The sequence below is a fragment of the Chryseobacterium culicis genome (genome assembly GCF_900108365.1).
Classification (GTDB): domain Bacteria; phylum Bacteroidota; class Bacteroidia; order Flavobacteriales; family Weeksellaceae; genus Chryseobacterium; species Chryseobacterium culicis.
This window is the reverse complement of sequence record NZ_FNWQ01000002.1, coordinates 807,400-922,742: the sequence shown is the minus strand read 5'-3', so window position 1 is coordinate 922,742 and position 115,343 is coordinate 807,400. Positions and strand designations below refer to the sequence as shown.

General features: G+C 37.3%; 111 protein-coding genes and 1 pseudogene (1 of these 112 running past the window's edge). 68 read left to right on the top strand and 44 right to left on the bottom strand.

Annotation, left to right across the window (positions count from 1 at the left end; genetic code table 11):
• From BLW74_RS10540 to BLW74_RS10530, 3 genes are read left to right on the top strand one after another with little or no spacing between them, the layout of a single operon-like run.
• A complete protein-coding gene (locus tag BLW74_RS10540) occupies positions 1–1,353 on the top strand; it encodes a TolC family protein (protein ID WP_089692361.1) in 1,353 nt (450 codons plus the stop codon).
• Between the two features lie 9 nt (positions 1,354–1,362).
• The gene (locus tag BLW74_RS10535) at positions 1,363–2,424 is read left to right on the top strand and encodes an efflux RND transporter periplasmic adaptor subunit (RefSeq protein ID WP_089692360.1); all 1,062 of its coding nucleotides are present in this window, start codon (positions 1,363–1,365) and stop codon (positions 2,422–2,424) included.
• Between the two features lie 7 nt (positions 2,425–2,431).
• Complete coding sequence (locus tag BLW74_RS10530) at positions 2,432–5,620, top strand: efflux RND transporter permease subunit (RefSeq protein WP_089692359.1); 3,189 nt, start codon at positions 2,432–2,434, stop codon at positions 5,618–5,620.
• A gap of 67 nt (positions 5,621–5,687) precedes the next feature.
• Here the strand turns inward: BLW74_RS10530 and BLW74_RS10525 are convergent, their stop codons facing one another.
• The 14 genes from BLW74_RS10525 to BLW74_RS10460 all read right to left on the bottom strand — a co-directional run bounded on the left by BLW74_RS10525 (position 5,688) and on the right by BLW74_RS10460 (position 15,467).
• Positions 5,688–5,978, bottom strand: a complete 291-nt coding sequence (locus tag BLW74_RS10525; RefSeq protein WP_089692358.1) for a hypothetical protein — start codon at positions 5,976–5,978, stop codon at positions 5,688–5,690.
• Entirely contained in the window at positions 5,932–6,378 is a 447-nt protein-coding gene (locus BLW74_RS10520) for a KTSC domain-containing protein (protein WP_089692357.1), read from the bottom strand. Before BLW74_RS10520 ends, BLW74_RS10525 begins: the two co-directional genes overlap by 47 nt.
• A 149-nt stretch (positions 6,379–6,527) precedes the next feature.
• A complete protein-coding gene (locus BLW74_RS10515; protein WP_089692356.1) occupies positions 6,528–7,424 on the bottom strand; it encodes a retropepsin-like aspartic protease in 897 nt (298 codons plus the stop codon).
• A 186-nt stretch (positions 7,425–7,610) separates the two neighbouring features.
• Entirely contained in the window at positions 7,611–8,381 is a 771-nt protein-coding gene (locus BLW74_RS10510) for a hypothetical protein (RefSeq protein ID WP_089692355.1), read from the bottom strand.
• Positions 8,382–8,580: 199 nt separating this feature from the next.
• Entirely contained in the window at positions 8,581–8,964 is a 384-nt protein-coding gene (locus BLW74_RS10505) for a VOC family protein (protein ID WP_089692354.1), read from the bottom strand.
• Between the two features lie 283 nt (positions 8,965–9,247).
• Complete coding sequence (locus BLW74_RS10500) at positions 9,248–9,910, bottom strand: DUF2306 domain-containing protein (RefSeq protein ID WP_089692353.1); 663 nt, start codon at positions 9,908–9,910, stop codon at positions 9,248–9,250.
• A 15-nt stretch (positions 9,911–9,925) separates the two neighbouring features.
• The gene (locus BLW74_RS10495; protein WP_089692352.1) at positions 9,926–10,300 is read right to left on the bottom strand and encodes a hypothetical protein; all 375 of its coding nucleotides are present in this window, start codon (positions 10,298–10,300) and stop codon (positions 9,926–9,928) included.
• An 87-nt stretch (positions 10,301–10,387) separates the two neighbouring features.
• A complete protein-coding gene (gene nudK / locus BLW74_RS10490; RefSeq protein ID WP_089692351.1) occupies positions 10,388–10,969 on the bottom strand; it encodes a GDP-mannose pyrophosphatase NudK in 582 nt (193 codons plus the stop codon).
• Positions 10,970–11,012: 43 nt separating this feature from the next.
• Positions 11,013–11,918, bottom strand: a complete 906-nt coding sequence (locus BLW74_RS10485) for a TIGR01777 family oxidoreductase (protein ID WP_089692350.1) — start codon at positions 11,916–11,918, stop codon at positions 11,013–11,015.
• Between the two features lie 25 nt (positions 11,919–11,943).
• The gene (locus tag BLW74_RS10480; protein ID WP_089692349.1) at positions 11,944–12,288 is read right to left on the bottom strand and encodes a hypothetical protein; all 345 of its coding nucleotides are present in this window, start codon (positions 12,286–12,288) and stop codon (positions 11,944–11,946) included.
• Positions 12,289–12,293: 5 nt separating this feature from the next.
• Complete coding sequence (locus tag BLW74_RS10475) at positions 12,294–12,887, bottom strand: HPP family protein (RefSeq protein ID WP_089692348.1); 594 nt, start codon at positions 12,885–12,887, stop codon at positions 12,294–12,296.
• A 10-nt stretch (positions 12,888–12,897) separates the two neighbouring features.
• The gene (locus BLW74_RS10470) at positions 12,898–13,794 is read right to left on the bottom strand and encodes an arginase family protein (RefSeq protein WP_089692347.1); all 897 of its coding nucleotides are present in this window, start codon (positions 13,792–13,794) and stop codon (positions 12,898–12,900) included.
• 396 nt (positions 13,795–14,190) lie between these two features.
• Complete coding sequence (locus BLW74_RS10465; protein WP_089692346.1) at positions 14,191–14,919, bottom strand: polysaccharide lyase family 7 protein; 729 nt, start codon at positions 14,917–14,919, stop codon at positions 14,191–14,193.
• Between the two features lie 173 nt (positions 14,920–15,092).
• On the bottom strand, positions 15,093–15,467 hold the full coding sequence (locus BLW74_RS10460; RefSeq protein WP_089692617.1) for a helix-turn-helix domain-containing protein: 375 nt from the start codon (positions 15,465–15,467) through the stop codon (positions 15,093–15,095).
• A 351-nt stretch (positions 15,468–15,818) separates the two neighbouring features.
• On the opposite strand from BLW74_RS10460, the gene BLW74_RS10455 reads away from it, so the two are divergent.
• Positions 15,819–16,151, top strand: coding sequence for a single-stranded DNA-binding protein (locus BLW74_RS10455; protein WP_076351611.1), 333 nt, complete (start codon positions 15,819–15,821; stop codon positions 16,149–16,151).
• Between the two features lie 12 nt (positions 16,152–16,163).
• A complete protein-coding gene (locus BLW74_RS10450) occupies positions 16,164–16,619 on the top strand; it encodes an HRDC domain-containing protein (RefSeq protein WP_228424865.1) in 456 nt (151 codons plus the stop codon).
• Positions 16,620–16,881: 262 nt separating this feature from the next.
• Here the strand turns inward: BLW74_RS10450 and BLW74_RS10445 are convergent, their stop codons facing one another.
• On the bottom strand, positions 16,882–17,718 hold the full coding sequence (locus BLW74_RS10445; RefSeq protein ID WP_139265725.1) for a C1q-like domain-containing protein: 837 nt from the start codon (positions 17,716–17,718) through the stop codon (positions 16,882–16,884).
• A gap of 182 nt (positions 17,719–17,900) precedes the next feature.
• Between BLW74_RS10445 and BLW74_RS10440 the strand changes: the two genes are divergently transcribed.
• Positions 17,901–18,059 (top strand): HRDC domain-containing protein, encoded by a 159-nt coding sequence (locus tag BLW74_RS10440; RefSeq protein ID WP_317041035.1) that lies wholly within the window; start codon positions 17,901–17,903, stop codon positions 18,057–18,059.
• Positions 18,060–18,236: 177 nt separating this feature from the next.
• Here the strand turns inward: BLW74_RS10440 and BLW74_RS10435 are convergent, their stop codons facing one another.
• On the bottom strand, positions 18,237–19,052 hold the full coding sequence (locus BLW74_RS10435; protein WP_139265724.1) for a hypothetical protein: 816 nt from the start codon (positions 19,050–19,052) through the stop codon (positions 18,237–18,239).
• Positions 19,053–19,444: 392 nt separating this feature from the next.
• Between BLW74_RS10435 and hisS the strand changes: the two genes are divergently transcribed.
• The 5 genes from hisS (at position 19,445) to BLW74_RS10410 (ending at position 23,892) form a co-directional block, all read left to right on the top strand.
• Positions 19,445–20,797 (top strand): histidine--tRNA ligase, encoded by a 1,353-nt coding sequence (hisS, locus tag BLW74_RS10430; protein ID WP_089692343.1) that lies wholly within the window; start codon positions 19,445–19,447, stop codon positions 20,795–20,797.
• Between the two features lie 185 nt (positions 20,798–20,982).
• Positions 20,983–21,816, top strand: a complete 834-nt coding sequence (locus tag BLW74_RS10425) for a PH domain-containing protein (protein ID WP_089692342.1) — start codon at positions 20,983–20,985, stop codon at positions 21,814–21,816.
• Positions 21,817–21,833: 17 nt separating this feature from the next.
• Positions 21,834–22,481, top strand: coding sequence for a GNAT family N-acetyltransferase (locus BLW74_RS10420; protein ID WP_089692341.1), 648 nt, complete (start codon positions 21,834–21,836; stop codon positions 22,479–22,481).
• A gap of 29 nt (positions 22,482–22,510) precedes the next feature.
• Positions 22,511–23,047 carry a PH domain-containing protein gene (locus BLW74_RS10415; protein WP_089692615.1) on the top strand — a complete coding sequence of 179 codons (537 nt, stop codon included), beginning with the start codon at positions 22,511–22,513 and terminating at the stop codon, positions 23,045–23,047.
• Between the two features lie 50 nt (positions 23,048–23,097).
• Positions 23,098–23,892 (top strand): class I SAM-dependent methyltransferase, encoded by a 795-nt coding sequence (locus BLW74_RS10410; RefSeq protein ID WP_089692340.1) that lies wholly within the window; start codon positions 23,098–23,100, stop codon positions 23,890–23,892.
• A 101-nt stretch (positions 23,893–23,993) separates the two neighbouring features.
• Here the strand turns inward: BLW74_RS10410 and BLW74_RS10405 are convergent, their stop codons facing one another.
• The 3 genes from BLW74_RS10405 to BLW74_RS10395 all read right to left on the bottom strand — a co-directional run bounded on the left by BLW74_RS10405 (position 23,994) and on the right by BLW74_RS10395 (position 26,288).
• Entirely contained in the window at positions 23,994–24,230 is a 237-nt protein-coding gene (locus BLW74_RS10405; protein ID WP_089692339.1) for a YtxH domain-containing protein, read from the bottom strand.
• A 99-nt stretch (positions 24,231–24,329) separates the two neighbouring features.
• The gene (locus BLW74_RS10400) at positions 24,330–25,172 is read right to left on the bottom strand and encodes an isoaspartyl peptidase/L-asparaginase (protein ID WP_089692338.1); all 843 of its coding nucleotides are present in this window, start codon (positions 25,170–25,172) and stop codon (positions 24,330–24,332) included.
• A 228-nt stretch (positions 25,173–25,400) separates the two neighbouring features.
• The gene (locus BLW74_RS10395; RefSeq protein WP_089692614.1) at positions 25,401–26,288 is read right to left on the bottom strand and encodes a cyanophycinase; all 888 of its coding nucleotides are present in this window, start codon (positions 26,286–26,288) and stop codon (positions 25,401–25,403) included.
• Positions 26,289–26,489: 201 nt separating this feature from the next.
• Here BLW74_RS10395 and cphA point away from each other — a divergent pair, with 201 nt between their 5' ends.
• Positions 26,490–29,120: a cyanophycin synthetase gene (cphA, locus tag BLW74_RS10390; protein WP_089692337.1), complete on the top strand. Its 2,631-nt coding sequence runs from the start codon at positions 26,490–26,492 to the stop codon at positions 29,118–29,120.
• Positions 29,121–29,282: 162 nt separating this feature from the next.
• Complete coding sequence (locus BLW74_RS10385) at positions 29,283–30,701, top strand: tetratricopeptide repeat protein (RefSeq protein WP_089692336.1); 1,419 nt, start codon at positions 29,283–29,285, stop codon at positions 30,699–30,701.
• A gap of 73 nt (positions 30,702–30,774) precedes the next feature.
• On the opposite strand, the gene ampC is transcribed toward BLW74_RS10385, so the two are convergent.
• The 9 genes from ampC to BLW74_RS10340 all read right to left on the bottom strand — a co-directional run bounded on the left by ampC (position 30,775) and on the right by BLW74_RS10340 (position 41,559).
• Positions 30,775–31,944, bottom strand: a complete 1,170-nt coding sequence (gene ampC, locus BLW74_RS10380; protein WP_089692335.1) for a class C beta-lactamase — start codon at positions 31,942–31,944, stop codon at positions 30,775–30,777.
• A 321-nt stretch (positions 31,945–32,265) separates the two neighbouring features.
• Complete coding sequence (locus BLW74_RS10375) at positions 32,266–33,450, bottom strand: hypothetical protein (protein ID WP_089692334.1); 1,185 nt, start codon at positions 33,448–33,450, stop codon at positions 32,266–32,268.
• 179 nt (positions 33,451–33,629) lie between these two features.
• Complete coding sequence (locus BLW74_RS10370; protein ID WP_089692333.1) at positions 33,630–34,463, bottom strand: type 1 glutamine amidotransferase; 834 nt, start codon at positions 34,461–34,463, stop codon at positions 33,630–33,632.
• A 34-nt stretch (positions 34,464–34,497) separates the two neighbouring features.
• Entirely contained in the window at positions 34,498–35,619 is a 1,122-nt protein-coding gene (locus BLW74_RS10365) for a carboxylate-amine ligase (RefSeq protein WP_089692332.1), read from the bottom strand.
• A gap of 32 nt (positions 35,620–35,651) precedes the next feature.
• Positions 35,652–36,605 (bottom strand): ATP-grasp domain-containing protein, encoded by a 954-nt coding sequence (locus BLW74_RS10360; protein WP_089692331.1) that lies wholly within the window; start codon positions 36,603–36,605, stop codon positions 35,652–35,654.
• 51 nt (positions 36,606–36,656) lie between these two features.
• The gene (locus BLW74_RS10355) at positions 36,657–37,370 is read right to left on the bottom strand and encodes an alpha/beta hydrolase-fold protein (RefSeq protein WP_089692330.1); all 714 of its coding nucleotides are present in this window, start codon (positions 37,368–37,370) and stop codon (positions 36,657–36,659) included.
• A 228-nt stretch (positions 37,371–37,598) separates the two neighbouring features.
• Positions 37,599–38,813, bottom strand: coding sequence for an ATP-grasp domain-containing protein (locus tag BLW74_RS10350; protein ID WP_089692329.1), 1,215 nt, complete (start codon positions 38,811–38,813; stop codon positions 37,599–37,601).
• A 141-nt stretch (positions 38,814–38,954) separates the two neighbouring features.
• Complete coding sequence (locus BLW74_RS10345; protein ID WP_089692613.1) at positions 38,955–40,370, bottom strand: M17 family metallopeptidase; 1,416 nt, start codon at positions 40,368–40,370, stop codon at positions 38,955–38,957.
• 67 nt (positions 40,371–40,437) lie between these two features.
• Complete coding sequence (locus BLW74_RS10340) at positions 40,438–41,559, bottom strand: alpha/beta hydrolase (RefSeq protein ID WP_089692328.1); 1,122 nt, start codon at positions 41,557–41,559, stop codon at positions 40,438–40,440.
• A 199-nt stretch (positions 41,560–41,758) separates the two neighbouring features.
• Here BLW74_RS10340 and glgB point away from each other — a divergent pair, with 199 nt between their 5' ends.
• From glgB to apaG, 8 genes and pseudogenes are all read left to right on the top strand, one after another.
• Positions 41,759–43,705: a 1,4-alpha-glucan branching protein GlgB gene (gene glgB, locus BLW74_RS10335; protein ID WP_185116349.1), complete on the top strand. Its 1,947-nt coding sequence runs from the start codon at positions 41,759–41,761 to the stop codon at positions 43,703–43,705.
• Between the two features lie 3 nt (positions 43,706–43,708).
• On the top strand, positions 43,709–45,115 hold the full coding sequence (locus BLW74_RS10330; RefSeq protein ID WP_089692326.1) for a glycogen synthase: 1,407 nt from the start codon (positions 43,709–43,711) through the stop codon (positions 45,113–45,115).
• Between the two features lie 2 nt (positions 45,116–45,117).
• Positions 45,118–45,408: pseudogene (locus tag BLW74_RS22895) on the top strand (FEKKY domain-containing protein); the annotation flags it as partial.
• A 265-nt stretch (positions 45,409–45,673) separates the two neighbouring features.
• Positions 45,674–46,942 (top strand): glucose-1-phosphate adenylyltransferase, encoded by a 1,269-nt coding sequence (locus BLW74_RS10325; RefSeq protein WP_089692325.1) that lies wholly within the window; start codon positions 45,674–45,676, stop codon positions 46,940–46,942.
• A gap of 259 nt (positions 46,943–47,201) precedes the next feature.
• A complete protein-coding gene (locus BLW74_RS10320) occupies positions 47,202–48,242 on the top strand; it encodes an SRPBCC domain-containing protein (protein ID WP_089692324.1) in 1,041 nt (346 codons plus the stop codon).
• A 125-nt stretch (positions 48,243–48,367) separates the two neighbouring features.
• The gene (locus tag BLW74_RS10315; protein ID WP_089692323.1) at positions 48,368–51,181 is read left to right on the top strand and encodes a 2-oxoglutarate dehydrogenase E1 component; all 2,814 of its coding nucleotides are present in this window, start codon (positions 48,368–48,370) and stop codon (positions 51,179–51,181) included.
• Positions 51,182–51,222: 41 nt separating this feature from the next.
• On the top strand, positions 51,223–52,476 hold the full coding sequence (odhB, locus tag BLW74_RS10310; RefSeq protein ID WP_089692322.1) for a 2-oxoglutarate dehydrogenase complex dihydrolipoyllysine-residue succinyltransferase: 1,254 nt from the start codon (positions 51,223–51,225) through the stop codon (positions 52,474–52,476).
• Positions 52,477–52,558: 82 nt separating this feature from the next.
• The gene (gene apaG, locus BLW74_RS10305; protein ID WP_089692321.1) at positions 52,559–52,948 is read left to right on the top strand and encodes a Co2+/Mg2+ efflux protein ApaG; all 390 of its coding nucleotides are present in this window, start codon (positions 52,559–52,561) and stop codon (positions 52,946–52,948) included.
• A gap of 48 nt (positions 52,949–52,996) precedes the next feature.
• Here the strand turns inward: apaG and BLW74_RS10300 are convergent, their stop codons facing one another.
• The 3 genes from BLW74_RS10300 to BLW74_RS10290 form a co-directional block, all read right to left on the bottom strand.
• Positions 52,997–53,551: a 3'-5' exonuclease gene (locus BLW74_RS10300; RefSeq protein WP_089692320.1), complete on the bottom strand. Its 555-nt coding sequence runs from the start codon at positions 53,549–53,551 to the stop codon at positions 52,997–52,999.
• A gap of 158 nt (positions 53,552–53,709) precedes the next feature.
• On the bottom strand, positions 53,710–54,690 hold the full coding sequence (locus BLW74_RS10295) for a glycosyltransferase family 2 protein (RefSeq protein WP_089692319.1): 981 nt from the start codon (positions 54,688–54,690) through the stop codon (positions 53,710–53,712).
• A gap of 6 nt (positions 54,691–54,696) precedes the next feature.
• Positions 54,697–55,581 (bottom strand): lysophospholipid acyltransferase family protein, encoded by an 885-nt coding sequence (locus tag BLW74_RS10290; protein WP_089692318.1) that lies wholly within the window; start codon positions 55,579–55,581, stop codon positions 54,697–54,699.
• Between the two features lie 80 nt (positions 55,582–55,661).
• Here BLW74_RS10290 and BLW74_RS10285 point away from each other — a divergent pair, with 80 nt between their 5' ends.
• Positions 55,662–56,234, top strand: a complete 573-nt coding sequence (locus tag BLW74_RS10285) for a thioredoxin family protein (RefSeq protein WP_089692317.1) — start codon at positions 55,662–55,664, stop codon at positions 56,232–56,234.
• 82 nt (positions 56,235–56,316) lie between these two features.
• On the opposite strand, the gene BLW74_RS10280 is transcribed toward BLW74_RS10285, so the two are convergent.
• Positions 56,317–57,678 (bottom strand): aldehyde dehydrogenase, encoded by a 1,362-nt coding sequence (locus BLW74_RS10280; RefSeq protein ID WP_089692316.1) that lies wholly within the window; start codon positions 57,676–57,678, stop codon positions 56,317–56,319.
• A 189-nt stretch (positions 57,679–57,867) separates the two neighbouring features.
• Between BLW74_RS10280 and BLW74_RS10275 the strand changes: the two genes are divergently transcribed.
• Together BLW74_RS10275 and BLW74_RS10270 are read left to right on the top strand one after the other, a co-directional pair.
• Complete coding sequence (locus BLW74_RS10275) at positions 57,868–59,547, top strand: hypothetical protein (RefSeq protein WP_089692315.1); 1,680 nt, start codon at positions 57,868–57,870, stop codon at positions 59,545–59,547.
• Between the two features lie 18 nt (positions 59,548–59,565).
• Positions 59,566–60,075 (top strand): hypothetical protein, encoded by a 510-nt coding sequence (locus BLW74_RS10270; RefSeq protein ID WP_089692314.1) that lies wholly within the window; start codon positions 59,566–59,568, stop codon positions 60,073–60,075.
• Between the two features lie 2 nt (positions 60,076–60,077).
• On the opposite strand, the gene BLW74_RS10265 is transcribed toward BLW74_RS10270, so the two are convergent.
• The 3 genes from BLW74_RS10265 to BLW74_RS10255 all read right to left on the bottom strand — a co-directional run bounded on the left by BLW74_RS10265 (position 60,078) and on the right by BLW74_RS10255 (position 64,316).
• Positions 60,078–61,640, bottom strand: a complete 1,563-nt coding sequence (locus tag BLW74_RS10265; RefSeq protein ID WP_089692313.1) for an MFS transporter — start codon at positions 61,638–61,640, stop codon at positions 60,078–60,080.
• Positions 61,641–61,929: 289 nt separating this feature from the next.
• Positions 61,930–62,976, bottom strand: coding sequence for an HlyD family secretion protein (locus BLW74_RS10260; protein WP_089692312.1), 1,047 nt, complete (start codon positions 62,974–62,976; stop codon positions 61,930–61,932).
• A gap of 5 nt (positions 62,977–62,981) precedes the next feature.
• Positions 62,982–64,316 (bottom strand): TolC family protein, encoded by a 1,335-nt coding sequence (locus BLW74_RS10255; RefSeq protein WP_228424861.1) that lies wholly within the window; start codon positions 64,314–64,316, stop codon positions 62,982–62,984.
• A 74-nt stretch (positions 64,317–64,390) separates the two neighbouring features.
• Between BLW74_RS10255 and BLW74_RS10250 the strand changes: the two genes are divergently transcribed.
• Entirely contained in the window at positions 64,391–65,257 is an 867-nt protein-coding gene (locus BLW74_RS10250) for a helix-turn-helix domain-containing protein (protein WP_228424859.1), read from the top strand.
• A gap of 266 nt (positions 65,258–65,523) precedes the next feature.
• Here the strand turns inward: BLW74_RS10250 and rplI are convergent, their stop codons facing one another.
• The 6 genes from rplI to BLW74_RS10220 form a co-directional block, all read right to left on the bottom strand.
• Positions 65,524–66,024: a 50S ribosomal protein L9 gene (gene rplI, locus BLW74_RS10245; RefSeq protein ID WP_089692310.1), complete on the bottom strand. Its 501-nt coding sequence runs from the start codon at positions 66,022–66,024 to the stop codon at positions 65,524–65,526.
• A 111-nt stretch (positions 66,025–66,135) separates the two neighbouring features.
• Positions 66,136–66,438: a 30S ribosomal protein S18 gene (gene rpsR / locus BLW74_RS10240; RefSeq protein WP_002979091.1), complete on the bottom strand. Its 303-nt coding sequence runs from the start codon at positions 66,436–66,438 to the stop codon at positions 66,136–66,138.
• A gap of 32 nt (positions 66,439–66,470) precedes the next feature.
• Positions 66,471–66,812 (bottom strand): 30S ribosomal protein S6, encoded by a 342-nt coding sequence (gene rpsF / locus BLW74_RS10235; protein WP_047429790.1) that lies wholly within the window; start codon positions 66,810–66,812, stop codon positions 66,471–66,473.
• A 146-nt stretch (positions 66,813–66,958) separates the two neighbouring features.
• On the bottom strand, positions 66,959–68,311 hold the full coding sequence (locus BLW74_RS10230) for a chloride channel protein (RefSeq protein ID WP_089692309.1): 1,353 nt from the start codon (positions 68,309–68,311) through the stop codon (positions 66,959–66,961).
• Between the two features lie 294 nt (positions 68,312–68,605).
• Positions 68,606–69,910: a dihydrolipoamide acetyltransferase family protein gene (locus tag BLW74_RS10225; protein ID WP_089692308.1), complete on the bottom strand. Its 1,305-nt coding sequence runs from the start codon at positions 69,908–69,910 to the stop codon at positions 68,606–68,608.
• Positions 69,911–69,973: 63 nt separating this feature from the next.
• Positions 69,974–70,801 (bottom strand): SAM hydrolase/SAM-dependent halogenase family protein, encoded by an 828-nt coding sequence (locus tag BLW74_RS10220; RefSeq protein ID WP_089692307.1) that lies wholly within the window; start codon positions 70,799–70,801, stop codon positions 69,974–69,976.
• Between the two features lie 133 nt (positions 70,802–70,934).
• Here BLW74_RS10220 and BLW74_RS10215 point away from each other — a divergent pair, with 133 nt between their 5' ends.
• From BLW74_RS10215 to BLW74_RS10190, 6 genes are all read left to right on the top strand, one after another.
• Positions 70,935–71,894, top strand: coding sequence for a PhoH family protein (locus BLW74_RS10215; RefSeq protein ID WP_002979097.1), 960 nt, complete (start codon positions 70,935–70,937; stop codon positions 71,892–71,894).
• Between the two features lie 118 nt (positions 71,895–72,012).
• Complete coding sequence (locus tag BLW74_RS10210; protein ID WP_089692306.1) at positions 72,013–72,678, top strand: porin family protein; 666 nt, start codon at positions 72,013–72,015, stop codon at positions 72,676–72,678.
• A gap of 145 nt (positions 72,679–72,823) precedes the next feature.
• A complete protein-coding gene (locus BLW74_RS10205) occupies positions 72,824–73,324 on the top strand; it encodes a hypothetical protein (RefSeq protein WP_089692305.1) in 501 nt (166 codons plus the stop codon).
• 452 nt (positions 73,325–73,776) lie between these two features.
• Complete coding sequence (locus BLW74_RS10200) at positions 73,777–74,445, top strand: outer membrane beta-barrel protein (protein WP_089692304.1); 669 nt, start codon at positions 73,777–73,779, stop codon at positions 74,443–74,445.
• 75 nt (positions 74,446–74,520) lie between these two features.
• On the top strand, positions 74,521–75,183 hold the full coding sequence (locus BLW74_RS10195; RefSeq protein ID WP_089692303.1) for an outer membrane beta-barrel protein: 663 nt from the start codon (positions 74,521–74,523) through the stop codon (positions 75,181–75,183).
• Between the two features lie 84 nt (positions 75,184–75,267).
• Complete coding sequence (locus BLW74_RS10190) at positions 75,268–75,921, top strand: porin family protein (protein WP_089692302.1); 654 nt, start codon at positions 75,268–75,270, stop codon at positions 75,919–75,921.
• Positions 75,922–75,990: 69 nt separating this feature from the next.
• Here the strand turns inward: BLW74_RS10190 and ffh are convergent, their stop codons facing one another.
• Entirely contained in the window at positions 75,991–77,352 is a 1,362-nt protein-coding gene (gene ffh / locus BLW74_RS10185; RefSeq protein WP_089692301.1) for a signal recognition particle protein, read from the bottom strand.
• 156 nt (positions 77,353–77,508) lie between these two features.
• Here ffh and BLW74_RS10180 point away from each other — a divergent pair, with 156 nt between their 5' ends.
• The 32 genes from BLW74_RS10180 to BLW74_RS10025 all read left to right on the top strand — a co-directional run bounded on the left by BLW74_RS10180 (position 77,509) and on the right by BLW74_RS10025 (position 107,640).
• Positions 77,509–77,880 (top strand): hypothetical protein, encoded by a 372-nt coding sequence (locus BLW74_RS10180; RefSeq protein WP_089692300.1) that lies wholly within the window; start codon positions 77,509–77,511, stop codon positions 77,878–77,880.
• A gap of 59 nt (positions 77,881–77,939) precedes the next feature.
• Positions 77,940–79,037, top strand: a complete 1,098-nt coding sequence (gene atpB / locus BLW74_RS10175) for a F0F1 ATP synthase subunit A (RefSeq protein WP_089692299.1) — start codon at positions 77,940–77,942, stop codon at positions 79,035–79,037.
• 47 nt (positions 79,038–79,084) lie between these two features.
• Positions 79,085–79,279 carry an ATP synthase F0 subunit C gene (gene atpE, locus BLW74_RS10170; RefSeq protein ID WP_002979108.1) on the top strand — a complete coding sequence of 65 codons (195 nt, stop codon included), beginning with the start codon at positions 79,085–79,087 and terminating at the stop codon, positions 79,277–79,279.
• 83 nt (positions 79,280–79,362) lie between these two features.
• The gene (locus tag BLW74_RS10165; protein ID WP_002979110.1) at positions 79,363–79,860 is read left to right on the top strand and encodes a F0F1 ATP synthase subunit B; all 498 of its coding nucleotides are present in this window, start codon (positions 79,363–79,365) and stop codon (positions 79,858–79,860) included.
• A gap of 2 nt (positions 79,861–79,862) precedes the next feature.
• Positions 79,863–80,402, top strand: coding sequence for an ATP synthase F1 subunit delta (atpH, locus tag BLW74_RS10160; protein ID WP_089692298.1), 540 nt, complete (start codon positions 79,863–79,865; stop codon positions 80,400–80,402).
• 16 nt (positions 80,403–80,418) lie between these two features.
• Entirely contained in the window at positions 80,419–81,996 is a 1,578-nt protein-coding gene (gene atpA / locus BLW74_RS10155; RefSeq protein ID WP_089692297.1) for a F0F1 ATP synthase subunit alpha, read from the top strand.
• A gap of 76 nt (positions 81,997–82,072) precedes the next feature.
• Positions 82,073–82,936 (top strand): ATP synthase F1 subunit gamma, encoded by an 864-nt coding sequence (gene atpG, locus BLW74_RS10150; protein WP_089692296.1) that lies wholly within the window; start codon positions 82,073–82,075, stop codon positions 82,934–82,936.
• A gap of 270 nt (positions 82,937–83,206) precedes the next feature.
• Positions 83,207–84,565: a hemolysin family protein gene (locus BLW74_RS10145; protein ID WP_089692295.1), complete on the top strand. Its 1,359-nt coding sequence runs from the start codon at positions 83,207–83,209 to the stop codon at positions 84,563–84,565.
• Between the two features lie 10 nt (positions 84,566–84,575).
• On the top strand, positions 84,576–84,881 hold the full coding sequence (locus tag BLW74_RS10140) for an ATP-dependent Clp protease adaptor ClpS (protein WP_089692611.1): 306 nt from the start codon (positions 84,576–84,578) through the stop codon (positions 84,879–84,881).
• A gap of 210 nt (positions 84,882–85,091) precedes the next feature.
• On the top strand, positions 85,092–85,706 hold the full coding sequence (gene udk / locus BLW74_RS10135) for a uridine kinase (protein WP_034697618.1): 615 nt from the start codon (positions 85,092–85,094) through the stop codon (positions 85,704–85,706).
• A gap of 6 nt (positions 85,707–85,712) precedes the next feature.
• Positions 85,713–86,069, top strand: coding sequence for an FtsB family cell division protein (locus tag BLW74_RS10130; protein WP_089692294.1), 357 nt, complete (start codon positions 85,713–85,715; stop codon positions 86,067–86,069).
• An 81-nt stretch (positions 86,070–86,150) separates the two neighbouring features.
• A complete protein-coding gene (locus BLW74_RS10125) occupies positions 86,151–87,314 on the top strand; it encodes a methylmalonyl-CoA mutase family protein (protein ID WP_089692293.1) in 1,164 nt (387 codons plus the stop codon).
• A gap of 17 nt (positions 87,315–87,331) precedes the next feature.
• Positions 87,332–87,781, top strand: a complete 450-nt coding sequence (locus BLW74_RS10120) for a hypothetical protein (RefSeq protein ID WP_089692292.1) — start codon at positions 87,332–87,334, stop codon at positions 87,779–87,781.
• Positions 87,782–87,789: 8 nt separating this feature from the next.
• Positions 87,790–88,230 carry a DinB family protein gene (locus tag BLW74_RS10115; protein ID WP_089692291.1) on the top strand — a complete coding sequence of 147 codons (441 nt, stop codon included), beginning with the start codon at positions 87,790–87,792 and terminating at the stop codon, positions 88,228–88,230.
• A gap of 67 nt (positions 88,231–88,297) precedes the next feature.
• On the top strand, positions 88,298–88,681 hold the full coding sequence (locus tag BLW74_RS10110) for a GxxExxY protein (RefSeq protein WP_089692290.1): 384 nt from the start codon (positions 88,298–88,300) through the stop codon (positions 88,679–88,681).
• A 263-nt stretch (positions 88,682–88,944) separates the two neighbouring features.
• Complete coding sequence (locus BLW74_RS10105) at positions 88,945–90,090, top strand: class I SAM-dependent methyltransferase (RefSeq protein WP_089692610.1); 1,146 nt, start codon at positions 88,945–88,947, stop codon at positions 90,088–90,090.
• Positions 90,091–90,219: 129 nt separating this feature from the next.
• Positions 90,220–90,504: a hypothetical protein gene (locus BLW74_RS10100; protein WP_089692289.1), complete on the top strand. Its 285-nt coding sequence runs from the start codon at positions 90,220–90,222 to the stop codon at positions 90,502–90,504.
• A 157-nt stretch (positions 90,505–90,661) separates the two neighbouring features.
• Positions 90,662–92,041, top strand: coding sequence for a dipeptidase (locus tag BLW74_RS10095; protein WP_089692288.1), 1,380 nt, complete (start codon positions 90,662–90,664; stop codon positions 92,039–92,041).
• Between the two features lie 209 nt (positions 92,042–92,250).
• Positions 92,251–93,168, top strand: coding sequence for a T9SS type A sorting domain-containing protein (locus BLW74_RS10090; RefSeq protein ID WP_089692287.1), 918 nt, complete (start codon positions 92,251–92,253; stop codon positions 93,166–93,168).
• Between the two features lie 79 nt (positions 93,169–93,247).
• Positions 93,248–93,955, top strand: a complete 708-nt coding sequence (locus BLW74_RS10085; RefSeq protein ID WP_089692286.1) for an SDR family oxidoreductase — start codon at positions 93,248–93,250, stop codon at positions 93,953–93,955.
• 198 nt (positions 93,956–94,153) lie between these two features.
• On the top strand, positions 94,154–94,900 hold the full coding sequence (locus BLW74_RS10080; RefSeq protein ID WP_089692285.1) for an electron transfer flavoprotein subunit beta/FixA family protein: 747 nt from the start codon (positions 94,154–94,156) through the stop codon (positions 94,898–94,900).
• Between the two features lie 41 nt (positions 94,901–94,941).
• A complete protein-coding gene (locus BLW74_RS10075) occupies positions 94,942–95,889 on the top strand; it encodes an electron transfer flavoprotein subunit alpha/FixB family protein (RefSeq protein WP_089692284.1) in 948 nt (315 codons plus the stop codon).
• A gap of 189 nt (positions 95,890–96,078) precedes the next feature.
• Entirely contained in the window at positions 96,079–96,678 is a 600-nt protein-coding gene (locus BLW74_RS10070) for a bifunctional nuclease family protein (RefSeq protein WP_089692283.1), read from the top strand.
• 21 nt (positions 96,679–96,699) lie between these two features.
• On the top strand, positions 96,700–98,082 hold the full coding sequence (locus BLW74_RS10065; protein WP_089692282.1) for a nucleoside permease: 1,383 nt from the start codon (positions 96,700–96,702) through the stop codon (positions 98,080–98,082).
• A 335-nt stretch (positions 98,083–98,417) separates the two neighbouring features.
• Complete coding sequence (locus BLW74_RS10060; RefSeq protein ID WP_089692281.1) at positions 98,418–98,822, top strand: hypothetical protein; 405 nt, start codon at positions 98,418–98,420, stop codon at positions 98,820–98,822.
• Between the two features lie 3 nt (positions 98,823–98,825).
• Positions 98,826–99,233: a hypothetical protein gene (locus tag BLW74_RS10055; RefSeq protein WP_139265723.1), complete on the top strand. Its 408-nt coding sequence runs from the start codon at positions 98,826–98,828 to the stop codon at positions 99,231–99,233.
• 57 nt (positions 99,234–99,290) lie between these two features.
• Positions 99,291–100,469: an acetyl-CoA C-acyltransferase gene (locus tag BLW74_RS10050; RefSeq protein WP_089692279.1), complete on the top strand. Its 1,179-nt coding sequence runs from the start codon at positions 99,291–99,293 to the stop codon at positions 100,467–100,469.
• 105 nt (positions 100,470–100,574) lie between these two features.
• On the top strand, positions 100,575–102,065 hold the full coding sequence (locus BLW74_RS10045) for an MFS transporter (protein ID WP_089692278.1): 1,491 nt from the start codon (positions 100,575–100,577) through the stop codon (positions 102,063–102,065).
• 179 nt (positions 102,066–102,244) lie between these two features.
• Entirely contained in the window at positions 102,245–104,407 is a 2,163-nt protein-coding gene (locus tag BLW74_RS10040) for a M12 family metallo-peptidase (protein ID WP_228424857.1), read from the top strand.
• A 133-nt stretch (positions 104,408–104,540) separates the two neighbouring features.
• Positions 104,541–105,467 carry a mevalonate kinase family protein gene (locus BLW74_RS10035; protein WP_089692276.1) on the top strand — a complete coding sequence of 309 codons (927 nt, stop codon included), beginning with the start codon at positions 104,541–104,543 and terminating at the stop codon, positions 105,465–105,467.
• Between the two features lie 10 nt (positions 105,468–105,477).
• Positions 105,478–106,407 carry a UbiA family prenyltransferase gene (locus BLW74_RS10030; protein ID WP_089692275.1) on the top strand — a complete coding sequence of 310 codons (930 nt, stop codon included), beginning with the start codon at positions 105,478–105,480 and terminating at the stop codon, positions 106,405–106,407.
• A gap of 63 nt (positions 106,408–106,470) precedes the next feature.
• The gene (locus BLW74_RS10025; RefSeq protein WP_089692274.1) at positions 106,471–107,640 is read left to right on the top strand and encodes a proline dehydrogenase family protein; all 1,170 of its coding nucleotides are present in this window, start codon (positions 106,471–106,473) and stop codon (positions 107,638–107,640) included.
• Between the two features lie 456 nt (positions 107,641–108,096).
• On the opposite strand, the gene BLW74_RS10020 is transcribed toward BLW74_RS10025, so the two are convergent.
• Positions 108,097–108,633 carry a helix-turn-helix domain-containing protein gene (locus BLW74_RS10020; protein WP_089692273.1) on the bottom strand — a complete coding sequence of 179 codons (537 nt, stop codon included), beginning with the start codon at positions 108,631–108,633 and terminating at the stop codon, positions 108,097–108,099.
• A 967-nt stretch (positions 108,634–109,600) separates the two neighbouring features.
• Here BLW74_RS10020 and BLW74_RS10015 point away from each other — a divergent pair.
• Both BLW74_RS10015 and BLW74_RS10010 read left to right on the top strand, forming a co-directional pair.
• Positions 109,601–110,713 (top strand): M14 family zinc carboxypeptidase, encoded by a 1,113-nt coding sequence (locus BLW74_RS10015; protein WP_089692609.1) that lies wholly within the window; start codon positions 109,601–109,603, stop codon positions 110,711–110,713.
• 47 nt (positions 110,714–110,760) lie between these two features.
• Entirely contained in the window at positions 110,761–111,162 is a 402-nt protein-coding gene (locus BLW74_RS10010; RefSeq protein ID WP_228424854.1) for a hypothetical protein, read from the top strand.
• Between the two features lie 156 nt (positions 111,163–111,318).
• On the opposite strand, the gene BLW74_RS10005 is transcribed toward BLW74_RS10010, so the two are convergent.
• Positions 111,319–111,816: a DUF4920 domain-containing protein gene (locus tag BLW74_RS10005; protein WP_089692271.1), complete on the bottom strand. Its 498-nt coding sequence runs from the start codon at positions 111,814–111,816 to the stop codon at positions 111,319–111,321.
• A gap of 141 nt (positions 111,817–111,957) precedes the next feature.
• Between BLW74_RS10005 and BLW74_RS10000 the strand changes: the two genes are divergently transcribed.
• From BLW74_RS10000 to BLW74_RS09990, 3 genes are all read left to right on the top strand, one after another.
• Positions 111,958–113,370 carry an APC family permease gene (locus BLW74_RS10000; RefSeq protein WP_089692270.1) on the top strand — a complete coding sequence of 471 codons (1,413 nt, stop codon included), beginning with the start codon at positions 111,958–111,960 and terminating at the stop codon, positions 113,368–113,370.
• 159 nt (positions 113,371–113,529) lie between these two features.
• Complete coding sequence (locus tag BLW74_RS09995) at positions 113,530–113,970, top strand: GPW/gp25 family protein (RefSeq protein WP_002979175.1); 441 nt, start codon at positions 113,530–113,532, stop codon at positions 113,968–113,970.
• A gap of 24 nt (positions 113,971–113,994) precedes the next feature.
• Positions 113,995–115,343: the 5' portion of a type VI secretion system baseplate subunit TssF gene (locus BLW74_RS09990; RefSeq protein WP_089692269.1), read on the top strand. The gene runs 535 nt beyond the window's last position; the window shows 1,349 of its 1,884 coding nt (coding positions 1–1,349); it begins with the start codon at positions 113,995–113,997; its stop codon lies off the right edge, out of view.

Below are 115,343 nucleotides of genomic sequence, written 5' to 3'. Positions count from 1 at the left end.
ATGAATAGAAAACGTATAACTGCTACAAAGCTAAAAATTGGGATAGCTTCAGCATTTATGATTTTCGGCTCTACAATGATGTCTGCCCAGCAGCAGGTTTCCCTGCAGGAAGCAATAAAACAGGCACTTCAAAATAAGGCAGAAGCTAAAAAAGCCGCCTTACAGATAAAAAAAGCCGAATATAAAATTGATGAAGCCAGAGCCGGTGCCCTTCCGCAGATCACTGCTACAGCCGGACTTACATACAATCCGATTATTCAGGAATCTTTGCTGGAATTTGGAGGAGAGAAAATCAGAGCTCAGTTTGGACAGCCATGGGGTTCCACAGCTTCTGTGCAACTTCAGCAGGCGATTTTTGATCAAAGAGTCTTTACAGGTCTTAAAGCTGCAAAATCAACAAGAGAGTTTTATGTACTGAATGCTGAATTAACCAATGAACAGATTATTGAAAATGTAGCAACAGCTTATTATCAGGTGTTTGTACAGGAAGAAAATCTTAAAACGGTTACTGCCAGCTATGCCAATACTGAAAAAGTAAGAAATGTGATTAAGAGTCTGGTTGATAATGGTTTGGCAAAATCAATAGATCTAGACAGAACCAATGTTCAGCTTACCAATATTGGTTCTAATAAGCAGACTTTAATCAACTCTGTTGAACTTTCAAAAAATGCGCTTAAATTTTATATGGGGGTTCCTATCTCAACAGATATCGAACTTGAAGAAAAAGCGATCGTACCAAAGCCAGAGCTGATTGCGAGCAGCGTAAATCTTAATAACCGTACAGAGATCAGAGTTTTAAATAAAAACAGGGAACTGTTGGTTTTCAATAAAAAAGCCACCGAAGCGTATCTTTATCCGTCAGTAAATCTTACCGCGAACTACGGATGGGGAGCAAACGGAGCAAAATTCCCTTTGACCAATGGCCTTAGTAACGGCGTTCTTTGGAGTGATTATTCAGCAATCGGATTGAATGTAAATATTCCTATTTTCACAGGAGGAGCTACAAAAGCGAAGATCAATCAGGCAGAAATTGATATCCAGGATATAGATCAGGATATTCAGAAAACTCAGCTGAGCTTAGATCTTGATTATAAAAATGCAGTTACCAATATGGAAAACGCATTGATTAATATCGAAAGTATGAAAGATAATGTGGAGCTGGCAGAAAAGGTACAGAAGAATACCCAGTCTAACTACCAGTACGGATTGGCTACGCTTACTGAAGTATTGGATACTGAAAATTCCCTTACACAGGCAAAACAGAATTATTCCAATGCATTACTGGATTACAAGCAGGCAGAGATCAAGCTGATAAAAGCTAAGGGTGAACTTAATACACTACAAAACTTATAATAAACTAAAATGAAAAAAACTTTAATATATATCATCGTAGCAGCTGTACTGGTTGGGTTGGCCGCTTACAAGATTGCCGGGAACAAAGAAAAGCAGACTCAGGAAGTAAAAGAAGTTGCCAAGCAGGTAGATAAAATCAACGTAAATATTGTAACCGTTACAAGAGAAAATATTGATACGGACTACTCAGCCAACGGAACCTTCATTCCTAAGCAGGAAATGAACCAGTCTTCTGAAATCTCAGGACGTATTGTAAGCGTTTTGGTGAAAGAAGGATCCAGAGTAGGCGCAGGCCAGGTTTTAGCCACTATTAAAAGAGATGCTATTGAAGTAGATGTTACTCAGGCTCAGAATAACCTCCAGAATGCTATTATTGATAACCAGCGCTATGAAAACGCATACAAAACAGGCGGAGTGACCAAACAGCAGCTTGATAACTCAAGACTGCAGCTGAAAAATATGCAGGCAGCAGTTAAGGCACAAGGGGTAAAAGTAAATGATACAAGCATTCGTGCGGGAATCAGCGGAACCATCAACAAAAAAATGGTTGAGCCCGGTACTGTAGTGTCTCCTGGGACAGCAATGTTTGAAATCGTTAACATCAACAGCTTAAAACTGTCGGTTTTGGTAGACGAAAGCCAGATCGGAAAAATCCAGTTAGGTAAGGAAGTTCCGATTAAAGTAAATGTTTTACCTGAAGATTCTTTCGTAGGGAGAATTACTTTCATTGCTCCTAAAAGTGATGCTTCATTGAATTTCCCTGTGGAAATTGAAGTTCAGAACAGAGGAAATCTGAAAGCCGGTATGTATGCAACCGCTAAGTTCAGTACAAACAACGGTGCAGAAACCCAGAATATGCTTACAGTTCCTGCTGAAGCATTTGTAAACGGAGTAAGCTCGGGACAGCTGTTCGTTGTTCAGAATGGCGTTGCTAAATTGATTAAAGTAACCATCGGAAAAGTGTACGGAGATAAAGTTCAGGTTTTAAGCGGACTGAACGGAGGAGAGCAGGTAGTAACCAGCGGACAGATCAACCTGGACAATGGATCTAAAGTGAATATTATAAAGTAGCAGACCCATGAAGTTAGCAGAAATATCCATTAAAAGACCCTCGCTGGTAATTGTATTGTTTACAATTCTGACGCTGGGAGGTATCCTGAGTTATACGCTCATGGGATACGAATTGATTCCGAAGTTTGAAACCAACATGGTAACCATTTCTACGGTATATCCCGGAGCGTCACCTGCCGAGGTGGAAACATCCGTTACCCGAAAGATTGAAGATGCCGTAGGTTCTCTCGAAAACGTAAAAAAAGTAGAATCTTCTTCATACGAGAGTTTATCCGTAATCATGGTTCAGCTGAACGATGGTGCCGATGTAGACTATGCTTTGAACGATGCCCAGAGAAAGGTAAATGCAATCCTTGCAGACCTTCCGGACGACGTGAAAGCTCCCTCTCTGAACAAGTTCTCTTTAGATGATTTACCGATTATCACGATGAGTATTTCATCTGATAAACTAAACAGTAAGGACCTTTATGACTTATTGGATAAAAAGATTGAACCTATTTTTTCCCGTGTAAACGGTGTAGCTCAGGTAGACCTTGTAGGTGGACAGGAGAGAGAAATTCAGGTAAATCTTGATGAGAAAAAATTACAGGGGTACGGACTTTCGATTGGAGACGTACAGCAGGCAATCCTTTCATCCAACCTTGATTTCCCTACAGGAAGCTTGAAAACGAGAACTACAAAATCTACCATCAGACTTTCAGGAAAATATAAATCTACTGATGAAATGAACAATCTTGTAGTGTCCAATAAAAACGGAGCTCAGGTACGTTTATCGGATATTGCAACCGTTTTCGATTCTCAGAAAGATGTGGAAAAAGTAGCAAGATTCAACCAGTTTCCTACTATTTTGATGCAGGTTAAAAAACAATCCGATGCCAATGCAGTAGCAGTATCAGAAAGTGTTCAGAAAACAATCAAGACAGTAGAGGAAGCCTATAAAATTCAGGGAGTAAAAGTAAAAATCGTAAACGATACTACAGAATTTACACTTGAATCTGCCAACCACGTTATTTTCGACTTATTCTTAGCGATTATCCTCGTGGCCATTGTGATGTTATTATTCCTTCACAGTATCAGAAATGCATTCATCGTAATGGTTTCTATCCCGGCTTCATTGGTGGCAGCGTTCATCGGAATGAACCTTATGGGATATACTCTGAACTTAATGAGCTTACTGGGGCTTTCGCTTGTGGTGGGGATCCTGGTGGATGACGCCATCGTTGTACTGGAAAACATTTACCGTCACATGGAGATGGGGAAAAGTAAGATAAGAGCAGCATATGACGGAGCTTCAGAAATCGGATTTACCGTTGCTGCGATTACGTTGGTAATTGTGGTGGTATTCTTACCGATTGCGATGAGTTCAGGTCTTGTAGCGAATATCTTGGCTCAGTTCTGCGTCACGGTAGTTATTGCCACCTTATTATCATTATTAGCTTCATTTACCATCATTCCTTGGTTATCTTCAAGATTTGGTAAGCTGGAACATTTAACAGGTAAAAACTGGTTCGAGAAATTTATCCTTTGGTTTGAAGGACTTATTGACAAGTTTACCCACTGGATTACAGGAATTCTTGAATGGTGTTTGAAAACAACCTTAAGAAGAATTTCAACAGTAGTAATTACCTTTATTGTCTTAATCAGTTCATTTATGCTGGTCGCATTCGGCTTCATTGGAGGTGAGTTCTTCCCGCCCATTGACCGTGGTCAGTTCTTAGTACAGATGGAATTGTCAAAAGATGCAACTGTAGAAAAAACAAACCAATTGACATTAGAGGTTGAGAAGTTTTTAAGAAATGACAAAGATGTTGTAGACCTTATTACAACAGTAGGGCAGCAGTCTACAGGTTTTGGAGGTGCTCAGGCAACCACTTACCAGTCTGAAGTACAGGTAAACCTAACCGATAAGTCTGAACGTTCTGAAAGTACCAACATCAAAGCAGCGAAAATAAAAAGACAGCTGGAAGAGAAATTCACGGGAGTTGAGTTCAAAACGGCTCCAATCGGTATCATGGGTGCAGAAAATGCTCCAATTGAAATGGTAGTAACAGGACCGGATAACGAAACAGCAGTAAAAGAAGCAACAAGAATTCTTGAACTTTTGAAGAAAGTACCAGGAGCGGTGGATGCAGAATTGTCTACAGATACAGGTAGCCCTGAAGTTCAGGTAAGTATTGACAGAGATAAAATGGCTTCCCTTGGCTTAAATCTTTCAAGTGTAGGACAGACGATGCAGACTGCATTCAACGGAAACACAGACGGGAAGTTCAGAGCCGGAGAATATGAATATGACATCAATATCCGTTTCGGAGATGTGAACAGACAGTCTATTGATGATGTGAAAAACCTTATGTTTACAAATCCTCAGGGGCAGCAGGTTCGTCTGAGCCAGTTTGCTGATGTAGAAATGGGTTCAGGACCAAGCTTGCTTGAACGTAGAGATAAGTCTCCTTCTGTAAAAGTAAGAGCGAAAGCGGTAGGTAGACCGGTAGGGGATGTTGCTAATGAATGGGCAGATCAGTTCATGAAGAGCACCAAAAAACCTGTTGGGGTAGATTACATCTGGAGTGGAGATATGGAAAACCAGCAGGAAGGTTTCGGTACGTTAGGAATTGCATTACTGGCAGCTATCGTATTGGTATACCTGGTAATGGTTTCACTGTATGACAGTTTTGTATATCCGTTTGTGGTATTGTTCTCAATTCCGTTAGCAATGATTGGGGTAATGGTAATTCTTGCCTTAACTGCCAACTCACTGAACATCTTTACCATGCTTGGTATGATCATGTTGATTGGTCTGGTAGCGAAGAACGCGATCCTTATCGTAGACTTTACCAACGCCAGAAAAGCAGCCGGAGCAAACACTCACGATGCCCTGGTACAGGCTAACCACGCCCGTCTTCGTCCGATCCTGATGACCACCATTGCGATGATCTTCGGTATGTTACCGATCGCATTGGCAACAGGTGCCGGAGCTGAGATGAACAAAGGTCTTGCATGGGTAGTAATCGGTGGTTTGACATCATCACTATTCCTTACATTGATCATTGTACCGGTAGTATACTCTTTATTTGACTCTGTTCTAAGAAGAATGGGTAAAGATAACAAAGTAGACTACGAAGCTGAAATGAAGGCAGAATATGTACACAGAGAACTGAATGAAGACGGATTTACGCCTAAGCATTTAGACAAATAAATTAAACCTTTCATTAACCGAAAGCGCCTCAGAACTTCTGAGGCGCTTTTTGTTGATATTTGATGATTTAAAATTTAGTTGTATAGGTTTTGGCTAAAGCCATTGGATGATTTTTTATTATTGTAAATGGGCTAAAGCCCATTTCTACTGATGATTTTTGTACATTAAGAAAATATTCAATAGGAGCGGGCTTTAGCCCGCTTAAATTTATAACAGCCAATATGGGCTTTAGCCAAAACATAACATCCGGTTTTGGCAACAAAAAAGCTCCCAGTAAAACTGGAAGCTCTTCTATATTGTTGTAGAAAAAATTAATCTGCCATAGCCTCTCCGGACTTTCTGTAGACAAAGTTTCCATAGATGTGTCTTCTTGCAAAACGGCTTGGTGAATCGGCGTTGATCATTTTGATATAGGTGTTTTTAGGAACGCCCATATATTCATACATGTTTCCGTTCAAATGCTGGACCGTTAAAATTGATTTTTCCAGATAGAAATCCTGAATATTGGATTTTGTAATGGTTTCTGTATATTCTTCTTTATACTTTTCCTGCGTTTCAGGATTGATACTTACCAAAAAATGGTAGGCTTCAATCACAGATTTGCTTTTTTCTTCTGCTTCCTGTTTTCCTGCTTCATCATTAATAAACTTATCAGGGTGTGTATCTTTCATCACATTTCTGTAGATGGTCTTCAATTCTTTTAAAGTAACATTTTTATCTACCCCAAGAAGTGTTCTGTGCTCACCAATTTTTTTCATATCTCTAATCCTTATTTTCGGGGTGCAAAATTAATGAATTTAATCCATAAAATCATAACTTATTCATTATTAATTTATTTGGATCCTTTTAAGGTGAGTACAATCGTCTCGACTGAAGCTTAGAGCATATGTACAATCAAGTTGTACAGTTAATTAAACTCTGAATACAAATTTTCATTGAGTCTAAAATAAATAAATCCATTCTTAAAATCAATCACCGTATCGAATCTTTTTAAAAACTGATTGCCGAAAAATCCAGCCATTTTTTCTGTGGAATCAATTCCTTCTGTGGAAGCGGAAAGTGTGATCGGGAGGTTATAGAGAAATTTCTGAGCGAATTTTACTGCCGGACAGAGAACAACAGGCATTTCATATACAGACCCGTCTGAACCTCTTGCTGTCGCTTTACCTATCGTTTTCATAGTTTTTACCAAAGCATTATTTTTTGCAAAAGGAGACGCTATTGTAAGGACATCATCTGCTCCGCTGTCAAGCCCAAAAAAACCCGAATATTCTTTATCATTAATGATCATACTGCTTTCTACCGCAGGGTAGTTGTCGATCATGTGCAGTTTCATTTTTTCATATCCTGCTATATCAAGAGCCGGGTCATTTTCTTCATACAGCCGGATTTCCTTTTTGTGGTAATTGATTTCAATGGTTTTTCCCTTCATCAGATCCGTTCCGAAAACTCCGTCAAAATGAGCAGATTCATAAGGAATAAGAGTAAACCGTATTTCTTTTTTCTGGATATCTCCAAACTGTACAGTATTCAGACTGCTGTAATCAACGGTATTTACTCCGTTAGAACCTCTGTTTTCAGATGTTCCATCAATTTGCAGCGGTATTTTTTTCTTTGAATTGCTGTTAATGACCGAACCATCGGCGCCAGTGTCAAACAGAAATTTAATGCTGTCTGTTTCATTCACTTTACAATAGATATAAATGGAATTGTTTTCCAGAGAAAAAGGGAGAATGGCTGGTTTTTTCTGGCCTGATAGTATGATGAAGAATGAAAGTGTCAGCAAAGTAAGAATGTGTTTCATGGAATTAGTTTTTAGTGAGGCGAAAATAGCTGTAATGATGAGTTTTACAAAGAAATAACAAGCCGTTAACCCACTTTTAACCGTTCCTTAACCGTTTTGTGTAAACCTTATTAACAAAAAACAGTACCCATATGAGTACTGCTATTATATTTTTCAATAGTTAAATGCTTCAATTTTTTAATTCAGCTACGGCTGATCACAAGTTCTTTTCAGCTTGGTGAAAATTTTATCAAAATCCTTATAGGATGTTCCCTCGTCGTCTCGTTTCTGTCTGAAACTGCTGTTGGCGCAGTTGTGAAATCCAAGACCAATCAAATCTATCAGAGCGTAATCTTCCTTCTGCGGATCATTCATTTTGGCATCAAATCTTGCCATCACGCCTTTTGGGTCAGCATTATTCTTGCTTTTAAGCTCTGTGTAACTTTTCCATGCTGCAAACATCTTTTCTCTGTCCGGAGAGGATACGGCATCAATCTGTTCTCTGCAGGTATTGTAATACTTGCTGTTTTTCAGGGTGGCAGGGTCAGAATAGGCTAGGATTTCTTCTTTATTCAGCTGGTATTCATTCTCAAAAGAATCTATTGTTTCCTCCATCAATTTTTTCCATCTCGGAAGATCAATTACCTTAAGGCTGTACAGTTCCTTTTTCTTTTCTTCATACTGCTTTTCCAGTTCCTGCAGATAAGCTTCTTTGTTTTGACGGATTTCTTCAAGTTGGGAGAGTTTAAAAACTGGCCGGGTATCAAATACAACCCCGTTAAACTGATACAAAAGTTTGTTAACCCCGTCTATTTCCTCTATTTTATATTTAGCAGGATCAAAATAGCCCTTATTGTCACAATTGAAAGTCTGATAACTGTAAGGGGTCAGATTATTGGCTTTTGCAGGAGTTTTTTGCCCCCATATAGTAATGGATAAGGCCAAAGCAAGCCCGATCATCATTTTTTTCGTGTACATAAATTGTTGAAAGAATCCGAATTTTCTGAATTTCAGTGCAAAATTAAGGCTTTAAATTCAAATTGTAAAGGATTAAATAGATTTTCTCAATGGATTTTGCAAATTTTATATGGATTTTGTACTGCAAATGTTATAAACCAGATAATGTAACGGATTTACGGCGGATCGAAATGCTGTAAAGGTAAGATTTATAGTGGTTTTATAAGCAGTAATTGCTTACCTCAATAAGATTGTGATCCGGATCCCGGAAGTAAACAGATTGTATTTTTCCCAGGGCTCCGGTTCTGTCCACAATTCCTTCAGTAATTTCGATGTTGTTCTGCTTGAGTTCTGCCATCACATCATGAATATCGGTTTCTGCAATGAAGCAGAGATCAGCAGAACCACAGGTGGGAAATCCTGCCTTCGGCTCGAATTCATGTCCTTTCTGATGCAGATTGATCTTATGATTTCCAAAAATGAGCGCCTTTCTGTTTGCTCCAAAAGTAACCGCTTTAAAACCCAGAATGCGGGTATAAAATTCAATTGTTTTGTCAATATCAGCCACCGTTAAAACGAGATGGTCAAGGCTTTTTATTTCCATACATTATTTTTTAGTGTCAATGATGATCAAAATGAAGGGTAATGGTAATCTGTTATGGCTGTTATTGATTTTTTTTTTAAATTTAAAACAATAGATTTACATGAATTAACACAAAACCATGACATATTATCTTTTCTTTCTTTTTATTATCGTCCTTTTTGGCGGAATTGCTTATCTCATTATGCGTTTTTTCGGTCAATGGACCCGGAATAATAGATATGAAACCATTTTTAACACGTTAATTTTTATCGCATCATTTTTTCTGATTTCTTTCCTCAGTCTATTAATTTTCTTTTCCACGGTTGATTTTTCCCGTTAACAAAGGTTCTTTTCCGGCAATGAGAAAGGCAATAAAAAGGTTGATTAAAAGCGCAGCCCATACGTTCAGTCCGTAAAAAAGTTCATAATCATGATATCCTTCGGTATAAAAAAGGTGCTTTACAATTCTGAATGTAATGGCTGTAGTAGTTACTGCGTAGCTTAGCATCATATATATTCTGTGGCGTCCGGTATTTCCTTTTTTGATAAAAATGACAGCGGCAACAGTAAAATAAGCCCAAAGGACATCCTGTATAAGAAATCCTGTAATTCCGATAATCCCTCCGTTTGAAAAAAGTCCCAGGAAAAAACATGCCGGGACATTGATGATGAGGATATTGTAAACATATATTTTCCCGATGATCTTATGAAGATTTCTGTTTTCAGTCAAAAACCGATTGGAGAATTGGGTAAGGCCGGCCAGAAGACAAAGCGTTATCGAGAAGATATGAATATAGAAAAAGGCCATCCAGTACGGATTGTTTACTACCTGTTGCTTGAAGGCCAGAAATCCAGTGTTTTTTTCCAGTGATGTATATTGGGAAATGGTTTTCAGCATCAGCATGCTGAAAAGAAGAACTGAAAATGCAGCAGTTGTCTTTAAAGTTTTTATTCCCAGAGTTTTCATGAACTGCTGCCTGTTTTATAAAGCTTTACTGCCGTTAATATGGATGATTTCAGGATTCTGCCCGTCAGAATCTCTTTTAGATCTGCCATAAAGGCCTATCTCAAGATCGTTTGGAGATTCATTATCCAATTCTGAAGGATGTACATACGTATACATACCATAGCCATGGCCGGTAACCAGCCATCCTTCAGTGAGGTTTAGATGAATGACACTGAAATCACCGGCTGAACCTCCGGCATATACCGGACCGAATTCTTTCATTAGTTTCACAGCCTCCTCTTTTACATCTTCTACAATGCTGATGTCATCAAAAATAATATAAGTGCCGTTTTCAAAAAGCACCCAATCCTGAAATTTGGGATTAATAGCAAGTTTTACATGTTCAATCATGGTGAGTCGTTTAAAATAAGTTTGATAAGGTAATCGTTTTTATGGGGTTGGGTGACAGAGCATCGGTCGATCATCATTTACAGACTGTTACAGAATGCCTTTGATTCTCAAATGCTGCAAAAGCATAATCGTTTTTGCATCTTTGATGTCTCCTGTATCAATCATTTTCAGGGTTTCTTCGAATGGTAGCTCCAGGACTTCTATATTTTCTCCTTCTTCTTCCAGTCCGCCTCCGTCATTGATTTTCATTTCGCTGGAATATTCTGCGATAAAGAAATAAAGAATTTCTGTTACAGATCCGGGCGACATATAGGCTTCAAATACCTTTTCAACTTTAGAAATCTTATACCCTGTTTCTTCTTCCGTTTCCCTTTTAATGCAGTCTTCAGGATTATCATTATCCAAAAGTCCGGCACAGGCTTCAATAAGCATTCCTGTTGGATTTCCGTTGATGTAGGTTGGTAAGCGGAATTGTCTGGTAAGAATTACATTGTTGGTGGCTGTATTGTAAAGAAGGATAACGGCTCCGTTTCCGCGGTCATAGGCTTCTCTGCTTTGGGTTTCTGTGCTCCCGTTCTTTTTTAAAATAGAATACGTAACCTTATTTAGTGTATACCAGTTGTCTGAAAGAATTTCTGTGTTTAATAAGGTAATATTTGGGTTTTTCATGAGGATAGGGTCTGTGTTATAATAAATATGTTTTGGTTTTTTTTTAATTCTTTAATAAATCTTTTAAAGCATTTTCCAGATCCGGAAATTTGAAATGGAAGCCTGCATCCAGAAGTTTCTTGGATGAAGCTCTGGAACCTTCCAGAACTGCAGCAGCGAGTTCTCCGAAGATCAATTTCAGCAAAAATCCGGGAACATTTGGCATAAATAAAGGCCTGTCAAGTACTTGTGCAATCTTTTCTGTCAGTTCCTTATTGGTAGCATGCTGTGGAGATACGGCATTATAAGCTCCGTCCATTGCGGAATTTTTTAAAGCAAATTCATAAATAGAACAGATATCTTCCAGATGGATCCATGGCATATATTGTTTACCGGTACCCAGTGGAGAGCCTATGTAATATTGAATAGGAGAGAGCATCTTCTTTAGAGCTCCGTCTTTTTCGGATAGAACAACGGCTGTTCGTATTTTAACAACCCTTTCTGCCAGATTCTGTTCATTAAAATCATCTGCAGCTCTTTCCCATAAAACTACAACCTCACTAAGAAAATCATTACCCGGAGGATCTGTTTCCGTATAGATTTTTTCTGAAGTTTCTGTACCATAAAAATTGATTCCTGAAGCTGAAATAAAAGATTTTAGCTTTATGTTGTTTTTTCTTAAAGTTGTTCGTAATAATTCTGCAGAATCTACACGGCTGGAGATCAGTTCTCTTTTTCTTTCGGGAGTCCATCGTTTTTCCGAAATATTGGCCCCTGCGAGATGAATAACGTGAGAGACATTGATGAAGGCGGCTTCATCTACAGTTCGTTTTTTGATGTCCCATTCATATTCGTGATCATGCACTTTCTTTCTGGTCAGAAATCGGATTTCATATTCCTTACCTATTTTTTTTGCCAGTTCTTTGGCGATCATACCGCTGGCGCCGGTGATCAGAACAACTTCTTTCATAATAATAAATTTGTGGTGGGTCTGTTTACGCCTGATTTTTTACAATCAGTACAAAATCATCTTCCAGAAGCTTATAGCCGTAGTCATAAATAAACTTGTATTCAGAGCCGTTTTTATAAACTTTCAGGTTGGTGAAATAATCGAAATCAAAACCCAAGCCATCCAGCCTGGATTTCGGGACTTTTGTTTTGCCATCGGTATTTATTTCCATCAGAATACGGTAATTCTTACGGAGTCTGTTGTTCACATTCCGCATGAGATTGCTTGAATCCTTATTCTGCTTGTTATTATAGGCATTCCGGCAGGCATCGTTGCAGAACTTTTTATCAGACCTTCCGATGATTTTTTCGCCGCATTCCAGACAATTCATAATCTTTATTTTAGGTGATGGGTGTGTCTTTTTTTCAGCAGTTTTTTAAACATGCTGTGAGAAGGATAGCTTCTGTTGGAGGTAATATTATTAAAAAATAAGGCTACCATCAAAAGAATAATGCATCCTGACAGTACAGGGGAGAGCACATACCAGTATCCCAATTCCGGAATTTTCCCTGTAGAGCTTACCGCAATGAGGGCCGTAGCTCCTCCCGGCGGATGCAAAGTTTTTGTATACTGCATCAGTACAATAGAAAATGCGACAGCTAAAGGTGCAGACAGCCAGATAATATGAGGGATAAACTGATACACGGTAACGCCTACCAAAGCAGACAGAACATGTCCGCCTATAAGATTTCTGGGCTGTGCCAGAGGACTCTGTATGGCTCCATAAATAAGAACACTTGATGCTCCGAAAGAACCGATCAGGAAGATATTTTCAGTTTCTGTAATGGTATGAGACTGGATAAATGCAATAATCCCGATCCCGAAAAATGCACCCAGAAAAGACCAGAAATGCTCCTTGTAATCAACAAGCGTTTCTTTGTAGATTACATATTTTGAAACCCTGAATGTTCTTTTGATTCTCTTCTTCATGTACTCTTCTTTATTTTTTTATAATTTGAATTAAATGGTCTGCAAATGGACGGGTATATGTTCCGTTTTCATCATAATCTGGATCTAAAATGGTAATTTCTATCCCAAAACACGAGAAATTCTGCAACAGAGGATCCAGCATTTCCCTGAGGTCATCATAGCTTATTCCATCTTCCGTTCTGCTGTCTACGGCAGGCATTATTTCATCTTTCAGAATATCTACATCCAAATGAATGAAAAAACCATCCAGGCATTTATTACTCACCATTTCCAGAAAGTCTTCTGCTGTCTTCCTGAAACCGTTTTCCCTGAGACGGTAAAGATCAAAATAATGAATACCGGAATTGACAATCTGGCTCACATATTCTTCATCATCTGTTTCTGCATTTCCACAGCAAAAGATGTTTTCCTCAGAAAGATAAGGCTTTAAGCCATGAATGTTGGTGAGTTTTTCATGTCCGGTTCCGGTAATGATGGCGAGATCCATGCCTGCAGCTCCTCCCGTTTCCGAGAGTTCAGGCGGAATAAAATCTGTGTGCCCGTCCAGATAAAAAAGTCCGAAATTTCCCAAATTTTTCAGAGCGATGGCATTCCCTATGAGAATACTGCAATCACCCCCAAGAATGATATTGAAGGCATCCTCTTCGTAATTTTGGAGTATAAATTCTGCCTGTTTTTCGGCATATTCTATAATCTGGTCTGCATTTCTGACGCGTGAAACCCCATCAAAATCCATGGAATAGGCCGGAGCTTCCAGCCGGTAAACGTTGGTGGGGTTAATTCTGCTATGAAAATCAAATTTTCTGAGCCAATCCGGAAGTTTTCTAACCCCGGGTTCTGTCTCATGATCTTTCTTTGTAAGCCCCAGATTGAGAGGAAACTCAAAAATATTGATGTTCCTTTTCATAGATGAATTTTCACAAAGATACGGAATTATCCGTTTGTAAATGGATAGCTTTGCGTCTTGTTTTGTAAGATGTAATTTTTATAGATATTTTTTAAATAAAATGAATTATTGAGAGGATTTAATTTCTGTTTTATTCAATAGTTTTTATGGTCAGATGGTTAGTATTTGCCTGTATTTTACTAAAATAATTCACTAATAAAGATAATTTAATGATTTTAATACTATTATTTTATTAAAAATAAATAAGATTTTTATTTCACATAATTGTGTTTTTTTATAAATTTGATATTGGTAATTATTCTGTAATTCAGAGTATTATACGATGCCAAAAGCAAAATTCCAATTTTACGTTGCATGATTAAGTAAAGGTACTCAATGATTGTATTGGGTACTTTTTTATTCTGATATTTTGAGATCATACATAGCCGTGAGGCCTACGGTTACAGGAGATAAGCTGTTGTCCTGAAGGTAATTACCAGCCTTGAAATATACAGGTTCTGTCTTCCAGCTTTCACCAAAATGAAAAGAAGCAGTCTGCTGGTTTACGGTAACCAGAACATCAGAGTTGTTTTGTTGAATACTGTAATCAAATATTTGTCCTAAAGGAACATTTTTCAGAAGCGTTATTCTTTCTTCTTTATCATTAACTTCTTCTTTGAATCCAGCCTGTATTTCACCATTATTCCACCAGATTTTTAAAGCTTCAGTACCTTTGGAATGCCCATGAATTTGGCCGATGATAATTTTTCCGGTTCCGGGTTGCTGCAAAACCGCCATTCTTACTTTCAGTGTATGCTTATTTTCGAAATGCCATTCATTTTTTTCGCGTAACTCTGTTCTGGGATAATGAGATCCTTTGGTGGGCTGCCCATCAGAAGAACAAAAAAAACGTATGCTTTTATCCTGAGGCCAGAAATAAAAATTCTTTGAAGCAAAATTCTGCACTTCGGGTCCTTGTATAATAACGATAGAGTTGTTTTTAGGAATGGGCAGCTGAAGATCAAACGGGCTCAGATTAAACTGACTCTGAGGAACCTTATCAAACCCATTATTTTGTGCCGAAACGAACACAGAGCACCATAAAAATAAGGTGTATTTTGCGAGAGTTTTAAAATGATCTTTCATACAAAAGAAATTATGCGGAATATCCTAAACGAATTTAGGACTATTGCTGAACATTATTCCGGATAAATACTTAAGAAAATATTAAAAATTACTTTACCGGATTTCCCAAAAAAGAAAGCCAGAATAGGAAATATTCTATTCTGACTTTAGTATGTTTTGTAAAAAAAGACTTTCTATTTTTTCAGCCTGTTTATTTCTTCTTTCAAAAGGCCAATATATTCCTGCATTGTTTTTATAATTTCTATGCTTAATTCATTATTGATATATCCAATATTGTTACCGGAAGAAGTACTGTTTCCTATGTTTGCTCCAGGACTTTCATTAAAAACAGGATTTTCAATAATGATTTTCGCTTCCTCTTCTTCATATATTTCCTCTACAGGAACTTCTAAAAATCGGGCCAGCTTGTTCCACTCTGTCTGTGTAATAGATACAGCACCGCTTTCTTTTCTGCTGTAATTGGAGACGTCAGTAGGGATTACATCAGCCATTTGCTGCTGCGTGAATCCTTTCTTCTTTCTTACTGTACGTAGTTTTTCTTTTTGCATATCAGACATTTTTACAAATTTGCAAAAAAAAAATTAAATTATATAGAAAAAATCCCTTGTAACCGGTCTCTTTTTCAATGTTTTTTGAGGGTGAAAAATATTTTGAAATTGGATTTTTATTAGTTGAATTTTTTAAGTTTAAATTAGGAATTGCCCGCTTTTAATTCCTGTAAATACAAATTTCTGCGGAATTTTCTTTGTATTATTATCCGTTTACAAACGACTACAAACGAATTTAAACAGTTTATAACCGACTGTGGCTGGGTAACATCGCAATCTTTGCAACAGAGATTTGAGAAAAACAGTGAACGTCTCTTATCTGAATTATTAATCTTTAAAAATCTAAAACTTATGTCACTAAGAAACAAAGTAACATTAATTGGTTACACCGGTAAAGAAGTTGAAATGGTAAATTTTGACAATGGAAATGTAAAAGCAAGTGTATCCCTTGCCACAAGCGATCATTACACCAATGCTAAAGGAGAAAAAGTAGAAGAAACGCAATGGCACAATCTTATTGCATTCGGGAAAACAGCAGAAATTTTTGAAAAGTATGTTCCCAAAGGAAAAGAAATTGCCATAGAAGGAAAGCTTACCTACAGATCATATGATGATAAAGACGGGGTGAAGCGTTATATCACGGAAATACGTGTAGATGAAATCCTGCTGTTGGGAGGAAAATAAGTAAAAACACAAATGATGAGAGTAAAAATTTTTAAAATCAGAATTCCTGAAGAATTCCTCTATAAAGATCAGAAAATGCTGGATGATTTTCTGGAGGGCAATGAGATTATAAAAGTAGAAACGGCTTTTGTAAGTGATGAGCGGTATTGGTCGGTAATATTGTATTTTGAAGACTTAAAACCTGTAAAGGGTATCGTAAAAGAACCCAAAACAGCCAAATATTCTGCAGATAACGAACTTTTAAACGCAGATGAAGAAAAAATTCTTGATGCACTGAAGCTGTGGAGATCAGAGAAAGCCCGCGAGCATAATCTTCCCACTTATTTCATCGCGAGTAATAAAGAACTGATGTCTGTCGCTAAGTACAAGCCTGCTAAGAAAGAAGAACTGCTTGAGATCAAAGGATTTGGGAAGCATAAAATTGAAAATTATGGTGAAGAAATTCTGGAGATTTTAGAAAGTATTTGATTTTTTTACCATTAAAAAAGCTCTAATTTATATAAACAGAGGGTTTCCTGCATATAAATTAGAGCTAAATATAATTAAGTATGCATGCTTTCTGGCATGCTGTACTTACCTAAAATTGACAAAAAAATACACACACATGATGTGTTAGGTTAAAAAAAAATATAAACTTTATTATCTTATATAATAAGTAAATGCTGAGAAATAACAACCGCTTTTATGTTGAAGCGGTTGTTTCTTTTCTATAAAATGATTCTAAATGATCTTAGTTTGAATAATAAGTTACATTCAGGAAATTATTAACTACACGGTTGTAGCCCATCGCTTCAATATTTAGGGTTAATTGCGCTGGATCAATAAATCTTGTGACAAAAACAACTTTTTGTCCTTGTGTCATAAATATAATTCCTTTAGATTGTAAAGTGACAGGGTGATTAACTCCGCTTCCATCAGCAGTATATGCGCTTACAAAAGGCTCAGAAAAAAAGCTGAAAATTCCATTTCCCACAGATGTTGGCTTTGCCCCTGTGTACGGATTACTGGCACCTAATCTAAGATTTTTCTGAAATGCGGTTCCGGAAGACAAAGTAATATTAATATCAAAAGAATAATATCCGGTTTTACTTGCCGTATATTCCCCAGTAGACGGGTTGTAGTTGGTACCCAGATTTACTTTATCAAACATGACCTGGCGGATATTTGCTCCCCCGCTTAAATCTGCCGATAGCCAGGTGGTATCATTACCTGTTTTATTGAAGCCTATCAGATCTGCAACTTTGGGTATTTTACTAAGTACACTGTCATCCATTATTAATTGCCACTGGTTGACGTCAGCATTGAACTTATAGAAATTATTTCTCACCACATTATTAGGTGCAGTACCTGCATTAGCAGTAGCAAATACTAACAATCCGTTAGCAGGGTTAGTAATTGTAGTAAGATCATTTATTCCGGTGAGCGCTACTCTTGGGATAAGAAGACCTTTGTTGGTTGACTGGATTTCTAATATAGAAGAAGGATCTGGTGTAGTAGTATTTATTCCTACCTGAGAGAATGCCATAGCAGATACCATTGCCAATGGCAATACAAATAAATTTTTCATTTCTGTGTGTTTAAAGTTTGTGTGTATTAAAATTTTAACAGGGCAATATTAGAAACAAAAACATATTTTGTGCAAAAAAAGTGATATGACATAGATGTTACGCTCGTTAACATTTTGCTTTTCTTGGAGTTAAAGTGAAAAGGAAGACATGTATGTAAGGTGTGTGTATTTCATTGTAACACATTGTTTTTTCTGAGACTTTATCCTCTAATAAAGAACTGATGTCTGTCGCCAAGTATAAGCCTGCTAAGAAAGAAGAACTGCTCGAGATCAAAGGATTCGGGAAGCATAAAATTGAAAATTATGGTGAAGAAATTCTGGAGATTTTAGAAAGTATTTGAGTTTTTGTATCACAAAAAAAGCTCTGGTTTATATAATCAGAAGGAGATTCTGTATATAAACCAGAGCTAAATATAATTAAGTATGCATACTTTCTGGCATGCTGTACTTACCTAAAATTGACAAAAATACAAATACCTATATGGTGTTATAAAAAATGAAAATTAAAATCCTTTTTATTATTTTAATCGTTTAAAAGACATCTGCGTAATAGGACCGGAACCAGTAGAACCGGAACTCAAAGCTTTTACACTAGCTGTTCCTGCAGATAATCCCACTCTAAAAGAATAGGTATGACTTGCGAACATACTAATAGCTGATATTAGCGTATATGTCTGTAGGCTACTCGCTGCAGAATCATTAACTCTCGCTACCCACTTACCATCAGTATTATCCCAGATCCCGATTACATGAGTAAACCCTATAGCAGCACTATCAAAACTTAATTGCGAGTTTAGTGTTACTTGGTAAATCCCATCAGCGTTAACAGTGAAGGAGTTAGTGGTTGCAGAACCAGTGTATGTATTGGCGTTATCTATAATTTCATTAGTTAAATAACCTATGGGAACTGCAGAAACCGGACTTGTGGCTGTTGTAGTAAAATCATTGGACATTTGTACACTTATTTCTTGGGCTATAGTAAGATTACCATCAATAGCAATGATAGAGCCATTTTGGGCTGGGATAGAACCATCCTCTAGCATGGTTTGCCATTTCCCTGCTGATGTATTAAATTTGTAAAAAGTATCTGCTCTCACATCATTGGGGGCAGTACCAGCTTTGTTTAAGTTATATATCAATAAGCCGTTAGCAGGGTTTAGGATGGTCGTAACGTCAGTTTTACCTGTTAGTGCTATTCTAGGAATAAGAAGACCTTTGTTGCTGGATTTAATATCTAATATAGCCGAAGGGTCTGGGGTGTTTGTATTAATTCCAACTTGGGAGAATGCAATGGATGATACCATTACCAATGGCAATAAAAATAAATTTTTCATTTCTGTGTGTTTAAAGTTTGTTTGTATTAAATTTTAACAGGATAATATTAGAAACAAAACATATTTTGTGCAAAAAAAGTGATATGACATAGATGTTACGCTCGTTAACATTTTGCTTTTCTTGGGGTTAAAGTGAAAAGGAAGACATGTATGTAAGGTGTGTGTATTTCATTGTAATACTTTGTTTTTTCTGAGACTTTATCCTCTGATTCAAAATTTTTTACAATGAAAATTGAATTTCGATGTTTTGGATCTGGAAGATGGCCAGGTACAAGTTGATATAGGCATCACCATTACAAAAAAGAACGGATAAATTTCTTCTTTACTGTTTATCTTCCTTAAAAGTGCTTTCAATTCCTTATTTTTGCATTTATCAAAATGACATACAACAAATGAAGCCAAGTTTAGCAAAAGGGACGAGAGATTTTACGGCACAGGAAGTTTCCAGAAGAAAATACATCATCAATATTTTACAGAATAATTTTGAATTATTCGGCTTTCAGCCATTGGAAACACCAAGCTTTGAAAATCTTTCTACATTGACAGGAAAGTACGGAGAAGAAGGTGACCGTCTGATTTTTAAGATTTTAAATTCCGGAGATTATACTTCTGGTGTTAATCAGGAAGACTGGGATCATAAAAACCATCAAAAGCTGACTTCTCAAATTTCAGAGAAAGCACTTCGCTATGACCTTACCGTACCTTTTGCAAGATTCGTTGCGATGAATCACGGCAAACTTACATTTCCCTACAAACGTTCCCAGATCCAGCCGGTTTGGAGAGCAGACAGACCTCAGAAAGGAAGGTACAGAGAATTCTATCAGTGTGATGCGGATGTGGTAGGAAGCGAAAGTTTATTGCAGGAAGTAGAGTTGGTTCAGTTGTATCTGAAATCTTTCGCAGACCTCAAAGTTCCTGTAACCATTCATATGAACAACAGAAAGATCCTTTCCGGATTGGCAGAATATGCAGGAATTACAGATAAACTGATTGATTTTACTGTAGCACTGGACAAATTGGACAAGATTGGAAAAGAAGGAGTGGTAAAAGAACTGTTGGAAAGAGAAATTTCTCAGGAATCTATTGATAAGCTGGACTTCTTATTTACCCAATCTGACGACGCGCTGGAAAATCTTCTTCAGCTGAAAGAAAAATTTGCAGGAAATGAAATTGGTCTGAAAGGCGTAGAAGAACTGGAATATGTTCTTACACAATCTATGAACCTTGGTGTGGATATGCAAAATCTCGTATTCAATATAACCCTTGCAAGAGGCCTTGATTATTATACCGGAGCTATCTTCGAAGTGAAGGCAGATGAGGTTGCTATGGGCTCCATAGGTGGTGGAGGAAGATATGATAACCTTACGGAGGTTTTTGGCGTAAAAAACATTCCGGGAATAGGGATTTCTTTCGGATTAGACAGAATTTATCTGGTAATGGAAGAACTGAACCTTTTCCCTGAAGAAGCCTCCTCTAAAATAGAATATCTGTTTGCGAATTCCGGAGCAGAAGAAACAACAGAAGCTTTGAAACTGATTATGCAGCTAAGAGCAAAAGGAATTTCGGCAGAATTATATCCTGAAAATGCAAAGATCAATAAGCAATTTACCTACGCAGAGAATAAAGGGATAAAAAAAGTGGTCTTCCTGGGTGAAGAAGAACTTAAAAACAATACCGTTACTTTTAAAGATATTGAGGCCGGAGAAAAGAAAACCGTTTCTCTAGCTGAGTTTTTAGGAGAATAGCATTATGTACACAGAAAAAAAGCAATCAACCACAAAAGCAATTTTGTGGTTGACCTGTTTAATGGAGGCTAAGATTTAAATACAATTATCCTTTACAATCGGTTCAGAATTTGTAATTTGGAACCGTTATTCAGGCAGGTAAACACATACCTGCATTCAAAAAAACTTTTAAACATAAAAACCAGATGAACACTATTTGTGCATTGTGTAATAAGGAATTAACATCTATGGATACGCTTTTGGGAGCGAACAGTCTTTCAGATGGCTATGTTTTATGCAATAAATGCTTAAATAAAGTAAGTGATATCAATGATGAACTGCTGTACAACCTCAACAGATTCAGCATAGGCGACATCAACGAAATGCTGAATAAGGAGAAAGCTGAACCAGCAGCGGTTACAGAACAGCATCTTCCTGCAGCGATCAGTGCAGGCTCCCGCCAGATCTCTAAAGAAGTTTATAAAAGAAGAAGTCAGAAAATAAAGAACGAACTGGAAATGCTGAATGCTAACCTATCCATCTTTACTAAAGGAGAAATCAAAGAACTTCCTTATCTGATCCCGGAAGAAGAGCAGATTATCGCCATTACGGATGCCCAATTTGTAAATACCCTGGCAGCAGGGATTTTGGTAGCAACACCCAAAAGAATGATTTCCGTATCAAAAGCTATGTTTGGGGATGCAAAAATCAATGATTATCCCAATCATACTATCAAGGCTGTAAGTTTTGTGGCAGATCCAAGATCTCCGGTTATTAAATTACATCTGGATGAAAGAGTAGCCGCGTTCGAATGTTTTATGGATAAAGAAGATGCAGAGAAGTTTTATGATACAATAAAAGATATTTACAATACTCCGCAGTCTTCGCAAAAGATAGGTTCTCCAAACAAAAGTACTTCAGTTTCCTCTGAAGAAATTTTCAGTCAGCTGGAAAAATTAGGAAAGCTGAGAGAAAACGGAATCCTTACTGATTCAGAATTTGCAGAACAGAAAAAGAAACTGCTGGAGCAATTATCATAAACTTTTAATACTAAATCATGACCGATAAAGTATCTTCAGAAATTGTAGGAAAATGGCTTAAAGGATGGTGCTTATCGCGGGAAGTATCCTTTCCTGTTTCCTATAAATCCGGCTTCCACGTAACGGTAGGCGATGAAAAACAAAAAGAGAGATTTGTATTTCCTGAACTGAATGATGACTTCTTCAAGCTTGCTAACTCAATAATTGAACCCTGGATTTATCTGAAAGTCTCTGTTTCTCCCGATGAATTCATCCACAAAATTCCTGAGCGTTGGAAATTGCAGCCACAGGGATATATGATGACCTGCTTTCATCCTATGAATTTCCCGGAAATAAGTCTTGCAGAAGGTTATCACTTGGAATTCTCTGAGTACAATACAACTTTTGTTGTCAGGATTCTGGCGGAAAATGGTGACCAGGCTTCTATAGGCCGTGTTTCTCTTATTGATGATATTGCGGTGTATGACAGGATTATTACTGAAAAGAATCATCAAAGAAAAGGACTTGCTACTTTTTTATTGAAAGAACTGGAAAAAATTGCCTTATCCAAAGGCGTTACCAATAATCTTTTAGTGGCTACGGAAGAAGGGAAATTATTGTACGAAACCTTAGGCTGGAAGCTGTATTGCTTACACACTTCTGTGGTAATTCCCGCAGAAGATTAATGTTTTTATTGAATTAAAAAACTAAAACCATGAGTGAAAAATCAAGACTTGACGAAATAAGAGACGAATTAAAAAGTCTCGACATCAGCCCAACCATATTTGCCCGAAAAGAAATTCACGAATTGCCGGACATCCTTTCACCGGAAGAAAGAATTGTTTATCTGGTAGAAGGCAGAAATAAATTAAACAATCATCATATTATTTTAGCCGCTACAGACAGAAGATTGATCTTTGTGGATAAAGAATTCATGTACGGATTGATGGTGGAGGATTTTTCTTACAGCAAAATAAGCTCCATACAATATGAAAAAGACTTCTTATTAGCTTCTATAGATATCCAGGTTACCGATGATATTGTGGAGATTGACGGAGTAGGAAAGTACCATGCTGAGCTGTTTTGCGAAAAAGTAAGAGAATTCATGTCGCGTCCAGAAGGATTTTTTCAGAATACAGCTGAACCAAGCGCTTTAGATCAGCTGGAACAGTTGGGAAGACTGAGAGAGGCCGGAGTGCTGACCGAAGAAGAATTTCTCGAGCAAAAGAAGAAATTAATGGAGAAATTATAATCAGTAAAGTTGTTAGTGTTGCCGGAATAATATAATTTAAAACTTAAACCATGGAAAATTACTTAGAAATAAACAGAAATTCGTGGAATGCAAAAGTAGAACCGCATCTGAAATCCGATTTCTACTTTGTAGATGAATTTTTAAAAGGAAGAACGTCTCTGAACTCTATAGAACTTGAGCTTCTTGGAGATATCAAAGGAAAAACCATTCTGCATTTGCAGTGTCATTTCGGACAGGATTCTATTTCACTGTCGAGGATGGGAGCTAAAGTGATCGGAATAGATCTTTCAGATAAAGCTATTGATGCGGCAAGAGAGCTTGCCCAAAAATGTGATACGGATACCCAATTCATCTGTTCGGACGTATACAATCTACCAAATGTCCTGAATCAGAAATTTGATATTGTGTATACAAGTTACGGTACAATAGGATGGCTCCCTGATCTTGAAAAATGGGCCGGTATTATCAATCATTTTCTAAAACCGGGTGGGAATTTTATCATGGCAGAGTTTCACCCTGTTGTCTGGATGTTTGATGATGACTTTACAAAGGTTGCCTATAACTATTTCAATGAAAAGCCCATCGTAGAAACCTATGAAGGAACCTATGCAGATCAGTCTGCACCTATTGTTCAGGAATATGTCATGTGGAACCACTCTTTATCAGAAGTTATTGATAATTTGATTAAAAAAGGAATGTCTATGAACACCTTCAGAGAATTCGACTGGTCACCTTACCCTTGTTTCAGACATGTAGAGGAATTTGCATCCGGAAAATGGAGAATACCACAGTTTGGAAATAAAATACCGCTCGTATTTGCCGTGGCTGCGGAGAAAAAAGAATAACCTGAAAAGCTTACATGTAATCATAAATAAAAAGTCATCGCAATGATGATTACGATGACTTTTTCCTATATATGAATGTTAAAAAAAACTGCTCTTATTAATTAGCTTAATGAATCTTCAGCCTTTGTTTTTGCTTCGTCCACTTTGCTCTGAACCTGAGATGCAACATCATTGGCTTTGCTTTTAAGATCATTTCCCCATTTGTTAAGATTGTCTTTTGCTGTATTGATTTTATCCTTTACAGCCTGCTGATCTTCAGGACTTGAATTTTTATATTTCCAATATGCTAATGCACCTAAACCTAATAGAGCTAATAAGCCTTTTGCTTTGTTTCCCATGATTTCTATTTTTTTAAGTATTAATATTACAATTTGTTGTTATCAATAATGTAAAATACGTGCCAAAAAAATAAATGAACCTATAAAAAAATGTTAAAATTAAGAAAAGACTTCAAAATTTTCACCGTCAAAACTGGCGAAAACCATGGTAGGATAGGAGTCCTGATGATAAATATTTCCTTCTTTATCAATAGCAATGGCCCCTGCAAAACCATCAATAGTTTTTAGTTCGTCAAAAGTTTTGCTGAAAGCCTGTGGAAGACTCATCCCGTCTGTTACTCTCGTTACAATTTTGGCAGCAGTAGCATTGCTTACAATATCTTCACCCACACCCGTACAGCTCACCGCGCAGAAGGTATTGGCATAATTTCCGGCTACTGTGGCAGAATCTGAAACTCTTCCCGGAATCTCAAAACCTTTTCCTCCAGTAGACGTAGCAACAGCAAGTTTTCCATCTTTGTCAATGGCTACACAGCCTACTGTTCCTTTTCCTCCATTAGCAAGTTTTGCTTCATATTCTTTTCTTCTCTGGGGAATTTCTGTAGAAAAATCCTCAAACCCGTTTTCCGTAGCATAGATTTTGGCGCCATTTCCTCCTAAAACTCTGTCATCTTCATTGATAAGATCTTTGGCCACAAAAATTGGATTTTGTACATTCTGAATATTAATCACCCCACTTAACTTCTGCGTGTTTCCATTCATAATGGCAGCACTCATACGGATAACCCCGTCACTCTGAATCTGAGAACCGATACCGGCATTGTATAAAGGATCATTCTCCAGCAGTGAAACGGCATATGCAACAGTGTCGAAGGCAGAGTGTGTTGTAAGATAGTCAAAAGCTTTTTGGGCTATGTGTTTTAAAGAGTCCTGTTTAGCTGTTTTTACTTCATGGCTTTGGTCGCTTTCTGAGAAAAAACCGCCGTGGATAATAATTTTCATAGTAGGTATAGGTTTTATGTTCCGGAATTCTGTATTTGTACTGACAATAATAAGAATCCAGGCTATTAATACAGGGAAAAGATAGGAATTTTATCCATACATCGTGCTGGCATGAGTTTCGGATTTCGTGGTTCCAGGTTGCAGTACAGCGAGTGTATTTTTTGAAAAAACGAATCTCCTGCATTGATAAACCTCGGGACCCTGAACCCGGAATGTCCGCATCCTGTACTACTTATCCTGTGGTATCGGATTAAACTGAGAATTTTCTATCGTTAATTTCTTTGTTGTAAGATCGTAATGATCATTCATAGACATTACATGCACCGTTAGGTTATCAATAGAAATAGGTTCTCCAAGATTGATATTCGTAAGGTTGGTATCTTTAATAAATCTTCCGTCTACTAAGATAACCAGTCCCGATCCTACCGCTGTCATCACATCATTATGAATAAAAAGCCCGGTATCTTCTCCCAGACCGATTCCCAAAGTTCTCGGATTGTTTACTACTGCCTGGAACAGACGCCCGATTCTTCCCCGTTGTACAAAATGGGTATCTATAATAACGTTATCTATAAGACCCAGGCCCTGCGTAGTTTTGATTTCCCCTTTTAAAAGGGCTTCGGAACTGCTTCCCTGATAGATCATATTTTCCGAAGCAGCGGCGGCCCCCGCAGAAGTTCCGGAATAGATAAAATCCTGTTCCTGATATTTTAATAGAATTGTGTCATGAAATCTTGTTCCGCCAAGAATAGAAGTCAGCCTCAGCTGGTCTCCTCCGGTGAACATCATAACATCGGCAGCGTTGGCTCTTGCCACTATAGCGTCAGAATTAGCTTCTTCGCGGTTGTGGATGTCCAGAACATTGACATTTTTAGCACCCAGAAATTCAAATGCTTTTTTGTATTCGGAACCTACAATCTGAGGGATTTGAGAAGCGGTTGTAACAATTTCTATCACAGAGTTTTCCTTGTGCTTAGATTCGTTGATGATCTTTCTTAAGATCCCACGCTCAAAAAAATTAAGGTTCTTTTCGATATTTTGATCATAATCGGTTTCAGCAAAACTGCCTTTATTTACAGCGCCTCCGATAACTATTAATTTTCCAACAGGTTTCATCATTGTACAAAATTAAAAAATAATTCACATTCATTCGCGAATTTCGTGCCATCTTTAGCTGATTTTTAATGTTTTAAAAATGTTAATTAAAATTAATTTTTTTTTAGCAAATCTTTAATTGTGGTATGGTTTTTTTTAGGGTTTTACATTATCTTTGATTCTGAAAGGAGTTATTATTAAATGTTAAAATGCCAATAGACTATGAAAATCGAAAAGATTCAGGCACTGAGAGGTCCGAACATCTGGAGCATCAGAAGAAAGAAGCTGATACAGATGAGGTTAGACCTCGAAGAAATGGAGGATTATCCTACCAATAAAATAGAAGGTTTCCGGGAGAGAATTGAAAAATTAATTCCTTCATTAATTACCCACCGATGCTCAGAAGGAGTGGAAGGAGGCTTTTTCCATAGAGTGGAAACAGGAACCTGGATGGGACATGTCATTGAGCATATTGCTTTGGAGATACAAACCCTCGCAGGAATGGATGTGGGGTTTGGAAGAACCCGCGAAACCAAAACTCCGGGAGTTTATAATGTAGTTTTCAATTATATTGAAGAAAATGCCGGTATTTATGCCGCAGAAGAATCGGTGAAAATTGCCGAAGCACTAATAGAAGGTAAAGAATACGATCTTACTGCATGTATTCATAGATTGAAAGAAATCAGAGAGCGTGTACGTTTGGGGCCGTCTACGGGAAGTATTGTAGAAGAAGCGGCTTCCAGAAGAATTCCGTGGATCAGGCTGGGAACCAATTCTCTGGTACAGCTTGGATATGGAGTGAATCAGCAGAGATTTCAGGCTACCATTACAGGAAAAACAAGTTCTATTGCTGTGGATATTGCCTGCAACAAAGAGCTGACTAAAAGAATGCTTCACGATGCGGCTATTCCGGTACCTACAGGAGATCTGGTGGTAGACGAAGAGGGATTGGATGCGGTGATCAGAAAAATAGGCTATCCCGTTGTGCTAAAACCTTTGGATGGAAACCATGGAAAAGGCTCCTCCATCAATGTTACGGAATGGGAGGCTGCTAAAATTGGTCTGGAACATGCCCAGAAATACTCAAGAAAAGTAATTGTTGAGAAATACATTACGGGGTATGATTTCCGTATACTGGTGATCAATAATAAGATGGTGGCTGCGGCAAGAAGGGTGCCTGCTCATGTGGTCGGGGACGGTGAACTGAACCTTCAGCAGCTCATAGAAAAAGAAAATAAAGACCCGAGAAGAGGCTATGGTCATGAAAATGTACTTACCGAGATTGAGGTAGACAAAGATACACTGGAACTGCTTGATAAACTTCAGTATACGCTTGAAACGGTTCCTCAGAAAGGAGAGGTGGTTTATCTGAAATCAACCGCAAATCTTTCAACAGGAGGAACATCTATTGATGTGACAGATATGGTACATCCGGAAAATATCACGATGGCGGAAAGAATTTCTAAAATCATCGGATTGGACGTCTGCGGTATTGATGTGATGGCGGAAAACCTTACCCAGCCATTAAAGGAAAGTGGCGGTGCCATTATCGAAGTAAATGCAGCTCCGGGATTCAGAATGCATCTTGCACCAAGCGAAGGACTTCCAAGAAACGTCGCTGCACCTGTGGTGGATATGCTGTATCCACAAGGAAAACCTTTTACCATTCCAATCATTGCGGTGACGGGAACCAATGGGAAAACTACCACTACTAGACTGATCTCCCATATTGTAAAAAGCAACGGATATAGAGTAGGATTTACAACTTCCGACGGAATTTATATTCAGAATACCATGTTGTCTAAAGGAGATACTACCGGACCGCTTTCGGCGGAATTTATCCTGAAAGATCCAACGGTAGAGTTTGCAGTTCTGGAAACGGCAAGAGGAGGAATTTTACGTTCCGGTTTAGGTTTTTCACAATGTGACATCGGAGTCTTAACCAATATTGAGGAAGATCATTTGGGTATGAATGATATTCACTCTCTGAAAGATCTTACCAGGGTAAAGCGTGTTGTTCTGGACAGTGTGAAGAAGAGTGGCTGGAGTATCCTGAACGCGGATAATGAGTATTCTATGAAAATCGTGAATGATCTCGATTCCAATGTAGCCATCTTCAGCATGGACGAAAATAATCCTCACATCGTAAAATTTGCCAAAGAAGGAAAAATCACCTGTGTTTATGAAGAAGGTTTTGTAACCATTAAAAAAGGAGACTGGAAGATCAGAATAGGAAAAGCTAAGGATTTCCCGATCACGATGGAAGGAAAGGCCAGATTTATGATTGAAAACGTTCTGGCGGCAAGTTTAGCAAGTTATCTCTACGGATTTGGAATAGAAGATATTTCTAATTCTTTAAGAACTTTTATTCCAAGTGCTCAGCTTACGCCGGGAAGACTCAATGTATTTAAATTCAAAAACTTTAAGGTTCTGATTGACTTTGCCCATAACCCTTCAGGCTATGAAGCAATTGAAGACTATCTCAAAAATGTGGAGTCTACGAAGAAAATAGGGATTATTTCCGGGGTTGGAGACCGAAGAGATAATGATATCAGAGAATGCGGAAAGATTGCAGGAAGAATGTTTGATCATATCATTATCCGAAATGAAAAACACCTTCGGGGGAGAACAGAAGAGGAGATCAATGGACTTATTATTGAAGGAATGCAGTCTGCAGGAAAAAATGTAAGCTACGAGATCATTCCTAAAGAAATAGAAGCATTAAAACATGCTATGGGAATGGCCGAAGAAGGCACGTTTATTACGGCTTTGAGCGATGTTATTTCCAATGCTATAGATCTGGTACAGGAATATCAGGCAAGAGAATTATTGGAAGATGATAAAAACGGATAAAAAAAATCTTATCAACTGAATGAAACTGCAATACGGGATAAAAACGTATTGCAGTTTTTTTTTATAACAGGTCAGTTACATTAAAATTAGATGAATACATTTAACTTTTTTTTAAAAGTGATAAAAAATAAAAATTATTAACTTGCCGGACGATCGGTTTTTATGAAAAAGATACTCTCTATTTTCTTTCTCTATTTTTATGTTCAGTTCTATTCTCAAAACTATACTCCTGCCAAGCTTGATAGTATCACAACGATCTGTAAAAACAAAGGAGAGTATGACAAAGTATTTCAATACAATATAGCAGCGCTTCAATATTATAAAGAGCATGATAATCCTGAAGGAGAGGCTTTAGCCAACATTAATATTGCCAATGCCCTTTCTACATTTGATGAGCATCAGAAAAGTCTCCGCTATCTGGATGAAGCCGCAAAACAGCTCAAATTGATCAATAACAACGGACTGAATGCAAGATTATGTAATGAAATTGCAAGAAACTATGCCTTTTTGGGACTTTACAACCAGGCTAATATTCAGCTGAATAAATCTATAGATTATCTCAAGCATGCCCCTGATACAAAAGAGAACAGAAATTCTTTGTTTTTTGTCTATATCTGGAAGTGGTCCAATTTTGAAGATTTAAAACTGCCTGATTCCATTAATGCTATGCGCAAAAAAGGAGTAAGGGATTTTCCCGATGAACCTAAGATTTATGTACGCATAGCAGAGCAGTTCTTATCCAAAAAACAACATCTTGATTCTGTAGAATATTATCTGAATAAAGCATCTGTACTGGCCGTAAAAAATAACAGCTCGCTCCACGCTTTCGGAGCCATTGCAACAAGACGTGGAAACCTTTATACTCTGAAAAAAGAGTATACAAAGGCACTGGAGTATTACCAGGAATCTTTACCTATCTATCTGAAAATAAACCGGGGTGCAGATATTATCAATACCTATAAAAAGATTTATGAAACTTATCTGGCTTTACACGATATTCCGAAGGCCAATGAATATCTGACAAAATATACTGAACTCAATGACAGCATTCAGTCAGGAGAAAGAAAAGCAGTGGCTTCTGTTGTGAATAATTTTGCGATTGAGCAGGAAAAGGAGAAGAATCATCTTTATCTTATTATCGCTGTCATTACAGGGGTTGCATCAGCATCTCTTGCCGGAGTGTTTATAATCCGGAAAAGAAATAAAAGAAGAGATCAGCTGCTTGAAGAACAGAAGAAAATCATCACTGAAAAAATACGGGAAACAGATCAGCTGAAAAAGAAAGTAGATACTTCCCTTAATGATCTCGGTAAAATGGCCACAGACAATAGCCCTTTTTTCATAAGCAGGTTTAAAGAAGTGTATCCGGAATTCTATGAAAAACTGACTTCACAATATCCAGAACTTACCAGCCATGATCTAAAATTTATCGCTTATGTAAGGCTTAATATGACCAATAAAGAAATCGGACAATGTACTAATGTAACCGTAAGAGCGGTAGAAACCAAGAAATACAGACTCAAAAAGAAACTCAATCTACCTTCTGATTTAGATTTGGGAACCTGGGTTTCAGAATTGTAATAAATAGAAAATGGAGCAGTCTCAAAAGTCAAATAATTTGACTTTTACGACTGCTCCATTTTAGGATAATCTATTATAGTTTTTCAGATTTTTCTATATAGGATAAGATTTTATATGCAATATCAATCCTTTCAGCATTAGGATAATTTTTATTGGCAAGAATTACAATACCTATCTTTTTTGAAGGAACATACATTACATACGCTCCAAAACCATTGGTCGCTCCGGTCTTATTAATCAATACATCAAGTTTCGGTTTCTGATGCGGAAGAATTTCCTTCACAGAATTAGGTTTGAAAGCCATATCCGCGGAATTCCCCTTTTGAAGCTGTTCCAGTGTAACCGGATAATTATATTGTTCCCAAATCAGGTCCTGAGTCATTTCTGTGGTATTAAAATATCCGGTATGCGTATTCATTATGGCTGCGGATAATTTACTGTCAATGTTTCCAATTCCCATATTGGCGTCTATAAAAGTAATCATATCCTGTGTGCATGATTTCACTCCATAAGCTTCATCAGCCAGAACTCCCGGGTTTACACGGATCGGCTCATCATTTTTACTGTAACCGAATGCGTATTGACTCATATTTTCAGCAGGTACTTCATAAAAAGTATTATTCAAACCCATTTTAGTGAAAACATTTTGGGTCATTGCTTTGGTGAAAGGCTGTTTGAATGTTTTTCCGGCAATAACACCCAGAAGACCAATGCTCGGATTGGTGTACATTCTTTGGGTACCTGCAGGGTAATCTGGTTTCCATGCATTATAGTAATTAATGAGCTGCTCATTATTAGTAATTTCATCAGGTAACTGCAATGTAAATCCACCGGCTGTATGCGTTCCGAGATGGTAAAGCTTTATCTGGTCAAAAGCTGGGTTTTTAATTTCGGGCATATATTTGCTTACAGGATCAGATAAGTTAAGTGTCCCATTCACTTGTGATAAACTGGCTAAAGTAGCCGTGAACGTCTTGCTTACGGAACCCAGTTCGAATAAAGTTGTATTGGTAACTTCTATTTTGTCTGCTTTTGAAGCCAGTCCGTAATTGAAAAAAGTATGTTTCCCATTTACTGTTATGGCAATGCTTACCCCAGGAATATCATTCTTTTCCATTACGGGCTGTACCAGGGCATCCAAATAATTGTCAAAATCTGAGCTCTCATTTTTCTTTGGATTATTACAGCTTGATAAAAAAGATAAAAACAATAAAGCAACTGATATGTTTTTTAAACTTCGCATAATTTTAAGATTTTATAATTGAATTTTTTACTATAATGTACAAATAGAAATTTCCGGAAAATTCTTGAGCGAAAGTAAAATAAATTTACAGAATAATCTCTACTACAATTGCACTACAATACATTTGTTCGTTGAAAACCAGTGTTTTGTAATTCTGTTGACGAGTGTTTGAAATTACAGGAAATTGGTGTGAATAATTATCTGAAAGTATTTTATTGTTCAAAAGAAGTGTGATGAATAGATGTATAAAAAGAGGCTTCGGCTGAACCAAAGGTTCAGCCGAAGCCTCTTTTTATTTCAAATGATCATTAAAAATGAATCTTATCCTTCTGCGAAAAAAGCATTCGAACTTCCAATCCAGATGGCATCTTTTTTATTAAAATCTACATTTACCATGGCGGCTTTGGTCATTCTTCCAAGGTTTTCCAAAAGGATAGGGCGCTCATCATTTTCTCTCCAGATATACAGTAAACGGATCTCTGCTTTTGAGAACTCGCCATTGATGTCTTCAAAGACAGGTTCATACATTACCTTTCTCTGCAGAATATAATTTTCCTTGTCCTGAATGGCATCGGTTATTTCTTTTGTTGGATTCAGATTAACGCCACTTCCCGCGAATGAAAATAGTGGCTTTAACACAAAATCTTCGAGGTTTTCGTGCTCAGGAAATTCATGCAGAAAATAACTCTTCGGAACGAACTGATGCTTCAGTAAAGGCAAAAGAAACTTGGATATTTTAAAAAACCAGTTGGGATGGGTGATCCATTTGACATCAGCCTCTTCACGGAAGTTAAACTCTGTCACAAGATCAGGAATATTATCAAGCTCATCAAATATGACACGGTTATAGATTCTTTTAATTTCTATCCGTTTTCCATTGTTTTCATAATAGAGTTTCCTGCCTTCCTTTTTTACTTTGGTAAGACAAACTGTTTTTATCCCCAATAATTTCTCTGTTAAAGCAAAATCAATGGCAGTTTTTTGTTTTTCCGGGAATATTTCAAGCAGAATTACATTTTCCGGATGTTCATCGCCTAAGATTAACTCTTTCAAATAATTTTTAAAAGTTTCCTGAGGCAGTGGATTTTTGATTTCAGAAAGAAATGGATAGACCTCACAGAATGTTTCTTCATATACTTTCTGGAAAGCATAGAGAGAAGGGAAGGCCTGAAGCTCTATCAGCTGAGGTTCTATTTCTCCGTTTTCACTTTTGCAGACTCCAAAATCAATGGTGAAAAAATGGGGCTGATCTGTATCATTGGGAACCCTGCAGTTATCGGGGATCGCTTTTTGCAATAAGTCTGACGGCATTGTCTTAATCTGGCTGATGATGCTTTCGCTGGCGTCTATTAATTTTGCCTCAAAGTCTTTGGTCAGAAAAATAGGACTTTCGGAAATTCTGAAAGTAGGGGCTATGCCTCCTTTTTGCAGCAAAATATCCTTTAACTGACTGTACTTTTCATCCGAAAACTCATCATTAAATTGCTTTCTGTATTTTGGAATCATTATTTTTTTTCTTTTGTGATGTTAAAAAAATCGAGCATTTCTGCCCGATTGTTATTGTCTGGAAGCTGGAAGAGGGAAGTTTTGAGGCCTGAAAATATGTACTGTCCACAAATAAAAGGATCGTTAGTATTCCTAACCAATAATAACCTCCGGCATTCTTCCTCCAGCTTCCGGCTTTTTTAAGCCAAAGATTCAGCTTCTTTCAAAATGTTTTTTTTTGCAAACTGAAGGAATCTCGGAAGGATTTGATTTCTGGTCAGGATAATTTTGTCTTCATCATCTATTCTGTCCATCGTTTCAAGATATTTCTCCATTCCGAAGTTTTCAATCATGGCTTCCCTGTTTTTTTCATCTTTCAGATTTTCGATCAGAGATTCAGGATTGGCTTCAGGGTGAAACTGGGTTCCGAATATTTCTTCCGAAAAGCGTACTGCCATTACTGCTCTTTCAAGATTGATATGGGGACGGAATTTTTCTATTGCCATAACGGTCATTCCAAGTTCCTCAAAACGTTTATGATTCGGCTCTATAAACTGATACGCTCTGGAATCTACTGCATAAAAAGGATCCTGAAGATTTTTAAATAAAAATTCCTCTTTACCTTCATCCGTTTTGTGAACAGGCATTACTCCGAAAGAGTAAGACTTTCTTTTGCAGATATTTCCCAGATTCCAGTGAATGCTTGCCAGCTGGAAAGAATGACAGATCAGGAAAAGGTATTTTTTATCTTCATTGTAGGTATTATGTTCCAGAACAGCGTCTAGAAAATGGGCAAATCTGTCTTCCCAGTCATGACCTTCACGATGTGGATTTCCCGGTCCGCCGGAAGAAATAAAAATATCAAAATCTCCAATCTCAGGCATTTCATCTTTAAATCTCACATCAAATGTCTTGATGACCACATTTTCTTCAGAGTGCTGCTGAAATGCTTCGGAAATCTCTTTAATGTTTCTGAAGCCTTGATTCACATGATTGTTGTTCATGTCCAGCAGCGCAATTCGAATATCTTTCATTACATCATATTTTTTGCAAAGTTACCAAAAATATTTAGGAAGCAGGTTCACCATGAGTGATGCCATATTCTGTTTCAGAGATCATATAATCAACTACTTTCGTCAGATCACCGGTTTCTTTGAAGATCTGAAGCTGTCGGTCTGCTCCGGTTCCGTTTTCCAGGATTTTCCATGCATATTCTACTTCGTGACGGCATCCTAAGTCATCTACGACATCATCAATAAACTCTAAAAGTTCTTTTAATAAATGAGGATACGGTACGGATTCCTCTTTTCCAAAATCAATAAGATGAGCTTCTATACCGCTTTTGGAAGCGCGCCACTTATTTTCATTCAAAAGAAGTCTTCTGTAGCTTCTGAAGCTCAGGTTCTGCTGATGAAGCTTATAAATTTTAGCAACGAGGCTCTGCATGATGGCTGCCAGGCATACCGTTTCATCTATTCTCAGAGGCATATCGCAGATCCTGAATTCAATCGTAGGATAGAATGGGTGTACACGAAGATCCCACCAGATTTTCTTAGCATTGTCGATAGTTCCTGTTTTTACCAGAAGATCTACATAGCTGTCAAATTCTGCCAGTGAGTTAAAATAACTCGGAATACCGGTCCTTGGGAATTTGACAAAGATTTCCTGTCTGTATGATTTAAAGCCTGTATATCTACCGATCCAGAATGGTGAATTGGTAGAAAGCGCATACACGTGAGGAAGAAAATAGCGCATTACATTTTGAATTCTCACGCCCTCTTCACGGTTGGGAATTCCAATGTGAACATGCAGTCCGAAAATAAGGTTTTCGCGGGCAACATCTCCCATATCATCTACGATCTTAATATATCTTTCTCCCTGAGTGATATTATTGTCCGACCAATGCGAGAATGGGTGAGTACCGCCTCCTGAAACACGTAGCCCCTGCTCGTGGGCGGTATTGATAAGGTGACGTCTTAAATTCGTTAATTCTGCTCTTGCTTCCTGAATATTCTGGCAGATTCCGGTTTCCATTTCAATCATGGATTCGTGCATTTCGTGCTTTAAGTTTTCGCTCAGAACAGCTTTGCCGCCTTCAATGATTTTTGAAACGTGAGAAACAAGATCTCTGCTTTCAACATCAATGATCTGATATTCCTCTTCAATTCCAATAGTAAACTGATGATGCATTTTTTATTGTGTTTTTTTATTTTTTTTCAATGTTATTTAATGGAATCCTTCACAAAGGTTCCCCAGGCAATATTCGGTTTCCCCGGAACGTATTCTTTAGCTTTTTCTACAGCCAGTTTGGCTGCATGCTCTATAATCCATGCAAAGTTTTCTTCTCCCACAGAATTTCTGTCAGCATCCGGAGCCGGATTACAGAAGTCGATGGCATAAGGAATACCGTCTCTCACAGCAAACTCTACAGTATTGAAATCATACCCCAAAGCTTCATTCATTGTAATGGTATAGTCATGAATGGTTTTCAGCAATTTTTCAAGCTCTTTTCCTTGTGTCTGATGAGTGGTGGCATATCTTAAATGAGGGGCGTTTCTCGGTTCATAAGGCATAATGTGGACATATTTTCTGCCCAGGCAGTACACTCTGTAATAGTCGTCAAAAACAATTTCTTCCTGTACCATCATGACCAGCTGTTCCGTTTCACCCAGCTTATTCCAGAGATCATCCGGATTTTCCACCCTGTAAACACTCTTCCAGCCGCCACCGTCGTGAGGCTTCATGTATGCCGGAAATCCTACATAATTGAAGATATATTCCCAGTCATGCGGAAATTTGAGGTTTCTGAATGAAGTTTCTGAAGTATTGTCCGGTCTTTCATGTGATGGCAGCAAAACGGTCTTAGGAAGAGGAATTCCCAGTTTAGACATCAGGGCATTGTTGAAAAACTTTTCGTCTGCGCTCCACCAAAATGGATTGTTGATCACATAGGTGCCGTTAAGTGCTGCATTTTTCAGATAAGCTCTGTAAAAGGGAACGTCCTGCGAAATTCTGTCGATGATCACTGCATAGCCATAATCTGCTCCCTGTTCAAGTTTGTCAATAGTAACGGGTTCAGCCACGATTTCTCCACCTCCAAGCTCGTTCACTTTGTCAATAAATGCCCAGGGAAATGTATCTTCCATACCGAAAAGAATTCCTACTTTTTTTGTCATAATTTTTGTTTTTAAGATGGATATATTTTTTTCTATTTGTTTTTTGTTGTGCTAAGAGAAGAAAGCTCCTATAAAGGTCGGGAAGACCATTCTCCATAAAGGCCAGTCGTGGCCTATCCATTTTCTTTCGTCGTACCAGAAGTCTATGCCTTTCAGTCTTAAGATTTCCGCCATTTCTACGTTTTTTTCTCTGCAGATGTCCTGATCAGAAGTGCTCAGTACAATATGCATATGTTTGTATTTCCAGGCTTCATCATTTCTTACAAATTCTCTGGGACAGTTGAAATACACCAGATCATCAGAATAGCCGTCTATGAAATTTCTGATACTGAAAGCTCCGGAGAGGCAAAAAAGATGAGAAACCACATCCGGAAACCGGAATGCAAAATTAGCGGCATGATATCCGCCAAAACTGGCTCCTGCAACTGCTACTCGATGAGTCTTGTGAAGCTTCTGGATATAAGGCACAAATTCTTTAATGAGAAACTGTACATACCGTTCGTAGTTTCTTATTCTTTGCTGGGGAGAAATTTTATCATCGTAAAAACTCCAGCTGTCGATGGTCTGTATGTTATAAAGCTTTACTTTTCCCTGTTCTACGAACCAATTGATGCTTCCATTGAGATGAAAATCATGGTTTTGGGTGTATTGTCCCTGGGAAGTAGGGAACATGATGACAGGATGGCCATAATGCCCGGTCACTTCTACCTTGAGACTTGTTCCCAATATATTTGAATAATAATCTGTATGTTCTATATGAGGCATTTCTTTGTGTTTAATTGTATTAATTTGATAAGTTCAATTCCTCCGAGCTGATCTTTTCTTCAATATCCGGTTGATTGGCATCGCATGGGTCAATGAACTGATAATTATCCTATTCTCGTGTTTTTTTTGAATTAAGGCTTTTTAAATTACGTTTCGGAAAGGATTCTCCACTCAATTACCTAGTATGAATTTGCTAGTATTTTGTATATCAATAGCATACTGCCTGATTCAGGAGCTGAGCTTGGTACTTTTGGGAGGTAAGATATTCAGCATATCCGCATGAATCAGCTCTGCCGCGGAATCCAGTCTTTCTTCTATAACGGAGGCTTTATCAGACTTATAAACAATCCCGACGTGGTATTCTATAGGAAGGAATTTGACAGCTTCTTCACACTCAAAATTACTATAGTCAGGTTCTTTATCTTTGATCAATGCTACAATTAGTCCGGAATAGTAGCTTGAGGGGGTTGAAACATCATAATCAGTGCCTCTCAGAAGCGCATCTTCAATCTTCGCCCATTCTCTCCATATATTGATGCCGCTTGAAGCTTCCACAAGATCCGGAATATGTGCTCCGCCAACTCTTGAAGAGGTCTCAAGGAAATACCATTTGCCATCTTCTTTCCCACGGATAAACTCTGTGTGAGTAGCCCCATTTATAAGTCCGAAGTCAGAAAGTACGCGGGCGTTAATTTCTTCTAATGCTTTAAACTCTTCAGAATATCTGCCCAGCGTTTTGGATCTGAATACTCCGCCTTCATGGGAAACCTGCATAGGAGGAGCAAGATATTTAGAGGCTGAAGTGAATACAATTTTTTTATTAAAAGTTAGGCTGTCTACATGATAAACATCTCCGGGCTTAAAACTTTCCAGTAAAAAGAGATGACGTTCTTCTCCCAATGCTTCTAACGCTTCATAAAGCTGTTCCCTGGAAGTTATTTTTTTGATTCCTGATGCGGATGCTTCTGATCGCGGTTTCAATACCCATGGTGCCGGAACGCGGTCTGTGAATTCGTTCACTTCATCATCATTGAATACCGCGGTAAATTCAGGAACGCTGATCCCGGAATCTTTTGCTTTTTGGCGCATGGCCAGCTTATCTCTGAAATACCGGTGGGTAGTCTGGCCCATCCCCGGAATACGGAATGTTTCTCTGATTAATGCGGCTTTTTCTACGTCATAATCATCCAAAGCTACTACCGCATCTACTTTTCTGGTTTTCATCAGGTGGGAAAATCCCTGGATAAGATGCTCCAGGTTCCACACAGACGGCTTCAGTTCAGGCATATAAAACGTTTCATCAATAGCATGCCAGGGCCAATTTTTTTCTTTGAGGTTTTCTGATGTGACGAGGATGACTGTATGGCCGAGCTTCTTCATTTCGTCCATAAAATCGTAGCCTTTGTAATAGCACGAAATACACACAATAGTTTTCTTCTCCATATAATGTTTTTTAAGATGTAGTGAATTTTCAAAAATAAAAGCATTTATTTATTATTTTATTAATAGTAAATAATGGAATATTGTGCGGTTTTGAAAATCCACTAATCAAGTATACAGAGTTTTTTTGTAAAAAACTAATTTTTAGTGATAATTTTCAATTAAATTCACGAGGAGCTGAACTCCATAACCGGTTGCTGCTTTTTCTCTGGCATAGCCTACATTCCCAAAAGCAACGCCCGCGATATCCAAATGTGCCCATTTAGGGTGGTTTTCAGTGAACTGCTCTAAAAATTTTGCAGCAATAATACAGTCTCCGATTGGTTTTAAGGAGATATTTTTCATGTCTGCCACATCTGACTGAATATCGTCTTTCCATACCTCCCATAATGGAAGATTCCAAAGTCTCTGATTGGTTAGATCTCCTGTTTTGATGAGATTATTTTTCAATTCCTCATTATTGGAGAACATGGCCGCGCAGGTATCTCCAAACATTCTTACCGAGCTTCCGGTTAAAGTAGCCAGATCAATCAGGAAATCTGTTTTGTAGTTTTTGGAAAGATAAGACAGTCCGTCTGCAAGAATTAACCGGCCTTCTGCGTCCGTATCAAGCACTTCGATGGTTTTTCCGTTGTAAGCCGTAATTACATCGCTCGGAAGAAGGGCTTTCTCGGAAACAGCATTGTCCGTAATAGGAAGCACAGCAATGATGTTTACCGGAAGCTGCATTTCTGCGGCATAAATTAATGTTCCTATAACCGCTGTAGCACCTCCCATATCAGATTTCATATAATGAAGATTGGCAGAACTTTTTATTGATATCCCTCCGGTATCAAACAAGATACATTTGCCTACCAGCCCGAAGGTTTTGGCATTTTTAACCGTTGTTTTATATTCTACAATGGTAAAAGCGGCATCGTAAGCACTTCCCTGATTAACGGACAGATAGGCTCCCAATCCCAGTTCTTCACATTTCTTCCTGTTGAAGACCGTGTATTTTAGATCATATTTTTTAGACAGATTTTTAAGATATGCACTTAAGATTTCCGGTTTTTTCATATTGGCAGGTTTGTTCAGCCATTCCTGGCAGGCCGTCTGTCCGTTAATCAAAGCTTCTGTTTTATGGCTGATATGATCTAATTTTTTCTGGCTTAAATTTTCAAAATGCAGTTCAAATTTCGGATTCCAGAATACATGTTTTTTATCAAAAGGATAATTATAGGTACCTGCCAGCAAGCCTTTAATCAATTCTTCGAATTGCTGTTCATTCATGAAATCGGCCAGTGCCAGCGTGGGGACTGCCTGGAGCTTTTCTTTCTGGGATTGTGAGAATTTGGCAGCCACCTGCTGGATTTCAAAATTCTGCAGGCCAGATTTTCCTAACCCAATGAAATAAGTAATTCCTTCTTCATGGGCATTCACAAAAACCTCATATTTTTTTCCCGTGAAAAAAGTGGCTATATTTTTATTGAAATTTTTACCGGTTTTAGCCCATTCTTCTTCGGTGAATAGATGGAAAACCTGAGTGTAATTTTTGTTTTTTTTATTGATCAGTTTCATAAGTAGATGTTGTATTTCTCTTGTGTCCTGCATTGCTTTCTGAGAATTTCTTAAGCAATTTTCAGGCTTATTCTTTGATGCTCTGCTGTTGTGGTTTTACTTCTACAGGATTTTCCGTATTGTCATAGAACAGCCATTCTATCGCCCTCGGAAACTCCTGCGACCAGTAAAATTCATTGTGTGTGCCCTCTGGATTTATATTGGTTTTAAACTCAAAATCAAAAAGCTTTTTCTCTTCCCATCTTTTCAGGTACTCTTCAAAAATGTGAATTCTTTTGACCATCTTGGATCCTTCCTGGCTGCCGCCGTACAGATAAATTTTAGTTTTAAAAGGAACTCTGAAGCTCATCATAGGAAAGTTGTTATTCGGTTCTACCCAAAGAGAAGGAGAAAAGATCAGGAGTTTAGAATATACTTCAGGATAAAGAAACCCACTGTATATGCTGATGAGTGCTCCTAATGAACTGCCTCCGATTCCGGTATTGTCGCGGTCTTTTTTGGTTCTGTAATTTTCGTCCACATAAGGTTTCAGAGTATCTGCAATGAAGCGGATGTATTTTTTTCCTTCCGAGCCGTTGGCTACATGATCATTATCAAAAATATATTCTTTGATTCTTTCTTCGCTTCCATGCTCTATGGCGATGATAATAAGGTCTCCGCGGCCGTATTCTGCAAGGATAGAAAGCTTTTTGTCGATTTCCCAATTCCCGAATCCACTGCCTTCACTGAACAGGTTTTGCGCATCCTGAAGATATAGAACCGGATACCGCTTATCAGTGGTATGATAGTCATAAGGCAGCAGGGCCCATACCTTACGGTGGCGGTCAAGCTGCGGGATATAAAAATTTTCAGAAATAACCTCTGCTATTGGATAATATTCTTCTTTGAACGGACCCCAGTTTAATCTCCACTTTTTTACAGTATCAGAAGTTTTGCTGTCAGACTTTTGTACTTTTCGGTTGGGTGTAATATTTCCATATTGGTCCAGCTCAACATTTTCCCAGCCTCCTTTGGTGAATTTGTAATCAATTTCATCGGCAAGAATCTGGTCATCAATTTCTATAAAATAATGGGAGGAATCGGTCTGTTTGAGCTGAAAGTTATAATCTTTGGGATTCCAGCTGTTGAAATTTCCGGTGATAAATACCGGTCTGTCGTCTTTTTCTTCTGTATAAAGTTCAAACCTCATCGTATGTGTTTAATAAAATAGTGATGATAAATTTATAAAAAAGATTGTTTTGAAATCATAAAAATGTGAGGTAAAAAATGATATATTTGATAGAAAGACAAAACACGAATTGATATTGATAATTATTTGATGATTTTTTAATGGCTATTGTCAGTATTTTTCGTAGTTTCAGGAAAATTATAAATATAAACTGATCTTGATGAATTCTGTTAAAACCTACACGCTTTTCACCGATCATGATGTGTATCTTTTCAAAGAAGGTAGACATTATAAGCTGTACGGTAAATTTGGAGCACATTCTGCGGAGAAAGACGGCGTGAAAGGAGTATATTTTTCAGTATGGGCACCTAATGCAAAGAAAGTTTCCGTGATCGGAAATTTTAATAACTGGAATCATAAAGATCATATTCTGTTTCCCAGATGGGACGAATCCGGGATTTGGGAAGGGTTTATTGAAGGACTAACCTGGGGTACATTATATAAATATGCTATTGAAACTCCTGCGGGAGAAATTCTGGAAAAAAGTGATCCGTATGCATTGAGCTGGGAACAAAATATTCAGGCAGCCTCGCTGGTATCTACCACATGGTATGAATGGGATGATAAGGAGTGGATGGACAGCCGATGGCAAAAAAATACGCTGAATGCTCCTCTGTCAGTCTATGAGCTTCATCTCGGATCCTGGGTGAGAGAGGCTGATCAGCCTCAGCGTTTTCTGAATTACAGGGATATCGCCAAAAAACTGATCCCTTATATCAGAGAGATGGGATTTACCCATGTAGAATTTATGCCCGTAATGGAATATCCTTATGAGCCAAGCTGGGGATATCAGATCACAGGGTTTTATGCGGCCACCTCCCGTTTCGGCTCACCACAGGATCTGATGTTTCTTATTGATGAACTGCATAAAAATGAAATAGGTGTTATTCTGGATTGGGTTCCGTCTCATTTTCCGGGCGATGCTAACGGTCTTCACCGCTTTGACGGTTCTTACCTCTATGAGCATGAAGATCCGAGAAAAGGCTTTCATCCGGATTGGAAGTCATATATTTTCAATTATGGAAGAAATGAAGTCAAATCATTTCTCATCTCCAATGCAATGTTCTGGCTGGACCGTTACCATGCAGACGGATTGCGGGTAGATGCAGTTACCTCAATGCTTCATCTCGATTATTCAAGAAATGAAGGCGAGTGGGAGCCTAATATATATGGAACTAACGTAAACCTTGAGGCGAAAACCTTTCTGCAGGAATTTAATACTGCCGTTTACAAAGAATTTGGAGATAATATCATCACCATAGCAGAAGAAAGCTCAGATTTTCCTATGCTTACCAAACCCGTACATGATGGCGGCGTAGGTTTTGGTATGAAATGGATGATGGGCTGGATGCATGACACTTTAGATTATTTTAAAGAAGATTTTGACAACCGTAAATTCCATCATCATAAGCTGACCTTCGCTTCTATGTATATGTATAATGAAAATTATATGATGCCTTTGTCACATGATGAAGTCGTACACGGAAAGGCAAGCCTTATCTATAAAATGAAAGGGGACGAATGGCAGAAGTTTGCCAATCTGCGCGCCCTGTACGTATATATGTATACCCACCCCGGAGCCAAGCTTCTTTTCATGGGTGATGAATTTGGACAGACCAGTGAATGGAATTTTACCAGAAGTCTCGACTGGCATTTACTCAAATATCCTGTTCATAAAGGAATGCAGGAGATGGTAAAAGATCTGAATCATCTGTACACATCAGAAACTGCATTTTATGAAAATCAGTTTGATAGGCATGGTTTTGAATGGGTAGAAGCTGATGATCTGGAAAACTCGGTCTACATCTACCTGAGAAAAGGTAAAAGAAAAGAAGATGTATTGATGGTTGTTTTAAATCTGGCGCCCAAAGTATTGGATTATAAAATTGGAATTCCTGCCGGAACACACTGGGAGACTGTTTTAAATTCAGATGATGAAAAATACAGCGGAAGCGGAGCAGCGCCTGAAATCCTGGAGGAAAAATACGAAGAATGGAGGAGCTATCCGAAAACAATGACGATCAAGTTACCGCCATTGGCAGGAATTATTTTAAGACAGAAGAAAGATAAAAAGTATAAATTACATAGAATTAAACACAAGAGATAAAGAATGGTTATTTATCATTTAAGTACAGAATGTTATCCTGTAGCAAAAGTAGGCGGTCTGGCAGATGTAGTGGGAGCACTCCCGAAATATCAGAACAAAATAAAAGGGATAGATGCCAAGGTAGTGATGCCCTGGTACAATAAAGCCTTTGTTTATGATCATGAATTTGAACTGGTTTTTGACGGGTTTATTCATCAGGCGCATAATATGCTGCAGGTTCAGGTGTTGAAAGAAAAAACAAACGTTTTGGGTTTTGAGCTGTATATGGTGAAAATTCCCGGATTATTAGACCGGGATAATCCTTACGGATATCAGGATGAAAATTTCCAGTTCATCGCTTTTCAGCATGGTGTGCTGCATTGGCTTTCTGCTATGAAAATACGTCCGGATGTTCTTCACTGCCACGATTATCATACCGGGCTGGTTCCTTTTATGATAGAAAATTGTTATGAATTTGAATTCTTAAAAGGCGTAAAAACAATAGGAACCATTCATAATGGAGAATATCAGGGGATGATGAGCTGGAATATGGCACAATATATGCCTTCATTTGATCCATACAAATGGGGATTGATGGATTGGAACGGATTCATGAATCCGCTGGCAAGTATGATTAAATGTGCCAATGCTTTTACAACCGTTTCTGAAGGCTATCTTGAAGAACTTTTCATAAGCTTCCGCGGACTGGAAAGTCTGGTTCGTCAGGAATTCGGAAAGGCCTATGGAATTATCAACGGTATTGACACCGAAGTATGGAACCCTGAGACTGATCCGATGCTGGATTTTAATTTTAACATCCAAAATGCAGTCGCTCAAAAAAAGAAAAATAAAGAAAAGCTCTGTAAAGAATATGGATTGAGGCCAGAACTGCCTCTGTTTGCCTTTATCGGAAGATTCGCTACGGAAAAAGGAGCAGATTTCCTGCCGGATGTGGTTTGGAGAAGCATTAAACAAAGCTACGGAGCTTTAAATATTATGATTCTCGGCTCAGGAAATACCTATATTGAAAATAAACTGAAAGAATACGACTATACCTATACCAATTTTGCATTGGATCTGGGATATAAAGAACATCTTTCCCATAAAATATATGCCTCGGCAGATTTTCTTCTGATGCCTTCCAGAGTAGAACCCTGCGGATTGAATCAGATGTACTCCATGAGATACGGAACTGTTCCGGTGGTAAGATATACCGGAGGTCTCAGAGATACTGTAGAAGATATCTCAACCGGTGGAGCAGGACTGAATTTCACGTATCCGGGCGTGGATGATATAGTACATGCAATGAATAGGGCGATGGCCATTTATAATCAAAAAGGGATGATGGAAGAACTTATCCATGCCAACATGAATTTTGATTTTGCCTGGGAGAAATCTGCAGAAAAATACATAGCTTTATATAATAGCTAAATATGAGAAAGCTTTTTTCCTTTCTGTTGCTAATAATTATATTCTCTTCCTGTAAAAAAGAAGATGATGGACTCCGTAATGGTTATTTCTGGCTATACGGGGCTGGTCTTAAAGATCGATATGGAGAAGAAGCGGCCAATGGTATTTCTGAAAAATGGAAAATAAAAACAGTAGATGCCGGCGGATGTATTATTGATGACGAACTGGAAAAAAAGATAAACAGGGCAAATAAAAAAACACTGGCCGCTATCACCAGGAAATATGGTAAAGGCTGGGAAGCAAAATATCATCAGGATATAGAAGATTTTGCGATGAAAAGCGCAGAGGTAATGGATGTGCTGATTGTAAATAAAATGTTCAGAAATAAATTGAGAGACCACAATATTCCTGTTGATGATGTGGACAAACAGGTTAAACAGCTTAATGATAAGGGAGAATATGAAGTGGTAATAGTCAATTCAAATCTGAAATATGAAAATAAAGAATGCTTTAAAGTAGCAGTAAACACTAAGAACCGAACAGTAAACTTAATAAATTTAAAAAAAGCGCAAAATATTTATGAATCGAAATGTAATCTCCATTGTTTTAGGAGGAGGCAGAGGGACAAGGCTATTCCCGTTAACGTATTCCAGATCAAAACCGGCTGTGCCTATCGCAGGAAAATACAGACTGGTGGATATTCCTATTTCAAACTGTCTGAATTCAGGACTTAATAAAATTCTGGTTTTAACACAGTTTAATTCCGCTTCGCTCAATTCACATATCAAGAATTCCTATCACTTTGATATCTTCAGCAAGGGATTTGTAGATATTCTGGCTGCTGAGCAGAATGTAGAAAATGACAGCTGGTACCAAGGTACTGCAGATGCGGTACGTCAAACCATGAAGCATCTTGAAAAATATGATTATGACTATATCCTGATTCTTTCCGGAGACCAGTTGTATCAGATGGATTTCAGAGAAATGCTGGATTTTCATATAGAAAACGGAGGAGATCTTACCATTGCCACTATTCCCGTGAATGCAAAAGACGCTACAGGTTTTGGAATATTAAAATCAGACGATGAGGGAAATATCACCTCGTTCTACGAAAAGCCTGATTATGATATGCTGGAAGGAATGAAATCTGAGGTTTCACATGAAAACAAACATGCCGGAAAAGAATTCCTGGCTTCCATGGGAATCTATATTTTCACCAAGAATATCCTTAAAAAGATGTTTGAAGAAGGAGCTGGTGATGATTTCGGAAAAGATATCATCCCAAGTTCTATTGGGAAATATAAAACATTAAGCTATCAGTACGAAGGCTACTGGACAGATATCGGTACCATAGAATCTTTCTACGAAGCCAATCTGGACCTTTGCCTTGACCTGCCGCAGTTTAACCTATTTTCCTCTTCGCCTATCTACACCAGAGCAAGGATGCTTCCTCCATCAAAAATCAACGGTTCCTACGTGAGTAAAGCTGTTTTTGGGGATGGATGTATCATCATGGCAGATAAAATTGAAAATTCAGTAATCGGAAACAGAACAAGAATTGATAAGGGAAGCACCATCGTGAATTCCTATGTGATGGGAGCAGATTTCTACCAGAATACAACAGAAATTGTTATTAATGACAGAGGCGGCCGTCCTAATATGGGAATCGGAAAATACTGTTATATAGAAAAAGCGATTCTTGATAAGAACTGCTATATCGGTGATAACGTGAAGATCATTGGAGGGAAACATATTCCGGATGGTGATTACGGAACTTATTCTGTGCAGGATGGCATTGTGGTGATTAAAAAAGGCGCCGTCATTGCTCCGGGAACACATATCGGGTAAAAGAAGGGGGAGGCGGATGCTGGATGCTGCAAGCTATTAAAGCCGGGATATAACCAGTAATCTTATTTTATATCAAATTTAGTTTATTTGATCAGCTTAAGAATTTTCAATCAAAGGTCTGCTAACGATTTCGGTCAGATAGTAACCTTCGGCATCCCTCCTCCAGCTTCCAACCTGTAACCAGGTTAATTATTGTTAAACATACAATCAGAGTGATCAGCATATTGTTCACTCTTTTTATTTATACTATTTTTGTGCGATGCGTATTTTTAAGATATTAACTTTTATCGTTATATTGTTGGGAGGAGCTTATGCTGCTTCCATGTACTATTTTGTGGACGAAAGTAAAAATTTCACCATTGAAAAAGAGATTGATTATCCCGTAGATAAAGTTTTTGCCCAGTTTAATAACCTGCAGAACTTCACAAGATGGAATAACTTTTTTACAAGCTCACAATCAATAGATATCGACTATTATACGCCTTACGAAGGGCAGGGAAGTGCGATCAGCTATGTAGATCCTAAAAATGATACCGACGGAGAAATGTTCATCAGATATGAGAACCCTAACAAAACCCTGAAATATCAGCTTTTTGAGGACGAAAATGAAAATCCCACACTGGTTGACGTTAAATTTAAACCTGTTTCTGCTGAAAAAACAAAAATTATCTGGTACGTTCATACCCCAAAATTGTCTGTATGGAAACGGGTAGGGAATTTCTGGACGGAGGACCGTTTTGCTGAAAATATCAACAAAAGTATGGTGAATCTTAAAAACTCTTTAGGAAATAAAGTTGAAAAAGATAACCAGATGGCAGCCATCAAATACGACAGTCTGATGGTGGAAAATGAAGAAGATAAGCTCCTGTTGGGAATCAATGTGAGCACTTCCAACAAAAAAGATGCGCTGTACAAAAATATCGTGATGAATTATAATAAAGTCTATAATTTCGTGACGATGGATCTTGGAAAAAGAGATGATGAATTCGGATATCCGATCCTGATCACGGACGCGGATAATTACAAAGACAAAGAGGTTTCTTATTTCCTCGGAATTCCGCTTTCTAAGAAAATAGGAGTATCTGACAATAATTTCAATTTTAGGTCCGTAAATCCCTCTCAAAATTACGTAATGTACTACAAAGGGAACTATGAGGGACGAATTCGGGCGATTCAGCAGCTGATCCAGAAAGCCAAAAAAGACGAGATGCGCTTCGGAGATATCAGACAGACCTTTATTGAGCGTCCGATGGAAGGTCAGGAGGTGAATGTTAAGCTCTCATTATCAGTATATAAGTAATTTTTTTTTAATTATTTTTTTCTTAAGTTTTTTTAACGGTTTCAGACTGTTCTAACTCGGTTTTTTTTATTAAATTTGAAGATTAATTCTACAAATAAATTTTAATAAATAGATCAACTGTAATAATGGACAGATTTTCATTCCTAAACGCAGCTCATTCTCAGTTAATTGAGGATTTATACCAACAGTACTTAAAATTCCCGGACTCTCTAGAACCATCATGGAAAGCCTTCTTTCAAGGCTTCGATTTTGCTTTGGAGAACTACGGAGACGACGATAACATCCAGTTTATTCAGGCTTCGGCCAGCGCTGCTCCGGCAGTACAACAGATTTCTCAGGCAGTATCAAACGGAGAGGTTCCTGAGCATATCAAGAAAGAATTTAAAGTAGTAAACCTTATTGAGGCTTACAGAACAAGAGGACACCTTTTTACAAAAACCAACCCGGTTAGAGAAAGAAGACATTATACGCCTACTTTAGACATCGAAAACTTCGGTCTGTCTAAAGAAGATTTAAATACAAAATTCAACTGTGCGGTTGAAACAGGAATGAAAGAGCCTGCTACTCTGGCAGATTTAATCAAGCACCTTGAAAGTATCTACTGTGATTCTATCGGAGTAGAATACATGCACATCAATAACGTTGAAGAAAAAGATTTCATCAAAAGATGGCTTCAGGTAAATGAAAACCATCCTAATCTTTCTGCAAACGAAAAAACAGAAATCTTATTAAAATTAAATCAGGCAGTTGCATTTGAAAACTACCTTCATACAAAATTTGTAGGACAGAAAAGATTCTCATTGGAAGGAGGTGAAACATTAATCCCTGCTTTGGACCAGCTGATCTCAAGATCTTCGCAGTTAGGCGTAGACGAAGTAGTATTGGGGATGGCACACAGAGGTAGACTGAATGTTCTTACCAATATCTTCGGAAAATCGTATAAGCAGATCTTCTCAGAATTTGAAGGAAAAGAATTTGAAGAAGATGTTTTCTCCGGTGATGTTAAATATCACTTAGGATCATCTAAAAAAATAAAAACTGCTTCCGGAGAGGAAGTTTGCATCAACCTTACTCCGAACCCGTCTCACCTTGAAACAGTGGCTGCCCTTGTAGAAGGTATCTGCCGTGCAAAAGTAGACGACAAATACAAGGACTATTCTAAAGTATTGCCAATCATCATCCACGGTGACGGCGCGATTGCCGGACAAGGCATTGCTTACGAAGTGGCTCAGATGATGACATTGGAAGGATACAGAACAGGAGGTACCGTTCATATCGTTGTCAATAACCAGGTTTCATTTACCACCAACTACATGGATGCGAGATCTTCCACATACTGTACAGACATTGCAAAAGTTACAGAATCTCCTGTAATGCATGTAAATGCTGACGATGCTGAAGCTGTTGTTCATGCTATTCACTTTGCTGCTGATTTCAGGGCAAAATTCGGAAAAGACGTTTATATCGACCTTTTAGGATATAGAAAATATGGTCACAATGAAGGGGATGAGCCAAGATTTACTCAGCCTAACTTATATAAAATCATTTCTAAGCATCCGAATCCAAGAGAAATTTATAAAGATAAATTACTTAAAGACAGCGTTACTTCAAACGATGTAATTGCTAAAATGGAAACAGAATTCAAAGCTCTTCTGGACAAAGATTTCGATGCTTCTAAAGAGATTGAGAAAAATGTAATGGATCTTTTCATGGCTGAAGACTGGACGAATTATCCGATCGGAAAAAGAGGAGCCGTTCAGTTGCCTGTGGATACCCAATATGATGCAGCAAAACTGAAAGAACTGGCGCTTAAAATGTCAACACTTCCAGCTGATAAAAAGTTCATCAATAAAATTACAAGACTTTTCGAAAACCGTATCAAAGCGATTGAAGGAAACTCATTAGACTGGGCGTTAGGAGAATGGTTAGCCTATGCTACACTTCTTGTGGAAGGTCACAACGTAAGAATTTCCGGGGAAGATGTAGAAAGAGGAACATTCTCTCACAGACACGCGGTAGTAAAAACAGAAGATACAGAAGAAGAATACATCCCGTTAAGACACGTATCAGAAAGCAGATTTGATGTATTCAACTCTCACCTTTCAGAATATGGGGTTCTAGGTTTCGATTACGGATATGCCATGGCTTCTCCCAATACATTAACCATCTGGGAAGCTCAGTTCGGAGATTTCGTGAACGGTGCTCAGATCATCGTTGACCAGTACCTTGCTGCTGCAGAAGAAAAATGGAAAATTCAGAACGGATTGGTAATGTTACTGCCTCACGGTTCAGAAGGACAGGGTGCTGAGCACTCTTCAGCAAGACTGGAGAGATTCCTTACGCTTTGTGCAAACGAAAACATGGTAGTAGCCAATATCACTTCACCTGCCAACTATTTCCACTTATTGAGAAGACAGCTGAAATGGGGCTTCAGAAAACCATTGATCGTAATGAGCCCTAAATCTTTACTGAGACATCCTAAAGTAGTTTCTCCAATTGAAGATTTTGCAAACGGTACATTCCAGCCAGTCCTGGACGATCCAACTGCAGATCCTAAAAAAGTAGAGAAATTAGTTCTTTGTTCAGGTAAACTGTACTTCGAATTATTAGCGAAGAAAGAAGAACTGAACTGTGAAAATATTGCATTAGTAAGATTCGAGCAGTTATATCCGCTTCAGACAGATGCTATTGAAGCCATCTTCAACAAATACGAAAACAAAAAACAGTTGGTTTGGGCTCAGGAAGAACCTGAAAACATGGGAGCGTGGTCTTATATCCTGAGAAACTTCAGAGATACAGGAATCCAGGTTGTTGCTCCGGTACCAAGCGGTGCTCCGGCTCCGGGAAGCCATAAAATGTTTGAGAAAAACCAAAATGCAGTGATCAACAGAGTTTTCGACAGAGATGATGCTCCTGCTAAAAGACCCGTTACAGCTTAATTTATAATAATATCCAATTAAAAAAATAAAAAATACTCGATATGTCAGTTTTAGAAATGAAAGTTCCTTCACCAGGCGAATCAATTACAGAAGTTGAAATTGCAACTTGGCTTGTAAAAGATGGTGATTATGTAGAAAAAGATCAACCTATCGCCGAAGTGGATTCAGATAAAGCAACTCTTGAATTGCCGGCAGAACAAAGTGGTGTTATCACTTTAAAGGCAGAAGAAGGTGATGTAGTACAGGTAGGTCAGGTAGTTTGTTTAATTGATATGGATGCTGCTAAGCCAGAAGGTGCTGCACCTGCTGCTGAAGCTCCAAAACAGGAAGAAGCTCCGAAAGCTACTGAACCTGCTAAACAAGAAGCTCCAAAACCAGCGGCTCCGGTAGCTGCTCCACAAACATATGCAACAGGAGCTCCATCTCCGGCTGCCAAGAAAATCCTTGACGAAAAAGGAATGGATGCTGCTCAGGTTTCAGGAACAGGAAGAGACGGAAGAATCACTAAAACTGATGCTGAATTAGCGGCAGTTCCTGCGTTAGGAGGAAGCCCTATGACGGCTACAGGTGCCAGAACGACCACTACCACTAAACTTTCAGTGTTAAGAAGAAAAATCGCTCAGAGATTGGTTTCTGTAAAGAACGAAACTGCTATGCTGACGACTTTCAACGAAGTGGATATGTCTGAAATCTTCAGATTAAGAAAGCAATATAAAGAAGAATTTGCTCAAAAGCACGGCGTAGGACTTGGTTTCATGTCTTTCTTCACAAAAGCAGTAACAAGAGCATTGCAAATGTATCCGGATGTAAATGCATCTATTGACGGAGACTTCAAAGTAAACTATGATTTCTGTGACATTTCAATTGCCGTTTCTGGTCCAAAAGGATTAATGGTTCCGGTATTGAGAAATGCTGAAAATATGTCTTTTGCAAGCGTGGAAGCAAATATCAAGGATCTTGCTGTTAAAGTAAGAGATGGTAAAATTACTGTGGACGAAATGACTGGTGGTACTTTCACGATTACAAACGGTGGTACTTTCGGATCTATGATGTCTACACCAATCATCAACCCTCCGCAATCTGCAATCTTAGGAATGCACAACATTATCCAGAGACCGGTAGCCGTTGACGGACAGGTAGTAATCAGACCTATGATGTACGTGGCCATGTCTTATGACCACAGAATTATCGACGGTAAAGAATCCGTAGGATTCCTTGTAGCGGTAAAAGAAGGTATCGACAATCCGGTTGAAATATTATTGGGAGGTGACGAAAGAAAAGGCCTTGGTTTATAGTTTTAATAAAATTATAATGTAAATATATGATCTCGCCTTATAAAAAAGGCGAGATTTTTGTATTTATTAAGAAAATGCTACAATGATGTTTTCAAAAATGACTTCCAATATCAAAGTTTCAGTAATACCTGAATATGATAGTAAAAACAGTTATCCATCCGAAAACCGTTACGTTTTTAAATACAATATCACAATAGAAAATGACGGAAGCTTTCCTATTAAAGTATTGAAAAGAAAATGGTTAATCTTTGATGTAGGATTCGGATACACAGAAATTATAGGTGATGGCGTAATAGGCCTGACTCCTGATATAGGAACAAGTGAAAATTTCTCTTATTTCTCCAATGTAATGCTTCGTTCCGGAGTAGGAAATATGAGCGGAAAATACCTTGTTAAAAACCTTGAAACACAGGAGACTTTTGAGATTGATATTCCAAAATTCAATCTATTGTCTGAAGTGTTGAGTAATTAATGGTGAGCAGATGACAGATGAAGAACCCGGGTTCTTTACATTGTCCTCCTAAAGCTTTTTAATTTTGGCTTTCATATAGTCATTGACCTCATCATTATTGGTGAGGAAGAGCTTTTCAAATGCCAATAAAGAGATCTTGGCACACACTTCGGCATCGGCTCCTGCTCTGTGGTGGGTAAAATCAATCTTGTGATATTCTGCCAAAGGCTTTAAGCCATATTTCGGAAGGTAATTCCATGATTTCTTGGCAAGCTGTATACTGCATAAATAGTTTATTTTCGGAGTAAACATTCCGTAATGCTCCAGACATCCCCTTAAGACTGAAGCATCAAAACCCGCATTATGGGCAATCATAAGGCTTCCATACATCATATCCTGAGCCTCGTACCATATCTCGTCAAAGGTAGGTGCGTCTTTTACATCTTCAGGCTGAATACCGTGGACTGCAATATTAAATTTACTGAAATAAGGAAAACTGGGAGGTTTAATAAGCCAGGTCTTTGTTTCAACAATTTTAGAATCCTGTACCACACAAATTCCCATCTCACAAGCTGAACTTTTCTCGTGAGTGGCCGTTTCAAAATCTATTGCGCAGAAATCCATTTTTTTTAATATAAGTTGTTGATAGTTGCTGTTCGTTTTTTTGTCAATGGTTAACAGCGTTCTGTTGATGCTGATATGAAGTTATGAATTTTTACTTTAATCAGCCTTAATTCATGATCATTTGGATGATGTAATTTTCCCAGATCCCCATTTGCCATCTATTTCTTTCCACCCAAAAAATGTTTAAAGATTAGCCACTTTGACTGGTAAAACAGATTCTTCTGATGTCTCTGACGAAGTTTCCATGAACCTGGAAGCTGGGCATAAAAGCCAAAATGAGCTCTTATAACGGCCCAAAGATGGGAAAAACCGTATTTTAATCCGAAATAGATTCCTGCAACACTGTCCAGGCATAATCTGGAAAAAATAACAAGAATCAATTGAGGGAAAGGAAGATTTTTAAGCAGCATAGAAAGATTATTTCTGATGTTCAGATACGTCTTCTGTGCACTCTGTTTATTGAGCGTTCCGCCACCAACGTGATATACACTGGACTTGCCGGTATAGTAAATCTTTTTACCCGAATTGATCAGCCTCCAGCAAAGGTCGATTTCTTCCTGGTGCGCAAAGAATCTTGCATCAAAGCCATTCTGATCCCAAAAATCTTTTGAGCGGATAAAAAAACAGCATCCTGAAGCCCAGAAAATCTCTGCTTCATCATTGTACTGGCCTTTATCTTCTTCCAGGTCGTCAAAGACTCTTCCTCTGCAATAGGGATATCCAAGATTATCGATCAGTCCGCCGGCGGCACCGGCAAATTCAAAATAGCTACTGTTGTGATATGATAAAATTTTGGGCTGCACTGCTGAAATGGAAGGATTTTTTTCCATCAATTCCAATACAGGCTCAGTCCAGTTCCCGGTAACTTCCACATCGGAGTTCAGAAGACAGTAATATTCATGATGAATAGATTTTAATCCTTCATTATAGCCGCCTGCAAACCCATAATTTTTGTCATTCCTGATGATATGGACTGTGGGATAACTGTTTTGTAGAAACTCAACGGAATCATCAGTAGAAAGATTGTCTATCACATAGATATCGGCATTCTGAGAAAATTGAAGCACATTCGGAAGAAATTTCTCAAGCCAGTTTCTTCCGTTCCAGTTTAAGATGGCCACTGCCAGTTTTTTCTGCATGTCGATCTATTTTTTTTCAGAATCAAAATTCTTAATGGAATCCTGATATTTCCATTTTCTGTGTGACCAAAGGTAATTGTCAGGATATTTATGTAATGTATTTTCCAATAATTTGTGGAACTTCCTTACCACTTCGTTTTCTGTAAACTTTTCACCATCCGGATATATTCTGTGGTAATTTACCTGATAATACCCCCGTTTCACCTTTTTCATCTCACAATAGATAAAAACAAGATCCATTCTTGTAGCCAGTTTATCGTATCCAATAAAAGCCGGCGTTCTTTGATTTAAAAAATCCAGCCCGTACGTAACATGAGCATGGTGAGGCGTTTGATCTGCTACAAACATATAAGCAGAATCTCCGTTATTTTTGGATCTGAAAATATTAAGAATAACTTCATTGGCCTCCAGCGCTTCATTCCCGAATTTGTTTCGGACTTTTTTCATCTGATTTTCCCAGAAATCACTGTTAACCTTTCTGTATACAGGGTGGCAGTGTGCCTGAGGGATAATTCTTGCCAGTGCATTGATCCATTCCCAATTGAAAACATGTCCCGCCAAAAGAATAATATTTTTACCTTCCGCCTTTGCTTCGTAGAATAAATGCTGGTTGATGTGCTGCATCCTCACTCTGGACTCGGTCTCCGAAATAGTAAATGATTTGATGGTTTCTACCAGATAATCGGAAAAATTAAGATAAAATTTCTTTCTGATATCTTTAATTTCTTCTTCAGATTTATGAGGAAAAGACTTTTTAAGATTTTGTGTGATCACCTCCTTTCTGTATCCCACAATATAATAATTGAGGAAAAAGATAACGTCCGAAAAAATATACAATATTTTAAGCGGGAGCTTAGAGATCAGTGATAATATTTTGATTAGAAAATTCATAAAACACGCAAATTTAGTGATAATAAAATTATGGTTCTATTTTTGCTGAAGGATATGTAATATTTTTTTACTTTTATGTTATGAAAAAATTGACAATATTCGCTTTCCTGGGATTAAGTACTTTAGCTTTTTCACAGGATGTAAAGAATTCAACCGATAAAGAAAAACAAAAACCAGCTCTTGCAGTACCGGCGGAACAGAAAGATCTTGATGCCAAGAAAAAAGCAGCAGAAGAAAAAGCTAAGCTTCCTAAGCCCTATGATCCGAAAGCGGATGCCCAGGCTGATATCAGCAGATTAGTTGCTCAGGCCAAAAAGGAGGGTAAGAATGTAATGATCCAGGCTGGTGGAAACTGGTGTATCTGGTGTCTTCGTTTTAATAATTTTGTACAGACCACTCCTGAGCTAAAGGAGCTGGCAGATAAAAACTATGTATACTACCATCTGAACTATTCTCCAGAGAATAAGAATGAAAAGGTTTTTGCCCAATATGGTAATCCGGGTGAAAAATTTGGATATCCGGTATTCATCATTTTAGATAAGGATGGAAAAATGATCAAAGTTCAGCAAAGTGATGTCCTGGAAGAGGGAAAAGGGTACAGTAAAGATAAAGTAAAGGAATTTTTTACAACCTGGGCTCCTGAAAAAGGATAAAAACAATAAAAAAACTGCTTCGGAAATGAGGCAGTTTTTTTATTTTGTGGCGCAGCATTTTTGAAAACATGATGGGCTGCATTTACAGCAGCTTCTTTATCCAGCTTAACTTTTTTTCAGAATAGGGAGGATATTTGATATTCGGTTCTCCCCACGTAGTTTTATCAAGAACAGCTTTCTGGTGTGAAAAGGTCTCAAAGCCATATTTTCCGTGATAATTTCCTGTTCCTGAATTTCCTACGCCTCCAAAAGGAAGATGATCATTGCTTAAGTGCATCACTGTATCATTGATGCATCCTCCGCCAAATGATAATTTGCGGGTAAAACTTTCTTTTTCTTCCGAATTATTGGTGAAAAGATAAGCCGCCAGAGGTTTTTCAAGAGCTAAAACAGCGTTAAGCGCTGCATGGTAATTCTGAAAGCTGATCACCGGCAGGAGAGGACCAAAAATTTCTTCCTGCATGATTTCGTCATTCCAATCTACATGATGCAGTATGGTGGGTTCAATGTAGAGTTTTGCTTCATCAGACTGGCCGCCGGAATAAATTTTTTCCTGATCAAGAAGCCGTACCAGTCGTTGAAAATTTCTTTGGTTAATGATTCTTGTATACTGCTCAGAATCTTTTTCATATCCGAATTCTTTGATGTATTTGCGGAGCATTTCCAGAAACTGCTCCTGAATGGTTTCTTCCACCAAAAGATAGTCTGGTGCTACACAGGTCTGCCCGGCATTGAGGAATTTTCCCCAAACAATTCTTTTAGCTGCCACTTCAAGATTGGCATTTTTCGTAACAATAGCCGGAGATTTTCCGCCCAATTCAAGGGTTACAGGTGTAAGATGTTCCGCAGCGGCCTTATATACGATCTTTCCAACTTTTGTACTTCCTGTAAAGAATATTTTGTCAAACCTTAATTGTAAAAGAGCTGTAGTTTCCTCAATTCCCCCTTCGTATACATATAGATATTCCGGCGGGAAATTCTCGTTGATGAGCGAGGCCATCGCTTTCATGGTATTGGCAGCAATTTCACTGGGCTTTAGAATACAGCAATTTCCCGCAGCCATCGCAGCAATAACGGGAGAAAGCGATAGCTGATAAGGATAATTCCACGCTCCGATGACCAGCACACAACCCAGTGGATCCGCATAAATTTTACTGGTTCCCAATTGATTGACAAGATTAGTACTTACTTTTTTGGGTTTAGACAGCTTTTTTAAGTTCTTGATATAGTAATTGATATCATTCAGAATAAAGGATAATTCTGTGGTGAAAGTATCGAATTTTGATTTCCCAAAATCCTTGTGTATCGCTTCATACAGCTTATTCTCATTAGAAATAATAAGATTTTTAAGCTTTTCAAGATACATTTTCCGGAAAGCAAGACTGTGGGTTTGCTGTGTCTGGTAAAAATCCCTTTGCTTCTGTAAAATATTTTCGATTTCCATGGACGACTTTTATATTAAACGTTCTTATATTCCTGATCGTATTGACCAAGAAATTAGTAATAATAATGAGGTATTAATTTAATTAAAAAAAACATATTATTAAGTTTTAATCATAGAACAGTAAACTTTAGAAAATTCATTGTATGGTGATAAAAAATATTGTAATTTTATTTTACTTAAATTTTGATAATGAGAAAATTGTTCTGTCTGTTCTCCCTATTTTTTTGTTATTTCATTTACGCGCAATGTACAAGCTGCAGTATTCAGAACCCTGCAGATCCTGATTATCATTTTCCGGATAATACTACGGTATGTTTTACTTCGGATATGATTTTCAACAATCCTACTTTTGGGACCAATTCGAAAATCTGTATAGCCTCCGGTGTTACCTTGCAGTTTCAGAATAACATAAGCGGTGTTGCCAATGCTCCGCTGAGCTTTGAAGTACACGGAACCCTGAATTTCAACCAGGCGCTGACAAGTATTGCTGATCTTGATATACATGTTTACAGTACAGGAAACATAACAGTAGGAGGAGGAAATGGAAATCTGACAATGAACGGCCAGGTTAATACAATTAGTAATGAAGGGGTCATAGACCTCGGTGTTTTACAGTTAGGTGATAATACTTCCAATACGATTGATAATTACGGAAATCTGAATATTAACGGAAACCTCAATATGAGCAGCTCTGCAGCTACTTTGTTCAAAAATGAAGGGGGCGGGCTGATATTACTCAGTGGCAATTATGGAAATACCGAACAGAGTGTTTATGTGAACTGTGGGACGATCATATCTCAAAGTGGCTTTAATATTAATGGTGGTAAAATTATTAATACCGGAATCTTTACGGTAGGCGGAGATATCAATTTATCAGGAAGCAGCAGTGAGATTTACAATTTCGGACTTTTTACTTCTACAGGAAATATGAATAATGCCCCCTCTGATGCCGTTATTTACAATGAAGGAGAATTGGCATTGAATCAGTTTCAGGGAGGAAATGCAGCAATTCAGGGGCCGTCATCCTCTGCAAAAAAAGGATATGTGGTACTGCAGAATGCAATTCAGACAGGAAATGTAGTGATTGGCCCTAATCTCGATTTCAGAAGAACGACAGGTATATCTGATCAAAGCACGGTTTTTATGAACAGTAACCCAAGTTTTCTTTCTAATGTTACCTATGATTGTGCTTCTGACAACAGTTGTAGTGCGCCTTTGATCATCAATCCGGGATTTTGTCCTGCCATTAACGGTGATCTCCCACCAATGGCAATAGACGATGCCTACACTATTGTGGCAGGAGGATCTTCTGCAGGAGTTGTTTTAGATAACGATTTTGAAACGTATGGCGGAGCTCAGGCAACCCTTTCCAATGTCATTTTATCCCAGATATCTACTTCAAATCCCAATATATCCCTGAATACGGCTGATGGACATATTCTTGCAGCTCCGGGAACACCTCCGGGCACTTATCAACTGGTGTACCAGATCTGCCAGACTGCTGCTCCGTCAAATTGTGATACAGCAACAGTTACAGTTACGATTCAAGGAATTGTGCCTTGCTATAAACCTGCAGTAACAGCAGGTACGGTACTTTCTGCTGATTTTGGAATTACCTCATTGAGCAGAGCGGATAGCGGTGGAAACAACTGGCCGGGAATAAGAAAAGGAGCGTGGGCTGTATTGGAGTCCCGGAATAAAGGGTTTGTTCTTAACAGGCTTACGGATGCTCAGGTCGCAGCAATTCCGCTGGCGGATCTTAAAGAAGGGATGCTTGTGTATAATACGACACAAAATTGTCTGCAGGTTAATACTGACGGAACTGCCGCAGGCTGGAAATGCTTTAATACCCAAACCTGCCCGGATTAACAGAAAACATGATTAATTATGAAAAAAATAGCCCCACTTCTTATATTAATACTTTCCGGAAGCTTTAATGCTCAGGTTGCTATAGGAAAAACAGCATTAGAATCCGCATCGTCATCCGTTGAATTTGGAAATGAAAACCGCGGTCTTGTTCTCCCGTGGGTAGAGAGCGCCTCAGGAATTCTGAATGTGGTGAACGGAACATTGATATTTGATACTTCAGATATGAAGGTGAAAGTGTATCAGAACAATCTTTGGAAAGACCTCTCCGTTGATGCAACGGGCACTGCTGATACAAGTCTGCAGAATAATTTACCTGATAATACCAACTCAAAAGTTTCCATAGGAACCCCTTCGTCTGTTTCCGGAATTCTGGTCCTTGAAGACAGTAATAAAGCTATGGTTTTACCGAAAGTAGCGTCTCCCTATCTCAATATTATTTCTCCTGCCGCCGGAATGATGGTTTATGATACCCAGAAAAAGCAGATTGCCGTTTTTAACGGAAATGTGTGGTCTTTCTGGGGAGAATAATTTTACATGATGTTTCTTACAGCTATTTTTACAGGATGGTAAAGGAGCAGACCCACTGCTGTAGTAAGTGCCAGCCAGAACAATCCCGTAAAAATTTCCATATTGGAAAGAAGGATAGACTGTGCCGTTATTTTGGCTTTAAAAGCTCCTGCTGTCATGGATAAAGAATCATTAACTGAGAGTTTCGCAATATTAGCCCCGAAAAGCTGATTCCACTGACTGTAAAATACAGGATTGGTATCTGTAAAGCTGGCGCTGAGTGTATCAGAATGTTTTAATGTTAAAAATAACATCAGGTTCTGCATCAGTGCATATCCTATAGCGGTAGTCCAGAAGCGGGTGGTAGTTCCTAACGCTGTAGCATTGGATACATATTCTTCCGGAGTACCTGAAATCAGAAAGAATACAAGGGGAGTAAATAATAATCCCTGAGCGACCCCCTGCAAAAACAATGGGGGACAAATAGTAGAAAGAGTTGTGTCAGGATAAAAAGTATAGGTAAACCAGGCGCAGTCTATAGCCAGTAAAAGGAATCCCGTAAAAAAAACAATTCTTGAGGATACTCCCCGAACAAGACAGATACCTGATAATACTATACCCACAAGAGTGCCTGCAACATTCCAGTACTGGATATTTACAATATAGTCCCAAGGCCATTTCCATACCGTAGCCATAATGCTGTATACATTGTTTAGTCCGGAGCGGATCAGATAAAAAATGAAAAACAGAATCATGCCTGCAATCACGTTTTTTGAACTGAAAACCTCAAAATGAAACAATGGTCTCTTAGAGTTTCTCTGTTTGAGCATAAATAAGCCTCCTGAAAGAAGGAAAATAAAAAGACACATAATAATGGTATCAGATTCGAACCACATCAGTCTTTTCCCATAGATAACAGCGTAACCTCCCGCCTGCATACATACCCAAAGTAAAAACCAGCTGGTAATATCCAATTGGTATAAAGGTTTTTTGGGAAAGAATCTGTTTCTGTTGAACAGAGCAATACCAATGATCAGTACAAATACATGAAAATAGACCATCATCAGGATCATATGCTGAAAATCGTAATCTTCAATGCTTGATTTTAAAAGAGAAGTGGTAATGGTCCCTCCGGTCAGCATAATGGTATACATGAAGAGATACGCCAGAACCTTGGCATGTTTTGTTTTTAATTCAGCAATAATTAAAGGCAGGAAAATAGCTCCTTCCAGCAATCCGAAAATTCCTTCTAAAAATCGGATGACCAATATAACATGATAATCATTGGTGACTGATAAAACATAGAGGATAATGACGGAAACGGAAGCCATCAGCAGCACGTAATATTTGACGCTGAAATAGGCCATAAATCTTTGTAAAACTAAAAGGGTAACCACAAATGTCCCATACATCAAAATCATTAAATACTGGATGTCATCAGAATCTACATCCATAAAAGAAGATGTGAAGGCGCTGTTTGAATGTAAAAGCGACAGCAACATCAGGTGGGGAAACAATGCCAATATCAGAAGAGGCAGTTTCAGCCATTGTGGTACCCATTTATGATAAACTGTATTGTGTTGCATAATTTTGTAAGCTTAAGCTTAAAGAGAAACGGCAAATGAAACAACCTTCCATTGAACCGGATGTGAAAAATGCGAAAAGACAAAGGGCAAAGGTGTAAACAAATAAAGGTAAAATGGCAAATATGCTGTAAGAAAAAATTGGCAGATTCGCTATTTTGCAGTTTGCCTTTTCGCTAAAAAAATAATTTAATTGTAAAATTTGAAAATGGAAGAATTTGAAAATGATAATAAAGCCGGATATTTTTATACTCTAAAACTCTAAAACTCTAAAACCCTCCAACCCTCAAACTCATATCTTCTTTGCGCTCACCAGAACATTCATTCCGGAAAGCAGTTTTTCGTTGTTTTTGTTGTTGTCAAGAATAATTTTCACCGGAAATCGCTGCTCAATTTTCACGAAATTTCCGGTTGCATTATCCGGTTTTACCAATGAAAACTGAGATCCGGATGCAGGAGAAACAGAGAGTATTTTCCCTTTAAACTCAACATCGGGATAGGCATCTGCGGTAATAATTACTTCCTTGCTCTGATCAATCTGTCCAAGCTGCGTTTCTTTGTAATTGGCTATGATCCATTTTTCTTTGCTGACAATCTGAACCAGGGCCTGGCCTTCTTTGATCAGCTGTCCTTCCTGGATGGTCTTTTTTCCTACCCATCCGTCATAGGGGGCGGTAATCACTGTATACGAAAGATAGAGTTTCGCATTACTGAGGCTTGCTGAACTCTGCTGGATCTGGCTTTTTACGGGAGCCACTTTAGTCTGCTGTTCATTTGCGCCGGCCTTTACTGCATTTTTCTGCTGTTCCAATGCCAAAAGATTAGCTTTTGACTGTTCATAAGATGCTTTTACATTTTCAAACTCCTGTTCTGTAGCAGCATCTTCAGCCAAAAGGTTTTTATATCTTTTATAATCCTGTTCTGTTTTCCAGATATCAATTTTTGCGGAAGCAATTTTGGCATCAATGATTTTAGTATCACTTTCTTTGGTGCTCACCCCGCTTTCAATGGTGCTGATGGTTGCTGTATTGGCATGAAGATTAGCCTCTGCCATATGGACCTGATTGACAAACTCTCTGTTGTCTATAACGAGTAAGGTGTCGCCTTTGTGTACGAATTGATTTTCGTTAAAATGTACGGATTTGATAAATCCTGAAACCTTACTGGATACAGGGGTTATATATTGCTCAATCTGTGCATCATTAGTAGTTACATTTTTTCTTGAAAAAAGATAAAAGCTGACCATTCCTGTAATTCCGCTGATGATCAGGATCCAGGCCAGTAAAGTAATGGACTTGTTGATTCTTTTTTCCTTTTGTGTCAATTGTTTCTGTGCCATAGTTTTTATAAGTTTCCAATTGTATATTGGAGTTGGTAATATTTAAGTTGTCTGTTGATTTTTACGGAAATAAGATTAGATTCAGCTTCCAGATAAGAATTATCGGCGTCAATCAGTTCAGTGATAAGGCTTAGTTTATTGGCGTATTTTGTTCTTACAATACGGTAGTTTTCTTTCGCCTGGTTAATGGCTTCTTCAGCAATTTTTACCTTCTGGTCTGTTTCTTCAAACTTTTTATAAGCTTCGTATACGTTATGTCTTACGTTTTCCTCATTTTCCTCGATCTGAAGGTGGGCAAGATTAATATTTTCCCTCGCTTCCTGCATTTTATATTTGTTTTTGTACAGATTTTCGATGGGATAGGTAAGATTTATACCCACCATGCCCAAACGGTAGGCATAGGGTTCAGGAGGGAAGAACATCATATTGGGATATTTCAGAAAATATTCTCCCCCAGCTGTAATTTTGGGTAAATAATTCGCTTTGGTAATTTTTTGGTCCAGTTCTTTTAAAGAAAGGTTCTTACGAGTGATTTCTACAGATTCATTCTTGGTTAAAGCCACTTGTGTCAGCTCATCTACGTAAGGAATTTCTGCCTTGTCGGAAATAAGATCTTCCGTATTCACATGCATCTCCTGGTTTTCCGGAAGGGAAAGAATGGTTTTCAGTTTATGTTCTGCAATCTGAATATCATTATCCAGTTCTGTCCAGCTCATTTTATGATTGGAAAGCTGCAGTGATGTTCTTAAGACTTCATTTACCGTTACAACACCATTAGCTTTTAAAGCTTTTACCTGCTTAATGTTAACAGAGTCCTCCTTCATTTTATCATTGATAAGGCTTTGCTGTTCTTTTAAATGATGGATCTGCAGAAAAGCAGTGATAATAGACATTTTAAGCTGTCTCTCGTCCATATGGGTTCTTAAAGCAGAAATTTCCGTATCAATGGCTGCTTTCTTCTCTGTATTTTTAATCTTTCCTCCCATATAGACAGGAATAGAAGCAGATAAAGTAAAGTCATACATTCCGTTGATTATGTCATATTTGGTGGCTTTATTAAAAACGCCATTCTGATGCTGAAAAAGGTTTGTTACCTGGTTGTAGCTTGTATGAAATTCGATGTCCGGAAGTTTTTCCATTTTGAGATCTTTCTCTTTGGTAACGGACATTTCCTGTTTCAGATGACTTATCTGTATGTTTTTGTTGTTTTTCAGACCAATCTCTACGGCTTGCTGTAAGCTGAGATGCTGGTAATCTATCATCTGTGACTGTAAAAAGCTGCTCAATACTAAGCACAACGCCATGCACAGATACCGGCATGCGTTCAATATGATATTCATAAATTAATTAAAGGATTTTTGCTAAAATGATTTTGATGCAGCAAAGTTACGATGACGAGCTATAGACCCTATTTGTGAAAACAGAAAAAGATTTGCTCATTTACGCCAATCTGAAAATTCTTTCTTACCTTTATTGGATGAATAACAGCCATTTTACAGCCGTAGAAGAAGAAGACGCTGAATTTTATGTCTATCACGTCCTTAAAGGAAATGTAACTACAGAAATTCATTATCACAGCTCTGCGCAATTAGTCTATGCAGAAGGTGGTATCGTACATGTTTTTACAGATCAGAGACACTGGTATCTTCCTGCAAGATGTTTTATGTGGATTCCCGCCGGAACCCCTCACTACATTTTTTCTACCAGTCCTAAAGTAGATTTATACAATTTTTATTTTAAGAAAGAAAAAGGTGAAAGTGGCTTTTTTGATGAAATCAATATTTATTCTGTGAATAATCTACTGAGAGAGATGATTTTGTACACGAAAGAGTGGGATGGGAAAATTACAAAAAATGATACTCATCAATACTTTTTTCTCAAAGCACTGAAAGGGGTTTTACAGGAAAAAAAGCATAAACACCTTGCATTTCCGATACAGCATCCGTTTCCCAAAGATGAAACTTTACTGAAGATTGCAAGATACATTCATGCCAATCTCGAAAAGCCTCTCACCATAGAATCTACGGCAAAAGAATTCGGAATGAGTACAAGAACCCTCTCCAGGAAATTTAAAGAGATTCTGGGCATGAATTACATCCGTTTTTTAAGAGCCTTAAGAATCACGCGCTCGCTTGAGCTTATGCTGGAAGGTAAATACAACATGTACGAAATAGCAATGATGGTAGGGTACAACAGCCTGTCTTCTTTCAGCAATATTTTCAAAAAGGTAATTGGAATTGCCCCTACAGAATATCAGCAGAAATTGAGAGGGGATATATAGTGAATGGGAGAGTTTGAGATTCGGGGTACGTGTTACGCGTTTTATAGTGCTGGATATGGTTTTCTTGACTGTTCTTACGTGTAAGGTTGTAAAAAAGCTCATTTAACGAGTAATAACAGTTAATATTTTCTACATTCCCTTCGCTGAAGGGGGAGATTTTTGCAAAGCAAAAATACGGGGTATTCATAATCTTTCTGAATGATATACAAAAAAACCACCTCAATAAATTGAAGTGGTCTGTATTGTGAGAAATTCTCAGTTGCTTATTAAGCTTCTTCAGTTTTAGCTTCTTCTTTTTTAGGAGCAGCAGCTTCTACTGGAGCGTCAGAAACGATGTCAAACTCATAGTTGTACTCAACATTTCTGTGAAGTCTGATAAGAGCTGTGAATTTACCAGTTCTCTTGATTGTGTTACCAGGAATTTTGATGTATTTTTTCTCTACAGAAACACCAGCTTTTTCTAAAGCAGCAGATAGATCACCATTGTTGATAGATCCGAATAGTTTGTCACCAGCACCTACTTTTGCAGGGATTGTGATAGAAGTTTTCTTCAATTGCTCAACTACAGCGTTAGCAGCAGAGATTAATTTAGCTTCTTCTTCTTTTCTAGCTTCTAATGTAGCTTCTAAAGCAGCTTTGTTCTTAGGGGTAGCTAAAAGAGCAATTCCTTGAGGAATTAAGAAGTTTCTAGCATAACCTGGCTTTACGTTTACTGTATCAAACTCAAGTCCTAAGTTTTCTACGTCTTTTTTTAGGATAATTTCCATTGTTGTTGTCCTTTTTTAGATTTTAGTTTTGTATCTAAAATCAAGTTAGAATTAATGATTTATTCAGCAACAAAAGAAGAGGGAGACCTCTTCTTTTATTTATTTTTTGTCTTATTTCAATAAGTCAGCTACGTATGGTAGTAATGCAAGGTGTCTTGCTCTTTTGATAGCAGCAGAAACTTTTCTTTGGTATTTTAAAGAAGTTCCAGTGTATCTTCTTGGTAAGATTTTACCCTGCTCATTTACAAACTGTAATAAGAAATCAGCATCTTTGTAGTCAACGTGCTTAATTCCGTATTTTTTGAATCTACAATATTTCTTTTCAGATTTTGTATTGATATCAAGCGGAGTAAGGAATTTTACTTCTGATTCTCCTCCAGCTGAGGCTTGTTTAGCCATTTCATCTATTGCCATGTCTTGTCTTTTTTAAAAAATAGGGTTAATAATTAAGCTTTAGCTGCTTTTACTTTAGTTCTTCTAGTTACAGCGTACTCAACAGCATGTTTGTCAAGTTTTGTAGTAAGGTAACGGATTACTCTCTCGTCACGCTTAAATGCTAATTCTAGATCAGCTACCACAGTACCTTCTCCTTTGAATTCAATTAGAGTATAAAACCCATTCTTTTTCAATTGGATAGGATAAGCTAATTTTTTTAATCCCCAGTTTTCTTTAGCAACGATTTCGCAGTTCTTTTCTTTGATAAGATCTACATACTTGTTCACTGCTTCCTCTACCTGTGACTCAGATAGAACGGGAGTTAAAATGAAAACAGTTTCGTAATTGTTCATAATGTTAAATGAATTTGTTAATTATTTCGAGGTGCAAAAGTAGACAATATATTTCTTATATACAATAGTATTGAAAGAAAATGGGCAGAAATATCTCCTCATTGAGCAGCATTTCTCTGAATATTTTGAGTGAAACAGTCTAAGGATTACTCTTTTTCTCTTAATTCCGTTAAAAAATTTACTTTCAAAACATCATACAAAGAATGCCTGCTTACCAGAATAGAAACAATAGAAGATACCATTCCGGCCAGCATCAAATGAAATATCAGAGAATGTCTGTCTGTCATTTCCAGTACAATAATGGCTGAAGTAAACGGAGCTCTCGTAATTCCCGTAAGGAAGGCTACCATGCCTGCAAGAATCACAACATTGGTTTCATTGGGTGTTAAATGAATAATTCCCGAAATTACAGAACCTATGCTTGCTCCCGCCGTAAGAGCCGGGGCAAAAATCCCACCGGCACCGCCAGAAGTAAAGGACAGGGCAGGTCCCAGCATCCTCAGAATCGGTACATACCAGTCTTCGTGCTTATCTTTGGTGAAGAGTACACGCTCCATAATTTCTTTTCCGGAACCTAAGACTTCTCTATTAATGAAATAAGCGATTGAAGCAATAATTAAAGCACAAATGATCAGGAAAACGACATTAGCTTTATCTGTCTTTAATTTTTTCTTCTTCCAGCCGTTGATTTTAAGCATCACCACGGATAATTGGCTGGCCAGAATACCTGCAGTACCGGCTACCAGCATAATCGGAAACATTACCATTAAGGAAACATCATTGGTTTTCGGATATCCCAGGTATAAATAAGATCCAGCCAGTGTTTGAGCAGTAAGACCCGCAATAATTACAGCCGTAAACAAAGCTGTCTTAAAGTAATTGATATGCGTTTTGGACAATTCTTCCACAGCGAAAACGATTCCTCCAAGCGGTGTATTGAATGCTGCTGCCAGTCCGGCGGCGGCTCCGGTCATAATCATGTTTTTCTTGGAAATCTTGGGCCACCATTCAGGAAGATATTCATTTACCTTTCTGAAAACAGAACCTGCGATCTGAATGGTAGGACCTTCGCGGCCTACAGCGCCTCCTCCGATAACAAGGATGACAGAAGAAAGGATTTTGAAAAAAATAATTTTTATACTGAGCAGATTTCGGATTTTCCTGTGTTCTTTTGGATTGGCCAGCTCTACAGCCGCCATCACCTGCGGAATACCGCTTCCTTTTGCATTGGGAGCAAATTCTTTCACCAGCCACCAGGACAGTACAAATCCGATGGGTGCAATAATGAAAATCATCCAAGAATGCCAGTCAAAAATAAAATTCATAAGATGCTCGCCCCAGGCAAATATCTGTGCATACATCACCGCAAAAAAACCTGTAATCACAGATCCTATCCAAAAAGGAATAGCCTGCAGAAGATTATACTTCAGCTGTTCGTTCCTGATATTGTCGAAGGAGTTTTTGAGAGCTCTTTTTATGAGGGTGAAAAGTTTCAGCATTTGTTAATTTAGAAATATAAAAATACATGATCTTCTGTAATCAGAACCTATTTTCCTGCAATAATTTTTTTTTAAATAATCCGAATAAGCATAATTTCCAAAAATCCTAAAGTGTAAAATTATCAATTTTACAAATAAAAGTATTTTTTATTGAATATATTTTTGTTATTATGAATGGTTGTTATGCTTATGATTTGTAATGAATTTAATTAATGAAAATAAAAAAACCTCCGATTTTAATCGGAGGTTTACTATTTTAAAAGCAGCAAATGTACTTATTGCTGATTACATTATTTATATTTCTGTATTCAGATCCCAGTTTTCAAGATAGTCGTGAACATGTTTCAGCATCATTCCTCCTAAAGATCCGTCTACCACTCTGTGGTCATAAGAGTGAGACATGAACATTAAGTTTCGGATTGCGATTACATCACCGTCAGCTGTTTCAAGAACTGCAGGCTTCTTAACAATAGCTCCGATGGCTAAAATAGCGACCTGAGGCTGAGGAATAATTGGAGTTCCCATAAGGTTTCCGAAGCTTCCTACGTTAGAAATGGTATAGGTTGCACCCTGAGTGTCTTCAGGTCTTAATTTTTTGTTTCTTGCTCTGTAAGCCAAATCATTGATTGCTTTTGCAAGACCTGATAATGATAACTGATCAGCATTTTTGATGACAGGAACAATAAGGTTTCCGTCCGGAAGGGCAGTAGCCATACCAATGTTGATGTTTTTCTTTTTGATGATGTTTTCACCATTTACAGAAACATTGATCATTGGGAAGTCCTGAATTGCTTTTACAACAGCTTTCACGAAAATAGGCATGAACGTCAGTTTTTCACCTTCTCGTTTTTCGAACACAGCTTTATTTTTGTTTCTCCATTTTACAACGTTGGTAACATCGGTTTCGATGAAAGAAGTAACGTGCGGAGCAATTTGTTTTGCTTTTACCATGTTTTCAGCGATGATCTTTCTCATTCTGTCCATAGGAATGATCTCATCACCGGCGCTTACCGGAATTGTAGCCGCAGGAGCAGATACAGCCGGCTGTGGAGCAGACGCTGCCTGTACCGGAGCTGCCTGAGCAGGCTGGCTTCCTCTGTTAGCAACATAAGCTAATATATCTTCTTTTGTAATTCTTCCTTCTAAACCGCTTCCTTTGATGGATTTCAGTTCAGTTTCAGAAATTTTTTCCTGTTGTGCAATAGATTTTACAAGGGGAGATAGATAAAGATCTCCTGAGAATTCTACGTTTGAAGCAGCTGCCGTTTGCAAAGGCTCTTCAATTGCTTTTAAAGTTTCAGCATCCGGAGCGGCTGCAGGAGTTTCAGTTTTTACTTCTTCTGAAGCGGTACCTTCTCCTTCAATTTCTAAAATAGCAATGGCTTCACCTACTTTTGCAACTTCATCTTTTTGCTTTAAAATTTTTACGATTTTCCCCGAAACTGGTGTCGGAACGTCTGAATCTACTTTATCTGTTGCAATTTCTACTACGGAGTCATCCTCCTTTACGTTATCACCTTCATTGAATAACCAAGTGATAATTGTCGCTTCCATAACCCCTTCTCCCATGGAAGGAAGCAATAATTTGTATTCTGCCATTTTTGATTTTTAGATTTTGACAAATATATAAAAAAAATCGGTTTTTTTATGAAATATATAATCTTAGCTGAATTCAATATAAATATTTTCGCCTACATTCAGTCCAAACAGGCTTTTGGCGCCGTTTTTCTTGCTTCCTTTATAGATTGTAAGCTCCAATAATTGACTATCATTGAAGATGGCAGCAGACTGCCCGTGGAATTCTGTCTCCCTTTCCCAGTCTGAAACCACCTCTGTATGGCTGGAAAATATTCTTGAAAGGCTTAAATTCCTGAATTTTATAGTAAAACCGTTATAACCTTTGCTGATATTTTCAAAAAAGTCTTTGTTGATATTTGAGATTATATTTCCGAAATTATCAATATAAGTAACTTCACCAATGATCATTCCTTCAGACTCATTGTATACTGCTCTCGGGAACATCAGCTGCTTAGCTGAAGGTATTTTTCTTCCTATCACCTCCGGAAGCCCGCCATTGGCAAGATGTACTGCTGCCGGGACAAAAATATCGGTAGAGGTGAAATTGATGACGTCATCGAAACGGTTATTCAGGGTAAGCTCATAAATAGCTTCCGGTTTAATATCGAAAAATATTAGGCTTAAAAGGCCGTTATCTGCTGCCAGAAAGTAAGAGCCGTCAGCTTTATAAATGAGATTTTTTCTTGATTTATGATGAAAACTGTCTACCGAAAGGATATGAATGCTTCCTTTCGGGAAATATTTATAAGCATTTCTTACAATGTAAGAGGTCTGTATAAGATTAAATGCCTGGATTTCGTGGGTGATATCAATAATATTAACCTCAGGGTTTAGCGACAGAATTTTGCCTTTTACAGCGGCAACTCTGTAATCTAAATTTCCGAAATCCGAAGTAAGGGTAATAATTGACATGAGCAATTTATAGAATAGTGTAGTATTGCAAAGTTATTTAAAATAAAAAGAATGCCGGAAAGATTGTTGAAAAGAATTTGATATAAATTTGAAAAAAAGCTTTAATTTTAAGATCTAAAAATAAAAATACTGCATGTTTGAATTAACATATGATTTGGAAGATATCGACGCGAAAATCTTCTATGGAGTTAATAACCAATATTTCAACTTAATAAAATCAAGCTTTCCAACCATCAAAATCACAGGAAGAGATCATTTTATCTTTGCGATGGGAAATCAGGAGGCTCTAGACATACTGAAACAAAAACTGGACGATATCGTCAGCTTTATCTCCAAAAACAATTCAATAGGACTGAAAGACGTTGAAAATATATTGAATATTAAAGACGAAAACGAGAAACAACTGGTATTTGATCAGGATATCATCGTAAAAGGAGTTAACGGAAAAGTCATTAAAGCGAAGACGACCAACCTTAAAAAGCTGGTAAAAGAAACAGAAAAGAAGGATATGGTTTTTGCCATTGGGCCTGCAGGTACCGGGAAAACCTATACCAGCGTGGCATTGGCAGCAAGAGCTTTAAGAGATAAGGAAGTCAAAAGAATTATTCTCACCAGACCGGCTGTAGAAGCAGGGGAAAGTCTTGGATTCCTTCCCGGTGATTTGAAAGAAAAGCTGGATCCTTATTTACAGCCATTGTATGATGCCCTTCGTGATATGATTCCGCATGAAAAGCTGGAAGGTTTTATGGAGAAAAAAGTTATTGAAGTAGCTCCTTTAGCTTTCATGAGAGGACGTACTCTGGATGATGCTTTTGTGATTCTTGATGAAGCACAGAATACCACTCATGCACAGATGAAGATGTTTCTTACCAGAATGGGAATGAATGCCAAGTTCATCATCACGGGAGATCCCAGTCAGATTGACCTTCCGAAAAATCAACAGTCGGGACTGAAAGAAGCAATGAGGATTTTAAATGGTGTAAAAGAGATCGGTTTTGTCCATCTTACAGAAGAAGATGTAGTAAGACATCCTGTAGTAAGAAAGATCATCCTTGCATACAACGACGAAGAAAAAAGACTGAGAAACGATTAATCTTGAGTGGGCGAAATTGCTGTTAACCTTTTATTAACCTTTAAATGTTTAGTTAAAATTTGTTAATTTGAAAAAATTAATTAGTTTTGCAATCCTTAAATGTAAAAACTAACTAAACATGAAAAAACTTTTACTGGTTGCAGCAGTCGCTGTTATGGGAATTTCTGCAAACGCACAAGAATTTCGTTTTGGTCCGAAAGCCGGATACTCTTATTCTACAGTTAAATTAAAAGGAGACGGACAGTCTGAAAATTCAGATCCACTACATACATTTTATATTGGTGGTATCGCTGAATATAAACTGAGTGATAAATTTGCTCTTCAGGGAGAACTTTTATATTCTCCACTTGGAGGTAAAGTAAACGTGGCTGAAGCTGATCCGGATGATCCGACTGCTTTTTTAAATGTAAAAGCAAAGCAGACTTATCACACTCTTTTGGTGCCTATTTCTGCTAAGTATTTCATCACTGAAGGATTATCAGTTTCTGCAGGAGCAAGCTTTGGGGTAATTCTTTCTGCAAAGCAGAAGCTTACAGCTGATTTTGGATTCGGAATTCCGGGATTCGAGATTGATGCTAATGATGAAAGAGATATTAAAGATCAAATGAATACTTTGAATATCGCTCCGTTCCTGGGTGCTGAATATGCATTGGAAAACGGATTGTTCTTTGATGCAAGATACAACCTTGGTGTTTCTAACCTTGCCAAGCATGCAGAGGGGAATGAAAAGCTTACAAACAGCTTTGTACAGGTGGGTGTAGGTTTCAAATTCGGAGGAAACTAATTCTGAAAATCTTATCCGGAAAATAAAAAAAAACAGAACAAAAATTGTTCTGTTTTTTTTATTATGTAGTATATGATTCGTGTGATTTTTATTTATGATGAAAATAATTAGTATTTTTGCACCGTAATTCAAAGCTACTAAAAAAATGAAAAAACTATTATTACTAGGTGCTTTTGCACTTTTAGGAGGTGCTGCCCAGGCGCAGGAAGGTTTTAAAATCGGCGGACATATTGGTGTTCCCGTATCTGATGCAAGTGATGCATCTTCGTTTACATTAGGAGTAGATGCAGCTTACATGTGGAATATTGCTAAAGGTTTTGATCTTGGGGTAACCACAGGATATTCTCATTTCTTCGGAAAAGATCATTTTGATGATTTCGGATTTGTTCCTGTAGCAGTTTCCGGTAAATACAGATTCTCCGGGGCTCCTATCTTTGTAGGTTTAGACCTTGGATATGGTATTTCTACAAAAGATGGAGTAGATGGCGGTTTCTATGCACAGCCTAAATTTGGATATCAGATGTCTAAAGGAGAGTTGTATATCGGATATCAGTCTATCAGCAACAAGCGTGATCTTCCGGGATGGGGAAGATACAGCTGGAATGTAGGCGCCGTTAACCTTGGTTATAATTTCTTTATAAAATAAGAAAGCAATTGCATAATAAGAACTCCGGCCAAAGGCCGGAGTTCTTTTGTTTGTAAATATAACATGGATTTCTGTCAAAATATATATTTCAACAGGCTGACAGCCGCGAGAAAAAATGCAGAATCAGGCTCTAATGTAAACAAATGTTTAAATTTTAAGAGATAATAACTTAGATATTAATATTTTAGGTTAATTAATTTGGGTGTTTTCCCTGAATTCATGCACTTTTACAAAAAAAATAAAAATCTGAAAAAATAAATATATCGGGGTCTTGTTGAAAAAATAGAATTTTTTTATTCATAAAATTGTGAAAAACTCAACAACTTCTCCTAAGTAGGATTTATTCTTACAAAACCCTAAATTTTAATAATGATATTAATCACATTAACAAATTTTAATATTACTGGGTACCACTGTAAATTTGCCCTCAGAAAGTATTAAAATTTTTTACAATGAAAAAAATATTATTAGCGGGTGCTGTTGCACTTTTTGGTTTATCAAACGCTCAGATTGCTAAAGGAACTACATATTTATCAGGATCTGTTGGTTACTCTCAAGTAGAATCTAACAACGGTAACGATAAAAAAGAAAACTTCAATGTATTACCTACAGTTGGTTATTTCGTAAACACGAACTTAGCAATCGGATTAGGAGTAGGATACCAAACTGAAAAGAACACTGTATCTACTACTACAACTTTAGGAAACACTACAATCGTAAACGAAAGTGTAGTTAAAACTCCAGCTTTTGTTGTTGCTCCATTCGTAAGAAAATACTGGACTTTATCTGACAAGTTATATTTCTTCGGACAATTAGCAGTTCCAATGCAGTTTGGTAAAACTGAAAATGAAAGCAATTCTGTAGCTACAACTACAACAGGTTCAGGAACTTCTGTAGCATCTAGCTCTACTTCTTCTGAAGCTAAATACACTAAAATTGGTGTTACTGTGAAGCCAGGTTTGGATTATTTCCTAAACAAAAACTGGTCTATTGAAGCTACTATCGGTGAGTTCGGTTATAACAACTACAAGCCAAAAGATGGTGATGCTACCAACAACTACAACTTCGGATTGAATTTATCTTCTGTAACTTTCGGAGTTAAATATGTATTTGCAAAATAATAAACAAAGCATATAGCAAGAAAGCCCTGAGAAATCTTAGGGCTTTTTCTCTATTTAAAAACTAATATAATAGTCATGAAAAAAATCGTATTGATGGGCGCTGTTGCACTCTTTGGATGGTCACACGCACAGATTGCAAAAGGAACTTCTTACCTTTCAGGACAGGTAGGATATTATCACAATGAGAAAAACGAATTTGAAACCAAGAGAAAGGAAGATGTGATCAGAATCCTTCCTACAGCTGGTTATTTCGTTAATAACAACTTGGCAGTAGGACTTGGTATAGGCTATAAAAGTGCCGTTACAAAATATAACGTTAGGGGTTTCGGATTTATTAATACCATCGAGATTAAAAATACAGATAATGCTTTTGTTGTTGCTCCATTCGTGAGAAAATACTGGACTTTATCTGATAAATTATACATATTCGGACAATTACAGGTTCCGTTGGAATTGGGAAAGGAAAAAATGGATTTTAACAGTGAAGGTGACGGCGGAGACCCTATACTTTCCGCTCCGTTTACACAAAAAAATAACTATACCAACATCGGAGTGAATATCAAGCCGGGATTAGATTATTTCGTCAGTAAAAACTGGTCCATTGAAGCAACAATAGGGGAGTTTGGCTACAATAGCTACAAAAGAGATGTTGAAGGTGCTAAAAGAAATAATAGCTACAAATTTGACCTTAATCTGGCTGCCGTTACTTTTGGAGTAAAATATATATTTGCAAAATAGTAAACAAAGCATATAGTAAGAAAGTCCTGAGGTTTCTCAAGGCTTTTTTGTATTTTTGCAAACATTTTTTTAATACAATAAATCATGAAAAAAATTTTATTAGCGTCTGCAATCGCTTTATTTGCAGGTTTAAATGCACAAACTACATTCGGTGTAAAAGCAGGTTATGCTTTGTCAACATTAAATTCCGATGCTAATAGTGTCAATTTTGACGGGATAGGAGCAAGTCTTAAATCCAAATCCGGTTTTTATATCGGAGGTTTGGTTGAGCATAAACTGAACAATAAATTTGCGTTACAGGGAGAAGTGGAATATGCTAACCTGGGAGGTAAAGCAGTAGTAAAAGCTTCTGGAGTTACCGTAACGGAAAAACTGCATTTTAACAGAATTGTTATTCCTGTATCTGCAAGATATTATGCAACTCCTGAACTAGGGCTTTATGCCGGTCCATACGTGAGTTTCAGAACCAATACAAAAGTTAAAATTGAAGTGAGTGGGGCGCAGTCGAATCCATCTGCTATCAACGAAGGTGAAAAATACCTTGAAAATTATTTTGATAATGGTCTGAAGTCTACAGAATTCGGTTTATTCTTAGGAGCTGATTATAATGTGTATAAAGGATTATTTGTAGATGCGCGCTACAGCTTCGGTCTTACGAATATGATCAAAAATCCGGTGGACGGAGAAAAACTCAAAATGAATTTCTTCCAGTTAGGAATAGGGTACAAGTTTAAATAAACAGATCCGGTATAAAAATAAAAACTCTCAGAATTTCTGAGAGTTTTTTTATAAATGATCTTGTATTTCTTATTTTCCAAACATGCCACCCATTCCAGGCATATTTGGCATTTTGCTCATCATCTGCATCATTTGCTTTCCTTGAGGGCCCTGCATCATTTTCATCATTTTACCCATCTGATCGAACTGTTTCATCAGTTGATTCACATCTTCTATTTTTCTTCCTGCTCCTTTGGCAATTCTTCCCTTTCTCTGAGTGTTGATGATAGAAGGTCTTCTTCTTTCTTCAGGAGTCATAGAGTAAATAATCGCTTCAATGTGCTTGAATGCATCATCACTGATTTCTACGTCCTTAATTGCTTTTCCAACTCCGGGAATCATTCCCATAAGGTCTTTCATGTTACCCATCTTCTTGATCTGGTTGATCTGCTTAAGGAAATCATCAAAACCGAACTCGTTTTTAGCAATTTTTTTGTGAAGTTTTTTCGCTTCTTCTTCATCAAACTGTTCCTGAGCTCTTTCTACTAAGGAAACAACGTCTCCCATTCCCAGGATTCTGTCTGCCATCCTTTCCGGGTAGAAAAGATCTAAAGCTTCCATTTTTTCCCCTGTGGAGATAAACTTAATTGGCTTTTCAACAACGGAACGGATCGTTAATGCAGCTCCCCCTCTTGTATCACCATCTAATTTTGTTAAAACAACTCCGTCAAAGTTCAAAGCATCATTGAAGGCTTTTGCCGTATTCACAGCATCCTGACCTGTCATTGAGTCAACAACGAATAACGTTTCGTTAGGCTTAATGAAGTAATGTACAGATTTGATCTCGTTCATCATCTGCTCATCAATAGCTAAACGACCTGCTGTATCCACGATCACAACATCATGACCGTTTGCTTTTGCAAAATTGATCGCATTTTCAGCAATAGTAGATGGATTGGTAGCACCTTCTTCAGTATAAACAGGAACTTTGATCTGTCCTCCCAATACTTTCAGCTGATCAATCGCTGCAGGACGGTAAACGTCACATGCTACCAATAAAGGTTTTTTATTTCTTTTTGTCTGTAAATAATTAGCAAGTTTTCCTGAGAAAGTAGTCTTACCAGATCCCTGAAGACCAGCAATAAGGATTACAGAAGGTTTTCCTGAAAGATTGATTCCTTCCTGGGAACCTCCCATAAGGTCTACCAGTTCGTCATGAACAATTTTAGTCATCAGCTGTCCCGGAGTAAGGGAAGTAAGAACGTTCTCTCCTAATGCTTTATCCTGAACTCTTTTGGTAAGATCTTTTGCAACCTTATAGTTAACGTCGGCATCTACCAATGCTCTTCGGATCTCCTTTACGGTTTCCGCCACATTGATTTCGGTAATTTTTCCTCTACCGGAAATATTGTGTAATGCCTTGTCTAATTTATCCTGTAAACTATTAAACATATTTATTGTAAATTATAGGTTTGCAAAAATAAGGAATTTTTAGCATATCTAAACTGTCCTGCACGTAATATTATATAGATAAGAAAAATGATATATATCAAATCTTATGATAATACGATAGAAAAAGTCTATTTTTGCGGTCAATTAAAATTTAGAATGAAAATCAATCCCAATATTCTTGTTGTCATTTTATTCTTCCTGACGTTTCTGGCGCATTTTTCCCTTTGGAAATTTGTTTTTCATCTGAATGAAATTGTCATTATTAAATTTTATCTTTTTTTGAGTGTCATGTTTATGATGATGATCACTCTAATTATTTTAATCAATAGGGTGGCACCGGAATTTTTAGGATTGTCTGTCATCGGTTTGATCCTTTTAAAATTTGGTTTAATGTACCTGATCAGAAAAAAACTGAACTTTGAAGTGATTCCAGGCTACAAATTTCATTTTATAATTCCTTATTTTGTCCTGACAGCCCTGCTTACATACTATGCAATCAAGCTGATTAATCATGATAAAAAACAGTAAAATAATTTATTGAAACTAGAAAAAATATCATATTTTTGCACAACGAAAAAAACCTATCAATGTTTAAGAAATTCGCAGTTTTATTCTACAGTATTTTTGTATTAAACTTAGTGTCTGCACAGCACGGAGAAGCTACTGCTGGGGCAGCTCCTGCTCAAGAGCTTTCAGAGAAAGACAAAGTGAGCAAAGAAAACAAAGAGTTCATCGATCATCACTTGTTGGATGCACATGATTTCACATTGATGGTTGATAAAGAAGGTCACCACATTGGTTTTCCTCTTCCTGTTATTATATATGATAACGGTTTTCACTCTTTCATGAGCAACAAGGAAGGGTTTATGCACGGAGAACCTACTGAAGTTGATGGAAATTTTTATGTATTGCACCATGAAAAAATCTATAAAACTGATTCAGCTGGAACTTTAACGCTGGATGACCACGGCCACCCAACTAACGAAAAGCCATTAGATCTTTCAATAACAAAGAGTGTGCTGATTATTTTATTAGTTTCAATATTTATGTTAGTGTTGTTCGGGGGTATGGCTAAGTCTTACAAAAAGTCAGTTGTTCCTACAGGAGCTGCAAGATTTTTAGAGCCATTAATCATTTTCGTAAGAGATGAAGTTGCTATTCCAAACATCGGACATAAGTATAAGAGATTCATGGGTTATTTATTAACCGTATTCTTCTTTATTCTTTTCCTGAACGTTTTAGGATTAATGCCATTCGGAATTAATGTTACAGGTAATATTACAATGACATTCTTCTTGGCGATCCTTACTTATTTAATTACTACATTCTCTGCTAATAAAGATTACTGGAAGCACATCTTCTGGATGCCGGGAGTTCCTGTACCGATGAAATTGATCATGTTGCCAATCGAATTATTAGGAACAATCACTAAACCATTTGCTTTGATGATCCGTCTTTTTGCAAACATGACTGCAGGTCACATCGTTGTAATGAGTTTGATCGGATTGATCTATGTATTTAAGAACTTTATCGCAGGTGTTGCTTTCCCGTTCTTAACATTGGTAATCTATTTATTGGAAGTGTTAGTAGCGTTCCTGCAGGCTTATATCTTTACCATGTTATCTGCGCTGTTTATCGGAATGGCAGTAGAAGAGCACGAGCACGAACATCATGCAGCTCACTAATTGAAATTGTAAATTAAAGTAAAACAAATTTTTTAAAATTATATATTATGGAAATCCCTAAAATTGTAGGTGCTGGTATCGTAGTACTAGGTGTAGGTATCGGTCTTGGTAAAATCGGAGCTGCTGCTCTTGAAGCTATCGCTAGACAACCTGAGCAATCTGGAAAAATCCAAACAGCTATGCTTATCGCAGCTGCACTTGTTGAAGGTGTTGCGTTTGCTGCTCTATTCGCAGTAAACTAATTAAAATCAGACCATTATCTGTGACGGTTGGTTACAGATAATGGTTCTTTAAAAAAAGTAATAATTATTTATACATTTATATAATGGAATTAATTCATCAGTTTTCATCAGGATTATTTATTATCCAGTCTGTTATTTTTCTAGCATTATTATTTTTGTTAGGTAAATTCGCTTGGAAACCTATTTTAAAGTCTATCAATGACAGAGAAACATCTATTGTTGACGCTCTTAATCAAGCTAAATTAGCTAGAAAAGAAATGGAAACTTTAAAAGAGGATAACGAAAGAATCATTCGTGAAGCTAAAATCGAAAGAGATGCTATCCTTAAAGAAGCCAGAGAAATTAAAGACAGAATCGTAGGGGAAGCTAAAGATGTTGCTAAAGCTGAAGGAGACAAAATGATCGAAGCTGCTAAACAGACTATCAATGCTGAGAAAAATGCTGCTATGGCAGACATCAAAACTCAAATCGGTACTTTATCTGTAAACATTGCTGAGTCTATTTTGAAACAAAAATTAGACAACAGCGAAGCTCAAAACGAATTAGTTCAAAATTATTTAAACAAATCAAACCTTAACTAAGAATGCTTACATCTAAAGTAGCTAAAAGATACGCACAAGGTTTACTTGATTTCACAAACGAGTCAGGTCAAACGGCTACTGTATTTTCTGAAATGAAAGATGTAGTAAAGATCATGAAAGAGTCTGCGGACTTAAATAAATTTTTCATGACTCCTTATATCGATTCTAAAAAGAAAATAGAAGTAGCAAACGAAATTTTCAAAGGTTTATCTGTTTCTTCTCAGAACCTGATCAGATTGGTGATTAAGCATGGCCGTGAAAATCAACTGAAAAATATCGCTCAGGAATTCATTAATAAAGTAGAAGACCTTAGCGGTGTACAAAGAGTAACGCTTACTACAGCAACTTCACTTTCAAAAGAAAATATTGACCAGATTTTAAGATCTACTAATCTTGTCAATGCTGATTCAAACTTTGACCTGAAAGTGATTGTTAAGCCTGAAATTCTTGGAGGATACGTTCTGAGAGTAGGTGACCAGCAGGTAGACGCGTCTGTGAAGACAAAACTGAACCAAGTTAAAAAAGATTTCCAATTAAATTAAGAAAAACAACCATACAATGGCAGAAATAAATCCGGCAGAAGTATCTGCGATCTTAAAACAGCAATTGGCCAACTTCGATACTCAATCAAACGTTGAGGAAGTAGGTACAGTTTTAACCATCGGTGATGGTATTGCTCGTGTATACGGGTTAGAAAACGTACAATACGGAGAGTTGGTGAAATTTTCTAGTGATGTAGAAGGTATTGTACTTAACCTTGAAGAAGACAACGTGGGTGTTGCTCTACTTGGTGAAAGTAAATTAGTAAAAGAAGGTGATACAGTAAGAAGAACAAACAGAATCTCTTCTATCAAAGTAGGAGAAGGTATGTTAGGAAGAGTAGTAGATACTCTTGGTAACCCTATCGATGGTAAAGGTCCTATTACTGGGGATTTATACGAAATGCCATTGGAAAGAAAGGCTCCTGGAGTAATCTTCAGACAGCCGGTAACTGAGCCTTTACAGTCTGGTATCGTTGCTATTGATGCGATGATCCCTGTAGGAAGAGGTCAGAGAGAGCTTATCATCGGTGACAGACAGACAGGTAAAACTACTGTTGCTATTGATACGATCATCAACCAAAAAGAATTCTTTGATGCTGGTAATCCAGTATATTGTATATATGTTGCTATCGGTCAGAAAGCTTCTACTGTAGCACAAATTGTTAAAACCCTTTCTGATAAAGGTGCTTTGGCTTATACGGTAATTGTTGCAGCTAACGCATCAGACCCGGTTCCAATGCAGGTATATTCTGCAATGGCAGGAGCTTCTATCGGTGAGTTCTTCAGAGACACTGGTAGACCTGCGCTTATCGTTTATGATGATTTATCTAAACAAGCTGTTGCTTACCGTGAGCTTTCTCTACTATTGAGAAGACCACCGGGCCGTGAAGCTTACCCTGGAGACGTATTCTACCTTCACTCAAGACTATTGGAAAGAGCAGCAAAAGTAATCGCTGATGATAACATTGCCAAGCAAATGAACGATTTGCCGGAGTCTCTTAAACCAATCGTAAAAGGAGGTGGTTCATTAACAGCCCTTCCAATTATCGAAACTCAGGCTGGTGACGTTTCTGCGTATATCCCTACAAACGTAATCTCTATTACAGACGGACAGATCTTCCTGGAGTCTGATCTATTCAACTCAGGGGTACGTCCTGCGATCAACGTGGGTATCTCTGTATCAAGGGTAGGAGGTAACGCTCAGATCAAATCAATGAAAAAAGTTTCTGGTACATTAAAACTTGACCAGGCTCAGTATAAAGAACTTGAAGCGTTTGCTAAATTCGGTTCTGACCTTGATGCTTCTACTTTAGCGGTGATCTCTAAAGGAGAAAGAAACGTGGAAATCCTTAAGCAGCCGGTAAATGCACCACTTCCTGTAGACAGCCAGGTAGCAATCGTTTATGCTGGAACAGAAAACTTAATGAGAAACGTTCCGTTAAACAAGATTAAAGAATTCCAGCACGAGTATATCGAGTTCCTGAGATCTAAGCACCCTGATACAATGGCTGCTATTAAATCTGGAAAAATTGATAACGATATTACCAGCGTTCTTAAGCAGGCAGCTAACGATTTAGCATCTAAATACAACTAAAAAATTCAATGTTTAAGGTTTAAAATATAGCGTTTTAAGCCTTAAACTTTAGACCTTAAACTTTGAACCCAAATTAATGGCAAACTTAAAAGAAATACGAGGCAGAATTACGTCAATTTCATCTACGATGCAGATTACACGTGCTATGAAGATGGTTTCCGCAGCGAAACTAAAAAAAGCACAGGATGCAATCGTAATGTTGAGACCTTATTCTGAAAAATTACAGGAGCTTATCCAGAATGTAAATTCTAGCTCTGATCCTGATCAGATTTCTGTATATGCTCAGAAAAGAGAGGTTAAAAGAGTACTATTCATCGCTGTTACTTCAAACAGAGGTCTTGCGGGAGCTTTTAACTCTTCTATCGTAAAAGAGCTTAACCTTCAGTTTCAGAACAACGCTCAGTACGAGATTGAAGTTCTTCCTGTAGGTAAAAAAGTATATGATGCTGTAAGAAAAAGCCGTACGGTATATACTAACGGAAGCTCTGTTTATGATAATCTTAGCTTCGACGCAGTTGCTCATATCACGGAAGGTGTAATGACCAGCTTCAAAGAAGGTAAATTTGACGAAGTGTATGTTATCTATAACAAATTCGTTAATGCGGCTACTCAGGAAGTAACTACAGAAAAACTTCTTCCGATCTCAATGCCTGAAAACACTGAGCCGCAAGTAGAAACTGATTATATCTTTGAACCTAACAGAACAGAGATTCTTGATAATTTGATTCCAAAGTCTATCAAAACTCAGGTTTTCAAAGCTATTCTGGATTCAGTAGCATCTGAGCACGGAGCGAGAATGACCGCTATGCACAAAGCGACAGATAATGCGGAAGCTTTGAGAAATGATCTTAAGATCTTCTACAACAAAGCAAGACAGGCGGCAATTACCAACGAAATTTTGGAAATTGTTTCCGGAGCAGAAGCTTTGAAAAATTCTTAAAGAATTATTTTACTATACCACGAAAAGCACCGATAATTTCGGTGCTTTTTTATTGAAATAAATTCAGAAAACGTTACTTAGGGCTCAAAAACCTTCTTTTTTCAAAGAAATGAATATACACTTCAATTATTTTTTTTATTAAAAAATAGCAATGTTATGTCGCTTCATTTTATGCTTTGGAAAAATCATTAATTGAAATAATCAATCCCGGATTCAGGTTATTTTTATTTTACATATCTTTGTACTTAATAAAATATATACAATCTCTAAATGGACTCGGACATAGTCAGGCTTTTGCTGGCCTTATTTCTTGTTTTACTAAATGGCTTTTTCGTAGCCGCAGAATTTTCAATTGTTAAAGTTCGTTACTCACAAATTCAGTTAAAAGCCGCAGAAGGAAACTCTATGGCAAAACAGGCAGAACATATCATTAAGCATCTTGATGAATATCTTTCCGCTACACAATTAGGAATTACATTAGCATCCCTTGCCCTGGGTTGGGTAGGTGAAAGTGCGCTGCATCATATTGTTGAAAATATTTTCACCTCTTTGAGTATTGATCTTACACAGACAACAATTACCACAATTTCAGTGGTAACCAGTTTTGTATTGATTACCATCATGCATATTGTATTTGGTGAGCTTATTCCGAAATCTATCGCGATCAGAAAATCTGAAGCCACTACAATGGCGACTGCTGTTCCGTTAAGAGTCTTCTACACCATTTTTAAACCGTTTATCTGGTTAATGAACTCCATGTCAAATGGTTTCTTAAGACTGGTTAAAATTCACCCTGCTTCTGAACAGGAAATTCATTCTACGGAAGAACTTCAGCTTTTGGTAAAACAAAGTGCAGACAGCGGTGAAATTGAAGAGGAGAACTACGAGATCATCAAAAATGCATTTGATTTTACAGACCACTCTGCAAAGCAGATCATGGTTCCAAGACAGAATATTACTTCCATAGATTTTGAAGAAGATATCAACGATATTATTAACAAAATTATGGACAGCGGTTATTCCCGTATTCCAGTTTATATTGATTCTATTGACAATATCATCGGAATTTTCTACACAAAGGAAATCATCAGAGAATTTGTGAAGAGAAAAGGGGAACTGGATCATGAAGACCTCAAAGACTTAATGCGAGATGCCTTTTTTGTAGTAGAAAGTAAAAAAGTTTCAGACCTTCTGAAAACTTTCCAGCTGAAAAAACAGCATATTGCCATTGTAATTGATGAATTTGGAGGAACTGAAGGAATTATTACATTGGAAGATATTCTGGAAGAACTTGTGGGCGAAATTCAGGATGAAGAAGACGATGAAGAAAAGATTGTTGATAAAATAGCAGATAATACCTATTGGGTGCAGGCTACACAGCCTTTGGATGAAATTAACGAATTCCTGCCTAAAAAACTACCACTTTCCGAAGAAAGCGAGTACAATTCATTAGCCGGATTTATCCTGTATGAGCTGGAGGAAATCCCTGAAGAAAATCAGGAGTTTGATCTTGAAAATTATCATTTTAAGATTCTGAAAATGAATAATAAAAGTGTAGAACTTGTAGAGCTGGTCTATCATGAGCCTAACGCTATTGATAGTCTGGCAGATAAAATAGGAGAAGTGTAAAAGAATGAAAATGAGTTTTTATAACAGCATAAAAGATTACGAAAACCCGAAACGTCAGTACGAAGAAGAAGTTCTCGTTCTGGATGATACGGATGAAGTATATAAACTGGTACTGCATAATGACGATGTGCATACCTTTGATTATGTAATAGACTGCCTGATTGAAATATGCAAACACACACTGGAGCAGGCTGAGCAATGCACAATTCTAGTTCATTATAAAGGCAAGTGTACCGTAAAAACAGGTTCAATGGATGTTTTGAAACCTATGCATGAAAAATTAATTTCGCGCGAATTAACAAGCGAAATCGTTTAAAATAAAAAAACCGGCAATCAATTGGCCGGTTTTTTTATTGAATCCGGAGAAGAATGCTGTAGAATAACAATAAATCATAAGGACTAACGGGATTCCGGCTCATCTTTCAATCCTTAAATGCTTTAATCTTTTAATTTCTCAACACTCTTACATTGTCATATTTTATCTAAAATAGTATATTTGTACCAACTATAAAGAAACAAAAAAACAATGCTTGTAATAGGAATTGCCGGTGGTACAGGATCCGGCAAAACTACAGTTGTTGATAAAATACTTCAGCAGCTTGATATTGAGGGAATGAATATCCTCTCTCAGGATAATTATTATCACGACAACCAAGGTCTTACATTAACGGAAAGAGAAGCTCTAAACTATGACCATCCGAAATCTATAGACTTTGACCTGCTGATAAAACATGTAAAAGCTTTAAAAAATAATGAGTCTATCGAGCAGCCTATTTATAGCTTTGTCACGCATTCCAGAACAGGAGATCATGTCACTGTAGAACCTAAAAACGTATTGGTAGTAGAAGGAATTCTTGTTCTTACTAACAAAGAATTACTGAAAGAATTTGATTTGAAAGTATTTGTACATGCAGATTCTGACGAAAGACTGATCAGGAGGATCAGAAGAGATACCCAGGAAAGGGGAAGAGATCTTAGCGAAGTATTACACCGTTATCAGACTACATTGAAGCCCATGCACCAGGAATTCATCGAGCCGTCTAAAAATGATGCCGATCTTATTATTCCCAATATGAAGCAGAATTCCGTAGCCATTGATTTTTTAACTACCGTTATTAAAAACTCATTGAAAAAACACTAGAAAAATATGGAAGAAAACAACCTTATCAAAGACATTCAGCCGAAATCTGAAACATTCAAGCTTATCCAGAAATATGTTTTGAACAAGTATACCATTACGATCTGTCTGTTTTTGGTATGGATGATTTTTTTCGATAAAACCTCGTTTCTTGTCATCAATGAGCTGAATGGCGAAATTAATAAGTATGAAGATCAGCTGGAGTACTATAAAAAGGAATACGAGAAAAATGATGCTTTTTACAAAAAGCTGATGAACAATAAATCAGAAAAGGAAAAGTATGCAAGAGAGAATTATTTTATGAAGAAACCGAATGAAGAGATCTTCATTCTGGTGGTAGACAGTACAAAAGTTGCTAAAAAGTAATAAAAGTTGAATAAAATTATGTTGATGCCAGATTTTTAGCTTTAAGAATGCTCCATCAACAATTCAAAAATAAAAAAACTAATGTCAAATACAGATATACTTTCAAACTGGGAAAATCTAGTTAAAAAACAGCTTAAAACGGAGGATATTTACTCTGTTTTAGAAAAACAGAACCTGGAAGGAGTAGAGGTGAAGCCTTTTTATACAGAAGTTCAGAAACCTCTGTCCAATCTTCCCAGAGTTGAAGAAAGCACCCATCTGGTAGCAAGATACCATGAAAGTCTGGAAGAAGAAGTATTTGCATTTGTTCTTGATCAGAATGTAGAAAATCTTGATCAGAAGACCATTTTTGTTAATAACAAAGAACTTGCAGGGCATATCAGTCCCAAAGAAGAAGACCAGTATTTTTCGCTGATAGATGTTTTTAATGAAAAAGAAGGAAGCATTGATGATCAGCTCGTAAAAGAATTACTGGCCAAAGAATTTAAAAGAAGCATCTGTGTAGACATCTCACTGCACCAAAATGCCGGAGCCGCCATCTGTCAGCAGCTTGGAATTGCTCTTGCAAAGGCCAAGGAACTGGTAGAAGCTTACGGATCGGAAATTATACATAAACTGATCTTCAGAATAGCTGTAGGAGGTAACTATTTCTTTGAAATGGCCAAACTGAGAGCATTTAAGATGGTTTTCAACCAGTTTTCCAAAGAATATGGGCTGGATGAAGTTCCATACATTTTTGCAGAGACTTCATTGCGAAATAAAGCGGTTGCTGACAACGAAAACAACCTGATCCGCTCTACATTAGAGCTGGCTTCTGCAATGATCGGAGGTGCGGATGCTGTTTTTTCTAATAATTATCTTGTTGACAGGAGTACAGATAATTCAGAAGAAATCTCTTTCAAACAGCAGATTGTTCTCGCTTACGAAAGCATTATCAATGTATTTGAAGATGCTTCCAACGGAAGTTACTACGTAGAAGATATCACCCGTCAGTTTGCGGAAAAAGCATGGGATCTATTTGTGGAAATTGAAGAAGCTGGAGGATATCTTAAGTTAATACAGCAGGGAACTATCCAGAAAAAAATCTACGATCATGCAATAGAAGAGCAGCAATGGATTGAAGAAGGAAAAATAAAACTGATAGGAGTGAATCTCTACCCAAAATTAGATGTTAAAAAGACTATCGCAGATCTTTACAACGAAAAAGAAATTAAAGCAGTTCGCTGGGCTGAAATGTTTGAGTGAAAACATCTACTAATACCATGAAAAAAAGTTTTTTGATTTTCCTTTTATTGTTTTTCGGATTATGTTTTTCTCAAAGTGAGAAAGATTTATATGGAAAATGGGTTGGAACAGACGCAGGTAGCTATGGCTCATTTACATTTTTTTCCGACGGCTATATAAAAGCAGAGCTTGACGGATTGAATATTGACGGCAGAAATTATGTAATTCCTGACGGCCCCAATAAAGGTAAAATCGGACATGTGAAATATACTGCTGATTTTTCAAAAAAAATTATCAAATTCAATCTGATCGGATCATACAATGATTTCGATAATAAACTGGAAGAAAGTAAGTTTTTAAGCGGACTGATTCAGTTTATTAATGAAAATGAATTGCAGATGTTCTTCGACTTTGAAAACAAAAATCCGGCAGATATTGATCCTGCATCTCCAAATGTAATAATATTGCATAGAGAAAAAGACTTATAGTATTAGAAATGAAAGAAAAACTGATTGATTTATTTGAATATACCCGTCATTTCAATATGGAGATGATTAAAGTGATCTCTGAAAACAGAGCACTTGTAGACGATAAAACAGTTAGTTTCATTAATCACACGCTTAACGCACAACAGATCTGGAATGCCCGGATATTGGGAGAGGAAACCTTTGAAGTATGGCAGATCAATCCCTTTGAATCTCTGGTAGAGCTCAATCAGAAGAACTTTCTTAAAAGCATTGATATTATTAACAATCGTGATTGGGACACCAAGATAGAATATCAGAACTCAAAAGGAACAAAGTTTGAGAATACCGTCTTTGAAATGCTTTTTCATGCAGTAAACCACTCCACCTATCACAGAGGGCAAATCAACGCTTTGCTTAAGCAGAACGGTATAACCACGGTGTTGACTGACTATATTTTTTATAAGAGATAATTTTAGTAAATAATCATTTTCTGGAAAGATTTTGTGTAGATTTATAAAAACACAAAATGCAAATATTATGAAAGAAAATGAGATAAGTTTTTTTATCAGAAAATCCATATTTTCTGTGTATAATGAACTTGGCCCAGGGCTTTTGGAAAAAGTTTATGAAAAAGTTTTAGCTTATGAACTTGAGAACAACGGATTAAAAGTGAATACTCAAGTTCCAATGAAAGTTAAATTCAGAGATATTATTATTGACTCTAGTTTTATTGCAGATATAATTGTTGAAGATAAAATTATTATAGAAGTGAAAGCGGTCACAGAAATAGCGAATATCCATCATCAGCAGTTATTAACCTATTTAAAGTTAACAGGCTTAAAATTAGGGATTCTTGTTAATTTTAATACTGATTATATTAGCAAAAGTATTATTCGGAAAGTAAGAGGGAGTTTAGATTAACCTTCTAAAAATAACCACAGATGATACGGATTTTCACAGATGATTGTGCCTATTTTTTTATTAATTAAAAAGAAAAAGATTACGAGAGTATCTCTGTCTTGAGACATATTAGAAAATAAAATAAGATATAAAAATCGGCGAAAACCCTTATTTTCTATAATTAAAAATAACTATAAATTGTACAAAATTTTAAAATAAAAAGAGAAAGTATCTCTGGATTGAACTAAATAAAACATAAACATCTGTGAAAATCTGTGTCATCTGTGGTTAAAATATCAAACAAAGAAATCCAAAACTATATCAATGCAAATCTAAAAACAGATCTGCACTCATTGTTATTAAAAAAATCCCCATTTCCAGAAGTTTCCATGCAGGAAATTGTTCAGCAGATCAAAGGAAAACAGGTCGCAGAGAGAAAATTTCCATTTCTCTTGAAAGAAGGCATTATCTTTCCGCCACAGCTTAATCTGGAGCAGTCATCATCTGAAAAAACAGCTCTTTACAAATCTGAACTTCTGAGAGGGAGCACATTTCTTGATCTTACCAGTGGTTTTGGTATTGATGCCTATTATCTCTCACAAAATTTTGATCATATTACATTAGTAGAACAGAATACTGAGCTTTTAAAAATTGTGGAGCATAACTGGGCTGTTTTAGATCGTAAAGCAAAGTTTATCAATCTAAAGCTTGAAGATTTTTTAGACGAAAATCAGGACTATTTTGATGTTATTTATCTTGATCCGGCCAGAAGAGACGAGCAGAAAAACAAAGTTTTTCTTTTGGAAGACCTTTCTCCTGATATCCTTGAAATTCAGGGGAAATTACGCTCTGCTTCCGGACAGGTGGTTATCAAACTTTCCCCGCTTATTGATCTTAAATATCTTATTTCGGTATTACCGGGAATTTCACGCATTGATATTATCGCTTTGAAAAATGATGTAAAGGAAGTAGTTGTCTTTTTATCTCATGAGCATACAGATGAAATTATCTGTAACTGTGTAAATCTTGAAAGCGGAGAAGAAGCCTTTGCATTCACATTCGGAGAAGAAGAGAAAGCTCAGGCGGAATATGCTGAGCCTGAAAAGTACATTTATATTCCCAATCATTCTATCCTGAAAGCCGGTGTTTTTAATTTGATCTCGCAAAAATTCGGAGTGAAAAAACTGCATCCTAACAGCCATTTGTATACTTCGGCTGAAAAAAATGAAAACTTTCCCGGAAGAGTTTTGGAAATGGAAGTTGTTGATTCTAAAAAGATTAAAAAGAAAGAGCAGTTCAATATTATTTCAAAAAATTACCCTTTAAAGCCGGAAGAAATCAAAAAGAAATACGGGCTGAAAGATGGAGGAGACGGTTATCTTATTTTTACACAATCCAAAAAAGGGAAAATTATTTTAAAATCAGTATAAAAATGTTGCTGAAAAATGCAGGATTTCTTAATTTTGGGCAATCAAAAATTGAAGCATGAAATCGCGGGCTGTTTCAATAACCAAAAATAGCGCGGTTTCATAAGATTTTTAAAAAATTAAATTTTACATATGAAAAAATTGATTATATGTTTAGCTATTGCAACTGTAGCTGTTAGCTGTAAAAAAGTACCTGCGGGAGGGAATAAGAATACTCTAAAACTGGAAGAAGGAGTAGAAAGATATTCTGACGACGCACAGGGAGGAGAAGCTCACGGACACGGTCATGAAGCTGCTGCAACTGCTGAAGGACACAAAGAAGAAGCTGCGAAGCCAGAAGCTGCTGCACCTAAAACGGACAGTACTGCTGCTGCAAAACCTGCTGAAGCTGAAAAGGCTCCAAAAGCTGAACACTAATTAGTAGTACAAAATATACAAGTGCCCTGTTTCTACAGGGCATTTTTTATTAAAAAATCAGACTAAGGAGTTCAATAGCACAGGGTTGGGAAAATACTTCCTTTTTGTTTGCCTCTGCCGGTCATTTTTTTTAATTTTAACAAAATAAATTTTTACAATGCAAGAGACATTAAATTACATTAACGAAAACAAACAGCGTTTCGTGGATGAATTATTTGAGTTATTGAGAATTCCTTCTATTTCTGCAGATCCGGCATATAAAGATGACGTACTGAAATGCGCAGAGGTAGTGGCAGCACACCTTAAAAATGCAGGCGCTGACAATGTGGAAGTTTGCCAGACAAAAGGATATCCTATTGTTTTCGGAGAAAAGATTTTAGATAAAAATTTACCTACAGTACTGGTATACGGTCATTATGATGTTCAGCCGGCAGATCCATTGGAATTATGGACGAAGCCACCTTTCGAGCCATATATTGAGAAAACTGAATTACACCCGGAAGGAGCGATCTTCGCAAGAGGTTCTGCGGATGATAAAGGACAGTTTTTCATGCATCTGAAAGCTTTTGAAGCCATGATGAAAACCAATGCGCTTCCTTGCAACGTTAAATTTATCTTAGAAGGAGAAGAAGAAGTAGGGTCAGTAAGCTTGGGTGACTGGGTGAATGAAAATAAAGAGAAACTGTCTTGCGACTGTATTTTAATTTCAGATACACATATCTACAGCAACGAGCAGCCTACTGTTACAACAGGGTTAAGAGGTTTAAGCTATGTGGAAGTAGAAGTGGAAGGGCCCAACAGAGACCTGCACTCAGGCCTTTATGGAGGAGCAGTTCCAAATCCTATTCACGTCCTTTCAAGAATGATCGCTAACCTGATTGACGAAAACGGTCATATTACGATTGACGGATTCTATGATAACGTAGAAACAGTTTCAGACGAAGAAAGAGCCGAAATGAACAAATTGAAAGACAATCCGGAAGAATTCAAAAAATCAATCGGATTAAGCAATATTGAAGGAGAAAAAGGATATACTACGTTAGAAAGAACATCAATCCGTCCTACTTTAGACTGCAACGGAATCTGGGGCGGCTATACAGGAGAAGGGGCAAAAACAGTAATTCCTTCAAAAGCTTTTGCTAAAATTTCTATGCGCTTGGTTCCTTACCAGACGCCGCAGGAGATCACGGAAAAATTCACGAAATATTTCCAAAAGATTGCACCGGACACCGTAAAAGTAAAAGTTACTCCCCACCACGGAGGTATGCCGTATGTTTTACCAACCAATACCAAAGAATTTGCAGCAGCAAAACTGGCAATGGAATCAGCATTCGGAAAAGAAGTTCTTCCGTACAGAGGCGGAGGAAGTATCCCTATTACCGCTATGTTTGAGCAGGTTTTAGGCGCGAAATCTGTTCTGATGGGCTTCGGGTTGGATTCTGATGCAATTCACTCTCCCAATGAACATTATGGATTATTTAATTTCTATAAAGGAATTGAAAGTATTCCAATGTTTTTTGAGAATTATTCAAAGTAATTCAAAAAAAATAATAGATCATAAGGTGTTTCTGCAAAGAAATACCTTATTTTTTTGCCCAATTCTAAATTGCTATAGCATTTTCAGTAGTATTTTCACTGACTTTAAAAATTAAATTCACTGAAAATAAAAGGGTTAATTTTTATTTGCAATAAGTTATTTCACCATTCATGGAAAGTTTATATTTTTAATACAAAACTTGATTTACTATGAAAAAATACTACTCAATTGCATTTTTGTTGTGTTCAATGTGCTTTTTTGCACAACAGACAGTATCTTTTGAATCCAATGAAGGGTTCAGCACCGGAAATATCAACGGACAGGCAGGATGGATCAGCACTCCTACGGGCGGTGTACCGGAAAATATAACCCATCAGATGATCACTGTAGATAAAGCCAGCGATGGAAGCGCTTCTCTGAAAATTGTAAAGGAAGCAACCTACGGAACCCAGTCGGAACCTGTCATCGGAGGATTTTATAACCTCCAGATCCCCCTTTCTTACAACAACTTCTCTGTATCTTTTGATATCAATATGTCACAGCTCAATGGTTCTGATTTTGGTTTTCAGGGCGTTAATAATATTGATGATCAGCAGATTGTAAGATTAGATTTTGATAAAACCGGAGTGGTAAAGATTCTGAATACCCTGTCCGGCGTGCAGAATCTCATCACGATACCTTCAGACTGGCTGCCCAATACTTGGTATAGATTTAAAATTATAGGAACCGCTGCAGATATCAGGTATTACCTTAATGATAGTCTCATTTATACAGGCTCACCTGCAGGTGCTGTGAATATCAATCAGCTGCGTTTTGTTCATAATAATGCATTGGGATCAGCCTATATTGATAATATTAAAATTAATACGAAAGCAGCATTATCTGCAAATGACAGGGTTAAAGACCATGTGAAACTGTCCGTTTATCCTAATCCTGCATCAGAAACTCTACAAATTACTGCTTCTAAAAAAATTAAACATATTGAAGTGTATGACAGGTCAGGAAAAAGAATGGATGTACCAGTGAACGGTAATCAGGTCAATGTAAGAAGTCTGCCTTCAGGAGGCTATCTGCTGAATATAGAAACGGAGGACAGAAACTTTACGGAAAAATTTATAAAAAAATAAATCCTGATAAATCTTAGGACCAGCAAAACGCTCTAATTGGGGCGTTTTTGTTATTTTAGAGAATTAAAATTTAAATCATATGTCAGAAAATAAAACAGCTTATATTACAGGAGGAACCAAAGGGATAGGTTTCGGAATTGCGAAAATTTTACTTGAAAACGGAATATCAGTAGCATTTTCAGGAAGAAAAAGAGAGGATGTGATGAAGGCGGAAGAAGAACTTAAGCAGTATTCAGAAAATGTATTGGGTATTGTTTCTGATGTAAGAAGTCTGGAGAGCGAGCAGGAAGCTGTAAAATACACTGTAGAAAAGTTCGGAAGACTGGATTATATTATTGCAAATGCCGGATTGGGAATTTTTAAGCCCGTAGACGAGCTCACAGCCGAAGAATGGAATGATATGATAGAAACCAATCTTACCGGCGTTTTTTATACCTTAAAAGCTTCTGTGGAAGAATTAAAAAAGACGGAAGGATACTATATCACCATTTCCAGCCTGGCAGGAGCCAACTTTTTTGAGAACGGAACAGGATACAATGCTTCAAAATTCGGGGTCGTTGGCTTTACGCAGGCTGCTATGATTGATTTAAGAAAATATAACATTAAATCCACCGTGATTATGCCAGGTTCCGTAGCAACCCACTTTAACGGAAATATTCCTTCAGAAAAGGATAACTGGAAGATTCAGCCTGAAGATATGGGGAATCTTGTATTGGATATTTTAAAGATGAACCCAAGAGTTTTGCCAAGCAAAATAGAGTTTAGGGCAACAAAACCAGCGAAGTAACCACTTCTAATGTATTGAATAATAATTTACTAAGTATTATGCATGCATAATATATTTTTTATTTATATTAGCAAAAATTAATTTAAACAAAATCTCTGCATAAACTGTCATGATTTTATGCATTAAAGGGAAAAAATAAAATAGTATACATGAAACCTTAAGGTTACATATGACCAATAAAAAAATTAAGAACAACATATGAAAATATTAGTTTGTATTAGTAGTGTTCCGGATACTACTTCCAAAATTAACTTTACAGCAGACAAATCTGCTTTCGACAAAAACGGAATTCAGTGGGTTATTAATCCGTTAGACGAATTTGCGTTGACAAAAGCGGTTAAACTTCAGGAATCTCAGGGAGCAACAGTAACAGTAATCAACGTAGGAGATGCTGCCACAGAACCTGTCATAAGGAAAGCTTTGGCTATTGGTGCTAACGATGCTGTAAGAGTAAATCTTGATCCGAAAGACAGCTATTCTACAGCAAAAGAAATTGCCGCTGTGGCTCAAAACGGAGGATATGATCTTATCCTTTGCGGAAAAGAATCTATCGACTATAACGGAGGATCTGTTCCGGGAATGGTGGCTCAGCTGCTGAACCAGCCTTTCGTAAACGCTTCAGTAGGTTTAGAGGTAAACGGAAGCGAAGCTACTGCAGTAAGAGAAATTGAAGGAGGTAAAGAAACTATTTCTGTAAAATTGCCGGCCATTATTGCCGGGCAGAAAGGATTGGTAGATGAAAAAGACCTTATCATCCCGAATATGAGAGGAATTATGTCTGCAAGAACAAAACCTCTGCAGGTAGTAGAGCCTTCTTCTTCAGAAGTAAAAGTACAGGGAGTATCTTATGACAGTGTACCGCCGAGAGCAGCTGTGAAAATGGTTTCTCCTGATAACCTGGATGAATTGGTAAGATTGCTTCACGAAGAAGCGAAAGTAATCTAATCTTTAAATTTTCAATCTTTTAATTTTTTAAATGTAAAATAATGGCAGTATTCGTATACGCAGAAAATATAAACGGAGTTTACAAAAAAGCAGCTTTCGAAGCAGTTTCTTACGCTAAAGCTATTGCTGATAAGGCAGGTGATACTGTTACAGCAATCTCTGTAAACCCAACAGATTCTTCAGATTTATTATACAAATATGGAGCATCAAACGTTATCAATATCAAAGATGAAGGTCTTAAAAACTTCTCGGCAAAAGCATTTGCACAGGCCGTAAATGAAGTAGCAGACGGAAATATCATCGTTTTTCCTCATACTACAGACGCTTCTTCCGTAGCTCCTATGCTTGCGGTAATGAAGAACTATTCTTTAATAACGAATGCCTTGGAAGCTCCTGAAAACCTTTCTCCTTTCCAGGTGAAAAGAAGAGCTTTCTCAGGAAAAGGTTTCATGCATGCAAAAGCTGAAGGAAACGGAGTCATTGTTACCGTTTCTCAAAATGCTTTCGGTGTTAAAGAAAACGCAGTAGCAGGTTCAGAAGAAGTGAAAAACTTATCTGTTGCTAATGAAGATACCAAAGTGATTTCTCACGAGCAGAGTTCAGGTAAATTAGACCTTAAAGAAGCGGAAATAGTGGTTTCTGCAGGTAGAGGAATGAAAGGTCCTGAAAACTGGGGAATGATTGAAGATCTGGCAAACGTTTTAGGAGCTGCTACAGCATGTTCTAAGCCGGTTTCTGATATCGGATGGAGACCTCACACAGAGCACGTAGGGCAGACCGGTAAAGCAATTTCACCTAATCTTTATGTGGCAGTAGGAATTTCTGGAGCTATTCAGCACCTTGCCGGAGTAAACTCTTCAAAAACGATCGTAGTAATTAACAGTGATCCTGAAGCACCGTTCTTCAAGTCTGCTGACTACGGGGTGGTAGGAGATGCTTTCCAGATTATTCCTGCATTAACAGAGAAAATCAAAGCCATTAAAGGATAAGAAAGTGAATGGTGAATTGTCAGTTCGCTTCGCCCGTCAATTTTTAATTAAATAATTCACTTGCGAAGCAAAATTCACTATTGACTTTTGACTATCATCAACAATATCAATAAAAGCTCGGCTTTCCGGGCTTTTATTTTTGCGTAAAAAAGTGAAATCACAATAAAAAATTAATCTATATTTGTAGCTATGGATTATAAGCAGCTAATTATTCGCGGAATATCGTACAGCCAGACACAATCAGGGGCGTACGCATTGTTACTGGAGCATGAAGAAACACACATAAAATTACCTGTTGTTATAGGAAATTTCGAAGCCCAGTCTATCTCTCTAGGATTGGAAAAAGATATTCATCCGCCGCGTCCTCTTACTCACGATTTATTTTCAAAATTTATAGTTTCTGCCAATTATGAGTTGGTTTCTGTCATCATCTACCAGATCGTAGACGGAGTATTTTTCTCTAATATCAATTTTAAAAATAAAGTGACCGATGAAGAAATGATTCTTGATGCCAGAACTTCTGATGCTGTTGCAATGGCTGTAAGATTTGATGCACCCATATTCACCACACAGCAGGTCTTAAATGAAGCCGGTATTTTACTGGAGCTGGAAGACGTTGCAAAAGAAGATCAATCCTTCTCAGAAACAGTACAGACAGAAGATAACCTGAAATCTCTTTCTATGGAAGAACTTCAGAAGTTATTGGATGATGCCGTTAAAGAAGAAGACTACGATACCGCCCTTGAAATTCAGGAAGAAATCAAGAGGAGGAAAAAGAAAATTGACTAAGAGATACTTTTTATATAAACTATGAATTTAAAATTACGACTGACCATCCTCAGCTTTCTCCAGTTTTTTGTGTGGGGAGCATGGCTGATTACGATGGCAAACTTCTGGTTTGGCACCAAACATTGGGACGGAACGCAGTTTGGAGCGGTGTTCGGAACAATGGGAATTGCTTCCATATTTATGCCAACCATTACTGGAATTATCGCTGACCGCTGGATTAATGCGGAACGCATATTTTCAGTATTACACATTCTTTATGGGGTTATTCTTTTCATACTGCCTCATTCTGCAGATCCGAATTCTTTCTTTTCGGTGATGCTTCTGGCCATGTGTTTCTACATGCCTACTATTGCATTAGCCAATTCCATTTCTTATACAATCCTGAAAAATAACAATCTGGATGTGGTAAAAGACTTTCCACCCATCCGTGTTTGGGGAACCATCGGTTTTATTGTAGCCATGTGGATCACCAACCTTAGTGGAAATAAAGCCACTGAAGGACAGTTTTATATTGGTGGAGCAGTAGCTATTTTCTTAGGAATTTATGCTCTTACCCTACCCAAATGTCCTCCACAAAAGCTTATTGACAAAAACTCTCCGTTGTCCGAGCAATTAGGACTGAATGCATTCAAGCTTTTTGGAAACTATAAAATGGCATTGTTTTTCTTATTCTCAATGCTTTTAGGGGCGGCACTTCAGCTTACCAATGCCTACGGAGATGTATTCTTAAGTGAATTTGCCCATTTTCCGAAATATGCAGACTCATTCGTAGTACAGAGATCTACAATCATCATGTCAATTTCTCAGGTTTCGGAAACTCTGTTTATTCTGGCAATTCCTTTCTTCCTGAAAAAATTCGGAATCAAAAAAGTAATGCTGATGTCTATGCTGGCCTGGGTTTTAAGATTTGGTTTCTTTGCTTACGGTGTTCCGGACGGGTTTGGGCTTTCATTAATCATTCTTTCCTGCATTGTATACGGAATGGCTTTCGATTTCTTTAATATCTCGGGATCACTTTTCGTAGAAACTACCACCGATAAAAAGATACGTTCTTCAGCGCAGGGATTATTTATGATGATGACCAACGGTTTCGGAGCGGTTTTTGGAAGCTATATAGCAGGTTGGGCTATTGATAAATTCTTCACCCATAAATTTACAACAGCTTCAGATCTGTCTGCTTATCTGGAAACAACTCCGGATAATCCCACTTTTCTGGAAATTTTAAAGAACAGTTTCAACTCAGCGGTGAATGCAGACGGAACTCTTTCAGCAGTAGTAATGGTAAAAGACTGGCAGCAAATTTGGCTTTCTTTCGCAATCTATGCACTGGTGCTGGCAATATTTTTTGGTATACTGTTTAAACATAAACATAACCCGGAAGATGTTTCATCTGTAAAACATTAATTAAAACTTAATAAGATATTAAATTGCATTTTTGAAAAAGAATGCAATTTTTTTATTTTAAATCCTTGCGCTGTCTGGAAACTGTTTATTAAAAAATACTTTTATTCCCGATTTCTGAAACGATGCTTTCCCGGAGAAAAATAAGGACTTCAGACTGATATAGAATCCTTAAATGTTAATTTTTAATTTGATAATAAATACCTTTTTTCTTTGTGTAATTATTAAAAATATCAGACCTTTTTTATAACTAACAAGTGTTCGGGTACGGAATTTCTATTTTTAAAACAGACTCTTTAAAAGTGTGTTTTTTTTTGTATTTTGGCACTTTAGTAAATATGAAAAATATTCAGTTATTAGGATTACTTTTAGTAGTTACAGGTAGTTTTTTACCCTTGGTACATGTACCTGTAATCGGGAATTGGAACTATTGGAAACTTGATCATTACCTGGCTATTGCATGCTGGATTTTTTCTGCATGTGCGGTTTTCGGGATCGTGAATAACAGTGCCAAAATTGTAAGGCTTTTTGGTATTCTGCTTATTCTTTTATTTGCATTTACCTTGTTGGCAGTAAAAATGCAGTCTTTACAGTATTTCAGCTTCTTACCATTCAAATCATGGCAGGAAACTTTTGCAGGAATCGTTAAGCTGAGATGGGGCTGGATCGTAGAATTTTTAGGAGCTTTTCTTCTGATTTTTGCAGCAGGGAATAAGAAAATAAATAACAGAACACAAATATAAAAAATGAACGTATTAAAACTATTTTCCGCAGTAATGATACTGGCGGCTGCCCATGCAAACGCACAGACAGCAGAGCAGAAAAAACCGGATAATCCGCCTAAATGTTCCAATATCAAAGAAGGTAAATTTGTTAGACCCAATTATCCTGAATCCATATGGTATATGACCATTAAAGATAAGGTGCAGACCGAATATTTCAATAATGGAAAAGACTTTATCAAATCAACATTGGTTTTTGTGGATGATTGCAATTACAAAGCGATTGTAATGGAGAAATCAGATAAAAATGATCCTGCGCAGGTAGGAGATGTTTTCAACAATAAAATAGTAGCTACCCAGGATAATCTTCTGAAAGTGAATACTAAGATTGAAGGTACGTCATTCGACGTAGTGTACGCCAAAGTAAAATAAATTCTAACTATAAAAACGGAGCATTGGTTCCGTTTGAGCTAAATAAAAATTATATACATGAAAGAAGTATTCATTGTTTCCGCAGTAAGAACACCTATGGGGAGTTTTATGGGAAGCTTATCAACAGTTCCGGCTACAAAACTGGGAGCAACTGCTGTAAAAGGAGCATTAGATAAAATCGGTCTGGATCCTAATGCTGTTCAGGAAATCTACATGGGAAATGTTCTTCAGGCAGGGGAAGGCCAGGCGCCGGCCCGTCAGGTAGCTTTAGGAGCAGGTCTTTCAGTCAATACACCTTCTACTACAGTCAATAAAGTTTGTGCTTCAGGAATGAAGGCTGTTACAATGGCTGCTCAGGCAATCAAAGCAGGAGATGCAGATGTAATTGTTGCAGGTGGTATGGAAAACATGTCGTTAGTTCCTCACTATTACAATGCAAGAGTAGCTACGAAATTAGGTGATATCAAAATGCTTGACGGAATGGTGCTTGACGGTCTTACCGACGTATACAATAAAGTACACATGGGAGTTTGTGCAGAAAAATGTGCTGTAGACTATAGTATTACAAGAGAAGATCAGGATAACTTCGCGATCGAATCTTACAAAAGATCTGCAAAAGCCTGGAGCGAAGGTAAATTCAACGAAGAAATTGTACCGGTTTCTATTCCTCAGAGAAAAGGAGAGCCTGTAATCTTTGCTGAAGATGAAGAGTACAAAGCGGTAAACTTCGACAGAATTTCAACACTTCCTACTGTATTCAAAAAAGAAGAAGGAACAGTAACTGCAGCTAACGCATCTACCCTTAACGACGGTGCTTCTGCATTAATCCTTGTTTCTAAAGAAAAAATGGAAGAATTAGGACTGAAACCTCTTGCAAAAATCGTTTCTTATGCTGACGCGGCGCAAGAGCCTGAAAACTTTACCACAGCTCCCGCAAAAGCATTACCTATCGCTCTTAAAAAAGCAGGATTAGAGATTTCTGATATTGATTTCTTCGAATTCAACGAAGCGTTCTCGGTAGTAGGCTTGGCTAACAACAAAATTTTAGGATTGGATGCTGCTAAAGTTAACGTAAACGGTGGTGCTGTAGCACTGGGACACCCGCTGGGAAGTTCTGGTTCAAGAATTATCGTTACACTAATTAACGTTTTAAAGCAAAATAACGCTAAATACGGTGCAGCAGCAATCTGCAACGGTGGTGGAGGCGCTTCTGCTATCGTGATTGAAAATATCTAATATTCTGTTTACGAATATATTACCATTAAGGAATTGATAATTTTTTTAAAAACTTATCCATTTCTTAATGGTTTTTCTATTTTTGTGCTACTAATTATATTTGAAATGTCTGAAACTGAGAATCGACAGCCTAAAAACATAAAGAATAATCCGAAGATTATGAAAGCCTGGGCTGTATATGACTGGGCGAACTCCGTATATTCCCTGGTTATTACCTCTACTATTTTTCCTATTTATTACTCTATTCTTACCACAGCGTATGAGAAAAAGGAATATATAGCAGAAACCAAAACATGGATTGATGTGCCGGTAAGGCATACCATCAAAATTTTTGGAGAAGGATATCAGCCGGATGCCGTATATGGATATTCACTTACCATATCATTCTTTATCGTAGTATTGCTGTCTCCATTTTTATCATCATTGGCAGATACCATCGGAAACAAAAAATCTTTCCTTCAGTTTTTTTGCTATCTTGGAGCAACATCTTGTATGGGATTGGCGATGTTTACAGGAATGCATAATGTATTTCTGGGGCTTTTATTCAGTATTACGGCCAGTGTAGGTTTCTGGGGAAGTTTGGTGTTCTATAACTCCTTCCTTCCGGATATTGCAACGCCGGACAGACAGGATGCCCTTTCTGCAAGGGGATATGTATACGGATACATTGGTTCCGTAGTGTTAGTAGTAATCTGTCTGGTTCTTATTCAGGTGTTTGCTAAAGGAGCCGCACAGCAGTTATTATTTACAAGAATCAGTTTCCTTTTGACAGGAGCGTGGTGGTTTGGATTCTCCCAATATACATTCAAACATCTTCCTCAGTTTGGGGATGTGAAAGATAAGCTTCCCAAAGATTTGGTATTGCTGAATTATAAAAATATCTTCAAAAAGCATGAAGAGCAGGGAGGTTTTTTTGAAGTATTGAAGGACAATCTGAGCTTCTATAAAGATATTGCAAAAGAAAGTTTCCACGAACTGTTTAAAGTAGGAGGAGAGCTTTTCAAAGACCGCAATCTGAAATTCTTTCTATCCAGCTTCTTCTTTTACAGTGTAGGAATGCAGACTATTTTCCTTATGGCAACCCTGTTCGGAAAGAGTGAAATCAATCTTGCTCAGGATAAACTGATCGGAACCCTTTTGGTCATTCAGATCGAAGCCATCATCGGAGCAGTTATCTTCTCAAGATTATCCAAAAGAATCGGAAACAGAAATGTGATTTCAATTGCCATCATTCTTTGGATTGTTGCATGTTTATGGGCTTACTTCCTGAATAAAGAGAATCCAACCGTAGAATACCAGTTCTATGGGGTAGCAGCAGTTGTAGGTTTGGTTATGGGCGGACTTCAGGCGATGTCACGGTCTACGTACTCAAAACTGCTTCCCGAAAATTCCATGGAAAACACTACGTATTTCAGTTTCTATGACGTATTGGAGAAAATTGCCATTATTATAGGGACATTCATTTTCGCTACCTTGATTGAGCATTTCAATAATATGCGTATTGCAGCACTGTCCATGACGATATTCTTTGCCGCAGGACTCATTTTAATCAGATTCCTCAAGGTCAAAATAAGAGCCGACAGAGAAACATTATAAAATAGAAAAGACGTTATTTTAACGTCTTTTTTTATTTTAACGAATAAAAAACAGCTGTTTTAATATTTAGTTTAAATTATTTATAGCCTTTATCTAATTGTTAGAATGTTATAGTGATTTTTCACTATATGTTGATTTTTTTTGTTTATTTGTAAAATCATAGACAAATTACCAAAATCATGAAAAAGTTTCTATTAATTTGCTTTTTGCAATACTTTGTTCTAAGTTTTTCGCAAAATTTAAAACCCGTCGCTCAAAAAGTTTCAGAATTTCATAATCGGAAAACAGAAATTAAAACGTATAATTTATTTGAGGTTGATAAAACTGCTGATAAAATAGCCGAATACAGGAAGGCCGCAACAGATATCACGGTGATGTCATTACAACCTTCAGAGCTGAAAAGATTGATCAAAGAAAAACCTGATTTTATTGAAATCTCATTTCCGTTCGATGGCGGCAGACAGATTACTGTAGAAATGTACAAACATCAGATTTTAACCAACGATTTTAAAGTAACAACAGAAAAAGGGAAAGCAGTAGAATATACTCCCGGAGTGTATTATCAGGGAATTGTAAAAGGTGATAATGCTTCTATTGCAGCCTTTAGTTTTTTTAATGAGGATATTGTAGGAGTTGCATCTACACCTGAATTAGCAAATGTTGTAGTAGGGAAAGCTAAAAATTCTGAAGATTTTGTAAGCTATTCGGATGCTAAATTAACCGGATCCAATCCATTTGCCTGTGATGTGGATGGTCTTAAAGAAAATCAGGTGCAAAGACCTGTTTTTAATCCTGACACGACCAGTAAAAAGAAAACAGACAACTGTGTAAGAATATATTATGAGGCAGGCTTCGGTCCTTACACGCAGAATGGAAGTAATATAACCACTACCACCAATTGGGTAACAGCCATGCATAATAACGTGACGACACTGTACGCTAATGAAAATGTGAATGTAGCTTTAAGCGAAGTTTTTGTCTGGACCACTACTGATCCTTATACAGGCTCTCCAAGTACCATTCTGAACCAGTTCAGAACCACAAGAACTACTTTTAACGGAGATGTGGCACAGTTATTAAGAAACCCTGCTACCACCAGTATTGCGTACGTTAATTCATTATGTACCAGTTACAAATATTCTTATTGCGGAATGAATCTAAACTATCAGAACGTACCAACGTATTCCTGGAATATAGAAGTAATGACGCATGAATTAGGGCATAATTTAGGTTCACCACATACACACTCATGCTTCTGGAATGGTAATAATACAGCCATTGATGGATGTGGTCCTGCTTCTGGAAATAATGAAGGATGTACCGCCGCGCTTCCTCCGGCTGGGGGCGGTACTATTATGAGTTACTGTCATTTGGTGAGCAGTGTAGGGATTAACTTTGCAAACGGTTTCGGAGTGCAGCCTGGAACCCTGATCAGAAATACCGTAGATTCAAAAGGATGTCTGGGAACCAATTGTACAGCATCATGCCCTGCATCCATCTCTAATTTTACAGTTAGTAATATTACACAGAACTCAGCAAGCGCTACTTTTACAGATGCTGCTTCTACATCGTGGAAATATAAACTGACAACAAGCAGCGGAACGTCAATATCTTCCGGAAATGCAACGTCACCATCTTTTAATTTTACAAACCTTCAGCCGGCCACGTATTACAGATTAAATGTAGGAACAGACTGCAGCGGACCTAATGCTTTTCAGCTATCACAGCTGTTTTTAACAGATGGAGCATGGTGTGACGGAACCCAGTTTGTAGATACGGGAGGTTCAACAGGGCAGTATAAAGATAACGAAGAGCTGGTGAAAACCTTTTATCCTTCTTCCGGTTCAGCCATGACGATGACATTTACTGAATTTGACCTTGAACAAGGCTACGATTTTATGTATGTGTATAATGGTCCATCTGCATCTTCTCCATTATTCGCTAATGGAAATAATCTGAGCGGAAGTACATTGCCTGGACCATTTACCTCAACAGATCCATCAGGTGCTATTACGGTTAAATTTGTTTCAGATGGAGGGGTTACAGGAAATGGATGGAATGTGAATTTCTCCTGCAGTGTGCTGGCAGTAGAAGACATCAATATAAAAAATAATTCCATAGATATTTACCCGAATCCAGCAAAAAATATGATCATCCTTTCCTCAAAAGAAAGACTGAAAGGATACAAAATTTATGATGAAGCCGGAAGACTGATCCTCTCAGATTCTTCTGTAAAAGGGAATAAAACGGAAATAAATCTTTCCTCCATTCATACAGGGAACTATGTGATTACCGTTGAAACAGAGAAGCAAACCATCCATAAAAAACTGATCAAACAGTAATTTTTAAATAATTTATAATCAAAGCCCGATTTTATCGGGCTTTTTTCTTATATTTAATAGACAAATTTCGGCCTGAGTTTTGCTTATATTCAGCGGAATAATTTTTAACTTTGCAAAAAGATTTATTGTCAAGATGACCAACCCTTTATTTTATGCAAAAATAATTCTGTTCGGAGAATATGGAATGATTGAAGATTCCCAGGGACTTGTAGTACCCTACAGTTTCTATAAAGGAACTTTGAAATTTTCAGATCTGAGTTCTGATTTTGAGCTTAATTCTAACAGACATCTGCAGAAATACTCTGATTTTCTTTCAAAGCTTGATCTTTCCGATGATTTTAAACTGGATATTGAAAGCTTCAAAAACGATATTTCGAACGGACTTTTCTTTGATTCCAATATTCCTCAGGGATACGGGGTGGGAAGTTCAGGAGCTCTTGTTGCTGCTATTTTCGAAAAATATTCTATCAGCAAACTGAATCCAGAAAATATCTCAAAAGATAATCTTAAAAAATTAAAAGCTGTTTTTGGTGAAATGGAAAGTTACTTCCATGGAAAAAGTTCAGGAATGGATCCACTGATCTGTTACATGAATTTACCAATTCTCATCGAAAATAAGGAAAATTTAGACAGGGTTAATATTCCGGAAGGTGAAGAAGGAAAAGGAGCAATTTTCCTGATTGATTCCGGAATGACAGGAGAAACAGGACCTATGATTCAGATTTTCTTTGAAAAAATGAAAACAGAAGGGTTCCGCAAAACCCTGAAAGAAGAATTCATCCGTTACAATAACGCATGTATCGAGTCCTTCCTTAAAAAAGACATGAATCCATTTTTCAGAAACCTGAAAAAACTGTCTCATTGGGCCTACGAACATTTCCGTCCCATGATTCCCGAAAGTATCTTTAATATCTGGAAAAAAGGATTGGATTCTAACGCTTATTATCTTAAACTCTGCGGCAGCGGTGGAGGCGGCTATATCTTAGGATTTACCAAAGATTATGCAAAAGCTGAAAAAATGCTTGAAGGCTTCCAAAAAGAAGTGATTTACAGATTTTAAACAGTTTGGAATGAATTCTGAAAAAGAAACTTTCCAATCTAAAAACTATGTATCAAAATCTCTTTTTTACAGATTTTCACAATTCCTGGGCTTTCTTCTCGGAGCACGTTTTTTTGTAGCAGCACTGCTTACGTTTGCCCTGTATGTTTCTACTTTTTTTCTGTTTAATCAGGATGAATCATTTCAGAAATCTGTCTTTGATTTCAAAGTGCACGGTATTATTTTCTGTACCGTTCTTACCATACTGGCGGGAGGCATCATCAACCAGTTCTATGATCTGGAAAAAGATCATATTGTAAAGCCTTTCAGAACCAGAGTACAGAGTTTTATCAAGCAGAAATATTTTCTTTACGCCTATCTCACCCTCAGCGCAGTATCACTGGGAGTAGCCTGGCTGATTTCCCATAATGTTTTTGTTTTTTTTGTGGTATATCAGTTCTTTATGTGGTTTTACAGCCATAAACTGAGCCGGATACTGATCCTCAATAATCTTACATTTGTCAGCCTTACCCTATATCCTTTTTTTGGAATGATGGTATACTATGAAACCTTTTCCAAAAAAGTATTCCTGATGGCAGTTTTTCTGTTTCTTATCCTGCTGTGTATTGATATTGTGAAAGATACGCTTACCAAAAGTGTAGATAAAACATTTGGATATACTACCATTCCCAATTATTTTAAAAGCAGAAATACCAAAATAATCCTGACAGTTCTCCTGATGATCACCATGGCAGTCTCTATGAAGATCATTACAAAAACAGGCGTTACAGGATTTATGGCCTATTATTTTGCCGGGGGGCTTTTTATTATGATATTATGCATCTATCTTCTTATCAATGCTTCCAGAAGAGCTAATTTCTTTACATTGAATGTGCTGCGTTTTTGGGTTTTCGTTGGAATTATTGCGATGCTTTTAAACGGAATAGAGCATAAATTATAAAAATTTTCTTTAAATAAACTGAGGTTATTACTACCTTTGCGAAAATAAATTTAATAAATAGGAATGCCCATTTTTAACGATACAAAAGTTGCATTTGCAGACAAGTCTGATGCACAATTGAAAAAGGCTTACTGGATGTTTAAAATGATTGAACAGCCTGCTCTTACCAGCCTTGGAACATCTGTCCTGAATTTTACGGTACACAACGACTTTCCTTTCGTTACCGGAATTGTAAAAAATACCTTATTTGCCCAGTTTTGTGGTGGTGAAACCCGTGAAGAAAGTATGAAAGTAGTAAAACAGCTTTTCAAAAGAGGTGTTGGAAGTATTTTCGATTACTCCATTGAAGGGAAAGAAGATGAAGCAACTTTTGATGCAGTTTGTAAAGAAATTAAGGATATTGTAAGATTCTCAGTAGGAAATCCGGCAATTCCTTTTATTGTATTTAAACCTACCGCTTTCGGAAGAATAGATCTTTACGAAGCCGTTGGAAAAGGAGCAGAGCTTACCACCAGCCAAAAAGAAGAATGGGAAAGAGTCGTGAAAAGATTTGATGAGGTATGCCGTCTTTGTCACGAAAACGATAAAAAAGTAATGGTAGATGCTGAAGAAACCTGGATGCAGGATGCGGCAGACCACCTTTGCGAGGAGATGATGGAAAAATATAACCTGGAAAAACCAATTGTTTGGAATACGATTCAAATGTATAGAACAGGAAGACTGGAATATATGGAAGCTCATCTTCAGAGAGCAAGAGAGAAGAATTATTTTATCGGTTACAAGATTGTTCGTGGTGCTTACATGGAAAAAGAAAGAGCCAGAGCAGCAGAAAAGGGATATGCAGATCCCATTCAGCCTACTAAAGAAGCTTCTGATAAAAACTATAATGCCGGAATTGATTTTGTAATGAATCATCTGGATAAGGTTTCCGCGTTCTTTGGAACCCATAACGAAATTTCATCTGAGCTGATTATGGATAAAATGAAGGCAAAATCTCTGGAAGCAGGAAATCCTCACGTATATTTCGGACAGCTTTACGGAATGAGTGATAATATCACCTTCTATTTATCTGATAAGGGCTATAATGTGGCCAAATACCTTCCATACGGACCTGTAAAGGATGTTGTTCCTTATCTGACGAGAAGAGCGCAGGAAAACACCTCTGTAGCCGGACAAACCGGAAGAGAGCTGGGACTGATCAAAAAGGAACTGGAAAGAAGAAAGAAAGGATAATATTATTTTAATATACCAGCCAGGCCCGCAGATTTGCGGGTTTTTTTATGGAAATTGGTTAAAGAGATTTATAAGTTTAGCCATTAATTAAAATTAATAATAATCAATATAATTTTCATTTACATTAATTATATATTAAAATAATTCTATTTTTATTGTTAATTTGGTTTTAAATTTTTATATTTGATAGAACCATAAAAAAACAACAGATGAAAATGCTTATTGTTACTGTAATAGATCCTGTAAAAGCAATCTCACTTTACGCCGGACAAGATAACAATTCCCTTATCCCAATAATTTGAAATGATTAAGAACATTTGGTGGAACAAATGATCTATAGGTGAAAAATCAATCATTTTTGATTTTGCCTTAAACTCAAAAAACAAATAAAGCAATAGCTTTAGTTTTCTTCTTCAAATATTTTTTAACCTGATCATTTTCTTTGATCAGGTTTTTTTAAGGCTCAAAACTTTCAAATTTTCCGTTTTCATAAAACAAAACAATACGTTTTATTTTATTTTGTTGATTTCCAAACAGTTGTCCTAAAAACTGATCTCCTGGATTTTCTAATCGCTGAGAATCCGATATTTTTTCATGAGCTTTATCCTTGGACTGTATAACCGATTCTCCAGAACTTGTTTTTGGCGCTTCTGTTTCTGTCTCCTCACTTCCGAATTCATCGTCATCATTCATCATGGTGAAAAGATCGGGTAGTGGAGTTGTTTTTATTTTTTCTTCTTCGGTATGATCTTCATTCGTTTCCGTTTCAGGTAACTCAGATTTCAGCATCTCACCCTCACCAGTAACCAGCCAGTCCCATAGAAGTTCAGGGAACCGGGATTTTATTTTGATAATAAACTCAAGAGACGGTTTGTTTCTCCCTGAGGTAATATGTGAAATAGAGGAACGCTGTACATCAATCTCGTCAGCAAACTCAGAAGGGGTAAGATTAGAATACTCTATAATCTTGGAAATTCTTTCATTTAAACTCATCAAAATAAGTCTTTAATTATTTTACAAATGTAACATATATAATTTACAAATGCAAAATACAAATGTAAATAAATGGAATGAACAGTTGTATACATTTGTAACTTAAAAATAATCACCTTATAATCAATCTATTATATTAGGATTACAATTGTATTTAGATTATATATCAATCCATTTCATAAGTTCTGATCAATTATTTTGGGCATTTTTTATAGCATTATTTACATTAAATATGAGTTTAAAAATGTAAATTCTTATATTTTTGCAACTTATTTTACCCCCAAACCTCCTTAAAAGTAGAGTATACATTATTAAACCGACTAACTCCTCTTTGAATCTCTATTTATAGATAAATCCCTCATAAAAGCCGTATAAAGCCACTTTATAGGCGTTACATTCGTAAATTACTAATGTAAATAACGTATTAAATGCCTATTTTTAACTTCCCTGGAGAAAAATTTCACCGATATACGACAATAATTTGTATTCATAATTAAAATACTTACCATGACAACTGCTGTACTAAAATTTCCGGGAGGAACTATGTTTTTGAAGCACTTTACATATGTATACATCAGAATAGCATTGAGTTTTCCACCATTTTTATGTTTAATAAAATAACTTTCAAATGCTAAAATACAGGCGTTTTTGTGCTTAAAGTATATTTATAAACATGATTGAAATAAATTCCATAAGTAATTGAATTTTAGTACTTTAAATATACTGAATTAAATTATTCGCAATCCACAATTTTATCAACAGACAAATTGTCTTTGTATAGTGTTTAACAATATTACAATTGTCAATCAATAGGTATGGTTCCAAAAAATTGGTTATTTAAATTTTGTAAACTGCTTTGAAAACAATTATCAAATGTAAATTCATGGATTTTGCTAGTATTTACAAATGTTAATTCATGTTTTTAGCTAAAAATGGCTAAATTTGATTTTTGTAAATGATTCCTAAAATGAATTTTGAACAGATCTACTCTCAAGCTCCCGATTTCTCAAATCGCTATATTTCTCCTGAAAAATTATTTTCTTACCTACAGACCAATCTCGGCGATTATATTCAGCAAATTGGCACCTCGTATTTAGATAAGCCTATTTATCAGTTAAGCATCGGAACCGGAAACATTCATGTACTGGCCTGGTCGCAGATGCACGGAAATGAATCTAACGCTACTCATGCTATGCTTGATCTTTTGGCAACTCTTGATAAAGCTCCGGAAATGAAAGAAGATCTGTTCAGTAAAATACAGCTCGATTTTATATTTATGCTGAATCCGGACGGATCCGAAAGATGGACCAGATTAAATGCTGCTGACATTGACCTGAACAGAGACTTTCATAATGAAGCAAGTAAAGAGATTAAATTTCTGAAAAAAGCCGCGGCTTCCAGAAAGTACGATTATGCCTTGAATCTTCATGAGCAGAGAACGATCTTTACAACCGACGGCATTCATCCGGCTACACTTTCATTTTTGGCACCTTCGGAGAACGTAGAACGGACGGTTACCGAAAACAGAAAAAAATGTATGGCAGTTATTGGAAATGTATATAATCATTTAAAGGAAATTATTCCTGACCAGATCGGAAGATATTCTGACGAGTTTTATCCTACTTCTACTGGGGATAATTTTATTAAAGCAGGAATGCCTACCATATTATTTGAAGGCGGACATTTCGTAGATGATTACACCAGAACCGGAACAAGAAAATATTATACAATTGCCCTTTATTATGCATTGAAGGCAATCAGCGAACTGAATTCTGATACCGCAGGGTGGGAAACTTATCTTGAGATTCCTGAAAATAAGGAAACGCATTATGATTTGATTTACAGGAACGTCAAATTGAATACAGACCATGAATGTATTTTGGATATAGCCGTTCAGTACAGAGAAATAAAAGAGGAGGGAAAGAATGAAATTTCATTTATCCCTTTTGTAATGGAAGCAGGAGATGTTAAAAAAAGAAAAGGCTGGATTGAAATAGACTGTACCGGAAAGAAATTTATATCCGCTGCCAAATATCCAAAGCTGGATTCCGTAGTGGATTTCACAATTGAGGATCAATAGTACAACAGATCAGGATCTTATATGGTAGCAAAAAAAGCAGCAGGACAATGAAAAATTTTTTCACATTAATTTTGTTGATAGGGATGGGATTGCCTGTGTGGGCTCAAAATCAGTCCTCTATTTCTTACAAGGCGAATGACAGTGTAATGGTAACAGCAATTCTTCGTCATTTGCAGGAAAATCCGGTGGATTCTATTCAGGCAAGAGTGATGAAGCAGCAATTTTATCAGAAGCTTAACAAAAGCCACGCCCGAATCCTGTCCTGGAATGTTGTGATGGGAATAGGGCAGATTATTACTTTAAGATTTAAACCTGAATACACGAGAGAAGTAAACCAGGTATTTGAAAGTGGAGCCTGGGGCGGATTCAAAACAGAGTTTTATCCTTCCTACGATTTCCTTCCTATTTATCCGGTAATGCTTGAAAAAGAAAAGAAACTGAATAAATAAAAGCGGTAGCTTGTTATCTTATAAAAAATTCGGCAGACCTGAAGGTCTGCCGAATTTTTATTTTTATATCTGATTTTTAAGGATCTATATTCAAATATCAATTGGATTTAGCCAAAAGATTACCGTTAAACATACATTTTATTCAGTAATTAATGCTTAATTAACGACTTTAATTCCATTCGCTACAAATCTGATCTCTTCTTTGGGCTGTGTAATCGCATCTATTTCAGACTGAGGTTTCTTAGCATCTTCCGCATAGTGTTTTTGCTCGTTCACAGAAGTCACTTTTCTTTCTGCATTTCCTTCCAGTACTACATTTTTTCCTTTCAAAGCTGTAGGTACAAAGAAAGCATAGTCTTTCATTTTGACGAAAAACCTGGAATTGTCTTCCGTCTGAATCGTCAGCCAGCAGCCTTTCTTGTCGCAAACATCGGTTACTTTTCCTTTAACAGACACATTTTCAACCTTTTTGTTGTCTTTTTTAAGCTGCTTATTTAATTGATCTACCGAGATTGCTTTAGATTCCGCAGAAGAAGTTACCTGACCTCCGTATGTGTCACCTACCAAAGCGTTTCCCTCCGGTGGACCGGATTGAGCAAATGCTAAAGAAGAAGCCGTTAAGGCAGCACCTAATAATATGGCTTTAAATTTCATGTTTAATATTTTTTCCAAAAATACTAATTAATATTGAATCATAACGGAATAAAAAATGACAAAAAACAGATGATTTAATGAATTTTCAACAAAATTGAAAATAAAGACAGATTTGATTATATTTGACACCTATACTTGACTATGCAGAAAAAATTAAAACTATGGGATGCTATCATGCTTGTGATGGGATCTATGATTGGAAGCGGAATCTTTATTGTAAGTGCTGACATGATGAGGAATCTGGGATCCGGATACTGGCTGATTGTGGTGTGGATCATTACAGGAATAATGACGGTAGCTGCTGCTATCAGTTATGGAGAACTGTCCGCACTGTTTCCGAAAGCCGGTGGACAGTATACCTATCTCAAAGAAATTTTCGGTAAGAAAATGGGGTTTCTGTACGGATGGGGACTGTTTACCGTAATACAAACCGGAACAATTGCCGCTGTAGCCATGGCTTTTGGTAAATTTACAGCCTATTTGATTCCTTCTCTTAACGATGCAGCTCCTATCTTTCAAAGTGGTGAATTCAAAATTACGTGGATACAGATTCTGGCAATTGCTGTCATCATTTTGCTTACCTATATCAACACAAGAGGAGTAGAAAGCGGGAAAATCCTTCAGAATATCTTTACAGGTTCAAAAATCATTGCATTATTAGGATTAATTGCTGCTGGTTTTATATTGGTTGATATCTCGCATTTAGCAGAAAATTTTAGCTGGGGCACAGCCTCTTTTAACAACCTAAAAAAGGATCTTACAGGTAACTTTCTCAAAGAAGGCTGGGAACCCATTGGCGGAATGACTCTTCTGGGGGGAATTGCCGCGGCAATGGTTGGCTCTGTCTTCAGCTCTGTAGCCTGGGAAAGTGTAACATTTGTTTCCGGTGAGATTGAAAACCCTAAAAAAAACGTTGTAAAGTCTATGATTTATGGCACTTCTGCCGTAATGATTCTTTATATAGCCGTCAACTATGTCTACTTAAATGCATTAGACAGAGACGGAATTGCATTTGCCGCCAACGACAGAGTTGCGGTAGCGGCTTCTCAGAACATTTTTGGAAGTGCAGGAACCATTATTATCGCCCTGCTGGTGATGATTTCTACATTTGGATGTAACAACGGACTGATTCTGGCAGGGGCAAGGGTTTTTCAGACGATGGCTAAAGACGGAATGTTCTTTAGATCAGCCGTCAAAAACAATAAAAATGAAGTTCCGGAAAATGCTCTGTGGATGCAGGGAGTTTGGGCATCCATTCTATGTCTCAGCGGACAGTATGGGAATTTATTGGATATGATTTCTTTCGTAATTGTTCTGTTCTATATGATTACCGTTTTTGGAGTGATTTATTTAAGAATTAAACAACCGAAGCTGGAAAGACCCTATAAAACATGGCTGTATCCGGTAACGCCTGCTGTTTATCTTATCATAGGAACCTGTTTCTGTATTTTACTGTTAATCTACAAACAGCAATACACATGGCCTGGTTTTGTATTGGTATTACTGGGGCTTCCTGTGTACTATTTTATCAACCGAAAAAAGACAGAGGCTTAACTCAAATAAAAGTATAACAGATCACAGGGCTTTCAATTCAGTTTGAAAGCCCTTATTTTTGAATAATATTTAGGACATTATCACCATTATTTGATGAAAATGCGTATTTTGGTATTCCGTTTTTAGCTAAGCGGAACCATGAAGTAAAAACTAAAAGTTATGGATACACCAAATTACAGAATGCCTTTCGTGCCTTCCACTTTAATGACCGAAGGCGGAAGTATCGATACCTGCGATATGGGGGAAAGTATTGCCCATAATATTATGCTGCTGATCACCACTAAAAAAGGAGAAAACAGATATGATGAAAACTATGGAAACGATGTCTGGAATCTCGAATTCGATAATGGAGTAACAAGCGCCATCTGGGAAAGCGTTTTTATCAAAAGCCTCAGAAGGCAGATTCAGGAATACGAACCACGAATCGTCAACCCGCAGATAGATGCTCACATCCAGTTTGTAGAGCACAGCTACGATACCAAAGAACACACCGAAATTAAAAAGAAAGTAAGAATTGCCATCAATGCAAAAATGGAAGAAACAGGAGAACGTTTCAGTTTTTCAACAGAGCTGTTTCTTAGTCCAATGTCTATTGATTAATATTTTTAACAGCGAAAGAAAATTATGAATTTAGATCAGAATATTTATTCCAAAGAATCTGTAAAAGCAAGAATGCTGCAGAATGCCACAAAAGTATGGGGGCTGAGAAGTCCACAGTCTTTGGACCCTTTTGTAAAGCTATTGATAGATGCATTCAGCACAGAAGTTTTCAAAGCGAATAATGAAATACAAACGGTGAATGCCCGTATATTGGAAAAACTGGCAAAACTTCTTACACCGTCCATTTATACACATCCCATCCCGGCGCATTCCGTGGCTTTTACGCAGCCTTATGAATCTTCCGAAGTTTTACTGGAACACACGGAATTTTTCTTCCGTAAACAGATGACTTCCACGGTGAAATCAGAATCTGATAAGCAGCTGAACATTCCTTTTACTCCGGTAGGAAATGTAAGGATCAATAAAGTTCATACCTCAATTATGTTTGTAGGAAATACCTGCTACAGTATAGATGACAGATTCAACAAAATTCCTATTGCCAGATTTCAGGGAAGACCTGAAGATTACAGAAAAATTACGATAGGAGTAGACGTAAGCAAATACATCAGTGAAAACTTTCCAAAATACCTGAGCATATTCTGCTCCAATCCCGCTTTTGAACACCTTGATTTTGTGTATAAATTATTGCCGTATATCACGGTTACTAGCAATGGTAATCCTCTGTTTGTACGAGAAGGGCTGAGTTATCTTACAGAAAGTCAGAATGATGGTTATGAGCAGATGTTTAAGGAACAGTCCATCAGAAATAAGGTTATTGAAGATATTAAAAGTATCTACCGGCATAAATTTATTGAGGTAACAGGAATTTCTCAAAGTCTGTTCTCAGAACCTGGACAGCTTCCACAGAATCTTAATTTCCTTGAAGGAAAAGAAGAGATCACAAAATTCCTTGATAATAAACGCTACCTGTGGCTTACCTTTGAGTTTCCACCTCAGTTTTCAGCAGAAATACTGGATAATTTCTCATTTGTTCTGAATGCTTTTCCGGTGTACAACAGAGGCTGGAAAAAAACAGAATACAGTCTGGACATTATGGGAAATAATATTCCTCTGGTAACAGATGAAGGGGAACATTTTCTTTATGTAGACGAAGTGCAGGACGGTGACGGAAGAAAGTATACCGAAATTCCTTTCACACCGGCAGATGATCTTAAAAAAGGATTATATACCGTTAGAAAAGGAGGAATGGAGCGCTTTACGAGCAGAAACGCCGTAGATATGATTGCCAATGTTCTGGAGCTGACAAGAGATGAAATTGCTGCATTTTCGCTTTTAAACAGAGATAATGTAAAAGGAGTGCTCAGTGAGATGTCCGACAAAATGAAATCCATGGTACAAAAAGTAAACAATGC

Coding starts and splice junctions, on each gene's coding strand:
- BLW74_RS10065 (WP_089692282.1), top strand. CDS start 96,700: ATGAATTTAAAATTACGACTGACCATCCTCAGCTTTCTCCAGTTTTTT.
- BLW74_RS10420 (WP_089692341.1), top strand. CDS start 21,834: ATGACCGATAAAGTATCTTCAGAAATTGTAGGAAAATGGCTTAAAGGA.
- BLW74_RS10210 (WP_089692306.1), top strand. CDS start 72,013: ATGAAAAAACTTTTACTGGTTGCAGCAGTCGCTGTTATGGGAATTTCT.
- BLW74_RS10540 (WP_089692361.1), top strand. CDS start 1: ATGAATAGAAAACGTATAACTGCTACAAAGCTAAAAATTGGGATAGCT.
- BLW74_RS10220 (WP_089692307.1), bottom strand. CDS start 70,801: ATGTCAATTATTACCCTTACTTCGGATTTCGGAAATTTAGATTACAGA.
- BLW74_RS10510 (WP_089692355.1), bottom strand. CDS start 8,381: ATGTACACGAAAAAAATGATGATCGGGCTTGCTTTGGCCTTATCCATT.
- BLW74_RS10520 (WP_089692357.1), bottom strand. CDS start 6,378: ATGAAAAAAATTGGTGAGCACAGAACACTTCTTGGGGTAGATAAAAAT.
- BLW74_RS10485 (WP_089692350.1), bottom strand. CDS start 11,918: ATGAAAGAAGTTGTTCTGATCACCGGCGCCAGCGGTATGATCGCCAAA.
- BLW74_RS10130 (WP_089692294.1), top strand. CDS start 85,713: ATGGAAGAAAACAACCTTATCAAAGACATTCAGCCGAAATCTGAAACA.
- BLW74_RS10060 (WP_089692281.1), top strand. CDS start 98,418: ATGAAAAATATTCAGTTATTAGGATTACTTTTAGTAGTTACAGGTAGT.
- BLW74_RS10465 (WP_089692346.1), bottom strand. CDS start 14,919: ATGAAAGATCATTTTAAAACTCTCGCAAAATACACCTTATTTTTATGG.
- BLW74_RS10275 (WP_089692315.1), top strand. CDS start 57,868: ATGAGAAAATTGTTCTGTCTGTTCTCCCTATTTTTTTGTTATTTCATT.
- BLW74_RS10040 (WP_228424857.1), top strand. CDS start 102,245: ATGAAAAAGTTTCTATTAATTTGCTTTTTGCAATACTTTGTTCTAAGT.
- BLW74_RS10365 (WP_089692332.1), bottom strand. CDS start 35,619: ATGCATCATCAGTTTACTATTGGAATTGAAGAGGAATATCAGATCATT.
- BLW74_RS10230 (WP_089692309.1), bottom strand. CDS start 68,311: ATGCTGAAACTTTTCACCCTCATAAAAAGAGCTCTCAAAAACTCCTTC.
- glgB (WP_185116349.1), top strand. CDS start 41,759: ATGAATTCTGTTAAAACCTACACGCTTTTCACCGATCATGATGTGTAT.
- BLW74_RS10205 (WP_089692305.1), top strand. CDS start 72,824: ATGAAAAAACTATTATTACTAGGTGCTTTTGCACTTTTAGGAGGTGCT.
- odhB (WP_089692322.1), top strand. CDS start 51,223: ATGTCAGTTTTAGAAATGAAAGTTCCTTCACCAGGCGAATCAATTACA.
- BLW74_RS09995 (WP_002979175.1), top strand. CDS start 113,530: ATGGATACACCAAATTACAGAATGCCTTTCGTGCCTTCCACTTTAATG.
- BLW74_RS10050 (WP_089692279.1), top strand. CDS start 99,291: ATGAAAGAAGTATTCATTGTTTCCGCAGTAAGAACACCTATGGGGAGT.
- atpB (WP_089692299.1), top strand. CDS start 77,940: ATGTTTAAGAAATTCGCAGTTTTATTCTACAGTATTTTTGTATTAAAC.
- BLW74_RS10215 (WP_002979097.1), top strand. CDS start 70,935: ATGTTTGAATTAACATATGATTTGGAAGATATCGACGCGAAAATCTTC.
- BLW74_RS10010 (WP_228424854.1), top strand. CDS start 110,761: ATGAAAAATTTTTTCACATTAATTTTGTTGATAGGGATGGGATTGCCT.
- BLW74_RS10480 (WP_089692349.1), bottom strand. CDS start 12,288: ATGAATTGTCTGGAATGCGGCGAAAAAATCATCGGAAGGTCTGATAAA.
- BLW74_RS10025 (WP_089692274.1), top strand. CDS start 106,471: ATGCCCATTTTTAACGATACAAAAGTTGCATTTGCAGACAAGTCTGAT.
- BLW74_RS10080 (WP_089692285.1), top strand. CDS start 94,154: ATGAAAATATTAGTTTGTATTAGTAGTGTTCCGGATACTACTTCCAAA.
- udk (WP_034697618.1), top strand. CDS start 85,092: ATGCTTGTAATAGGAATTGCCGGTGGTACAGGATCCGGCAAAACTACA.
- BLW74_RS10085 (WP_089692286.1), top strand. CDS start 93,248: ATGTCAGAAAATAAAACAGCTTATATTACAGGAGGAACCAAAGGGATA.
- BLW74_RS10090 (WP_089692287.1), top strand. CDS start 92,251: ATGAAAAAATACTACTCAATTGCATTTTTGTTGTGTTCAATGTGCTTT.
- BLW74_RS10340 (WP_089692328.1), bottom strand. CDS start 41,559: ATGAGGTTTGAACTTTATACAGAAGAAAAAGACGACAGACCGGTATTT.
- BLW74_RS10270 (WP_089692314.1), top strand. CDS start 59,566: ATGAAAAAAATAGCCCCACTTCTTATATTAATACTTTCCGGAAGCTTT.
- BLW74_RS10360 (WP_089692331.1), bottom strand. CDS start 36,605: ATGACAAAAAAAGTAGGAATTCTTTTCGGTATGGAAGATACATTTCCC.
- BLW74_RS10415 (WP_089692615.1), top strand. CDS start 22,511: ATGAGTGAAAAATCAAGACTTGACGAAATAAGAGACGAATTAAAAAGT.
- BLW74_RS10100 (WP_089692289.1), top strand. CDS start 90,220: ATGAAAAAATTGATTATATGTTTAGCTATTGCAACTGTAGCTGTTAGC.
- BLW74_RS10455 (WP_076351611.1), top strand. CDS start 15,819: ATGTCACTAAGAAACAAAGTAACATTAATTGGTTACACCGGTAAAGAA.
- BLW74_RS10505 (WP_089692354.1), bottom strand. CDS start 8,964: ATGGAAATAAAAAGCCTTGACCATCTCGTTTTAACGGTGGCTGATATT.
- BLW74_RS10190 (WP_089692302.1), top strand. CDS start 75,268: ATGAAAAAAATTTTATTAGCGTCTGCAATCGCTTTATTTGCAGGTTTA.
- atpH (WP_089692298.1), top strand. CDS start 79,863: ATGCTTACATCTAAAGTAGCTAAAAGATACGCACAAGGTTTACTTGAT.
- atpA (WP_089692297.1), top strand. CDS start 80,419: ATGGCAGAAATAAATCCGGCAGAAGTATCTGCGATCTTAAAACAGCAA.
- BLW74_RS10070 (WP_089692283.1), top strand. CDS start 96,079: ATGGATTATAAGCAGCTAATTATTCGCGGAATATCGTACAGCCAGACA.
- BLW74_RS10435 (WP_139265724.1), bottom strand. CDS start 19,052: ATGAAAAATTTATTTTTATTGCCATTGGTAATGGTATCATCCATTGCA.
- cphA (WP_089692337.1), top strand. CDS start 26,490: ATGAAAATCGAAAAGATTCAGGCACTGAGAGGTCCGAACATCTGGAGC.
- BLW74_RS10515 (WP_089692356.1), bottom strand. CDS start 7,424: ATGAAACACATTCTTACTTTGCTGACACTTTCATTCTTCATCATACTA.
- rpsF (WP_047429790.1), bottom strand. CDS start 66,812: ATGAACAATTACGAAACTGTTTTCATTTTAACTCCCGTTCTATCTGAG.
- BLW74_RS10370 (WP_089692333.1), bottom strand. CDS start 34,463: ATGAAAGATATTCGAATTGCGCTGCTGGACATGAACAACAATCATGTG.
- BLW74_RS10290 (WP_089692318.1), bottom strand. CDS start 55,581: ATGAATTTTCTAATCAAAATATTATCACTGATCTCTAAGCTCCCGCTT.
- BLW74_RS10195 (WP_089692303.1), top strand. CDS start 74,521: ATGAAAAAAATCGTATTGATGGGCGCTGTTGCACTCTTTGGATGGTCA.
- ffh (WP_089692301.1), bottom strand. CDS start 77,352: ATGTTTAATAGTTTACAGGATAAATTAGACAAGGCATTACACAATATT.
- BLW74_RS10075 (WP_089692284.1), top strand. CDS start 94,942: ATGGCAGTATTCGTATACGCAGAAAATATAAACGGAGTTTACAAAAAA.
- BLW74_RS10165 (WP_002979110.1), top strand. CDS start 79,363: ATGGAATTAATTCATCAGTTTTCATCAGGATTATTTATTATCCAGTCT.
- BLW74_RS10015 (WP_089692609.1), top strand. CDS start 109,601: ATGAATTTTGAACAGATCTACTCTCAAGCTCCCGATTTCTCAAATCGC.
- apaG (WP_089692321.1), top strand. CDS start 52,559: ATGATGTTTTCAAAAATGACTTCCAATATCAAAGTTTCAGTAATACCT.
- BLW74_RS10020 (WP_089692273.1), bottom strand. CDS start 108,633: ATGAGTTTAAATGAAAGAATTTCCAAGATTATAGAGTATTCTAATCTT.
- BLW74_RS10120 (WP_089692292.1), top strand. CDS start 87,332: ATGAAAAAAAGTTTTTTGATTTTCCTTTTATTGTTTTTCGGATTATGT.
- BLW74_RS10055 (WP_139265723.1), top strand. CDS start 98,826: ATGAACGTATTAAAACTATTTTCCGCAGTAATGATACTGGCGGCTGCC.
- rplI (WP_089692310.1), bottom strand. CDS start 66,024: ATGGAAATTATCCTAAAAAAAGACGTAGAAAACTTAGGACTTGAGTTT.
- BLW74_RS10375 (WP_089692334.1), bottom strand. CDS start 33,450: ATGATTCCAAAATACAGAAAGCAATTTAATGATGAGTTTTCGGATGAA.
- BLW74_RS10535 (WP_089692360.1), top strand. CDS start 1,363: ATGAAAAAAACTTTAATATATATCATCGTAGCAGCTGTACTGGTTGGG.
- hisS (WP_089692343.1), top strand. CDS start 19,445: ATGAAGCCAAGTTTAGCAAAAGGGACGAGAGATTTTACGGCACAGGAA.
- BLW74_RS10000 (WP_089692270.1), top strand. CDS start 111,958: ATGCAGAAAAAATTAAAACTATGGGATGCTATCATGCTTGTGATGGGA.
- BLW74_RS10125 (WP_089692293.1), top strand. CDS start 86,151: ATGTCAAATACAGATATACTTTCAAACTGGGAAAATCTAGTTAAAAAA.
- BLW74_RS10460 (WP_089692617.1), bottom strand. CDS start 15,467: ATGCAAAAAGAAAAACTACGTACAGTAAGAAAGAAGAAAGGATTCACG.
- BLW74_RS10225 (WP_089692308.1), bottom strand. CDS start 69,910: ATGGCAGAATACAAATTATTGCTTCCTTCCATGGGAGAAGGGGTTATG.
- BLW74_RS10470 (WP_089692347.1), bottom strand. CDS start 13,794: ATGAAAAGGAACATCAATATTTTTGAGTTTCCTCTCAATCTGGGGCTT.
- BLW74_RS10285 (WP_089692317.1), top strand. CDS start 55,662: ATGAAAAAATTGACAATATTCGCTTTCCTGGGATTAAGTACTTTAGCT.
- BLW74_RS10200 (WP_089692304.1), top strand. CDS start 73,777: ATGAAAAAAATATTATTAGCGGGTGCTGTTGCACTTTTTGGTTTATCA.
- BLW74_RS10330 (WP_089692326.1), top strand. CDS start 43,709: ATGGTTATTTATCATTTAAGTACAGAATGTTATCCTGTAGCAAAAGTA.
- BLW74_RS10410 (WP_089692340.1), top strand. CDS start 23,098: ATGGAAAATTACTTAGAAATAAACAGAAATTCGTGGAATGCAAAAGTA.
- atpG (WP_089692296.1), top strand. CDS start 82,073: ATGGCAAACTTAAAAGAAATACGAGGCAGAATTACGTCAATTTCATCT.
- BLW74_RS10180 (WP_089692300.1), top strand. CDS start 77,509: ATGAAAATCAATCCCAATATTCTTGTTGTCATTTTATTCTTCCTGACG.
- BLW74_RS10260 (WP_089692312.1), bottom strand. CDS start 62,976: ATGGCACAGAAACAATTGACACAAAAGGAAAAAAGAATCAACAAGTCC.
- BLW74_RS10405 (WP_089692339.1), bottom strand. CDS start 24,230: ATGGGAAACAAAGCAAAAGGCTTATTAGCTCTATTAGGTTTAGGTGCA.
- BLW74_RS10350 (WP_089692329.1), bottom strand. CDS start 38,813: ATGGAGAAGAAAACTATTGTGTGTATTTCGTGCTATTACAAAGGCTAC.
- BLW74_RS10355 (WP_089692330.1), bottom strand. CDS start 37,370: ATGCCTCATATAGAACATACAGATTATTATTCAAATATATTGGGAACA.
- BLW74_RS10495 (WP_089692352.1), bottom strand. CDS start 10,300: ATGATTGAACATGTAAAACTTGCTATTAATCCCAAATTTCAGGATTGG.
- BLW74_RS10445 (WP_139265725.1), bottom strand. CDS start 17,718: ATGAAAAATTTATTTGTATTGCCATTGGCAATGGTATCTGCTATGGCA.
- BLW74_RS10475 (WP_089692348.1), bottom strand. CDS start 12,887: ATGAAGAAGAGAATCAAAAGAACATTCAGGGTTTCAAAATATGTAATC.
- BLW74_RS10110 (WP_089692290.1), top strand. CDS start 88,298: ATGAAAGAAAATGAGATAAGTTTTTTTATCAGAAAATCCATATTTTCT.
- BLW74_RS10005 (WP_089692271.1), bottom strand. CDS start 111,816: ATGAAATTTAAAGCCATATTATTAGGTGCTGCCTTAACGGCTTCTTCT.
- ampC (WP_089692335.1), bottom strand. CDS start 31,944: ATGCGAAGTTTAAAAAACATATCAGTTGCTTTATTGTTTTTATCTTTT.
- BLW74_RS10265 (WP_089692313.1), bottom strand. CDS start 61,640: ATGCAACACAATACAGTTTATCATAAATGGGTACCACAATGGCTGAAA.
- BLW74_RS10395 (WP_089692614.1), bottom strand. CDS start 26,288: ATGAAACCTGTTGGAAAATTAATAGTTATCGGAGGCGCTGTAAATAAA.
- BLW74_RS10140 (WP_089692611.1), top strand. CDS start 84,576: ATGAGTTTTTATAACAGCATAAAAGATTACGAAAACCCGAAACGTCAG.
- rpsR (WP_002979091.1), bottom strand. CDS start 66,438: ATGGCAATAGATGAAATGGCTAAACAAGCCTCAGCTGGAGGAGAATCA.
- BLW74_RS10400 (WP_089692338.1), bottom strand. CDS start 25,172: ATGAAAATTATTATCCACGGCGGTTTTTTCTCAGAAAGCGACCAAAGC.
- BLW74_RS10255 (WP_228424861.1), bottom strand. CDS start 64,316: ATGAATATCATATTGAACGCATGCCGGTATCTGTGCATGGCGTTGTGC.
- BLW74_RS10450 (WP_228424865.1), top strand. CDS start 16,164: ATGATGAGAGTAAAAATTTTTAAAATCAGAATTCCTGAAGAATTCCTC.
- BLW74_RS10385 (WP_089692336.1), top strand. CDS start 29,283: ATGAAAAAGATACTCTCTATTTTCTTTCTCTATTTTTATGTTCAGTTC.
- BLW74_RS10035 (WP_089692276.1), top strand. CDS start 104,541: ATGACCAACCCTTTATTTTATGCAAAAATAATTCTGTTCGGAGAATAT.
- BLW74_RS10325 (WP_089692325.1), top strand. CDS start 45,674: ATGAATCGAAATGTAATCTCCATTGTTTTAGGAGGAGGCAGAGGGACA.
- BLW74_RS10295 (WP_089692319.1), bottom strand. CDS start 54,690: ATGCAGAAAAAACTGGCAGTGGCCATCTTAAACTGGAACGGAAGAAAC.
- BLW74_RS10095 (WP_089692288.1), top strand. CDS start 90,662: ATGCAAGAGACATTAAATTACATTAACGAAAACAAACAGCGTTTCGTG.
- atpE (WP_002979108.1), top strand. CDS start 79,085: ATGGAAATCCCTAAAATTGTAGGTGCTGGTATCGTAGTACTAGGTGTA.
- BLW74_RS10315 (WP_089692323.1), top strand. CDS start 48,368: ATGGACAGATTTTCATTCCTAAACGCAGCTCATTCTCAGTTAATTGAG.
- BLW74_RS10500 (WP_089692353.1), bottom strand. CDS start 9,910: ATGAAAACTCTGGGAATAAAAACTTTAAAGACAACTGCTGCATTTTCA.
- BLW74_RS10530 (WP_089692359.1), top strand. CDS start 2,432: ATGAAGTTAGCAGAAATATCCATTAAAAGACCCTCGCTGGTAATTGTA.
- BLW74_RS10345 (WP_089692613.1), bottom strand. CDS start 40,370: ATGAAACTGATCAATAAAAAAAACAAAAATTACACTCAGGTTTTCCAT.
- BLW74_RS10115 (WP_089692291.1), top strand. CDS start 87,790: ATGAAAGAAAAACTGATTGATTTATTTGAATATACCCGTCATTTCAAT.
- BLW74_RS10320 (WP_089692324.1), top strand. CDS start 47,202: ATGCGTATTTTTAAGATATTAACTTTTATCGTTATATTGTTGGGAGGA.
- BLW74_RS10425 (WP_089692342.1), top strand. CDS start 20,983: ATGAACACTATTTGTGCATTGTGTAATAAGGAATTAACATCTATGGAT.
- nudK (WP_089692351.1), bottom strand. CDS start 10,969: ATGAAAAACCCAAATATTACCTTATTAAACACAGAAATTCTTTCAGAC.
- BLW74_RS10045 (WP_089692278.1), top strand. CDS start 100,575: ATGTCTGAAACTGAGAATCGACAGCCTAAAAACATAAAGAATAATCCG.
- BLW74_RS10145 (WP_089692295.1), top strand. CDS start 83,207: ATGGACTCGGACATAGTCAGGCTTTTGCTGGCCTTATTTCTTGTTTTA.
- BLW74_RS10300 (WP_089692320.1), bottom strand. CDS start 53,551: ATGGATTTCTGCGCAATAGATTTTGAAACGGCCACTCACGAGAAAAGT.
- BLW74_RS10525 (WP_089692358.1), bottom strand. CDS start 5,978: ATGGAAACTTTGTCTACAGAAAGTCCGGAGAGGCTATGGCAGATTAAT.
- BLW74_RS10030 (WP_089692275.1), top strand. CDS start 105,478: ATGAATTCTGAAAAAGAAACTTTCCAATCTAAAAACTATGTATCAAAA.
- BLW74_RS10280 (WP_089692316.1), bottom strand. CDS start 57,678: ATGGAAATCGAAAATATTTTACAGAAGCAAAGGGATTTTTACCAGACA.